The sequence below is a fragment of the Paraburkholderia bannensis genome, from assembly GCF_014200455.1.
In the GTDB taxonomy this organism is placed as follows: Bacteria; Pseudomonadota; Gammaproteobacteria; order Burkholderiales; family Burkholderiaceae; genus Paraburkholderia; species Paraburkholderia bannensis_A.
In genome coordinates this window covers 57,672-169,011 of the sequence record NZ_JACHBW010000008.1, presented here as the reverse complement: position 1 = coordinate 169,011, position 111,340 = coordinate 57,672, and the positions used below count along the sequence as shown (strand labels likewise).

The 111,340-nt window shown below is 63.1% G+C and carries 113 protein-coding genes, 3 pseudogenes and 1 riboswitch (2 of these 117 only partly in view); of the genes and pseudogenes, 54 read left to right on the top strand and 62 right to left on the bottom strand.

Translation table 11 applies throughout. The features are described from left to right. The 4 genes in view from F4827_RS15165 to F4827_RS15150 are tightly spaced (each overlapping or abutting the next) and all read right to left on the bottom strand, a layout consistent with a single transcriptional unit that may run on beyond the window. Positions 1–535, bottom strand: partial view of a phage baseplate assembly protein V gene (locus F4827_RS15165; protein ID WP_183724753.1) — the 5' portion only. The gene continues 164 nt to the left of window position 1, outside the view; only the first 535 of its 699 coding nucleotides appear in the window; its start codon is at positions 533–535; its stop codon lies off the left edge, out of view. Continuing rightward, on the bottom strand, positions 532–1,656 hold the full coding sequence (locus F4827_RS15160; RefSeq protein ID WP_260184558.1) for a hypothetical protein: 1,125 nt from the start codon (positions 1,654–1,656) through the stop codon (positions 532–534). Before F4827_RS15160 ends, F4827_RS15165 begins: the two co-directional genes overlap by 4 nt. Next, positions 1,657–2,625, bottom strand: coding sequence for a LysM peptidoglycan-binding domain-containing protein (locus F4827_RS15155; RefSeq protein ID WP_183724751.1), 969 nt, complete (start codon positions 2,623–2,625; stop codon positions 1,657–1,659). After that, a complete protein-coding gene (locus tag F4827_RS15150) occupies positions 2,622–4,421 on the bottom strand; it encodes a hypothetical protein (protein ID WP_183724750.1) in 1,800 nt (599 codons plus the stop codon). Before F4827_RS15150 ends, F4827_RS15155 begins: the two co-directional genes overlap by 4 nt. Between F4827_RS15150 and F4827_RS15145 the strand changes: the two genes are divergently transcribed. Further along, positions 4,420–4,653, top strand: coding sequence for a hypothetical protein (locus F4827_RS15145; protein ID WP_183724749.1), 234 nt, complete (start codon positions 4,420–4,422; stop codon positions 4,651–4,653). The genes F4827_RS15150 and F4827_RS15145 overlap by 2 nt on opposite strands. Here the strand turns inward: F4827_RS15145 and F4827_RS15140 are convergent. The 22 genes from F4827_RS15140 to F4827_RS35290 all read right to left on the bottom strand — a co-directional run bounded on the left by F4827_RS15140 (position 4,643) and on the right by F4827_RS35290 (position 18,609). Next, the gene (locus F4827_RS15140; RefSeq protein WP_311673507.1) at positions 4,643–5,140 is read right to left on the bottom strand and encodes an HK97-gp10 family putative phage morphogenesis protein; all 498 of its coding nucleotides are present in this window, start codon (positions 5,138–5,140) and stop codon (positions 4,643–4,645) included. The two genes, F4827_RS15145 and F4827_RS15140, sit on opposite strands and share 11 nt — an antisense overlap. Then, on the bottom strand, positions 5,137–5,289 hold the full coding sequence (locus tag F4827_RS15135; RefSeq protein WP_183724748.1) for a hypothetical protein: 153 nt from the start codon (positions 5,287–5,289) through the stop codon (positions 5,137–5,139). The genes F4827_RS15140 and F4827_RS15135 overlap by 4 nt, the downstream gene beginning before the upstream one ends. A 50-nt stretch (positions 5,290–5,339) precedes the next feature. Then, a complete protein-coding gene (locus tag F4827_RS15130; RefSeq protein WP_183724747.1) occupies positions 5,340–5,762 on the bottom strand; it encodes a hypothetical protein in 423 nt (140 codons plus the stop codon). Positions 5,763–5,773: 11 nt separating this feature from the next. Next, positions 5,774–6,214 carry a hypothetical protein gene (locus F4827_RS15125; RefSeq protein ID WP_183724746.1) on the bottom strand — a complete coding sequence of 147 codons (441 nt, stop codon included), beginning with the start codon at positions 6,212–6,214 and terminating at the stop codon, positions 5,774–5,776. Positions 6,215–6,266: 52 nt separating this feature from the next. Continuing rightward, positions 6,267–8,258 carry a hypothetical protein gene (locus tag F4827_RS15120; RefSeq protein ID WP_183724745.1) on the bottom strand — a complete coding sequence of 664 codons (1,992 nt, stop codon included), beginning with the start codon at positions 8,256–8,258 and terminating at the stop codon, positions 6,267–6,269. Between the two features lie 64 nt (positions 8,259–8,322). Then, positions 8,323–8,505, bottom strand: coding sequence for a hypothetical protein (locus F4827_RS15115; protein ID WP_183724744.1), 183 nt, complete (start codon positions 8,503–8,505; stop codon positions 8,323–8,325). An 8-nt stretch (positions 8,506–8,513) separates the two neighbouring features. Beyond that, positions 8,514–9,356, bottom strand: a complete 843-nt coding sequence (locus F4827_RS15110; RefSeq protein ID WP_183724743.1) for a hypothetical protein — start codon at positions 9,354–9,356, stop codon at positions 8,514–8,516. Further along, on the bottom strand, positions 9,357–9,707 hold the full coding sequence (locus F4827_RS15105; RefSeq protein WP_183724742.1) for a hypothetical protein: 351 nt from the start codon (positions 9,705–9,707) through the stop codon (positions 9,357–9,359). Further along, entirely contained in the window at positions 9,704–10,642 is a 939-nt protein-coding gene (locus F4827_RS15100) for a hypothetical protein (RefSeq protein WP_183724741.1), read from the bottom strand. The genes F4827_RS15105 and F4827_RS15100 overlap by 4 nt, the downstream gene beginning before the upstream one ends. A 1-nt stretch (position 10,643) precedes the next feature. Beyond that, positions 10,644–11,036, bottom strand: a complete 393-nt coding sequence (locus F4827_RS15095) for a hypothetical protein (RefSeq protein ID WP_183724740.1) — start codon at positions 11,034–11,036, stop codon at positions 10,644–10,646. Positions 11,037–11,043: 7 nt separating this feature from the next. Continuing rightward, a complete protein-coding gene (locus tag F4827_RS15090; protein WP_183724739.1) occupies positions 11,044–12,045 on the bottom strand; it encodes a phage terminase large subunit in 1,002 nt (333 codons plus the stop codon). Further along, complete coding sequence (locus tag F4827_RS15085; protein WP_184123815.1) at positions 12,035–12,535, bottom strand: HGGxSTG domain-containing protein; 501 nt, start codon at positions 12,533–12,535, stop codon at positions 12,035–12,037. Before F4827_RS15085 ends, F4827_RS15090 begins: the two co-directional genes overlap by 11 nt. Before the next feature lie 254 nt (positions 12,536–12,789). Then, a complete protein-coding gene (locus F4827_RS15080) occupies positions 12,790–13,191 on the bottom strand; it encodes a hypothetical protein (protein WP_183724737.1) in 402 nt (133 codons plus the stop codon). Between the two features lie 304 nt (positions 13,192–13,495). Beyond that, on the bottom strand, positions 13,496–14,167 hold the full coding sequence (locus tag F4827_RS15075; RefSeq protein ID WP_183724736.1) for a hypothetical protein: 672 nt from the start codon (positions 14,165–14,167) through the stop codon (positions 13,496–13,498). Between the two features lie 196 nt (positions 14,168–14,363). Further along, on the bottom strand, positions 14,364–14,789 hold the full coding sequence (locus F4827_RS15070; protein ID WP_183724735.1) for a hypothetical protein: 426 nt from the start codon (positions 14,787–14,789) through the stop codon (positions 14,364–14,366). Continuing rightward, positions 14,786–15,130, bottom strand: a complete 345-nt coding sequence (locus F4827_RS15065) for a nuclease domain-containing protein (protein WP_183724734.1) — start codon at positions 15,128–15,130, stop codon at positions 14,786–14,788. The genes F4827_RS15070 and F4827_RS15065 overlap by 4 nt, the downstream gene beginning before the upstream one ends. A 139-nt stretch (positions 15,131–15,269) precedes the next feature. Beyond that, positions 15,270–15,893 (bottom strand): hypothetical protein, encoded by a 624-nt coding sequence (locus tag F4827_RS15060; protein WP_183724733.1) that lies wholly within the window; start codon positions 15,891–15,893, stop codon positions 15,270–15,272. Continuing rightward, positions 15,890–16,309: a recombinase gene (locus F4827_RS15055; protein ID WP_183724732.1), complete on the bottom strand. Its 420-nt coding sequence runs from the start codon at positions 16,307–16,309 to the stop codon at positions 15,890–15,892. Before F4827_RS15055 ends, F4827_RS15060 begins: the two co-directional genes overlap by 4 nt. Further along, positions 16,306–16,824, bottom strand: coding sequence for a hypothetical protein (locus tag F4827_RS15050; protein ID WP_183724731.1), 519 nt, complete (start codon positions 16,822–16,824; stop codon positions 16,306–16,308). The genes F4827_RS15055 and F4827_RS15050 overlap by 4 nt, the downstream gene beginning before the upstream one ends. Further along, on the bottom strand, positions 16,821–17,291 hold the full coding sequence (locus tag F4827_RS15045; RefSeq protein WP_183724730.1) for a hypothetical protein: 471 nt from the start codon (positions 17,289–17,291) through the stop codon (positions 16,821–16,823). The genes F4827_RS15050 and F4827_RS15045 overlap by 4 nt, the downstream gene beginning before the upstream one ends. Next, complete coding sequence (locus tag F4827_RS15040) at positions 17,288–17,947, bottom strand: DUF6475 domain-containing protein (protein WP_183724729.1); 660 nt, start codon at positions 17,945–17,947, stop codon at positions 17,288–17,290. The genes F4827_RS15045 and F4827_RS15040 overlap by 4 nt, the downstream gene beginning before the upstream one ends. After that, positions 17,944–18,609, bottom strand: a complete 666-nt coding sequence (locus F4827_RS35290; RefSeq protein ID WP_260184552.1) for a hypothetical protein — start codon at positions 18,607–18,609, stop codon at positions 17,944–17,946. The genes F4827_RS15040 and F4827_RS35290 overlap by 4 nt, the downstream gene beginning before the upstream one ends. 39 nt (positions 18,610–18,648) lie before the next feature. On the opposite strand from F4827_RS35290, the gene F4827_RS15030 reads away from it, so the two are divergent. From F4827_RS15030 to F4827_RS15020, 3 genes are read left to right on the top strand one after another with little or no spacing between them, the layout of a single operon-like run. Beyond that, positions 18,649–19,467, top strand: coding sequence for a DUF5131 family protein (locus F4827_RS15030; RefSeq protein WP_311735593.1), 819 nt, complete (start codon positions 18,649–18,651; stop codon positions 19,465–19,467). Then, the gene (locus F4827_RS15025; protein WP_183724726.1) at positions 19,464–19,661 is read left to right on the top strand and encodes an excisionase; all 198 of its coding nucleotides are present in this window, start codon (positions 19,464–19,466) and stop codon (positions 19,659–19,661) included. Before F4827_RS15030 ends, F4827_RS15025 begins: the two co-directional genes overlap by 4 nt. After that, positions 19,661–20,737, top strand: a complete 1,077-nt coding sequence (locus tag F4827_RS15020; protein WP_260175226.1) for a tyrosine-type recombinase/integrase — start codon at positions 19,661–19,663, stop codon at positions 20,735–20,737. The genes F4827_RS15025 and F4827_RS15020 overlap by 1 nt, the downstream gene beginning before the upstream one ends. Positions 20,738–20,800: 63 nt before the next feature. Here F4827_RS15020 and F4827_RS15015 read toward each other — a convergent pair whose 3' ends face one another. The 5 genes from F4827_RS15015 to F4827_RS14995 form a co-directional block, all read right to left on the bottom strand. Beyond that, positions 20,801–21,142, bottom strand: a complete 342-nt coding sequence (locus F4827_RS15015) for a DUF971 domain-containing protein (protein ID WP_183724921.1) — start codon at positions 21,140–21,142, stop codon at positions 20,801–20,803. A gap of 8 nt (positions 21,143–21,150) precedes the next feature. Beyond that, on the bottom strand, positions 21,151–22,110 hold the full coding sequence (locus tag F4827_RS15010) for a HEAT repeat domain-containing protein (protein WP_183724724.1): 960 nt from the start codon (positions 22,108–22,110) through the stop codon (positions 21,151–21,153). A gap of 64 nt (positions 22,111–22,174) precedes the next feature. Next, the gene (locus F4827_RS15005; RefSeq protein ID WP_183724723.1) at positions 22,175–22,420 is read right to left on the bottom strand and encodes a ferredoxin family protein; all 246 of its coding nucleotides are present in this window, start codon (positions 22,418–22,420) and stop codon (positions 22,175–22,177) included. A gap of 23 nt (positions 22,421–22,443) precedes the next feature. Next, the gene (locus tag F4827_RS15000) at positions 22,444–24,198 is read right to left on the bottom strand and encodes a fumarate reductase/succinate dehydrogenase flavoprotein subunit (protein WP_221303694.1); all 1,755 of its coding nucleotides are present in this window, start codon (positions 24,196–24,198) and stop codon (positions 22,444–22,446) included. Between the two features lie 10 nt (positions 24,199–24,208). Then, a complete protein-coding gene (locus tag F4827_RS14995) occupies positions 24,209–24,976 on the bottom strand; it encodes a GntR family transcriptional regulator (protein WP_183724722.1) in 768 nt (255 codons plus the stop codon). A 225-nt stretch (positions 24,977–25,201) separates the two neighbouring features. Between F4827_RS14995 and F4827_RS14990 the strand changes: the two genes are divergently transcribed. The 14 genes and pseudogenes from F4827_RS14990 to F4827_RS14925 all read left to right on the top strand — a co-directional run bounded on the left by F4827_RS14990 (position 25,202) and on the right by F4827_RS14925 (position 38,797). Continuing rightward, entirely contained in the window at positions 25,202–26,197 is a 996-nt protein-coding gene (locus F4827_RS14990) for a succinylglutamate desuccinylase/aspartoacylase family protein (protein ID WP_183724721.1), read from the top strand. Between the two features lie 229 nt (positions 26,198–26,426). Next, entirely contained in the window at positions 26,427–26,978 is a 552-nt protein-coding gene (locus tag F4827_RS14985; RefSeq protein WP_183724720.1) for a GNAT family N-acetyltransferase, read from the top strand. A gap of 95 nt (positions 26,979–27,073) precedes the next feature. Further along, positions 27,074–28,003, top strand: coding sequence for an ABC transporter substrate-binding protein (locus F4827_RS14980; protein WP_183724719.1), 930 nt, complete (start codon positions 27,074–27,076; stop codon positions 28,001–28,003). A gap of 80 nt (positions 28,004–28,083) precedes the next feature. Then, a complete protein-coding gene (locus F4827_RS14975; RefSeq protein WP_183724718.1) occupies positions 28,084–28,779 on the top strand; it encodes an energy transducer TonB in 696 nt (231 codons plus the stop codon). 19 nt (positions 28,780–28,798) lie between these two features. After that, positions 28,799–29,602 carry a MotA/TolQ/ExbB proton channel family protein gene (locus F4827_RS14970; protein WP_183724717.1) on the top strand — a complete coding sequence of 268 codons (804 nt, stop codon included), beginning with the start codon at positions 28,799–28,801 and terminating at the stop codon, positions 29,600–29,602. Between the two features lie 11 nt (positions 29,603–29,613). Further along, a complete protein-coding gene (locus tag F4827_RS14965) occupies positions 29,614–30,039 on the top strand; it encodes a biopolymer transporter ExbD (RefSeq protein WP_183724716.1) in 426 nt (141 codons plus the stop codon). A gap of 58 nt (positions 30,040–30,097) precedes the next feature. Beyond that, on the top strand, positions 30,098–30,514 hold the full coding sequence (locus F4827_RS14960) for a biopolymer transporter ExbD (protein ID WP_183724715.1): 417 nt from the start codon (positions 30,098–30,100) through the stop codon (positions 30,512–30,514). A 111-nt stretch (positions 30,515–30,625) separates the two neighbouring features. Next, entirely contained in the window at positions 30,626–33,115 is a 2,490-nt protein-coding gene (locus F4827_RS14955; RefSeq protein ID WP_183724714.1) for a TonB-dependent siderophore receptor, read from the top strand. A 189-nt stretch (positions 33,116–33,304) separates the two neighbouring features. Next, positions 33,305–33,937, top strand: a pseudogene (locus F4827_RS14950) (MsnO8 family LLM class oxidoreductase); the annotation flags it as partial. A gap of 117 nt (positions 33,938–34,054) precedes the next feature. Further along, on the top strand, positions 34,055–35,830 hold the full coding sequence (locus F4827_RS14945) for an amino acid ABC transporter permease/ATP-binding protein (RefSeq protein ID WP_183724713.1): 1,776 nt from the start codon (positions 34,055–34,057) through the stop codon (positions 35,828–35,830). Between the two features lies 1 nt (position 35,831). Then, positions 35,832–36,809: an ABC transporter substrate-binding protein gene (locus F4827_RS14940; RefSeq protein ID WP_183724712.1), complete on the top strand. Its 978-nt coding sequence runs from the start codon at positions 35,832–35,834 to the stop codon at positions 36,807–36,809. Positions 36,810–36,840: 31 nt separating this feature from the next. After that, positions 36,841–37,890 carry an LLM class flavin-dependent oxidoreductase gene (locus F4827_RS14935; RefSeq protein ID WP_183724711.1) on the top strand — a complete coding sequence of 350 codons (1,050 nt, stop codon included), beginning with the start codon at positions 36,841–36,843 and terminating at the stop codon, positions 37,888–37,890. 53 nt (positions 37,891–37,943) lie between these two features. Continuing rightward, positions 37,944–38,288 (top strand): DUF3088 domain-containing protein, encoded by a 345-nt coding sequence (locus F4827_RS14930; RefSeq protein WP_183724710.1) that lies wholly within the window; start codon positions 37,944–37,946, stop codon positions 38,286–38,288. Continuing rightward, positions 38,288–38,797: a GNAT family N-acetyltransferase gene (locus tag F4827_RS14925; RefSeq protein WP_221303693.1), complete on the top strand. Its 510-nt coding sequence runs from the start codon at positions 38,288–38,290 to the stop codon at positions 38,795–38,797. The genes F4827_RS14930 and F4827_RS14925 overlap by 1 nt, the downstream gene beginning before the upstream one ends. A gap of 20 nt (positions 38,798–38,817) precedes the next feature. Here the strand turns inward: F4827_RS14925 and F4827_RS35965 are convergent, their stop codons facing one another. From F4827_RS35965 to F4827_RS14915, 3 genes are all read right to left on the bottom strand, one after another. Further along, positions 38,818–38,934 (bottom strand): carboxymuconolactone decarboxylase family protein, encoded by a 117-nt coding sequence (locus tag F4827_RS35965; RefSeq protein WP_409258796.1) that lies wholly within the window; start codon positions 38,932–38,934, stop codon positions 38,818–38,820. After that, positions 38,931–39,230, bottom strand: coding sequence for a hypothetical protein (locus F4827_RS35960; RefSeq protein WP_409258795.1), 300 nt, complete (start codon positions 39,228–39,230; stop codon positions 38,931–38,933). Before F4827_RS35960 ends, F4827_RS35965 begins: the two co-directional genes overlap by 4 nt. Before the next feature lie 147 nt (positions 39,231–39,377). Further along, complete coding sequence (locus F4827_RS14915) at positions 39,378–40,979, bottom strand: APC family permease (RefSeq protein ID WP_183724708.1); 1,602 nt, start codon at positions 40,977–40,979, stop codon at positions 39,378–39,380. Between the two features lie 551 nt (positions 40,980–41,530). On the opposite strand from F4827_RS14915, the gene F4827_RS14910 reads away from it, so the two are divergent. The 3 genes from F4827_RS14910 to F4827_RS14900 are packed head-to-tail and all read left to right on the top strand — an operon-like array spanning position 41,531 to position 45,598. Further along, positions 41,531–41,995: a (2Fe-2S)-binding protein gene (locus F4827_RS14910; RefSeq protein ID WP_183724707.1), complete on the top strand. Its 465-nt coding sequence runs from the start codon at positions 41,531–41,533 to the stop codon at positions 41,993–41,995. Beyond that, entirely contained in the window at positions 41,988–44,225 is a 2,238-nt protein-coding gene (locus F4827_RS14905; RefSeq protein WP_183724706.1) for a xanthine dehydrogenase family protein molybdopterin-binding subunit, read from the top strand. Before F4827_RS14910 ends, F4827_RS14905 begins: the two co-directional genes overlap by 8 nt. A gap of 47 nt (positions 44,226–44,272) precedes the next feature. Beyond that, complete coding sequence (locus F4827_RS14900; RefSeq protein WP_183724705.1) at positions 44,273–45,598, top strand: cytochrome c; 1,326 nt, start codon at positions 44,273–44,275, stop codon at positions 45,596–45,598. A 150-nt stretch (positions 45,599–45,748) separates the two neighbouring features. On the opposite strand, the gene F4827_RS14895 is transcribed toward F4827_RS14900, so the two are convergent. Further along, the gene (locus F4827_RS14895; RefSeq protein WP_183724704.1) at positions 45,749–46,330 is read right to left on the bottom strand and encodes a cytochrome b; all 582 of its coding nucleotides are present in this window, start codon (positions 46,328–46,330) and stop codon (positions 45,749–45,751) included. 139 nt (positions 46,331–46,469) lie between these two features. On the opposite strand from F4827_RS14895, the gene F4827_RS14890 reads away from it, so the two are divergent. The 4 genes and pseudogenes from F4827_RS14890 (at position 46,470) to F4827_RS35280 (ending at position 49,555) form a co-directional block, all read left to right on the top strand. Beyond that, entirely contained in the window at positions 46,470–46,829 is a 360-nt protein-coding gene (locus tag F4827_RS14890) for a hypothetical protein (protein ID WP_183724703.1), read from the top strand. A gap of 143 nt (positions 46,830–46,972) precedes the next feature. Beyond that, positions 46,973–48,004, top strand: coding sequence for an alcohol dehydrogenase (locus tag F4827_RS14885; RefSeq protein ID WP_183724702.1), 1,032 nt, complete (start codon positions 46,973–46,975; stop codon positions 48,002–48,004). 147 nt (positions 48,005–48,151) lie between these two features. Next, a pseudogene (locus F4827_RS35285) lies at positions 48,152–48,958 on the top strand (MASE4 domain-containing protein); the annotation flags it as partial. 3 nt (positions 48,959–48,961) lie between these two features. Further along, entirely contained in the window at positions 48,962–49,555 is a 594-nt protein-coding gene (locus F4827_RS35280; protein ID WP_260175238.1) for a GGDEF domain-containing protein, read from the top strand. Positions 49,556–49,591: 36 nt separating this feature from the next. Here the strand turns inward: F4827_RS35280 and F4827_RS14870 are convergent, their stop codons facing one another. Continuing rightward, entirely contained in the window at positions 49,592–50,980 is a 1,389-nt protein-coding gene (locus F4827_RS14870) for a uracil-xanthine permease family protein (RefSeq protein ID WP_183724699.1), read from the bottom strand. Between the two features lie 438 nt (positions 50,981–51,418). On the opposite strand from F4827_RS14870, the gene F4827_RS14865 reads away from it, so the two are divergent. Next, entirely contained in the window at positions 51,419–52,450 is a 1,032-nt protein-coding gene (locus F4827_RS14865; RefSeq protein ID WP_311673484.1) for a sensor domain-containing diguanylate cyclase, read from the top strand. Positions 52,451–52,491: 41 nt separating this feature from the next. Here the strand turns inward: F4827_RS14865 and F4827_RS14860 are convergent, their stop codons facing one another. Continuing rightward, positions 52,492–54,276: an ABC transporter transmembrane domain-containing protein gene (locus F4827_RS14860; RefSeq protein ID WP_183724698.1), complete on the bottom strand. Its 1,785-nt coding sequence runs from the start codon at positions 54,274–54,276 to the stop codon at positions 52,492–52,494. Positions 54,277–54,426: 150 nt separating this feature from the next. Beyond that, a riboswitch (glycine riboswitch) is annotated at positions 54,427–54,515 on the top strand. Between the two features lie 255 nt (positions 54,516–54,770). Here F4827_RS14860 and F4827_RS14855 point away from each other — a divergent pair. Continuing rightward, entirely contained in the window at positions 54,771–55,412 is a 642-nt protein-coding gene (locus F4827_RS14855; protein WP_183724697.1) for a trimeric intracellular cation channel family protein, read from the top strand. Positions 55,413–55,608: 196 nt separating this feature from the next. Here the strand turns inward: F4827_RS14855 and F4827_RS14850 are convergent, their stop codons facing one another. Beyond that, positions 55,609–56,715, bottom strand: coding sequence for a TAXI family TRAP transporter solute-binding subunit (locus tag F4827_RS14850; protein WP_183724696.1), 1,107 nt, complete (start codon positions 56,713–56,715; stop codon positions 55,609–55,611). A gap of 57 nt (positions 56,716–56,772) precedes the next feature. Next, the gene (locus tag F4827_RS14845) at positions 56,773–57,741 is read right to left on the bottom strand and encodes a zinc ribbon domain-containing protein (protein WP_183724695.1); all 969 of its coding nucleotides are present in this window, start codon (positions 57,739–57,741) and stop codon (positions 56,773–56,775) included. A gap of 663 nt (positions 57,742–58,404) precedes the next feature. On the opposite strand from F4827_RS14845, the gene F4827_RS14840 reads away from it, so the two are divergent. The 13 genes from F4827_RS14840 (at position 58,405) to F4827_RS14780 (ending at position 77,356) form a co-directional block, all read left to right on the top strand. Beyond that, complete coding sequence (locus F4827_RS14840; protein WP_183724694.1) at positions 58,405–58,887, top strand: hypothetical protein; 483 nt, start codon at positions 58,405–58,407, stop codon at positions 58,885–58,887. Between the two features lie 343 nt (positions 58,888–59,230). After that, positions 59,231–59,659 carry a cellulose biosynthesis protein BcsD gene (gene bcsD / locus F4827_RS14835; RefSeq protein WP_183724693.1) on the top strand — a complete coding sequence of 143 codons (429 nt, stop codon included), beginning with the start codon at positions 59,231–59,233 and terminating at the stop codon, positions 59,657–59,659. A gap of 106 nt (positions 59,660–59,765) precedes the next feature. Then, on the top strand, positions 59,766–60,299 hold the full coding sequence (bcsR, locus tag F4827_RS14830; protein ID WP_183724692.1) for a BcsR/BcsP family cellulose biosynthesis protein: 534 nt from the start codon (positions 59,766–59,768) through the stop codon (positions 60,297–60,299). Next, a complete protein-coding gene (gene bcsQ, locus F4827_RS14825; protein WP_183724691.1) occupies positions 60,296–61,282 on the top strand; it encodes a cellulose biosynthesis protein BcsQ in 987 nt (328 codons plus the stop codon). Before bcsR ends, bcsQ begins: the two co-directional genes overlap by 4 nt. Positions 61,283–61,294: 12 nt before the next feature. Continuing rightward, positions 61,295–63,577 carry a UDP-forming cellulose synthase catalytic subunit gene (gene bcsA, locus F4827_RS14820; RefSeq protein WP_260175225.1) on the top strand — a complete coding sequence of 761 codons (2,283 nt, stop codon included), beginning with the start codon at positions 61,295–61,297 and terminating at the stop codon, positions 63,575–63,577. Beyond that, positions 63,574–65,955 (top strand): cellulose biosynthesis cyclic di-GMP-binding regulatory protein BcsB, encoded by a 2,382-nt coding sequence (gene bcsB / locus F4827_RS14815; protein ID WP_311673479.1) that lies wholly within the window; start codon positions 63,574–63,576, stop codon positions 65,953–65,955. The genes bcsA and bcsB (F4827_RS14815) overlap by 4 nt, the downstream gene beginning before the upstream one ends. 40 nt (positions 65,956–65,995) lie before the next feature. Next, entirely contained in the window at positions 65,996–68,467 is a 2,472-nt protein-coding gene (gene bcsB / locus F4827_RS14810) for a cellulose biosynthesis cyclic di-GMP-binding regulatory protein BcsB (RefSeq protein WP_183724690.1), read from the top strand. Between the two features lie 20 nt (positions 68,468–68,487). Continuing rightward, the gene (locus F4827_RS14805) at positions 68,488–72,567 is read left to right on the top strand and encodes a cellulose biosynthesis protein BcsC (RefSeq protein WP_183724689.1); all 4,080 of its coding nucleotides are present in this window, start codon (positions 68,488–68,490) and stop codon (positions 72,565–72,567) included. A gap of 24 nt (positions 72,568–72,591) precedes the next feature. Further along, positions 72,592–73,245 (top strand): SGNH/GDSL hydrolase family protein, encoded by a 654-nt coding sequence (locus F4827_RS14800; RefSeq protein WP_183724688.1) that lies wholly within the window; start codon positions 72,592–72,594, stop codon positions 73,243–73,245. Between the two features lie 65 nt (positions 73,246–73,310). Further along, positions 73,311–73,976 (top strand): SGNH/GDSL hydrolase family protein, encoded by a 666-nt coding sequence (locus tag F4827_RS14795; RefSeq protein ID WP_311673476.1) that lies wholly within the window; start codon positions 73,311–73,313, stop codon positions 73,974–73,976. Then, positions 73,973–74,647 (top strand): alginate O-acetyltransferase AlgF, encoded by a 675-nt coding sequence (locus F4827_RS14790; protein WP_183724687.1) that lies wholly within the window; start codon positions 73,973–73,975, stop codon positions 74,645–74,647. The genes F4827_RS14795 and F4827_RS14790 overlap by 4 nt, the downstream gene beginning before the upstream one ends. Positions 74,648–74,787: 140 nt before the next feature. Next, positions 74,788–76,197 carry an MBOAT family protein gene (locus tag F4827_RS14785; RefSeq protein ID WP_183724686.1) on the top strand — a complete coding sequence of 470 codons (1,410 nt, stop codon included), beginning with the start codon at positions 74,788–74,790 and terminating at the stop codon, positions 76,195–76,197. Positions 76,198–76,201: 4 nt separating this feature from the next. After that, positions 76,202–77,356 (top strand): alginate O-acetyltransferase AlgX-related protein, encoded by a 1,155-nt coding sequence (locus tag F4827_RS14780; RefSeq protein WP_183724685.1) that lies wholly within the window; start codon positions 76,202–76,204, stop codon positions 77,354–77,356. Between the two features lie 194 nt (positions 77,357–77,550). Here the strand turns inward: F4827_RS14780 and F4827_RS14775 are convergent, their stop codons facing one another. The 3 genes from F4827_RS14775 to F4827_RS14765 all read right to left on the bottom strand — a co-directional run bounded on the left by F4827_RS14775 (position 77,551) and on the right by F4827_RS14765 (position 79,889). Next, entirely contained in the window at positions 77,551–77,874 is a 324-nt protein-coding gene (locus F4827_RS14775; protein WP_183724684.1) for a hypothetical protein, read from the bottom strand. A gap of 315 nt (positions 77,875–78,189) precedes the next feature. Continuing rightward, positions 78,190–78,684, bottom strand: coding sequence for a GNAT family N-acetyltransferase (locus F4827_RS14770; protein ID WP_183724683.1), 495 nt, complete (start codon positions 78,682–78,684; stop codon positions 78,190–78,192). A 35-nt stretch (positions 78,685–78,719) separates the two neighbouring features. Beyond that, positions 78,720–79,889, bottom strand: coding sequence for a hypothetical protein (locus F4827_RS14765; RefSeq protein ID WP_183724682.1), 1,170 nt, complete (start codon positions 79,887–79,889; stop codon positions 78,720–78,722). Positions 79,890–79,956: 67 nt separating this feature from the next. On the opposite strand from F4827_RS14765, the gene F4827_RS14760 reads away from it, so the two are divergent. Beyond that, the gene (locus F4827_RS14760) at positions 79,957–80,550 is read left to right on the top strand and encodes a hypothetical protein (protein ID WP_183724681.1); all 594 of its coding nucleotides are present in this window, start codon (positions 79,957–79,959) and stop codon (positions 80,548–80,550) included. A gap of 58 nt (positions 80,551–80,608) precedes the next feature. On the opposite strand, the gene F4827_RS14755 is transcribed toward F4827_RS14760, so the two are convergent. Genes F4827_RS14755 through F4827_RS14720 form a run of 8 tightly spaced genes read right to left on the bottom strand, consistent with a single transcriptional unit; the run spans position 80,609 to position 88,235 of the window. After that, positions 80,609–81,589 (bottom strand): fumarylacetoacetate hydrolase family protein, encoded by a 981-nt coding sequence (locus F4827_RS14755; protein ID WP_183724680.1) that lies wholly within the window; start codon positions 81,587–81,589, stop codon positions 80,609–80,611. After that, on the bottom strand, positions 81,586–82,389 hold the full coding sequence (locus F4827_RS14750) for a cyclase family protein (RefSeq protein WP_183724679.1): 804 nt from the start codon (positions 82,387–82,389) through the stop codon (positions 81,586–81,588). The genes F4827_RS14755 and F4827_RS14750 overlap by 4 nt, the downstream gene beginning before the upstream one ends. After that, positions 82,386–83,591 (bottom strand): MFS transporter, encoded by a 1,206-nt coding sequence (locus F4827_RS14745; RefSeq protein WP_409258794.1) that lies wholly within the window; start codon positions 83,589–83,591, stop codon positions 82,386–82,388. The genes F4827_RS14750 and F4827_RS14745 overlap by 4 nt, the downstream gene beginning before the upstream one ends. Positions 83,592–83,604: 13 nt before the next feature. After that, positions 83,605–84,735, bottom strand: a complete 1,131-nt coding sequence (locus F4827_RS14740) for an FAD-dependent oxidoreductase (RefSeq protein ID WP_183724678.1) — start codon at positions 84,733–84,735, stop codon at positions 83,605–83,607. After that, on the bottom strand, positions 84,732–85,097 hold the full coding sequence (locus F4827_RS14735; protein ID WP_183724914.1) for a Rieske (2Fe-2S) protein: 366 nt from the start codon (positions 85,095–85,097) through the stop codon (positions 84,732–84,734). Before F4827_RS14735 ends, F4827_RS14740 begins: the two co-directional genes overlap by 4 nt. Positions 85,098–85,116: 19 nt before the next feature. Further along, a complete protein-coding gene (locus F4827_RS14730; protein ID WP_183724677.1) occupies positions 85,117–86,106 on the bottom strand; it encodes a VOC family protein in 990 nt (329 codons plus the stop codon). 38 nt (positions 86,107–86,144) lie between these two features. Beyond that, positions 86,145–87,305, bottom strand: coding sequence for a S9 family peptidase (locus F4827_RS14725; RefSeq protein ID WP_183724676.1), 1,161 nt, complete (start codon positions 87,303–87,305; stop codon positions 86,145–86,147). A 57-nt stretch (positions 87,306–87,362) separates the two neighbouring features. Next, positions 87,363–88,235, bottom strand: a complete 873-nt coding sequence (locus F4827_RS14720; RefSeq protein WP_183724913.1) for a transporter — start codon at positions 88,233–88,235, stop codon at positions 87,363–87,365. 223 nt (positions 88,236–88,458) lie between these two features. Between F4827_RS14720 and F4827_RS14715 the strand changes: the two genes are divergently transcribed. From F4827_RS14715 to F4827_RS14705, 3 genes are all read left to right on the top strand, one after another. Further along, complete coding sequence (locus tag F4827_RS14715; protein WP_183724675.1) at positions 88,459–89,382, top strand: LysR family transcriptional regulator; 924 nt, start codon at positions 88,459–88,461, stop codon at positions 89,380–89,382. 151 nt (positions 89,383–89,533) lie between these two features. After that, on the top strand, positions 89,534–90,778 hold the full coding sequence (locus F4827_RS14710; protein ID WP_183724674.1) for a multidrug effflux MFS transporter: 1,245 nt from the start codon (positions 89,534–89,536) through the stop codon (positions 90,776–90,778). A gap of 73 nt (positions 90,779–90,851) precedes the next feature. Next, positions 90,852–92,057, top strand: coding sequence for a DNA topoisomerase IB (locus F4827_RS14705; protein ID WP_183724673.1), 1,206 nt, complete (start codon positions 90,852–90,854; stop codon positions 92,055–92,057). Between the two features lie 134 nt (positions 92,058–92,191). On the opposite strand, the gene F4827_RS14700 is transcribed toward F4827_RS14705, so the two are convergent. Continuing rightward, entirely contained in the window at positions 92,192–93,037 is an 846-nt protein-coding gene (locus tag F4827_RS14700) for a universal stress protein (RefSeq protein ID WP_183724672.1), read from the bottom strand. Between the two features lie 463 nt (positions 93,038–93,500). On the opposite strand from F4827_RS14700, the gene F4827_RS14695 reads away from it, so the two are divergent. Beyond that, positions 93,501–93,788, top strand: a complete 288-nt coding sequence (locus tag F4827_RS14695; protein WP_183724671.1) for a hypothetical protein — start codon at positions 93,501–93,503, stop codon at positions 93,786–93,788. An 88-nt stretch (positions 93,789–93,876) separates the two neighbouring features. Here the strand turns inward: F4827_RS14695 and F4827_RS14690 are convergent, their stop codons facing one another. The 7 genes from F4827_RS14690 to F4827_RS14660 all read right to left on the bottom strand — a co-directional run bounded on the left by F4827_RS14690 (position 93,877) and on the right by F4827_RS14660 (position 101,567). Continuing rightward, positions 93,877–94,680 (bottom strand): helix-turn-helix domain-containing protein, encoded by an 804-nt coding sequence (locus F4827_RS14690; RefSeq protein ID WP_183724670.1) that lies wholly within the window; start codon positions 94,678–94,680, stop codon positions 93,877–93,879. Between the two features lie 243 nt (positions 94,681–94,923). Then, entirely contained in the window at positions 94,924–95,571 is a 648-nt protein-coding gene (locus tag F4827_RS14685; RefSeq protein WP_183724669.1) for a response regulator transcription factor, read from the bottom strand. Next, positions 95,568–97,574, bottom strand: a complete 2,007-nt coding sequence (locus F4827_RS14680) for a PAS domain S-box protein (protein WP_183724912.1) — start codon at positions 97,572–97,574, stop codon at positions 95,568–95,570. The genes F4827_RS14685 and F4827_RS14680 overlap by 4 nt, the downstream gene beginning before the upstream one ends. A 157-nt stretch (positions 97,575–97,731) precedes the next feature. After that, on the bottom strand, positions 97,732–99,156 hold the full coding sequence (locus F4827_RS14675; RefSeq protein WP_183724911.1) for an MBL fold metallo-hydrolase RNA specificity domain-containing protein: 1,425 nt from the start codon (positions 99,154–99,156) through the stop codon (positions 97,732–97,734). A 42-nt stretch (positions 99,157–99,198) separates the two neighbouring features. Continuing rightward, positions 99,199–99,729 carry a cytochrome b gene (locus tag F4827_RS14670; protein WP_183724668.1) on the bottom strand — a complete coding sequence of 177 codons (531 nt, stop codon included), beginning with the start codon at positions 99,727–99,729 and terminating at the stop codon, positions 99,199–99,201. Positions 99,730–99,883: 154 nt separating this feature from the next. Further along, positions 99,884–100,690 carry a universal stress protein gene (locus tag F4827_RS14665; RefSeq protein ID WP_183724667.1) on the bottom strand — a complete coding sequence of 269 codons (807 nt, stop codon included), beginning with the start codon at positions 100,688–100,690 and terminating at the stop codon, positions 99,884–99,886. 43 nt (positions 100,691–100,733) lie between these two features. Further along, positions 100,734–101,567, bottom strand: a complete 834-nt coding sequence (locus F4827_RS14660) for a universal stress protein (protein WP_183724666.1) — start codon at positions 101,565–101,567, stop codon at positions 100,734–100,736. A 263-nt stretch (positions 101,568–101,830) separates the two neighbouring features. On the opposite strand from F4827_RS14660, the gene F4827_RS14655 reads away from it, so the two are divergent. From F4827_RS14655 to F4827_RS14635, 4 genes are all read left to right on the top strand, one after another. Next, on the top strand, positions 101,831–102,481 hold the full coding sequence (locus F4827_RS14655) for a BON domain-containing protein (RefSeq protein WP_183724665.1): 651 nt from the start codon (positions 101,831–101,833) through the stop codon (positions 102,479–102,481). A gap of 275 nt (positions 102,482–102,756) precedes the next feature. Further along, positions 102,757–103,446, top strand: a complete 690-nt coding sequence (locus F4827_RS14645) for a CBS domain-containing protein (RefSeq protein WP_183724664.1) — start codon at positions 102,757–102,759, stop codon at positions 103,444–103,446. Between the two features lie 154 nt (positions 103,447–103,600). Then, on the top strand, positions 103,601–104,638 hold the full coding sequence (locus F4827_RS14640) for a zinc-dependent alcohol dehydrogenase family protein (protein WP_183724663.1): 1,038 nt from the start codon (positions 103,601–103,603) through the stop codon (positions 104,636–104,638). Between the two features lie 55 nt (positions 104,639–104,693). Then, complete coding sequence (locus F4827_RS14635) at positions 104,694–104,933, top strand: UDP-glucose 4-epimerase (RefSeq protein ID WP_183724662.1); 240 nt, start codon at positions 104,694–104,696, stop codon at positions 104,931–104,933. A gap of 77 nt (positions 104,934–105,010) precedes the next feature. On the opposite strand, the gene F4827_RS14630 is transcribed toward F4827_RS14635, so the two are convergent. Continuing rightward, positions 105,011–105,307 carry a c-type cytochrome gene (locus F4827_RS14630; RefSeq protein WP_183724910.1) on the bottom strand — a complete coding sequence of 99 codons (297 nt, stop codon included), beginning with the start codon at positions 105,305–105,307 and terminating at the stop codon, positions 105,011–105,013. 457 nt (positions 105,308–105,764) lie between these two features. Between F4827_RS14630 and F4827_RS14625 the strand changes: the two genes are divergently transcribed. Both F4827_RS14625 and F4827_RS14620 read left to right on the top strand, forming a co-directional pair. Beyond that, positions 105,765–105,914, top strand: coding sequence for a hypothetical protein (locus tag F4827_RS14625; protein ID WP_183724661.1), 150 nt, complete (start codon positions 105,765–105,767; stop codon positions 105,912–105,914). 493 nt (positions 105,915–106,407) lie between these two features. Continuing rightward, positions 106,408–107,154 (top strand): beta-ketoacyl-ACP reductase, encoded by a 747-nt coding sequence (locus tag F4827_RS14620; RefSeq protein ID WP_183724660.1) that lies wholly within the window; start codon positions 106,408–106,410, stop codon positions 107,152–107,154. 44 nt (positions 107,155–107,198) lie between these two features. On the opposite strand, the gene F4827_RS14615 is transcribed toward F4827_RS14620, so the two are convergent. Next, complete coding sequence (locus tag F4827_RS14615; protein WP_183724931.1) at positions 107,199–107,387, bottom strand: hypothetical protein; 189 nt, start codon at positions 107,385–107,387, stop codon at positions 107,199–107,201. A 170-nt stretch (positions 107,388–107,557) separates the two neighbouring features. Between F4827_RS14615 and F4827_RS14610 the strand changes: the two are divergent. After that, positions 107,558–107,990, top strand: a pseudogene (locus tag F4827_RS14610) (terminase large subunit domain-containing protein); the annotation flags it as partial. A 151-nt stretch (positions 107,991–108,141) separates the two neighbouring features. Here F4827_RS14610 and F4827_RS14605 read toward each other — a convergent pair. Beyond that, on the bottom strand, positions 108,142–109,725 hold the full coding sequence (locus F4827_RS14605) for an ATP-binding protein (RefSeq protein ID WP_183724659.1): 1,584 nt from the start codon (positions 109,723–109,725) through the stop codon (positions 108,142–108,144). Further along, entirely contained in the window at positions 109,722–110,246 is a 525-nt protein-coding gene (locus F4827_RS14600) for a HEPN domain-containing protein (protein WP_183724658.1), read from the bottom strand. The genes F4827_RS14605 and F4827_RS14600 overlap by 4 nt, the downstream gene beginning before the upstream one ends. Before the next feature lie 682 nt (positions 110,247–110,928). Here F4827_RS14600 and F4827_RS35270 point away from each other — a divergent pair. Further along, positions 110,929–111,174: a hypothetical protein gene (locus tag F4827_RS35270; RefSeq protein ID WP_260175222.1), complete on the top strand. Its 246-nt coding sequence runs from the start codon at positions 110,929–110,931 to the stop codon at positions 111,172–111,174. Beyond that, on the top strand, positions 111,171–111,340 hold the 5' portion of the coding sequence (locus tag F4827_RS14590) for a type II toxin-antitoxin system HicB family antitoxin (RefSeq protein ID WP_183724657.1). 190 nt of this gene lie beyond the right edge of the window; the window shows 170 of its 360 coding nt (coding positions 1–170); its start codon is at positions 111,171–111,173; its stop codon lies beyond the right edge, outside the window. The genes F4827_RS35270 and F4827_RS14590 overlap by 4 nt, the downstream gene beginning before the upstream one ends.

Genomic DNA, 111,340 nt, shown 5'->3' with positions numbered 1-111,340 from the left:
TGATCGACGCGGCCTGAACGACTGCGGATGCTGCACTTATCGTGGCGCTGCCGGTCGCCGTCACGGTCGCACTTCCGGCAACGGTTGAGGCCATGTTGCCGCCCACGGTTGCGTTGAGATTTCCAGCTACGTTCACGTCGATGTCGCCGTTCGTGACCATCTTCACGAAAGACCCGCTTGAGTGAAGCGCCCAGATCTCGCCGGTCGGGACGGCGGGTGGTTGCTGCGCTACTGAAAACACGCGCGAGACGATAACGCCCGAACTGAAATCGCCGTTCTCGTAGACCACCAGCACCTGATCATTGATCTGCGGACCTACTGCGATTCCCCAACCGTTGCCTATGCCGATCGCGCCCAGTGGCATCCAGTTGGATTCCTGCTCGCCAATCTCCGGGTCGACGGGCTGGACGATGACCTTGACGGCATGATTGCTGGCGTCGTAGCTGCTGATCGTGGCGAGGCGTGGAAGCGCCTCGTGTGCGCTGGCCATGCGCGCCTGCTGTCGCACGGCATTCGCGAAACGAGCCATGTTCATGCGATCACCGTCGAATCAGGAGCGTGGTTCTTGGCGCTGATCGTCATCTCGTAGCCACCGTCGAACGAGATGGACCGGCTAATGCTGTCGGGGTAGTACTGCTGATCAAACGCGGTCCCGGTTCCTCCGAGTTGGATGATCGACGTGATATCGACGTCATTGTCTCCAGGCATCGTGAGCCCATCGATTTTCAGTTCGTGCGCGATGAGCTGCGAATACCACTTCTGTGCGAACTGGAGTGCCTGGTCTTTCGTGAGGTTGGGAACCGTCTTTGAATAGATCTGACCACCTGCGCCAACTGTCGATTGGCCCACCTTGATCGTCTTCACATTCGATGGATACGAGACGGTGAAGCCCTTCGCATACTTCTTGTTCCAGCTTCGAATCTTCACCTGTATGCCGCGAGATACGGTGAGCGATCGCGTGAACTTCACGGCTTCGAAATTTGCTTTCGGCCCTGCGTTTGTCGACGTGACCTGATAGACGATATCGTAAGGCGTCGTCTTCGTAGGATCGGGTGGTGCCTGAAAATACAACGTCTGCCCGCGCACCCAGACCTTGAAGCCTTCGAGATCCGCCAGGTAGTTCAGAATGTCCCACTCGGACCGCTCGTCAGACATGTTGACGTGGTCGATTTCGTAATACTTGCCGACCAGCGTGGTCGTTGCCGTTACTGCAGGTGTGAGTCCGTGCGACGTTGCCAACTGGGTCGCGATTTGGCTCGAAGTCTGGTTAGGCCACTTTTGCGTGGTCTTCGCGTCGATAAACACGCGCGTCAAATCTCGCCCGTCCACCTCGATGGTGTTCGCGATGGGGTCAATCGTGATGTGGTCGACCTGCCCATAAATCCAGCTGGTCAGATCATCGGATGTGTATGCCGAAGGATTCTGCGGGAATCCAATGAACAACTCGACATACATGTCCTGCTGCTGCGAAAACCATGCTGCATTTCGATCTGCAGGCAGCCGAGCACCAGAAAAGCTGCAGTGGAACGTGTCCGCACTGAAAAAGTTGTTGTTGTCGAGATCGAAGCTGATCCAGCCGGGGAGCAGCACACCATTGACCTTAACCGCACCGCGGGGTATGCGCGCGGACGGTTGAAGGAATGCAGTCATGGTCATTTACGAACTGAGGATACCGCCACTGGTGCCGTTGCTGTACGGCGGGATGATCAAGGTGTTGACACCCACCAGCGTTGGATCGCTGAGGTTGTTGGCCTGCGCGATCTGTGTCCAGGCGGATGGATCGCCGTATTCCTTCGAGGCAAGATCAAACAGGTTTCCGCCTCCGACCGTAACGACGCGCCCGCTCGAACTGACCTGAGCCAGATTGCGCTGCATTCGACCGAGCAGGGCGTTGACCTGCGTGTACTGCATCTGCAAGGTAGTCGCGTTGAAAATCGATTCGAACTTGGATACGTTCTGAGCGATCGGCAATGATGGCAACACACCGGCGGGAACACCCACGCTGGCGAGCAGACTATCGACCTGGCTGATAGACGTCGAGACGTATCGTGCAGCGTTATTTAACGGTTGCAGCACCGTCGCAACTTCGCTCATCGTTGCGCCGACGAATGATTTGACGTTGCCAACGGCAGTGCTGAGTGTCCCCATGAGGCTGGAGAGCGTGCTATCGCCACTGCTTGCGGTCAACGCATTAGCCGAATCAAGATCGCCGTTGATGACGTCGTCGGCATCAAGTCCAGCATCTGCGTAGATGGGCGCCGTCAAATCCTGCAAGACTTCGCAGGTGATTCGATATGGGATCTGGTAGAAGCGATAGTCCGGCTCGAAGGAGCGGATGACTACCAGAAAGTAGAGCTCGTCCCAGGACAGGGAAACCGGCTGCGCCGCATTCACCATTTGCTCGACGGTGCGCGCACGATCCAGCGCCGATTGACCATCCGCCGTCGGCATGAACGTGCCAGACCAGACGATCGGTGGCCAGTCTGGCCCAAGCATTTGAATATCGCGTACGCCACCGACCATCTTCTTGATAACAAGACGCTGCTCGGTATTGAACGGGATGCGCTCCGGGACTTCGAAATCCTGGAACTGGAAGTCTCCAAGGACGACTGTGATATCGCTCATTTCAGGCCCGGCATCGGAAGACTTGCGCCGTTGTCAATCCCTCCGGTGTACATCCCGGATCCCAACGGAGCAGCCATATACGGGGTGACGGCCTGCGCGACCTTGCGGCCATCCATATTGATGGTTGCCTGCAACATCCCCTGGTGTTTCGCAAGCGGACCGACTGTATCGATGCGGTTCAGGTCTGCCAGTGTCGCGTGGCCAGGCCTGTCTGGCGTCAGCCGCGCGCCTCCCTGATCCTTATACGAGTCGATCTCATGTTGCGTCATCGGACGATAGGCATATGCCGCTGCTGCGAGTAGCCCGATGGCGGTGATCACAAGCCCCAGCGGGCTGACAAGCGCGCCAAGCGCCCCGGCCAGTCCGCTTATTCCAAGTCCGGACGCTGCAGCGGGGATCGCCGCTCGTAGGACCGTCATCGCAATGCCGAGCCCCCCGAATCCGGCGCGCAGCAGCATGAGGGTACCTCCGAACGTCATCGCGGAGCTCAGACCGATGAAGCCCATCGTGAGCGTCTTGATCAACGCTGGATACTGCGCAAGCTCGTGGAAGAACGCCGCGAAGTCTTTAACCACCGGTGTGAGAACAGGCAAGACACTCTGCCCGATTTCCAGACTGAGATCGTGCAGCGCCTGATGGAACTTCCGGATCTGCATCTGCGGCGAGTTCTCGTTGTCCTCGACCGTCTGGTTTTCGCCGCGCGACTGGTCGAAAGCCTTCAGTGACCGCTCGATCACCGGGAGCTGCTTCATCACCAGGTTCCAGAACCGGGCACCCGTGGTGTTGAACAGGATCTGGTTTTCGCGAGCAATATCGGCTTGGCTGGTAATGCCCGCTGCCCTGTATCTCGCCAGCATTTCTGCGGCAAAGCCAGGGGCATCACTCGCCATCAGGTCTTTCAAATGGGCGTTGAGCGGATCGCCCTTATTGAAGCGCGCGGCGCCCCCGCGCGTCAGTTCAACCTTGTCCTTATCCCACAGCCCAAGTTTGATCGCCTCCTGCACCAGCAAATGAGGTGCAAGCGACATGACGCCATTCATGCGATTGAACGACGTCTGGAAACCAGTGCCGGCCGTCGAGCCGCCAAGTTCCCCGATGATCGGCTCAAGACCGCCAAAAATCATCCGGTCGCTCATGCCTGCCGATGCCGTCATGGCGTACGTCTTGAACAGACGCAACTGGCGCGCATCGACCATGCCGCCGCTCGACATCGCCGCCTTGAAAACGGCATCAGCGATCTCCGCCGCGCGCTTTGAACTATTCAGGCCGCCCATCTGCTCAACGATCTTGTTGAGGTTGAGTTCTTCCTGCTCGCTAGTTTCTTTACCGAGGAGCGCTCGGGCGGTCACGTAGTTTGCCAGGACTGGCGTCATCGTCTTGGCCGCGTCGAGCGCGGCCGCGCCGCTCATGCCACTCTCTCGAAACGCCCCCTGCGCTTCAACGAACAGGCGCGTGCGCTCCTGTATCGACGTGCCGATGATCTGGTTCGCATTTACCCACTTGCGGGCGTCCGCGATCTGCGCGTCACCTAGCCCCATCTGGCGCAGACGTGCCCAGTACGTTTCGTACTTGGCTGCGGCCGCACCGAACTTCTCCGCCATTGCGAGCGCGCCGACGCCAGCGCCAGCGAGGATGCCGCCGGCGGCTGCCAGCTTGCCGAGGCTTTTCAGCCGGCTTTCGAGCGCATCGACATTCTTACCGGCCCCGGCCAACTGGGCCGAGAAAACCGAAAGGAAGGGCCCGACCTTGTCTACAATGGAAAGCTCGACGGCAACCTTGTAGGCGTCAAAGATCATGGCGAAATGGGCTTTTCGGGCGAAAGAGTGGCTGGCTGACCGCACCGGGCTTCAATATCCCAAGTTGCGGGTAATTCAGCCGGTCAAACCGGCCGTTCAATTCAAGTTCAAGGACTTCGTAATCGGGATGCAGGCACTTGCGCTGGCATCCGTCTGCCTGGTCACCGGCATCCTTCTGCTATTTGTTTGCGGAATGCTTGTCTACGCAATATTCGTCGGGCTCAGGGGGTAATGTCCCGGTCATAGCCAAGCGCTGGCGCGGCAATATGGCCACCCGAAATCCCCCGTGCAACTGCTCCGCCCAGAATTTTCACGATCAGTTTCTCGTTGTGGATCACGGCGGGCCCCATGAAGGGCCGCGGTGGAATTCGGTTGGTGCCGAATTCCTGATAGGCGGCGATATCGCTTTTGCTGCCGATCACGGCGCGCAACTGTTCGGTTTCGTGCTCAATGGAGTCGCGCAAATCGCCTTTGCGCAGAAGTGGATCATTCGGAGTAAAGCCGAGACGCTCGCGCTCCTCTTGCGTTGAATCCGCCAACTGCGGCCAAGCTGAAAACGGCCCCACTGCATCCTGATAGGTGCCAATTTCCTGTTTCGCGGTGTGCTCGACCACTGTCGCACAGTGCTCCAGCCCACGCTTCATCTCGGCCAGTGTGATCACAGGCAGGGCGGCCGCCGCAAACAGGCTGAAGTCCGTCAGGGATTTGAAGGTTTTCACGGCTGATCCACCGATTTCCACGACATTGTGTTGAAGTCGAATTCGCTTCCCTCGAACTCGCGGAAGGTCATCGACATCGCCATGCGCTCGATCCTGTCGAGACGTAGAGGATTCGGATCGTCGATATCGCGTCCGAGCGCAGCATGCAAAGGAACCCCGTTTTTTACGAGCCAGCAAAACTCGCGAAACTCGGGGTTCCTTACGAGTTTTTTAGGGCTTCGGCCTCGGCTGACAATCCATTGCCGCCCTTGAGGAGTGCTTCAGCTTTGGCTTTTTCCATGATTATGGCATCGCGCGCGATCACAGCGGCCGCACCTTCGCGCCCAAGTCGTGCGATTGCTGCCTCGACCTGATTCAGATTGGTCGGGCAGGGAACATGGACGCCATCGATCTCAACAACGCGCACCGCAGGCATCACATAGCCCATCACGTACCCTGTGTTGAGCGATGCTTCGCCCAACGCGCGGATGATGCGACTTTCCGTGAGGAAGTCGGGCTCGCCGATCACGAGTCGACGGCCGCGCGAGTCGATGACCACGTTATCCGGGAGTGCGGCATCCTCATGGGTCGAGTCCATCGGCTGGGCGACGCTAGCGTGAGGCTTGACGGTTACTTTCTGCATGAAGCGATCCTTTAGGCGATGCGGATCTTGCGACCCGCTTCAAACGAAAACTTCTGCACAACCTTCTCCTGGCCGCGCCAGTTGCCGTTGTCTTCCGGGTACAGCGCCACATCGCTGTACTGCCACTGCGACACAGAGCCATCGAGTTCGTTGACGGTCTGCGTGATGAAGACCTGCCCGGGAGGCAAACCGGCAAAGTAGGCAGCTTCCGCGTCAGCGAAATACTGGTCGTACGAAGCGTCCTGTCGATCGATCTCAAACGTGCCCGAATGACCGTCGTAAATTGAGCGGCGCAGCACGCGGCCGTTCACCGGTACGCTTTTGAGTTTGATCATCTCCGGCTTCGAGGAGAAACCGGTGATGTTGCTGATCGTGACTGGGCCGGAGTTCGAGTCGATGATTGTCAACTGCGCACCGTCGCGCCCAATATTGAAAGTGTTTTCGCCCGCCATGTGCGGCTCCCGAAAAGGAAAAGCCCGCACGAGGCGGGCGCAGGATTACGACTTAGCTGACCGAGACGCTGACCGTCGAACCACCTTGCAGCGAGATGAGGAACTCCCGCACGATCGACTGGAATTTCACCTGCACCAGGCATTGCATGATGCCCAGCGAGACATTGCTGTCTGGATTGTTCGATTCATCGAGAGTGACCTTGTACGGCTGCTTGGTCGGGTTATTGACGTCGCCGATGTACTTGTTGACGAGCCACAGTGTGGAAAGCCACGCCGTGATCGCGTCGCGTGCCTCAGTGCGCAGGTCATCGGTTTGCGGGTTGCCAACGACATAGCCGAAGTTCGCCGCGAGCGTGAGCGCGATGAAGTTCGTCATCGTCGTGTACGACTCGCTGTTCGTCGAAGCGTCACTCGACGTATTTCGGTCGGTCTGGAACCCGAAGTAGTTCCCGCCCGGCGACGGATTCGCGAGAAAGTCGAGACGCGCCTGCACAGCCGACAGCGTTTCCGGGCCGGAGTAGGGCACCTGCTGCACAGAGCGCTGCGTCCCGATAATTCCCTGCACGGGCTTGTTCAGCGTCGACTGGTTCGGCGCGAGATTTGCGCGCATCGGCCCCCAGATGGTGGCTGGCCCCACCAGCCGTTGGACGTTATTGACGTTGTCCTGCCAGTAGACCCAGTCGCCCACCAGAGCCTTCAGCCCATAGGTGTCCACGCCTGCCGTGTTGAGGCTAGTGGAAACGGTCGAGATAGACTGGCCCGGCTGGCCCTGTGCCGCGCCAAACACACCGAACTGCTGTCCGAACAGACCCATCGTGCTCCATTGCGAGGAGGTCGAGTGATCGACGAGGTTCATCGTCTGAACGCCCGAGCTCTGCAGGGCATACATGCCGCTCGGCGGTGTCGTATTCGCGCCGATGAGCGACGCGTCAGTCACGCCGGCCGCGCCGTCAGTGCCACCGGAGAGCGTCACGGATGCAAGTGCTGGCGCCGCAGCCGACGTCCCGATCGTCGCAATCGCGAGCTGCGACGGGCCACGTACACCAGACTGCCCCTGGTTGATGGCGTTCACCAGATTCAACCAAATGCTCGTGGCCAGCACGACGGAGCCACCAGTGCCCGCGCCGCCACCCGACAGCGTTGCCGTCGCGCTGGTATAGCCGCTACCGGGGTTGGTGATCGACACCGGGCCGAGTCCCCACACCAGATTTACCAACGCACCCGTCCCAGCCCCCGACGTCGATTGCTGAGCGACCGGGTTCGTCGGGATGGAGCCGCCCGTGAGCGAGCCAGCATTCGTGACGCTCAGCGCCGTGATTGCGCCAGCGGTCGCGGTGACACCCAGCACAACGCCGTTGGAAAGTGTGATGGTATCGCCGGTCGTGTAGCCGCTGCCCGCGTTAGCGCCGCCACCAGAGACGTTGGCCGATACCACCTTCAGCGTAGCGTTCGCCGTCGCCTGTACCCCATTTGCGCCCTGCGGAGCGGAGATGGCGAGATTGGGCACCGACGTGTAGCCGGTGCCGGGCGTCACGTTAGCGCTGCTCACACCCTGCGTGAGGTTGTCGAAAATCTCGGGCTGGAAGCCAGGCAACGCCAACGTGACCTTGTAGCTGTTTGCCTTAGTGCCGGTCGACGTGGTCGCGACGAGGCTGTTGCCGAGCGAGCCAGTGTAGAAGCCGGTCAGCGTCGCGCCAGTGGCATTCGAGCCGTCCTTCAGCGTTCCGGTCGCGGCGGTGTCGGTGCCGTCGGTGACACGCACCGCGATGTTGTTGTACTGCCCGAGCATGAACGCGATTGCGATGGCCGTCGCGAGATCGCGCAGTCGGTTCGTGACCGGCCCCCAGTTGGCCTGATTGGCTTGGGGTGACCCCGTGACGACGGGGCTGTTCACCGGCCCCCACGAAGCAACGCCGACAAGGCCATAGCCATTCGTGGCGACGCCGGCAACAACGGGAGGCGGCTTGACGATCTGGACGTAAGCGCCCGGCGCCATCGCGCCAGCCGTATTCAACTGGCCATACTGGTAAATCATCGTGCCCATGTAGCGGCTCCAGAATGCAAAAAGCCGCCTGAAAGCGGCGGCCTAATGCGCGGTGTGAGGTGGATTACTGCGGAATCACCTTGCGGCAGTGGTGCGCGTTTTCGCTTTTGAGAACGGCATCCACCTCGTCCGGATCGGTGATGCTATCGCCCCGGCGATAGTCGCCGAACGCGTGCACGACGACGAGTGTGCGGTCCGCGACGCGCTTCACCTGCTCGTCGGCCTGTTCTTTCGTTGCTGCTGCCATGTCGGCTCCTAGTAGGTGCGAGTGAGGATCGGTGCGCCGTCCTGCGTTTCTAGTTCGACTTCAGTTGCAACGACCGTCGCGATCTGCTTCGTAGAGGTGGTTGCGTATTCGATGTCGTAATACAGATCGCGCCGGTAGACGTGCACCTTCTCCGCTGCGTCTGAAAGCACGTTGCGCTGATATCTGATCCGCGCGCCGTAGCCATCGGGCATCGTGATGAACGCGATCTGGGAAAGTGCGCTTTTGATCGCCGCGCCGATCGTCGCGCGCGTGCTCGGGTCGGGCGCCCACACGGTGATCTGGAAGATCTGCGATTGCCGCTCCCATTCCGTCGTCACCGTTCCAGTCGTACCTACGCGCGCTGCGCTGGCGCTCACGCCCCTCGGCAGTGTGATGACCGGTCCGCTGTTCGTCGTGCCGGGGTATTCCGCCGCAATCAGGTTCGCGAGGCCCGTGGCGACCGACGTCAGCGTGTCACTGGCTTGCACCGGATAGACGAACGCTTGCCCACCAACGATTGCGGCGACGTTGTGCGGCGTGAACGGCGATGGCATGCTGCCGCCAACCGTCAACGTACCGACACCAGCACTCAGCGAGATCGTCGCCGTGGCGATCGCCATCACTTTTTGCTTCGGACGGTACCGTGTCGTGTTGCGCTCGGTCGGAGTCGCATAGACGCTTACGTCAGCCACTCCTTGCGGCATGTCGATATCGATCTGGTTCGGCATCGGCCAGCCGGGAAACACCTTGATGGCTTTGCCGGTCACCGAAGGCTGGGCGGTCCCGCTCGGGTACACGAATCCTGCGATCTGGGCAGCGACCGTGTTCAGCACGTCCTGCACGTCGGCCATTTATGCCTCCAGCCGTTCGGCTAGCAAGTTTGGGCCGAGCGAATTTACATACGGCCCCCAGACCTGATATCGCTGACCTGCATCGTCGATGACGATGTCGCCGCGCAGAACTGAACCCGCGGTGACGCCAGCCGAGAGGGGCATGAGTATTCTCCACAGCGTTCGTCCCGCGTCGGCTGGCAGATTGGTGTCCGGCTTGCCTCGCTCTTTTGCTAGCTGAATCGAAGCAGGCAGACCGCTGAAAATGGTCACTTCATCTGTTGGATCCGTACCGGAATACGGCTGCAGGCCGGCGCCGCCTTGGGCCGACTGTCTGCTGATCGAGATCGTGCGCGGATAGATGAAACTCATGCCCAGGCCTTCGCGCGGAACGGTGCCAGCATCGCTTTCGTGTCGTCGTCGAGCAAGGTCGCGGCAAACCGCTCAAGGGCGGTGTCGCCAGCCTTGTACGACTTGACTGCGCCTAGCTGCGGCACGGAGGCCTGCGCCTGAATGACGTTCGCACACGCCATCTTGATCGCCGCCGGGATCCCAGAGGCCGGGTAGCCCGCGAGATACCAGAGATTGATCTCGCTGTAATACGCCAGCATCACGCCAGCCGGCACCCAAATCTGACCGGTTTCGGAATCCACGCCGGTATTGACCATGGGGAAAAATTCCCAGACCGGTGGGCCGCCGAAGTGTGACAGCGACGCGAGCAGGTTGAACTCATCCACCTGATAGCGTGACGATGCGCCGCGGCGTCCGTATCCATATCGCCCCTGACCCGCGAGCAGCCGCGCGATCGGCGTGTAGGCCAGATTCGTCACTGGGCGGCCGTCCGGCATGAACTTGTGCTGCTTCAGCACCATTCCAGCGTCCAGCGTGCACGGGCCCGGGTGTTCGAACACCACGTTCTGCAACGTGACCTGCACGGGCGGCGTCACGCCAGCGATCGACTGAAGGCCGTTCCCGAACGAGACGACGGCGACCGGCTCGGCGATCCCAGCATTGGCGCGGTCGAGGATCAGCACGTCGCCGACGTTGATCGACGCCACGCCACCGGTCAACTCGACCGTCACGTTCTGCCCCGGCGAGATCGGTCCCGCGCACTGGTACGTGATGCTGGGCGAAAGCGCCGACATCCACCCCGGCGCGCCGGTACCGTCCGGTGACCAGACCAGACCCTCTGGCCGCTTCAGATACAGGTCGATCAGCGTCGAAGCCTGCGTGACCTGGCCCGTGGTCGTCGACGACGGCAGCCCGTAGGTCGAGAAGTCGTCTGAGGTCAGGTAAGAAGAGGGCATATCAGGACGCCTGGAAGAGGCCTTGCACGTTCGACAACGTTGCGGCGCTCGCGCCGCTATTCGTCACCGTGACCTGCACGCTGGCGAAGGGCAGGCCATCGGCGCCGACCGTTGCGTAGCCAGCCGTGTTCGCGGTCAGAGCCGCCGTGACGGCCGCGCCCTGCGGAACCGTGCCCGCGAGATCGAGGAAGCGCTGAACGCTGATCTGGCCTGCCTGAGTGCTCTTCAGTCCGACGGCGAAGCTCTTCCAGCCGTTCGAGACGATGACGTTGCCGGACAGGCTGCCTGACGCAGGCACGCTCGCGTTCAGGCCGAGTTGCGCAGCAGACTGCAGGCATTGCAGGGCGGGCCCGAGTTCGCCGCCAACGCCGGAAAGATCGGATCGTTGAGTCATTACGAGGTCAGCAGGATGTGCGTGCGAAGCCGTGATCGCGCAGGATCTGAAGGTCGGACAGCGACGCATTGACCGTTTTGTGCCCCTGTCCGCTGGCGTCCGGATAGACCGTGATATGACGGCCCGGATACCGCGTTAGCAGCTCGACGGCCAGCGTCGGCGTGTCGCGCACGCCGGTCAACTCGCCAACGACGATCGGGCAGTCGAACCGATCCACGCAGACGATCGCCGTGCAGTTGTAGACGTTGAAGTCGATACCGATATGCAGCGGCTCGCCCGGCATGTCGAACGTATCGACATGGTTCAGGCGACGATCGAACTCCGGGTAGACCGCGCCGCTCGTCAGGTTGACGAAAAGCCCTTCGAGGTACGCGTCCAGCAGGTTGGCCGGATAGATGTCCCGAAGTTGTTCGATATAGCCATCGGGCAGGTAAGGATTGCTCGACGTCGGCGCGCGGTAAAGCTCATAACCGGCCTTTGGAGCCTTTTCCCACGTGTCGTAGACGAATCTGAATCCCTCCGGCGTGGTGGCTATGGCCAGCGTGTTCTTCTCGCCGTCCGGCTTTTTCTTCCGGCAGCGCGCCAGGCATTTGCGCCATGCGTTCGCGGCCTTCTTATGCTCGAGCGTGTCGAACTCATCAATTCCGCCGTCCGAGACTTCGAAACCGACGATCCGGTCTGGATTATCCAGCGTGCGGAAGATCACGCTGCCGCCGGTGCGCAGCTTTAATTCCTTGTCTGCCTTATTCAGCTTGTGCCGGATCTTCATCGCATCCAGCCGCTCTTCGAACTTCGGCCATGCGATGAGGCTGATAAGGTCGTACGTCGGCGCGAAATAGCCAACGTTGAACTGCGGGTACATCAGCTTCTTGATCATCAGGCGCGTCACGAGCGCATCTGACTTGCCTGCTCCGAAGCCGCCCACGAATGCGGGGAACTGCGCGTCGGAGAATACGAACTGCTCCTGCGGCTCCGTGAGCGTCAGGTCGACATCAAGCTCACGAGCCATCTTTCACCGCCCGTCGCACAGTGATGCGGATCGCTTCAGGCGGATCGTCGTCTTCGCCCATCAGATCCTTGCGCGTCTTCTCAAGCATCGCCACGCGCGCCGTCAGCCGATCAATCAGCCCGGCATAGTCGCGCACCTTGTAGTGACGCTCTGCCTTGGCCGTGACCTTTTCCGCCCCCTCGCGCTCAACTTCGCTCTCCAGCTCGACGGTGTCGCCGCGCTCCTCTTCAAGGCGAAGCGCGCGCATCAGGCGGATGCGGGTCAGGCGCAATTCCTCGTCGACGCTCCCAAGCTCCAGCGCAGCTGCGAGGCGCTTTTCTTCGGGTGTCAGGAACGCGCTATAGAGCGAGCCCGGTTTCGCCGCATTCCTGCTTCCCTTGCGCGGGCCGGTGCTGGCTCCGCCGTGCAGCTTGCAGCGCCGCTTTCCCTCCATCGGGGCGCGCTTGCACGGCTCACCCGAGCGAGTCTTCGCCCCACATGTCTTTGCCATGTGCGGCCTCGTTCATAGGGTTAATTTCGCAAGAGCAGCATATTCATCTCGATTTTGAGTGATTCATTGCTCTCGGGGGCGCGGGCCGCGAGAAGAATTCGCTCGCAATATGCGGCGCTCAGAGTGAAATAATTTTGAAAGATTGCCGCCGCCCGTCGCCCAATTAATCCGGCATTGCGCCGGCAAGGGAGGCAGGGCTTACATTTCGTCGGCGGACTGCCAGTGTTTCTGCCCACCGCTGGCTGGGGCACTCTTTAACCTTGTTTCGACGGCTGCCAGCGCACGCCGCCGTCTTCCATGAACTCGAACGACAGGCCGAGATGCTGCTCGATCGTCGCGCGGTCCTCAGGCGATGCATCCTGCAGGTGGACGCTGTAGAACTTGTCGTAGGTCGTCGCACCGGCAATTGAGTACTTCACCCATCGGTCACGATCAGGCAGGCGCGCGCCAGTGCTCTCATCGAAGCGCGGCTCGGGGCGATGCACCCAACCGTCGCCTTCCGGCTTGAAGTTTGCCGACGTGCGAATCTCGCGCAACCCGACGTGCGGGTTCGGGATTCCCTCGAAATAAGCCTTGTGCGGCCAGCCGTACTTGCGATCGGCCCAACTCCCCGTAGCGCCTGCGCGAATCGCGGCCGCAACGTCGGCAGGATGCATGGATCCGCAATACGAACAGCAGCGCAGCATGCCAACGCTGCGACCGCTGCGTCGAACGCTTCGAGCGTCCATTCGGTCAGCTTGGCCTGCTCGATCTCGTCCACGGTCAGCCACCTCGCAGGATTGCGCGCACGGCTACGGCGCCGAGGACGGCTGCGCAAATCAGGATGCCGACCACGAGTTGGGGTATCGTCATGGCGGAGTCCAATGCAAAAAGCCCACTGGCTTGTGGCTCAGCGGGCTTTGAGTGCAGTTCTCGAATCTGGCGAAAATATACATCAATCCCGCCAGATTCGCAAGTACTTTACGCGCTTACAATTTCGGCATCCTCAGCTTCCACAAGTCCGTCGCGCTCGAACATGGGTTTGAGCCGTTCGACGCCCTGATTCTCCAGTCCCCGCAGTCGTTTGCGGATCATGAATGCCGCGCGCTCAAGCGTGCGCACCGGCACACCGTAGTGCTTCGAGATCTGCTGGTATGTGAATTCCTTTTCACGCTGGTTCGGGAAGGCATGCGCGGCGATGAGCGCCATGATCGTCTCGCGATTCTGCAGGTTGACGCTCGGGCGCAGGTAGGTGGCTATGCCGAACACGCCGCGCTTCCATTCCATCGACGGCGGGATACCCGGATCGGCGGCGCGCTGCGCGGTGCGCGGCTGGGCCGGAATGCCGCGTGCGTACCGAATCCACATGGCGTAGCGCTCTGGTTCGGGCAACTGGTCCCGTACGCACGCTACGACCATCGCACACTGTGCACGCACCTCGTCTGAGGTCAGGCCGCCAAAGTTGATCGTTCCGTCCGGCGCGTCGCCGCGCAGGTAGGCGAGAAACTTCTCCTGATCCTTGCCCAGTTTCGGAAGCGCTTCGAGCGCCTGAATCAGCGCCACGCGAAACGCGTTCTTCTGGCGCGAGGGAAGGGAGGTGACCAGGAACCCGACGTGCAGGGCTTGTTCGGTGCTCTGGAAAATTGCGTTCAAGTTGACTCCCCGGTGTCATAAATTTCACAGCGCTTTGTCAGTTCGACGCGGGCAGCTGGAGACCGCTTCCTCTTTCTGCATGCCACTTCCGGACCACCAAGCGGCGACTTCACCAACAGGCGGCAACCAGCGCACGTCTGCGCCTGCTTGCGCTCGAGCACGACCGACGGATCGTCGGCAGCGCGCCAGCACCGGCTCAAGGCTCCTCCTCGCCAGTCACGCCGAGGAACCGATACGCGATGCGGCCGCCATCGCGCTCAATTGACTGGGCCACTTCCCAATCGGTGACCTGATCGAGAGTCTCGACGGGTGCCAGGCCTTTCTGAGCACGCAACTCGTTCATCCAGACCGGCACGCGCTTTGATCCGTGGCTAGCAGTAGCGGAAGCGTTCGTCGAGACGGATATGTGCACGCCGACTCGTCGCTCGCGGAGCGCTGCGCGGGTCCGAGGCAGGTCAAAACTCGTGACCTTCCCGGTCGCGCGGTTGATCAGATGCGTCAGCGCGACGTCGACCTCATGAAACTCACCGAGCCAACGCTGCGTCTCGCGCGCCTCGACGCGCCACCGTTGCAGTTCGTCGAGTTCGCGCCCGGCGATGAGATGTTTGAGCCAGCCAATCATTTGAGAACTCCCTTTTCGTGCAGGCGCACGATCGATCGAATGTGACCTTCGAACCACGCGACCACGACATCGGCGTACGTCATGCCGGCAGGCGGCTTGCGCTGGCCGTCATAAATCGCGTCGCAGACGGTGCACGCGTAGGCGCCGCAAAGGTCGTCGGCCTTCAGCGCGCCAGCCTTGCCGCCCGCGGCGCCGCGGTAGTGGCTCCAGATGGTCGTGCGCGGATCGTGAGTGCACGCGCCCGGCAGGCGCACCAGGCACTCTTCGTCGCGCGCCGAGTCGCGGATTTTCTGATTTCGGTAGGTGAGGACTTTCGGGAGTCCGATCAGGCGCGCCGTCATCGTGCGAACCACGCAAGCCAAAAAGCGACCCACGGTGCGGCCATCGACGTGAGCAACAAACGACCACGTGTCCGGCTGGACAGGTAGACCGGCCACACGAACCCGAACAGGACGAAGTACACGACGAGCAAAAGCATCTTCATTGTTTAACTCCCTCGCGGGCGTTCCGCGATGTGTTTCCCAGCAACGCGGATGCTGCATCGAGAAGTGTCTCGAAGCGGCCGAGATCGTATAGAACGGCGTTGGACGTGAAGCGCACATTCCACTTGCGACGCGCAGCTTGGTAGTAGATGCCTTTCAAACCACTCGTGGCTCGCCGCACCGGCGTGAAGATCGCTTCGCGGGCTTCCCAGCCATGCTTGTCAATACGCAACGCGATCACATCGGCGTCAATCCCTGATGCCCGCGCCCATTGCGCGAGTGTTTTGGTAGCACCGTCGAGCTCGATAAGGCGGTTGGTCGTCTTGTTGTTCGCCTGCTCAAGCAACGTTGCCCAACGACAGTTGCCCGGTTCGTAGTTGCCATTGCAATCGGGGAAACGGTCGATCGAATATTCCGGCCCGGGGCGTGGTCCCATGTCGACCAGAAAATCTTCGAATGAATGGCGCCAACGGTCACAAACCGAAATGCCTTTTGCGCCGTACTTTTCGTAGCCGCTACTTCCGACGCGGTGGCAGCGCGCCTTCATGGCGCACCAGATCGAATACTCCGTGGTTTGCCCATCGTCTTTCGTGTGCCCGTGCGTTTCGTTGAAGTGCTTCATTCGAAGACCACTCCTAGCTCGGAAGTTGCATACGCCTCGACTTCCTGCGTGAACTGCGCCATCCGCTTCACGCTGATGTGGCCACGCGCCACCGAGCTGCGTTTGAGCACGATTTCGCCGCTCGGCGTGACGATCTCGCGCGTCGGAAGGAACATCTTGGCGAGTTCCTCGTGCCAGGCATCCTTGTCGAACTGGCGACCGTTGATCCACGCTTGCTCGGCTATCGTCTTCACTGTTATGCCGAAGTAGTAGCGGATCTGGACGTCTAGGCGATCCAGTTCCTCTTCGGTGACGATCACGCGAAGAGGCGTTCCTTTGTCTGCAAGGCTGGGCGCGGTTGCCTTTACGAACTCGACCAACTTCGACCAGACGCCTCCATCCCAGAGAACGAATTCCTGATGAATGGCTGCGGTCATGCGGCCTCCCGATGCAACTTCCTCGCGTAATCCGCGATTTGAGCGAAGGGATTCATGCTCGCGTCCTTCTTGTGACGCAGGCGGTTTCTCAACGCGGCCGGCCGCGGGCGCGGCACATCATCACCTTCTCCCCATGCATAGACGGGGGGCGGTGGTCCGTTGCGCGCGGTCTTGCGCCAGCCTGTGATGTGCACCTTGTCTTCGGCGTGCATGGTCCGAAGAAAATCATGGACACGGCGATAGGAAACGCCTGTCACCTCTGCGAGACCTAACGCATGATTCGGCCCACGCTCGAGCGCCATCTTGAGAATGGCGTAGGCCGCCGAGTACTCAGCCTTCCCGCGCGTGCGCGGGGGCAGCCCGATTTCGTGAGCGTGCTGCATAGCCGCGCGCGGACTACGTCGCGGCAAGCGATGCATGTTTGTCTTGATCGGAGTCGGCAATGCCCAGATCTCGGCGAGGATTGCCTCTTCGTGAGTGGTCCACTCGAACCAGGCTTTCGCGGTATCGCTCATGCGACCTCCAGATCTAGCTTTGGCTGGTGCATCAGGCTGCTAAGCGGCTCGACCACCACTTCAGTGCGTGGGTTGTTCCGGTCGATCGCGTGATAGACGTGTTTCTCGCGCACCTGGCGGTCGTTCACGTAGACGCCGCGCTGCACGAGCACGCGCTTCGCCTTGACGCCGCAAGCCTTCTGCATCGGCGTGAGCTTCTCGCTCGCGTAGCGGTCCTGCATCACGTCGAGCACAACCGACTCGTCGAGGTCCGGACGCTCGCTGGCGTAGAAGATCCGCAGCGTGACGCTGACGGGGCACGTCATCTGCACGCGGGCGCGCGGCGGAATCTGGGGCAGCGCCATCGCTTCGAAGCCCAAAGCCTTCTCGCTTTTGACAGACCTCGTTTTGCCGGCGATCTTGACGATCTTGCGGCTGTTCGCCTTGCTTGCCGGTTCGCCGAGGATGACGAAGCTGATCCGTGTCATACGGCACCTTCCGTGAGGCGGAGCTTCGTGGGCTTCGGTCCGGTCGTTCCCGACGCCTGCATTTGCGTTACGCCGAGCAGAGGATTGTTCGAACCGCCGACGAGAACCGCCGCCGCGGCGCGCGGATCGCCGATGAGGGTAGGTTGCTCACTCCCAAATCCGCCCTTGGTGTTCGAGGCCTCGGCGATGCCGACCAGCAGCGGCAAATACTCGGGAATCTCGCTGCGCATCCGGAATCCGCGGTAGCGATTGACGAACTCGTTGCGTACGAACGGCCATGCTTCCTCGTCCTTCGACCCGATCGAAACCCAACCGCCCATGTCGGTGATGACGCGATGGATCACAGGGTCGTCGAACACGACACTGCGATACGTGCCGACCTCGCGCACCGCACGATCGACCTTCGACCAGGCGACAAGCGCGGCGTCCACGGTCGAGCCGCCGAGCATCTTCACGACGTCGGCTGGCTTCGGCAAAAACTGACCGCTGTCAGGGTTGACGCAATGGCGATTGAGCGCGTCTTTCACGGCCTCGAAGTCGTAGGGCGACATCGCTTGCCACCAGACGCTGAGAGAGAAATCCGAGGCGTCTCGGCCATAGAAGCCGTAGACGCCCGACATGAATTGCGCGAACGACGCGCGATCCTGATCGATCATGCTGATCCTCCTTCGGCCCATCGGCGGGCGACTTCGTTGTTGCGAGCTTCCAGCGCTTCCTGGCGATTGGGGCGACCTTTCGCACCACCGGACTTCATGCGCGCGTTGATGGCGCCGGAGATCCATGACGCGGGCTCTACGGGCTTCTCGCGCATCAGTTGCTGAGCAAGCTCCCAAGCGCCGTCATCGCCAAGTTGCTTGCGAGCGGCGCCCATGAGCGAACGGGCATTCCGGTCTGGCACGCCGCGTTCGACGAGCCACGGGACTGCGACCTGGAATACCGCTTCTTCGGTCGTGAGACCAGGAGGTGGTTCGGCTGACTGCGACGCGTCAGCGTCACAACCGTTAGGTTGTGTATATCCCTGTCCCTGTCCCTGTCTATTGCGATCCCCTGACGATTCGCCACCCGAATCGCCCCCCGATGCTTCGGGAGATCGGGGGGCGATCTTTTTTGGATCGGGGGGCGATCCGGAAACGATCGCTAAGACCTGCTTTTTGCGGAGCGTTTTGGATTGGGGGGCGATCGCGCCGAGAAGCTTCGTGGCTTCGATGATGCGTTGGCGGATCGTCTCCGTATCGATGTCGATGCCCCACCGCTTGGCGTTACCAGCCGAACCGGAAAGCCGTTCTTCGAATGTCTGGATTGCCGTTGGCGCGGTCATGACGCCGCTAGCGTCAATGGGCTACCAGCGTGCCCGATCGTGCAATGTGCGTCGCTCGAGCTCCGGCGCACGCGGCCGCGCGTATTTTGCGCGTCGCTCGCCGATGTATTCGATACCGATGTCGATCCGGCGTGGCGCCGCGATCTATTCGACCTGATCGAGCTGACGCCCAATCTCATCTGGCTGCTACTGACGAAGCGTATCGGCAACGCATTCCGCGAACTTTCGCGTGCGCGCTCACACGACTGGCTGATGGGACGCGACAACGTCTGGCTCGGTGCGACGGTCGTGAACCAGGCCGAAGCCGAGCGCGATATCCCGAAGCTTCTGCAGGTGCCGGCGCGCGTCCGTTTCCTGAGCATGGAGCCTCTGCTCGGTCCAGTGCAGTTGGACCGCCTGCAGATCTCCGACGAACGCGAGCTCGACGTGCTCCGCGGACGAACCGGCTCGACGGCGCAGCATTTTGTCTTCAGGCCGAAGACCGGAGATCGCGTCGACTGGGTAATCGCAGGCGGCGAGAGCGGGCCCGGCGCTCGGCCGATGCATCCGACTTGGCCGCGCATGCTTCGCGACCAATGCGCGGCGGCAGGCGTGCCCTTTCTATACAAACAGTGGGGCGAGTGGACCGACGAGGATTGGGGCGAGCACGCGGGCTATCAGGACACCGCCGGCGTGCTGCCGTCCGGGGAGTTCGAGTTGATGTCGAAGGGCTACTCGCCGCCGTTCGATCAGCATGAGCGCCTGATGGCGGGTAACGTACGCCTCGACGGGCGGATGCTTATGGACCGAGTCGGCAAGAAGAACGCCGGGCGTTTGCTCGACGGCCGCACGCATGACGGTTTTCCGGAGGAACGATGAAAGTTAGACTGGATGACTGGCTCGCCAGCCAATTCAACCCTGCGCCCGCGATTCGCACGGCACGACTCTGGATCAAGCAGGGCAAGATCTATCCAGCGCCGACGAAGGTAGGGCGCGCCTACTACGTCGAGAAAGACGCAATTTTCAATGATGGCGCTTCGCGACCGCGCCTGGCTAACCGCATCCCCCGATAATGGCAGCACGACCGAGAATGAAGAAGCGGGCCCATTGGCCCGATAACCTCCACGAGCCGCGTTCTGGCTATTACACGTGGCGCGACCCGAGGGATGGTCAAACGCATATTCTTGGCCGCATACCGCTCGCGCAAGCCATCTATGAAGCTACCGAGGCGAATGTGATCGTGGACAACGCAAAGGCCACGCGCAGCCTCGCAGAGCGTCTTTCTGATAGCGGGAGAACCGTCAACGACCTCCTCGACAAAATGCCAACGGCGGGCAAAGCAACGACGCTTTCATCGCGCCGTTATTACGACAAGGAAATTCGCAATGCTTTCGGGGGGAAACTTTGTCGTGAGCTGACTGTGCAGGATGCATCAGATCTCCTTGAGTCGATCAAGGCGCGCGGAAAGCTGCGCTTCGCTCAGGCCGTTCGCAGTCGCCTCATAGGCATTTGCACGAAGGGCGTCGCGCTGGGCTGGATGGACCGCAATGTTGCTGAGATCACGGAGACGTTCAAGGTCAAGGTCCAGCGGAAGCGTCTGACGCTCGAGCAATTCAATGCGATCTTCGAGAAGGCCCCGAAAATCGCCGATTGGCTTCAGGATGCAATGCTGCTGGCGCTAGTATCCGGCCAGGACCGCTCCACGGTTGGCCGGTGGCGGGTGGACTGGACTGTCGGTGACGTAGTAATCGTGCATCGATCCAAGACAGAAGCGAACATCGCGATCCCATTAGCGCTGCGCATGAATGCAATCGGAATGTCGCTCCAAGACGTCATCGATCGATGCATGTCTAGCGGGGTTAAGAGCGAGTTCCTCATTCATCACCGCCGTCGTCACGTGCGCGTATACCCAGGTTCGCACGTTAGATATCAACGGATATCGCACTACTTTTCAGAGGCACGCGACCTGGCCGAAATCACCGGCGAGAATGCGCCGACGTTTCACGAGATCCGAAGTCTTTCAAAACGCCTCTATATGGAGCAGGGCGGCGTGGATACGAAAGCACTGCTTGGGCATAGTACAGATCAAATCGCTGCGCTCTACGCGAATACGCGCGGTCTTGAGCCGATCAAAGTAAAAATCACCTGAATGCTTTTTGTTTTGAACGCATTTTGAACGCCTATTGAACAGGCGTAGGCGTGACAAAGGTTTTCAGGCAGCGGATGATGTCGTTATGCCAGGAGGCGCTGTGAGCGTCGGCGGTTCGCCGTGGTCTTGCGCTGCGAAATTTGCGAGCCAGGTCCACGGATAAATGCCGCGATCGTGGCCGTCGCTGAAAACGAATTGCACGCCATAGCCCATCGGCGCGATGCCGGTTACGCCCAGTTCGAAAGGGATCGATCCCGCAGGGTCTACGCCACGCAGGCGCGCGGCGCGACAGTGGCCGCAGGGGCAAGCGGCTCGCAACGCAGCCAGCGGCAGGCGCTGCCTGGCGCCGTCGGGCCACACCAGAACTAGCGCCGTTTTTTCTGCGCGCAATTCCACAGGAACCATTGGAACATTCACGTTGCGCCGCCTTCGAGTTGCTGCAAGGCGATGCGCACGGCTTTGCGCACTTCAGGATCGCGATCTTCCAGCGCGGCCTGTAAAGGCGCGATGCTCGCCACCGACCCGAGTTCGCCCAGTGCCAGCGCCGCTTCCTTGCGCAGATTGCTGATCGAATGCGTGAGCAGGGCGCCAACAGCATGAGCCGCTTGCGGATCGGCCAGACGCCCGAGCGCGCGCGCCGCGCGCAGGCGCACCTGCCAATAATCGTCGTCCAGAGCCGCGACTAGCGCATCGCGCGCTGCCCGGCTGCGCAGCTTGCCAAGCGTTGTGGCGGCTTCCTCGCGCACCTGCCAGTCGGCGTCGCGCAGGGCGTGAAGCAGCGCCGCAGCGGCCTGTTCGTCATCGGCGGTGGCGAAGCCTAGCGCGCCCGCCGCCGCGCGCCGCACCGCGACTTGCGGGTCCGAGGCCAGCAGCACGGCAAGCGGGGCGAGGGCGCGGGCGTCCTTGAGCCAGCCGAGCACGGCCACGGCCTCGATCCGCACTTCGGCGTGAGCGTCGTCGAGCGCGGCCCGCGCGGGCTCGAAGGCGGCGGCGTCGCGCAATTCGCGCAATCCACGCAGCGCAGCGCTGCGCGCGAACGGTTCGGGCCGCGCGGCCCAGCGCCGCAGAACGGCCGCCGATGCCGGGTCCTTGAGTTCGGAGAGCGCCTGCTGGGCGGCATCACGCACATGCGCATCGGCATCGAGCAGCGCGACGCATAGCGCTTCCACCACGTCTTCCTGCTCCCACGCGGCCAGTACGCTTGCCGCTTCGCGGCGCACTTCGGGCGCGGGGTCGCTCGTGAGCGTAGCCACCAGCGTGGGGACGAGCGATTCGTCTTCGAGATCGGCTAGATCGAGCACGGCGATGCGTCGCACGGCGGCGTCGGCATCGGTCAGGCGCGCAAGCACACTGGGTTCAGAAATATCGGTCATGTCGGCAATCGATTGGGAATACGAATTATTGTGCCGTATGGATAGGCTTCAGGCACATGGCCAATCAGCGCAGCAAATACGGAATCTCGACCTTGACTGCGCCAGTCGGGCAATCGCGCTCGCAGGGCATGCAATACCAGCATTCGTCGAATTGCATAAAGGCCTTGCCTTTGGAGGTGTCGATAGCAAGCAGATCGAGCGGGCACACATCGACGCAGACGGTGCAGCCTTTATCGGCGATGCAGCGCTCTTCGTCGATGGTGACGGGCGCGCTGCTGCGCTGGAAAATATCGTGGGGCGTGAAGGACATGATGTATTTTCTCCGTGCGTGTTTCAGTGTGCTTCGGCGAGTTCCTGCGCGGAGCGGATGCGCATGCGCCCATAGGCGTCCTGCTCGGCCGCGCCGATCGGCACGATATAGGGTTTGACAGCGCGCTTCTCGCACATCATCTTGCCGCTCTCGTCTTTGCGCAGATCGGTGTGGCAGAACCAGTTGGCGTCGTCGCGCTGTGGAAAATCGACGCGATGGTGATACAAACCCCAACGGCTTTCCGTGCGAAACAGCGAGGCGCGCGCGGCCATTTCGGCGCAATCGCGAATCGCCCGCACTTCAGCGGCGCGCATCAGTTCATGCGGGTTATTCGCCTTGATCGCCTCGATGTCTTCGGCGATGGCGTCGAAGCGTTGCAGGCCGATTTCCATCTTGCGCGTGACTTTAGGCGGCTGCAGATAATCGTTCACCATGCGGCGCAGCTTGTATTCGACTTGCGATGGGGCGAGCCCATCTGCACGGGCGAGCGGCGCGTAAATGCGCGCGCGTTCCGCGTCCACTTGCGACTGGTCGAGCGGCGCGTGTTCGCGGCCCGCCACGTAATCGGCGGCGTCGTGGCCCGCGAACCAGCCATAGGTGAACGCGCCTAGCATGTAGTTATGCGGTACGGCGGCCATATCGCCCGCCGCATAGAGCCCCGGCACGGTCGTGCGGGCGCGCGCATCGACATACACGCCCGATGCGCTGTGCCCGCTGCAAAAGCCTATCTCGGAGATATGCATTTCCACCATCTGCGAACGATAGTCGGTGCCGCGTCCGGCATGGAAGCGTCCACGGCTGGGGCGTTCGTTGGTATGCAGGATCTGCTCGATGGTCTGGATGGTTTCCTCGGCGAGATGGTTGAGCTTGAGAAACACCGGGCCATTGCCGCTTTGCAGTTCCTGATAGAACTCCCACATCATCTGGCCGCTCCAGTAGTCGCATTCGATGAAGCGTTCGCCTTTGCCGTTGGCCGTAAATCCGCCAAGCGGGCCCGTGACGTAGGCGCAGGCCGGGCCGTTGTAGTCCTTGATCAGCGGATTGATCTGGAAGCATTCAAGGTTGGTGAGCGCCGCGCCCGCGTGATAGGCCATCGCATAGCCATCGCCCGCGTTGGTAGGGTTCTCGTAGGTGCCCATCAGATAGCCCGAGGAGGGCAGACCCAGCCGCCCCGCAGCGCCACAGCAAAGGATCACGGCCTTGGCGCGCACCACCACGTTGTGCGCCGTGCGGCAGTCGAAGCCGATCACGCCAGACACGGCGCCTTGCGCGTCCTTGAGCAGACGCGTGGTGACGACGCGGTTGGTGATGTCCACGCGCGCGCGTTTGAGCTGGCGGTACAGCACCTTCTTGATGTCGTGGCCCTCGGGCATGGGCAGCACGTAAGCCCCCATGTGATGGACCTTTTTCACGGCGTAATCGCCATTGCCATCTTTTTCGAACTTCACGCCCCAGCGGTCGAGCTGCTCGATGGTGGTGAAGCTGTGCTGCGCATAGGCATAGACGGCGTCCTGATCGACGATGCCGTCATTGGCAATGGTGATTTCGCGCGTGTATTGCTCAGGCGTGGCATGGCCCGGGATGACGGCGTTGTTCAGGCCGTCCATGCCCATCGAAATCGCGCCACTGCGTTTGACATGCGCTTTCTCCAGCACCAGCACCCGCAGGGCCGGGTTGCGCTCCCTCGCCTTGATGGCCGCCATTGGCCCGGCGGTGCCGCCGCCCACGACAACTATGTCGTACTCCATAATTTCGGTGGGAATCGTTTGCGTATTCATTGCATCATCCTTATGGACTGCCGGTGTGCGAGGCGTTCTTTTCGCGGTCCACGCGCAGGCGGTACTGGAACGCGTCGCCGCGAAAGTAGAGATACTCGTAGTCGATGGGTGCGCCGCCGGCATCGTGCGTGGTGCGCTCGATGCGCAACACCGGGCTGCCTTCCTGGACGCGAAGCGCTTTGACGATATCGTCGTCCGCAAGCATGGCGTCAATCGACACATCGGCATGACCGAGCGCCACGCCGCAGTCGTTCTCCAGAATCAGAAAGATGTCGCGCGTCGCCAGATCGGCACTGGCCAGACGTTTGCCCAGCGCTTCGGGCAGCCAGGTGAGTTCGAGCGAGACCGGCTCGCGATTGAGCAGACGGACGCGATGAATCTCGACCACGTTGTCGCCCTCGGCCAGCCGCAGTTTTTGCGCGACGTGGCGGCTGGCCTTGACGACGCGAAACGAGCGCAACTGGTTGACGATCTCGTAACCCATCGACGACATCGCCTCGGCGAAGCCTTGCAGCGAGGTGACATTCTGGAACGCCTTGGGCTTGGAGACGAAGGTACCCTTGCCATGCAGGCGAAACACGAGTCCTTCTTTCTGCAGGTCGCCCAGCGCCTGGCGCACGGTGATGCGGCTCACTCCAAATAGCGCGCACAGCTCATGTTCCGAGGGCATCTGGCTGTGCGGGGCATAAGTACCGTCGAGAATGCGCGCGCGCAGCGTGTCTTTGATCTTGGCGTAAAGGGGCTGCGGCGGCAGGGCGACGAGTTTGTTCGGTGGCATGGGTCACTTGTTATAACAAGATGGATCCCAGTCTAGTGAGCCGGTGTGGGAACGTCAAAGAAGGATTTCTGCTATCGACGTTCCATCTCGCGCATAGCGAATGCGCAGCTTTCATATTGATTCGTGCAATGCTTGGTAGGCGCGGCGGCGCGCATCGTCGAGAATGGGCCGATTTAGCTAGCGCAACTGATAACGCTATCGACTCTTCCCTGAAGAAGGAGCAGCATGGGCAACCCCATCCGCAGTGAAATCGATTTCGACGCCAACGGCCGCCATACCGGTTATCTGCGTCTGCCGCATTCGGTGCATCGTTCGGCTTACGGCTGGATTCCGATTCCAGTCGCGTCGATCCGTAATGGAGCCGGTCCCACCGTGCTATTGATGGGCGGTAATCACGGCGACGAATACGAAGGGCAGATTCTCGTTTCGCAATTGCTGCGCGAAATCGAACCGCAGTGGGTGCAGGGCCAGTTGATTTTCCTGCCGATGGCGAATTTTCCGGCCGCCGATGCGGGGCTGCGCACATCGCCGCTCGACGGCGGCAATCTGAACCGTAGTTTTCCCGGCGATCCACAGGGCGAGCCAACCGCTGTTATTGCAGATTATATCGAGCACACGCTGCTGGCCCGTTCGCAATATCTACTCGATTTCCACTCGGGCGGCAGTTCGCTGATTTATCACGGCGCGAATATGCTGGCGATCGAGCCGCGCGATGCCGAAGAAAATACCCGTTTGCGCAGCGTGCTAACGGCTTTTGGCATGCCGCGTGCGTTTTTGCATTCGGAGAACCCGCTGCATTCGGCCAGCGCGGCGCGCCGCCAGGGCGCATTGTCGATCGTCACGGAACTGGGCGGCGCGGGCATCGTGCAAGCGCACTTGCTGCGCGAGGCGCGAGAAGGCGTGCTGCATCTGCTGGGCAGGATCGGCGTGCTGGAGGGGCCGCTGGTGCCCGCTGCGCCGCCCGCAGAGACACGCTTTTACCGCGTTGCGGGCGCATCGCACTATGTCTATGCGTATGAGCGCGGCGTGTATGAACCGCTCGTGCAGCCTGGCCAACGTGTGAGTGCGGGCGAGCCCGCGGCGCGCATTCACTTCCCCGATACGCCGCTGCGCGAACCCGTGACCGTAACGTTCAAAGCCGAAGGCGAGGTCGTATGCCAGCGCGCGATGGCGGCCGTGCAACGCGGCGACTGCCTTTTCCATCTTGCGCAACCCGTATAAGCGGCAATGCAACGCCATTACGCGCCAATCGAATGGCGAAAAACATGCAGCATCGGATAAAAAAGCCACTTGTGTGAATATCCGGGCAATCGATAAAACGGATTCGATAAAGATATTAGAAATGCTTGGTTAATCTGCATTCGCTGAAGGGCTAATCTTGTCGCAACTGCAACGGTCGTCAAATTGACCGACGAGCTTGCGAAAACAGACCATCACCCATGCAACGACCATGAGCTACCGCATATTCGACACGTCGCCGCTCGACCCCGTCGCGCAGCCTTTGATCGACGCGCTGACGCAGGAATACGCCACGCGTTACCGCGCCTTTCGTCCCGATAGCCAGGCATCGGCAGCTGCGGAACTGGCGCGCTATCCCGCCGAACTGTTCGCGCCGCCCGAAGGCGCGTTCATCATCGTCGAGCGTGATGGCGAAACCGTTGGCGGCGGCGCATTCAAGCGTTACGACGCCCAGACCGCGGAACTCAAGCGCATCTGGACGCGCGAGGACCAGCGCCGCCAGGGACTCGCGCGCCGCGTGGTGGAAGAACTCGAAGCGCGTGCGTTGCGCCAGGGCTACCGGCGCGTGTATCTCACCACCGGTTTCAAGCAGCCGGAAGCGTGGGGCCTGTATATCGACTCGGGCTATGCGCCGCTATTCGACCGCGCGATTGCGCCCGAAGTGCACGTGCATCTGCCGTTCGCCAAGGACCTCGTGAATCCGCGCGCCATCGACACGCTCGAAGACCTGCGCCCGCGCGAGCCGCTGGGAGCACAGCACTGAACAAGCGCTGAAAAATCGCTGACCAAGCGCTGAACAAACACCCGGCACGCAGCACCCGGCGTTTCCTTATTTCCAGACCTGCCTGTATCGCCATCATGAAACTCAAATACACACTTGCTGCGCTCGCGGGCGCACTCACGCTGGGCGCGGCCAGCCTCGCCCTGGCCGCGACTTCGTTCGACCTGAGCCCGGAACAGCACGGCCGTGTACGCGCCAGCGCCGATCCCGCCATCATCAAGACCGTGCCGGCGAGCTTCAATTTCGTCGACAAGGACACGCTCACCATCGGCATCGTGCCGGCGCTGCCGCCGATCAGCACGTACGCCACGGATGCGAAAACAGTGGTGGGCTTCGACGTCGATCTGTCCCAGGTCGTGGCCGACAGCCTGGGCCGCAAGCTCAAGCTGGTCGTGCTCGCGTGGCCGGACTGGCCGCTCGCGCTGCAGTCGGGCAAGGTCGATGCGGTGGTCTCCAACGTGACCGTTACCGAAGAGCGCAAGGCGAAGTTCGATTTTTCGACCTATCGCCGCGATGAAGTGGGTTTCTACGTGCGTAAGGACAGCGCGATCAAGTCGATCCGCGAGCCGAAGGATATCGCGGGCCTGCGCATCATCACCGATGCGGGCACCAATCAGGAGAAGGTGCTGCTCGAATGGGACAGGGAGAACGTGGCGCACGGTCTCAAGCCGGTCAGCGTGCAGTACTACGACGACGATGCGGTGCGTACGCTCGCGCTTCAATCGGGGCGCGCCGATGCGATCTTCAGCGTGAATGCCGTGCTTGCATGGCAGGCGGCAACGCAGGGCAAGACGCGTCTGGTCGGCACGGTGAGCGGCGGCTGGCCGCGTACCGCCGAAGTGGCGATCACCACGCGCAAGGGCAGCGGTCTGGCTGACCCGCTCACGCAAACCCTCAATGAACTGATTCGCGACGGTAAATATCGCCAGGTGCTGGACCGCTGGAATCTGGAGTCCGAAGCGATCGAGCGCGCGGCCACCAATCCGCCGGGCCTGCCCAAAACCTGATGCAGCATGCGCGCCGCACGGCTATCGAAAGGCGCGGTTTAGAAACAGTGTGTAGTCCATGGAAATAGAAGGAGCGCTTCATGTCGGACTCAGTGGTCGTCGCGGGGAAGTGGGCAGCGCGCCCGCGGCAATACGGGGCGCGCAAGCAGGGATCGGTGCGCCGCTACGCGGGGATCGCCATCGTACTGCTGTTGCACGTGGTGTTCATCTGGGCCTTGCTCAACGGCCTCGCGAGCAAGGTGGTGCAGGTTATCCAGAAGCCCGTGGAAGTGCGGATTCTGGAGACCATCAAGCCGCCGCCTCCGCCGCCCATCCCCACGGTCAAGCTGCCGCCGCCAAAGCCGGTCGCGCCGCCCAAGCGCGTGGCGCCTTATGTGCCGAAGCCTGAGGTGCCGGTAGTCGCGCCGCCCGCGCCGACCATCACGCATCAGTCGGAAACCCCGGCCCCGCCCGCGCCGCCAGCACCGGTTGCGCCGCCGGCTCCGCCCGCGCCCGCGAAACCGGTGAGCCACGAGGCCGGCGTGGTATGCCCGAATTCGGACAAGGTGCGCGCCGCGATGGTGTACCCGGAGGAAGCGCAGGACAACAACATCACCGGCGACGTGCTGATCTCGTTCGTGGTGGACGCACAGGGCCATGTGACGGAAGAGAAGGTTGAAAAATCCGCCGATCCTTTGCTCGACCGCGCCGCCTTCAACACCGTCAAGAAGTTCAACTGCATCTCGCAGGGCCAGCCCGTGCGCGTGCAGGTGCCGTTTTCGTTCAACCTGAATTAAGCGTATTTCTGGAGCAATCATGAAGAAGCAAAATCTTGCCGCGCGTTCCGCCGGCCTCGTTTCCGCTGCGGCTGGCGTGGTGACGCTCCTCGCATCGCCGCTCGTGCTGGCACAAAGCGCGCCCGCCGCCGCCGACGTCAACCCCTATGGTCTGGGCGCGCTATGGGCCAACGGCGACTTCGTCGCGCGTTTCGTGCTGGTCGTGCTGGTGGTGATGTCGATGGGCAGCTGGTACATCATGATCACCAAGTTCGTCGAGCAGGCGCGCGCCGCCCGCCGCGCGAAGACGGCCGATGCGCAGCTCTGGAGCGCACCGTCGCTGGCCGTGGGCGTTGCCGACCTCGACGAAAACTCGCCGTTCCGCTTCATCGCCGAGACGGGCATCGAAGCCGCCGAACATCACGACGAAGCGCTGCTCGAAGAAGTCGATCGCAACACCTGGATTCAGGTGTCAGTCGACCGCGCCAGCAACAGCGTCTCGAACCGCCTGCAGGACGGCCTGGCGTTTCTCGCCACGGTTGGCTCGACCGCGCCGTTCGTGGGACTGTTCGGCACGGTCTGGGGCATCTATCACGCGCTCACGGCCATCGGCATCGCAGGGCAGGCGTCGATCGACAAGGTGGCGGGACCGGTGGGCGAGGCGCTCATCATGACGGCGATCGGCCTCGCGGTCGCCGTGCCGGCAGTGCTTGGCTACAACTTCCTCGTGCGCCGTAACAAGTCGCTGATGGAGCGCGTGCGCGGCTTTGCTGCGCAACTGCATACGGTGCTGCTCGCCGGGGGCCGCAAGCGCCCGGTGCGCGCGGTCGTCAACGCCCACTGAGCACACACGCCATGGCCATGAACGTAGCGCAGGACGGCGGCGAAGACGAAGTCATCGCCTCCATCAACACGACCCCGCTCGTGGACGTGATGCTGGTCTTGCTGATCATCTTCCTCATCACGATTCCGGTGGTCACGCATACCGTGCCGGTGCAATTGCCGAAGGAGACCGTCAATCCGCTGCAAACCAGGCCGGACAGCATCGAGATTGCCGTGGACAAGGACGGCGATCTGTTCTGGAACGAGAAACGCGTGGATGCGGGAACGTTGCTCACGCAACTGAAAGGCATCTCGCAGCGCGACCCGCAGCCCGAGGTGCATGTGCGCGGCGATCAGGCCACGCGCTACGAGTACATCGCGCGCGTGGTGAGCACCTGCGAACGGGCAGGGATTGCCAAGGTCTCGTTCATCACGCAACCGCCCGCGCGCGGCGGCTGAGCGACAACATAGGTTTAAAAAGCGGGCAGAAAGCCCGCTCCAACAAGGAGTCAAGACGATGGCGATGAACGTCCCATCGGGCCACGACGAGCCGGAGGTGCTGGTGGACATCAACACCACTCCGCTCATCGACGTGATGCTGGTGCTGCTGATCATGCTCATCATCACGATCCCGATCCAGATGCATGCGGTGAAAATGAATCTGCCGGTGGACAGCCCTCCGCCTCCGGCCACGCCGCCACCGGTGGTGCAGATCGATATCGGCCCGACTGGCGCGCTTCAGTGGAACGGCGCGCCGCTCGCGGCGGGCGCGGATCTGGAGCACCACATGGCCGAAGTCGCGGCTCAGCCGGATCAACCGGAGATTCATCTCTCGCCGGACAAAGCCGCGCCTTATAGCGCGGTGGCGCAGGTGATGGCGGCCGCACAGCGCGAAGGCGCGACAAAGATAGGGCTGGTGGGCAACGAACCTTGAGTGCGCATCCGGGAACGGGCGCCGACGTTCCCGGATTTCGCTAGCAGTCGCGAGTAACGGGGATGTCGGCGCATGAAAACAAAGCAGTCTTTAAATTAATAAGTTGTTCGAATGAAAACGAAAAACAATATTCATGCTTCGGGTTTTGGGTCGGTGAGAACAACACTGAGCGCACGTCATGCGCCACGCCTGCGCCGCACGACGCTTTCCGCAGCGGTGCTGGCGCTGGCCTGCAACGGCGCGGTCTGGGCACAGGAAGCGGCAGCGCCGGCGGAGGGTGCGAGCAGCAGCGCCGCAGTGAGCAGTGCCGCCAACAACACCGTGCAGCAAGATACCGTCGTGGTCACCGGCAGCCGCACGCAAACGAAGGCGAGCAAGAGTCTCACGCCCGTCGACGTCATCAGCGGTCAGCAGCTGCGCTCGACCGGCCAAACCAATCTGCGCGACGCACTCGTGCAGCTTTCGCCCTCGATCGGCCACGAGACCTACGCGGGCGACGCGGCCTTGCTCACCAACACGCTTTCGTTGCACGGCTTGAGCCCCGATCACGTGCTGGTGCTCGTGAACGGCAAGCGCCGCCATACCACGGCGAATATCTCGCTGGATGGCGGCTTGAACCAGGGCGCGACGGGCGTCGATGTGGACATGATCCCCATCGCGCTGATCGACCACATCGAAATCCTGCGTGACGGCGCGGCGGCGCAATACGGCTCCGACGCCATCGCAGGCGTCATCAACATCATTCTCAAGCGCGCCTCGCACGGCGGCGAAGTGACGTCGACGACGGGCCAGACTTACGCGGGCGACGGCCTGAAGAACGCCGAATCGGCGAATATCGGCTTCAATCTCGGCGATAAGGGCTTTCTCGATCTGAGTGCGGAATACGCGCGCCAGAACCATACCGTGCGCACCGGCCCCGACGATTACTTCGGCACCTTCCCGCAAGGGCAGGGCTATTACAACCGCATACTGGGCGATCCGTCGGCCACGCGTGAGTCGGTGGGTTTCAACGCGGGCTATTACCTGGGCGACAACGTCGAGCTGTACGGCTTCGGCACCTATGCGCACCGTAATGGCAGCGCATACCAGAACTATCGTCCGCCTTCAGTGCTGCCGTCGATCTATCCGAACGGCTTCACGCCGCAGGAAACCGTCAACGAGAACGACTACTCGATCACGGCGGGCATCAAGGGCGACAATCTGTTCGGCTGGTCATGGGACTTGAGCACGACCTACGGCGGCGACCACGACAACATGGGCATGGTCGATTCCGCCAACACCGGCCTCTACGCGGCGCAAGGCTTCACGCCCACCACGTTCCACCTGGCTACCGTCAGCAACACGCAGCTCACCAATAACCTGGACTTCTCGCGCGCCTTCAATCTGCCGCTGCTGGCGGGGCCGCTGCATGTTTCGTTCGGCGTGGAGGAGCGGCGCGAAACCTATACCGTGGGCGCGGGCGATCTGTATTCGTATCTGGATGGCGGCGCGCAGGCGCTGCCGGGTCTTGCCCCCGTGAGCGCGAGCGACACCTCGCGCAACGTATTCGGCACCTATATCGATCTGGCGACGAAGATCACGCAGAATTGGCAGATCGATCTTTCGGGCCGCTACGAGCATTACAACGATGTGGGCGACACCACCAACGGCAAGATCTCGACGCGTTACGACTTGACGCCGCGCATTGCAGTTCGCGGCAGCGTCAGCACGGGTTTCCGCGCACCCTCGCTCGCCGAGGAGTACTACACGAATGTGAACGTGTCGCCGGCTTCCGCGCAAGGCCTGCTGGCTGCGAATTCGGCGGCGGCGAGGCTGATTGGCGCGCAGTCGCTCAAGCCCGAGGAGTCGACCAACTATAACGTCGGCTTTGTGCTGCAGCCGGTCGATAACCTGCATCTCACGCTCGATGCGTACCAGATCGATATCCGCAATCGCATCGTGTTGGGCGGTACGGCAGCGGGTGCGGATGCGCTTGCTGCGATCGAGGCGGCTGGATTGTCGGTGCCCGGTTCGGTGCCGCTTTCGGCGGTGTCGGCCAGCTACTTCACCAACGGCGCGAGTACGCGCACGCGCGGCATCGATCTGACCGGCACGTACCACACAGGCTTCGGCAGTTTTGGCCAGGTGGACTGGGATCTGGGCGTGAACCTGAACACGACCTCGGTGCGCGATGTGGCGAAGAATGCCAACGGTACGGCCGCGCTCAATGCGCAGCAGATCGGCTGGCTGACCACTTCGACGCCCAAGAACAAGATCATTATCGGCGGCACCTGGCATCGCGACAAATGGGCAGTGAGCCTGCATGAAACGCGCTACGGCTCCACGTCCAGCGAATTGACCTATATCGTCGGGCCGAATGCGTTTTCGACCACGCAGTTCCAGCACGTCGAAAACGCCGCGCGTTACGTCACCGATGTGGAAGTGCGCTATGACGTGACGAAGAAATTCCAGATCGCGGTGGGCGCGAACAATCTGTTCGATGTCTATCCCTCGAAGATTCCTTACGTGAATCAGCTCGAAGGCGTGCAGTACGACGGCTACGCGTCGAATGTCGGCATAAATGGCGGCTTTTATTACCTGCGCGCGCGGTATCAGTTTTAAGCCGATTAAAAATCGGCTCCTAAACATCGTGCGCCCGCACTGATATGCATAGCAGAAATCGCTCGTACGCTCCGGCGCATTGCGTCGACATAATGTCTGGAGCGTATCGAGCAGTCTGCGAATACACCCACTCGTCACCGCTTAAAACCGTTCGACCTGTGCGCAACCCGCGCATGGGGAAGGAGTGATATGGTCTGGTCTCTTTCCATTCTCGACAAAAGCCCGATCGCCGAAGGCGCGAGCGCGCACGATGCGCTGCGCTTTACGATTCGCCTGGCGCAACGCGCGGAAGCCCTTGGCTACCAGCGTTTCTGGATCGCCGAACATCACGGCGCACCGGGTCTCGCGAGTTCAGCGCCGGAAATCGTGGTCTCGCATCTGCTTGCGCATACCTCCCGCATACGCGTGGGTTCCGGCGGCGTGATGCTCCAGCATTACAGCCCGTTCAAGGTCGCCGAAACGTTCCGCGTGCTCGCGTCGCTCGCGCCGGGTCGCGTGGATCTGGGCGTGGGCAAGGCGCCGGGCGGCCTGCCGCTCACCACGCGCGCGCTGCAATGGTTCCACGACAAGGCGAAAAAGCCCGACTTTGCCGCGCAACTCGCGGAACTGGACGCTTTCCTCAAATGGGGCGTGCCAGAGGATCACGCGCTGGCCGGCGCGGTGGCGCTGCCGGTGCCTCCCGAAGCGCCGCAGCGCGTGTTGCTGGGCGGCAGCCCGGATAGCGCGCGTCTTGCCGCGAAGCACGGCTGGGACTTCTGCTACGCAGGCCATTTCAACGGCGACGAAGCCAATATCGCGCGCTCGATTGACGCGTACAGCCGCCGCCTGAGCGGCGACACGCTGCGCGACCATCTCGGACTGCCGCGACGCGAGAGCCGTTACGCGCTCGCCAAAGCCCAGTGACGCCATGAACGCCGAATCGAGCAGGAACATCGAACCATGAGCGACACCCCTCACATCGCCGTCCCTTCGTCCGCGCGCGGCGGCAACGCCGCGCACGACGCCAACGATTACGCGCATTTTCGCGTCGTGCCCGCGCGCCATCGTGCGCGCACTGCGGGCACCGTGCTCGCCGTCGTGCTGATCGCGCTGGTGCTGCATTCCGTGCTGGGCAACCCGCGCTGGGAATGGAGCGTTTTCGCGCAATGGTTCTTCGCGGAACCGATCCTCGAAGGGCTGTCGCGCACTTTGCTGCTCACGCTGGTGGGCGCGGTGATCGGTTTCGCGCTGGCTGTGCCGATCGCGCTGGCGCGGCTCTCGCGCTCGCCATTGCTGGCGGCGTGCGCGTGGGCGTTCGTGTGGTTGTTCCGCTCGATTCCGCCGATTGTGCTGTTGCTGCTGCTGAACAATCTGGGCTATCTCTACGAGACCGTTTGGATTGGCGTGCCGTTCACGCATCTCACGTTCTATAACGGCCCGACCACGGATCTCATCAGCCCGTTCCTGGCGGCGGTAGTGGGCTTGTCGCTCAACCATGCTGCGTTTGCCGCTGAAGCGTTTCGCGGCGGCATTCTCTCGGTCGATCAAGGCCAGCGTGAAGCCGCTGCCGCACTCGGGTTGCCGCACGCACGGCAAGCGTGGCGTATCGTCTTGCCGCAAGCGATGCGCGCGGTGTTGCCGACTGCCTTCAACGATGTGATCGGGCTGGCCAAGGGGACGTCGGTGGTCTACATCCTCGCCATGCCGGATCTGTTTTATACCGTGCAGATCGTCTATCACCGCAATCTGGAGGTGATTCCACTGTTGATGGTGGCGACCATCTGGTATCTGGTGATTCTCACCGTGCTGTCCGCGATTCAGGTGCATATCGAGCGCCACTATGCGCGTGGCGCAACGCGCTCGCAGCCGCAACGCTCTGCGCTGGTGTCGTCGTTGCTCAAGCCGTTTGCGCGTGCGAAGACCGGGCCGGTCGCGAACGAAGCGCCGCAAGGCGACGCGGGCTGGGCGCAACGCCGCAATGGCGCTCGTGTAGGCATCCATAATGTTTCGAAGAGCTTTGGCTCGCTCAAGGTGCTCGACAATGTATCGCTCACGGTGCCGCCGGGCAGCGTGACGGTGATTCTTGGCCAATCCGGCTCCGGCAAATCGACACTCCTACGCTCGATCAATCACCTCGAAAGTGTCGACGATGGCTTTATCGATATCGACGGCGAACTGGTCGGCTATCGCCGCGAAGGACGCACGCTCTATGAGCTGAAGGAAAAAGACATCCTGCGTCATCGCGCTGAAGTCGGCATGGTGTTTCAGAACTTCAATTTGTTCCCGCACCTGAGCGTGCTCGACAACATCACCGAAGCGCCAATTGCGGCCGGTGTGCCGCGCGCCCAGGCACGGGCCGAAGCGCGTGCGTTGCTGGCCCGTGTGGGCCTGGCCGATAAGGCCGACGCCTGGCCGCGCCAGCTTTCCGGTGGCCAGCAGCAGCGTGTGGCGATCGCGCGTGCGCTTGCGCTCAAGCCCAAGGTGCTGCTGTTCGACGAACCGACCTCGGCGCTCGACCCAGAACTCGTCAATGAAGTGCTCGACGTGATTCGCCAGCTGGCGCGCTCGGGTACGACGCTGGTGATCGTCACGCATGAAATCGGCTTCGCGCGTGAAGTGGCGGACACGATTGTCTTCATGGATGGCGGCCGGGTAGTCGAAGCGGGGCCGCCAGCCCAGGTGCTCGGCAATCCGTCTCACTCTCGCACGCGTGAATTCCTTTCCAAGGTGCTCTGATATGAAGTCACGTAAATTTGTTGCGAGCGCAAATGTTCCGCAAAGACGCGATTTTCTCCTGAAACTGGCCGCCCTGGGCGCAGCGCCTCTAGCGCTCCCTGCGCGAAGAGCGCAAGCCGCTTCGGTAGCGGATTTCGATTTCAGTCCGCAGCAGCGTGGCCGTCCGCGCGCGCAGCGCGATGCCGAAGCGCAACGCGCGGTGGCGGGTTACCGGTTCGTCACGCCCGGCGTGCTGACGGTGGCGGTTGCGCCGTTCGCGCCGCCGATTGCAACTTACGCCACGGACGCGCGCAGCATCGTGGGCGCGGATCCGGACTACGCCCAACTGCTGGCCGATGCGCTTGGCCTCGGCATCAGCTTCGTGCCGGTCGCCTGGGCCGACTGGCCGCTGGGTCTTGCGAGCGGCAAATACGATGCGGTGATCTCGAACGTTGGCGTGACCGAGGCGCGCAAGCGCAAGTTCGATTTCACGACCTACCGGTTGGGGCTGCACGCGTTCTACGTGGGATCGAACAGCCGTATCCAGTCGATCCGCGAGCCGAAGGACATCGCGGGCCTGCGCGTCATCACCGGGTCGGGCACGATCCAGGAGCGCATCCTGATCGAATGGAACCGCCGCAACGTGGCGCAGGGTTTGAAGGCCGCGCAATGGCTCTATTTCGACGATCGCGCCTCGTCGCGGCTCGCACTGGTTTCGGGCCGCGCCGACGCCGAACTGAATCCCGATGCGCCGCTCGCCTACGAGGCGGCCACCCAGGGCGGCATCCGCAAGGTCGGCACCGTCAACGCGGGCTGGCCGGATAACGCCGATGTGGCGGTCGCCACGCGCAAGGACAGCGGCCTGGCTCCCGCGCTCACGCTGGCGACCAACAAGCTGATCCAGAGCGGCCAATATCGCGCGGCGCTGACGCGCTGGGCCATCGAATCCGAAGCCGTCGAGCGCGCCGAAACGAACCCGCCGGGTTTGCGCGACGCCTGACACCTTTCATTCCCTTTCAAACAACGAACGTATGTGCGCAGCTCATATCGATCACATCGCCTTTCTCACGCCCGCCAACTATCGCGATGACGCGCCGCGCGCGGGCATCGAAGCCGCGCTCGAACTCTTTCAAACCGGCGAGTCGCTGGGCTACGACAGCGCCTGGGTTCGACAGCGCCATCTCGAACATGCGGTGTCGTCGGCGGCCACTTTTCTTGCGGCGGCGAGCCAGCGCACCACGCGCATCGGCCTGGGCGCCGCCGTGATCCAGATGGGCTACGAAAACCCGTTCCGTCTTGCCGAGGATCTCGCGAGCGTGGACGTGCTTTCGGGCGGACGGCTCAATGTGGGTCTAAGCGCGGGCGCGCCGGGGCACGGCGGTTTGCTGGGCGAGCGCCTGTTCGACACCGATCCCGCGCAGATCGACTTTACCCATGCGCGCGTCGAGCGCTTGCGCCGCAACCTGAGCGGCGAATGGCTGGGCGACGAGGAGAGCTTCGTCGAATCGGCGGCTGGGCGCGTGCGCCCGCGCATCACGCCGCATGCACCGGGTCTGGCCGCGCGGCTCTGGTATGGCGGCGGCTCGCAGCGTTCGGTCGAATGGGCTGCGCGCAACGGCTTCAATCTGCTGATCGGCAACATCACGACGGGCGAGGGCACCGACGATTATCGCGAGGCGCAATTGCGTCAGCTGGAGATCTATCGCCAGCATTGGGCCGGCGCGCAGCCGTCACGCGTGGCGCTTGGCCGTGTGATCGTGCCGTTCGACAGCGCCGATGCCGATACGCGCGAGCGCTATCGCGCGTTCGCGGCGGGCCGCCACGAGCGCACGCTGGCGCCGCGCGGCGAGCGGCGCACGGTCTTCGTGCCGGATATCGTCGGTACGTCCGAGGAGATCATCGCGCAACTACAGGCCGATCCGGTGCTCGCGCAAGTGCGCGAACTGCGGCTGGAATTGCCCTACGATCTGCCGTTCGAGAACTACCGGCAGATTCTTGAGGATTTCATTACGCGGATTGCCCCGGCCTTGCAGTGGCGTGCTTCGGCCGCAACGAATCCGCCCGCACAGATCGCGGCTTGATGAGCCGGTCGAAATAAATCGTTATCCTGATCAAATAAAAGGAGTCGCTCGACATGAGCCAGGACTTGCTGCTGCTGCTGGAACCCGCTTTTACCGACCCGAAGCACCCCGGCGAACTGTTCGTTTGCCCGCATGGCCTTTCCATCGAAGGCTTGCTCGCGAGCGATCCCACGCGTGCGGCACAGCTGGAAGTGAAGCGCGTGGGATTCGCGCGTCCGCGTGCCGAGGTGATTGCGGCGCTGGATGAAGCCCATCAAGGCTTGCCCGCGCTCGTGCTGGGCGATGAACATCCGGTGCCCGACGACGCCCTGGCGCTGGGCGATACGCGCTTCGTCACCGACCCGAAGCGCATTCTTGCCTTGCTGGCCGAACGCCACGGCTTTCCGAAGGTGCATTGATGGCGCATGAGGCGTTTGTCTACGTCACGGTGCGAGACCCGCGCGCGCAGCCCTTGTTCGCCGAGCTTGCCGAGGAATATCGCAGCCGCTACGCGGATGTGATTGCCGCTGAAGATCTCGAACGCGAGATGACGCGCTATCCCGATGAGGATTTCGTGCAGCCGCGCGGGGCCTTCGTGTTGTTGCTGCGCGATGGCGTGGCGGTGGCGGGCGGCGCGTTCATGCCGCATGCGGATGCGGGCACGGCGGAATTCAAGCGGATCTGGGCCAGCCGTCACGAGCGCCGCCAGGGACTCGCGCGCCGCGTGCTGGTGGAACTGGAAGCGCAGGCGGCGCGCCAGGGCTATACGCGGGTGTTTCTGGGCACGGGGCCACGCCAGCCCGAAGCGGTGGGTCTGTACACCACGAGCGGATACACCTTGCTTTCGGCGCACGACTTCGGCGACGTGCATCCGCCCGGCTATCACTTCGAAAAACTGCTGCCTGTGCTGCAGGATGCCCAGGCGTAGCCTTCGGCTCGCGCGCCGCTTCAGCCGGCGCGCTGGCCGAACACCTCCTTGAACACCGGCATCGCCGAAAACGTCATCGGCCAGCCCGCGTAGAACGCGAGTTGCGTGAGCGCTTCGGCCGCTTCCTCCTGAGTCAAGCCGTTGTCCATGGCACGGTTGAGGTGATACGGAATCTGCGCGCTCTGGCCGTTGGCAGCGCGCTCACCGTCACGATGCTACGATCGCGCGGCGAAAGCGGGCTGCGCTTCCATAAACCGTCGAGAACCGTGTCCGTCGTGTAGCGGGTGAGCGCGGGCGAGACGGCTTGCGTGGCGTTGAAAGTGGTCATCGGAATGATTCGGAATCCTGTGTTTATGTGGAGCGTGCGGTAGACGTACTGGATGCAGGACAGACGTAAAGCAAACGGGATGGCCATTGGCGTGAAGCCGGCCATCCCGTTTCTTGCGATGCAACGATTACGCTGATACCGCTTTGGACTCTAGCATCGAGCAGGCGTCCGATTAAGGTGCTACGGTTGCATGCCCTTATCGATGGGATTCATGAATCGATGCCGCGCCTGCCATTCCTGCCAGTTCTGCCATTAAACCCGGGCTTCGGTGGGCAGCGATTCATATTCCGCGTGGCTTTCGCGCTCGGCGAGGTAAGGCGTGCGGTAGCCCGAATTCACGCCCCAGAAGTAGAAGCCCAGCGAGAACAGCGCCACCACCAGCATGTCCCAGCCGTAGGGAATCAGGTCGTGACCGCCGAACTGCTTGCTGCCGATCAGCGAGAGCACCGCCATCGTCGGCAGGTAGGCGCACAACCACCATGCCGCCTTCAGATCCTGGCCCCAACCGCCGAAGCCCTGCTTGGCCTGGAAGTAGAAGTAGACCGGCAGCGCGACAACCATCAGCAGAATGATTTCGCCCGTCAGCGGCCACTTGGCCCAGTACAGGATCATCGATGCGCAGACGAAGGCGAACGGCGCGATGACCTTCATGAACGGCACCGACAGCGGACGTTCGACGTCCGTTGCAGCGCGCTTCAGGGCCATCAGGCTGATCGGGCCCGTGAGGTACGAGATCACGGTTGCCACCGAAATCACCGCCGCCAGCGAACTCCAGCCGCGGAAGAAGAACATGAAGATGAACGAGATGGCGAGGTTGAACCACATCGCCTGACGCGGCACGCCGTAGAACGGGTGCACGTTGCCGAACATCGCCGGCATCGTGTTGTTGCGCTCCATCGCGTAGATCATGCGCGAGGTCGTAGCCATATAGGTCGTGCCGGTGCCGCTCGGGCTCACGAATGCGTCGACATACAGCAGGATGGCCAGCCAGTTCAGGTTCAGTGCGATCGCGAGTTCCGCGAACGGCGACTTGAAGTTGAACGTATCCCAGCCCTTCATGACTTCGGAAGGCTCGACCGCGCCGATATACGCCACCTGCAGCAGCACGTAGATCACGAGCGCGCACAGGATCGAGCCGATCACCGCGAACGGCACGCTCTTCGACGGATTGCGCGCTTCGCCCGCGAGGTTGATCGGGCTCTGGAAGCCGTTGAACGCGAACACGATGCCGCTGGTTGCAACTGCCGTGAACACGGCCGACCAGCCATACGGCGCGAAGGTGCTGGCTTCGCCGAAGTTTTCGTGGTGGAAGCCGGTCGCCATCAGGCCGGCAATCGTCAGACCCGGGATGATGAACTTGAAGATCGTGATGGCGCTATTGGCGCGTGCAAAGACTTTCACGCCCCAGTAATTCAGCATGAAATACACGATCACGAGCAGCGCGGAAAGGAACAGCCCGGAGTGTGTCAATGAGCCATCGACGAACAGCGCTTGCGCCCATGGATAGGGCCAGGTGCTCATGTACTGGATGGAGGCTTCGGCTTCGATGGGAATGACCGAAACGATGGCGATCCAGTTCGCCCATGCGCTGATAAAACCCACCAGCGCGCCATGCGAGTAACGGGCGTAGCGGACCATGCCGCCCGATTCCGGGAACATCGCGCCGAGTTCGGCATAGGTGAGCGCAATCGCCAGAATCACCACCGCGCCGATGATCCAGGCGCAGATCGCAGCGGGACCCGCGATCTTGGCGGCCTTCCATGCGCCGAACAGCCAGCCGGAGCCGATGATCGACCCGAGGCCGGTAAACATCAGCGCGAACGGGCCAATATGTCGTTTTACAGAACTGCTCACGTCATCTCCTCATGTCCAGAGCGCGGGATATCGCTGCGGGTTGCGCGGCGATTCCCGTCGTCGTTACAGGCATTCGCGCCGCCTCTTACGTGCGTGTATGCGCGATGCGTGGCCGCCTTTGGGTAGGGGCGACCGGCTGGCTTGAATGCCGAACGCGGATACTCGGGCGATGCATAGATCGCGTCCAATGCTGAATACACATAGCGTTATGCGTAATTTGCATGACATGTGAAAAAGTGCAGACAGGTCAGCAGATTCTCGTGCGCGCTGCGCATTCTTGTTCATCAATGTAATGCGCCATGTTTAGCCCGGCGACAGGGTTCCCCGAGCGTCATTCGAGATTTTCAGGCAGGTAATACGGATTTTTCGGCATGGCCGATCCGGCTTCGCGCAACTAGACTCGGAAGGTCGTGCGCGAACGGGCGTGCCGTTTTTGCTCGTCCTGCACGAGGCCTCGTCCATTATTCAGCGCCTGCGTATTCCAGCAACATATGGCCGGTCCGCGCGTGAGCGCAGGGCCCGGCCGCTCCCCACATAGAAGGTCCAGGATCATGGTAGAAATTGTGATTAATGGTCAGCACCATCAATTCGATGGCGATCCCGAGATGCCGCTGCTCTGGTATCTGCGCGACGAACTCGGCCTCACGGGCACCAAGTTCGGCTGCGGCATGGCGCTGTGCGGCGCCTGCACCGTGCATCTGGATGGCCAGCCGGCGCGCGCCTGCGTGACGCCGGTTGGCGCGATCTCGGGGCGCAGCGTGACGACCATCGAAGCCGTCCACGAGCAGAAAGTCGGTGCCGCCGTGCAGGCCGCGTGGATCGAAAAGCAGGCGCCGCAGTGCGGCTACTGCCAGTCGGGGCAGGTGATGTCGGCGGTCGCGCTGCTCAAGACCCAACCGAATCCCACCGATGCCGAAATCGACGACGCCATGAGCGGCAACATCTGCCGCTGTGCGACCTATCAGCGGATTCGCGCCGCGATCCACGAAGCTTCGGAGGCGCTCAAGCATGCGTGATCCGAAACTCACTCACGACGGCGCACGCGCGGCGATCTCGCGCCGCCAGTTTCTGGCCGGCATGTCGGCGCTCACGCTCGCGGTCGGTTTTCGCGGCGGCCTCGCCGTCGCGGCCACGCTCGATCCGGCGAAGAACGCCACGCAGTTCAGCTTCGAACCGAATGCCTTTATCCGCGTGGATGCCAGTGGAGCGGTGACGGTCATCGCCGAGTATCTGGAGATGGGCCAGGGCACCTTTACGGGCCTTGCCACGCTCGCCGCCGACGAGCTCGATGTGCCGCTCGACAAGGTCAGCGTCGAAGCCGCGCCTGCTGACGTGAAGAAATACGCGAACCCCATGTTCGCCGCGTTCGGCTGGACCTTGCAGGCCACTGGCGGCAGCACGGCGATGGCCGGGGCGTGGAAGCAGATGCGCGAAGCCGCCGCCGCCGCGCGCGTGATGCTGGTCAGCGCCGCCGCGAAGCAATGGAAGGTGGACCCGGCCACGCTGCATGTGGAGGACGGCGTGATCGTCCATGCGGCCTCGGGCCGTCGCGCGGGCTATGGCCAGTTCGTGGCCGCCGCCGCGCGCGAACCCGTGCCCGCCAAAGTCGCGCTCAAGCAACCGGGCGAATTCAGGCTGATCGGCAAGCGCGATACGAAGCGCGTCGATATTCCGGCGAAGGTGAACGGCTCGGCCATTTACACCCAGGATATGAAGCTGCCGGGGATGCTGGTGGCCGTGATCGCGCATCCCCCGCGTCTGGGCGGCACGGTCCGTCATGTCGATGCGAGCAAGGCCAAGGCGATTCGCGGCGTGGTCGCCGTCGTGCAGATTCCCGGCGACGACGAAGTGCAGGGCGGCGTGGCCGTGCTGGCGTCGAACACGTGGATCGCGCGCCAGGGGCGCGACGCGCTGAACATTACCTGGGACGACAGCCGCGCGTTCGCGCTCAGTTCGACGGATATCTTCAGCCAGTTCCGCACGCTCGCGGATCAGCCCGGCAATGTGGCCGAGCAGCGCGGCAAGGTGCTCACGGCAGCGCCGGAGGGCGGCAAGTATATCGAGGCCGTCTACGAGCAGCCCTATCTCGCGCATGCGCCGATGGAGCCGATGAACTGCCTGATCCAGTTGCAGGGCGATCGCTGCGAGATCTGGAACGGCGAGCAATGGCACACCGCCGACCAGTCGATGGCGGCGAAGGAACTGGGCCTGAAGCCCGAGCAGGTGACGATTCATCAGCTCTATGCGGGCGGCAGTTTTGGCCGTCGCGCCAATCCGCATTCGGACTTCGTGCGCGAGGCGGCCCGGGTGGCGCGCGCGGCGCACGCGCAAGGCGTGACGGCGCCCGTGAAGCTGGTGTGGATGCGTGAGGACGATATGCGCGCGGGCTATTACCGGCCGCTCACGGTGCACAAGGTGCGCGTGGCGGTCGATAAGGCGGGCGCGCTGGTGTCGTGGAATCACGATGTGGTGGGACAGAGCTTCATGCAGCTGCCGAAGCCCGATTCGATCGATCCGGTGCTGGTCGAAGGCGCTGCCGATATTCCCTATGCGATTCCCAATTTCCGCGTCGCGCAGCACAAGGCGAAGCTGCCGGTGCAGACGCAGTGGATGCGCTCGGTCGGGCATACGCATTCGGCTTTCGTCGGCGAAACCATGATGGACGAAGCCGCGCGTGCGGCCGGTAAGGATCCCTATGCATTCCGTCATGCGCTGCTCGGCAACATGCCGCGCCATCGCGGCGTGCTCGAACTCGTTGCGCAGAAGGCGGCCTGGTCCACGCCGCTCAAGCCGGGGCCGCAAGGCACGCGGCGCGGGCGCGGCATCGCGCTGCAACTTGCCTTCGGCACGTATGTGGCGCAGGTGGCGGAAGTGACCGTGCAGGCCGATGGCGCGTTCACGGTGGACCGAGTGGTGTGTGCGGTCGATTGCGGCATGGTGGTGAATCCGGACATCGTCGCGACCCAGGTGGAGGGCGGCATCGGTTTCGGCCTCACCTTCCTGCGCACGGCGATCACGTTCGACAAGGGGCACGTCAGGCAGGGCAATTTCAACGATTACCCGGTGCTGCGCATGAGCGGCATGCCGGTGGTCGAGGTGCATATCGTGCCGTCGAAGGAAGCGCCGACCGGCATTGGCGAGCCCGGGGTGCCGCCCGCCGCGCCCGCCGTGGCCAACGCGCTGGCCGCCGCCACGGGCGCGACGATCCGCTCGCTGCCGCTGGGCGATGCGCTGCGCCCGGCGTGAGCCTCCCGCTTGCTTCGAATCGACAACACCCAACGCAACCATACATCGTGAAAATTCGCAGAATCATCGGCTATACAGCGCTCGCGGCGGTCGTAGCCGCCGCCGTCCTGTGCGGCCGCGCGTGGCTATCGCCCGCTGGCACCGAGCCGCAGCCGCCTGTCGCGGGCACGCCCGCCGATCTGGCGGCCGCCGTGGCGCACGGCGAATATCTCGCCAAGGCCGCCGATTGCGTCGCCTGCCATACGGCGCAAGGCGGCACGCCCTACGCGGGCGGACGGCCGTTCAAGCTGCCCTTTGGCACCCTTTACGCCACCAATCTCACGCCCGACAAGGACACCGGCATCGGCAACTGGAGCGACGACGCCTTCGTGCAGGCCGTACGCGCGGGCATCGGCTCGCACGGCAATCTGTACCCGGCGATGCCGTACACCTCGTACACACAGTTAAGCCGCGACGATGTGCTGGCGATCAAGCAGTATCTGCTGAGCTTGCCCGCCGTGCATCAAGCGCCGCCCGCGAACGAGCTGTCGTTCCCGTACAACCAGCGCGTAGGCATGGGCGTGTGGAACGTGCTGTTCTTCCACGAGCAGCGTTTCGCGACCGATCCGGCGAAGAGCGTCGAGTGGAATCGAGGCGCGTATCTCGCCACGGCGCTCGGCCATTGCGGCGAGTGTCATACGCCGCGTAACGCGGGCTTCGCGATGAAGTCGCGCGACTATCTGTCGGGTGCGGAAATCGAAGGCTGGAAGGCTTACAACACCACCTCGGACCAGAGTTACGGCATTGGCGCGTGGAGCGACCAGCAGGTTGCCCAGTATCTGTCGCAAGGGCATGCGCCGGGGCGCAGTTCGGCGGCGGGGCCGATGGCCGATGTCGTCGAACATAGCCTGCAGTATCTGACGCCCGGCGATATCGCGGCGCTTGTCACGTATCTGCGCAGCGTCGCGCCCGCGACCGGCGCACAGACGAGCGCCGCCGCGACGATCAACCTCGATCCTTCGGCGGCGCGCGCTTCGAATGCGGTGCTGCCCGGTGCGGTGGCTGCAAACCCGGCGCTCGAACGCGGTCAGCGGTTGTTCGCGGGCGATTGCGTGGGCTGCCACCAGTGGAACGGCGCAGGCCGCCAGAGCGATTACGCGTCGCTCGTCGGCAGCCATGCGGTGAACGATCCGTCTGGTGCCGCGCTCGTGCAGGTGTTGCTCAACGGCACCTCGCTGACGGTCAACGGTCGCTTGCAGCAAATGCCGGGCTTCGCAGGTGCATACAGCGATTCGGATATCGCGGCGCTCGCCAATTTCGTGCTGAGCCATTTCGGCTCGAAGGAGGGCACGGTGACGGCGGAGCAGGTGGGCAAGCTGCGCGCGGCGCAGTAGGGGTGAATGAGGCTGAATGAGGCTGAATAGGCGGCAGGGCTCGATGGGGTTGCGTCGACTTTCGATTCCTGGGCCCAGTCGCCGTGCATTGGCCACCACCTGCGGAAGGTGGTGGCTTGAAAGCAGCGCGGCGTGTGGTTCCACGCGTCCTCAAACCATGCGCCTGAGCAGACCATTGCGGGCGATCCATTGATGCTTCACGACCGCGAGCACATGCAGCAGCACCAACCCCGCCAGCACCGCGCAACTGGCGCGATGAAACGCAAATAGCCGTTCAGTCAGCGCGCCCTGCGCGAACGGTGTCGGAATCTCGAACAGTCCAAAAAACTCGTAGCCCTTCGGCACCATCAGATAGCCGCTCGTGAGCACCGCAAAGATCGTCAGATAGAGCAGCCGATGCGCGCCATGCGCAATCGCGCGCTGCATCGGCGAAACGCCAGCTGGCTCGCGCGGCGGCACGCGCACCGACGCCCACCCGACCCGCAGCGGAAACAGCACGATCAGGACTGTCGCGATCGACATATTCAGGCGCGAAAGAAACTCGCGCAGCGGGCCATCGGGCAGTTGCGCGAGCGCATAGCCCGCGACCGTGGCGTAGAGAATCGCGGCCGCAAAAATCCAGTGCAGCACGCGCGTGAGCGCGTCATAACGCGCAACGTCGCGCTCGACCGCGCCCACGCTTTCGACCGCATCACGCACTCCAGGCGCTAACGCGCTCTCGACCGTTTCCATTCGCCGCCCACCGATCAAAAACGCAAATGATAATCAACTGCATTGACAATTTGATTACGCGATTGCGCCCTGAAATTCTCGGCACGCCGAATGCTGCCGAGCGAAACATGCCAGCCCAACTAGACGGGAGGACCCAGCGATGAGCAGCCACATCGATTCACCCGATAACGCCGTGCCGCCGGCCGTAATGGAACCCGGCGGCGAACCCGGCAAGCGCCCGCAGGAAGACGATGCGCCGCCGATCCTCCCATCGGAGCAAAATCACCCCTTTGGCGATGCCGTGCCTGCGCCCACCGAACCCGGCCTCGATCAGCCGCTGCCGCCCAAGCGGCCTCCCGCCGATGTCGAACCCGCGCCACAGCCGCAACAGGACGACGCGCGCGACCCATTCCGCGAAGAAATCTCGGTTCCGGTCGGCGATGCCGTGCCCGCGCCGAAGGAGCCTGGCCTCGATCAACCGCTGCCCGAAAAAAAGTCCCCGAAGCCGCTCGCGCCCTGATCCGCCGCACGCCGTCTGCGTCCTGCCGCCCATGCGCGGCGATTTTTTCCGCTGGAGTACGCTGCTAGCGCGTGACACACCCGCGGCGTCGCGTGGAAGAAACGGTCGAGCGCACGCCGCGCTTCCCCCTCAAGGAGCAGACGATGCCAACGATGCAGGCGGTGCAGGTAACGAAAGCGGGCGGACCGCTCGAACTGGTCGAGCGGGACATTCCCGAACCGGCCGCGGGCCATGTGCTGATCAAGGTGCAGGCCTGCGGCATCTGCCATAGCGATTCGCTCACGAAAGAAGGTCAGTGGCCCGGTCTGGCGTTTCCGCGCGTGCCGGGCCACGAAATAGCCGGCGTGATCGAGCGCATGGGCGCGGGCGTCGAAGGCTGGAGCGTCGGTCAACGCGTCGGCGTAGGTTGGCATGGCGGTCATTGCGGCCATTGCGGCCATTGCGAGCGTTGCCGTCATGGCGACTTCGTGCTCTGCCAGAACGCGCAGATCCCTGGCATCAGCTACGACGGCGGCTACGCGCAATACATGGTCGCGCCGCAGGAGGCGCTTGCGCGCATGCCCGACGATCTCGCGGATGTCGACGCCGCGCCGCTGCTTTGCGCGGGCATCACCACTTTCAACGCGCTGCGCCACAGTGGCGCGCGGGCGGGCGACGTGGCGGCGATTCACGGTATCGGTGGCCTTGGGCATCTGGGCGTGCAGTTCGCGCGCAAGATGGGCTTCGTGACGGTGGCGATCGCGCGCGGCCAGGACAAGGCGCCGCTCGCGAAGCAGTTGGGCGCGCACCACTACATCGACAGCTCGGCGCAGAACGTTGGCGAAACTCTGCAGGCGCTTGGCGGCGCGCGCGTGATTCTGGCGACGGTCACCAACGGCGCAGCCATGAGCGCGGCGCTCGCGGGCCTGGGCGTGAACGGCAAGCTGATCATGGTGGGCGTGGCGCAGGAGCCCGTGGAAGTGCCGGTGACGCAGTTCATCATGGGGCGGCAATCGGTGCAGGGCTGGCCGTCGGGCACGGCGGCGGACTCGCAGGAGACGCTGGCATTCAGTGCGATCTCGGACGTGAAGCCCATGATCGAGGAGTATCCGCTCGAACGCGCCGCCGAAGCTTACGATCGCATGATGAGCGGCAAGGCGCGGTTTCGCGTGGTGCTGACGCCGGGTAAGCACTAGCGCTGAAAAGGGGCGGCGGCGCTAAAGCTCGCCGCGCGCATCGCCGTTATAGAGGCTTTGCCCCCGGCGCCAGGCCCGCGAGCGCCGCCGTGGCACGTTCCATCATCGCCTCGTCCTTACCGCGCCCACGGGCTGCCCCAACACCGCATGAGCAAGCTGATCACCTCCCGGCGTCCGACCCCTCTGCATCGCTGGATCGCGCTGGGGCTGGCATTGGGGATCGGCGTGCTGGTGGCGCTCATTCTGCCGTTTGCCTCCGCGCAACTGCCCGCCTGCGCGCCCTTCGTGCCGATCTTCTGCACGGCGGTCGTGCTGACCGAGGCGATGACTTCGCTGCTCATGTGGGTGCGCTATCGCATGGGCAAGTCGCCGATCGATGCGGCGCTCTCGGCGGCCTATGCTTTCAGCAGCCTGACGTGCGCGGTGCAACTGCTGATCTTTCCGGGCGTGTTTTCGCCCACCGGTTTGCTGGGCGCGAGCAGGCAGAGCGCCGTCTGAATCTGGGTGCTCTGGCACGGCGGCTTCCCGACGCTGGTGTTGCTGGGTTTCGGCGCGCACTGGCTGGCGCAGTCGCGTTTCATTTTTCGTCTCAAGCACGCACGTCTGCTGATTCTGCTGGGGCTCGCCGGCAGCGTGCTCGGCTGTATCGTCGCCGTGCGTTTCGGCGACGCGCTGCCGATGCTCATCAAGGACGGCTCCTATAGCTTGCTGCGCCATAGCCCGGTTGCGTTCTACGTCGTGGTGGTATCGGTGGCGGCGCTTGCGGCGCAACTCGCCAGCGGGCGCTTGCGCACCGTGCTCGATCTCTGGCTAACCATCGCGTTGCTGGCTTTTTTCGCCGATGTGACGCTCACGCTCGCGGGATCGGCGCGCTTTACGCTGGGCTGGTATGGGGCGCGCGTGGCGTCGGTGATCGCATCGTCGGCGCTGCTGGCGGCGCTGCTGGTTGAAATCTCGATGCTCTATTCGCGGCTTGCGCGCATCAACGAAGACCTGGAACAAAAGGCGAACCGCGACGCGTTGACCGGTCTCTACAACCGCGGCTGGTTCGACATGGCCTATGCGCGCGAGTGTCTCGTCGCGCGCCATCAGGAGCAGCCGCTATCGGTGCTGATGGTCGATGTCGATCACTTCAAGCTGTTCAACGATGCCTATGGGCATGCGGCGGGGGACGATTGTCTGCGGCAGGTCGCCAACGCGCTGCACGGCTGTTTGAGGCGGCAGGGCGATGCGGTGAGCCGTTATGGCGGCGAGGAATTCGTGGTGTTGCTGCCGGGTTGCGCGACGGCGTCGGCGATATCGATTGCCGAGGCGATGCGCAGCGCCGTGCGCAAGCTCGATATTCCCGCTAAAACGCCAGCGGGACGGGTGACGATTTCGCTAGGCGTGTACACCTGCGAGGCAGGGAAATCGCATTCCGGCGACCCGCTGCAATGCGCCGATGCGAATTTGTATCGGGCGAAGGCGGCGGGACGGGACAGGGTGGTGGCCGGGCGCTCCGCGAAGGGCAGAGGCCCCGGCGGCATCGGTCAGGGTGCGCTGGCGCAGTGACCGCTGCATATTTGAAGCGCGCGGGATGATCCGCGCTTAATTGCGCTCCGGCAGGAACCAGTTCATCACGAGCGCGCAGATGCCGCCCGTGGCTACGCCCGATTCCAGTACGTTCTTCAGCGCATGCGGCAGGCTGGTGAGAATCTCCGGCACCTGCGATACACCCAGACCCAGCGCCAGCGACACCGCGATGATCAGCAGCGCGCGACGATCAAGCCGGATGCCCGCGAGGATATTGATCCCCGACGCCGCCACCGCGCCGAACATCACCATCGCCGCACCGCCCAGCACCGGCTCCGGCACGGCCTGAAGCACGCCCGCGACGGGCGGGAACAGCCCCAGCACCACCAGCATGCCCGCGATCCAGACGCCCACATGACGGCTGGCGATGCCGGTCAGCTGGATCACGCCGTTGTTCTGCGCGAACACGGAACTTGGGAACGTGTTGAACACGCCTGCGAGCAGCGAATTCGCGCCGTTCACCAGCACGCCGCCCTTGATTCGTTGCATCCACAACGGACCCTCCACGGGCTGGCGCGAGATTTTGCTGGTGGCCGTGACGTCGCCGATCGCTTCGAGCGAGGTGACCAGATAGATGATCAGCATCGGCACGAACAACGACCACGAGAAGCCGATGCCGAAGTGCAGGGGCGTCGGGATCTGGAACAGCGCCGCTTCGCGCGCCCCCGTGAAGTCGAGGCGGCCGAGCGCGGCGGCCACCAGATAGCCCACCACCAGCGCGATCACCAGCGCCGTGCTGCGCACCCAGACGATGGGCACGCGGTTGAGCACAATGATGGTGCCCAGCACCACGCCCGAGAGCGTGAGGTTTTCGACGCTGGCGAAATTGCCCTTGGCGATGGCGCCGTAGCCGCCGCCCATGCTGATGAGACCCACCTTGATGAGCGTGAGGCCGATCAGCAGCACCACGATGCCCGTGACGAGCGGCGTAATCAGGCGCTTGACGAAGGGCAGAATGCGCGAGACGGCCATTTCGACGAACGAACCCGCGATGACCACGCCAAAGATCGCGGCCATGACGGTTTCCACCGGCGTGCCCTGCTTGACCATCAGGCTGCCGCCGGCGATCAGCGGGCCGACGAAGTTGAAGCTGGTGCCCTGCACGATCAGCAGTCCCGCGCCCAGCGGGCCGAAGCGGCGGCATTGAAGGAAGGTGGCGATACCCGAAATCACCAGCGACATCGACACGATCAGCGTGGTGTCGCGGCTGGAGACGCCGAGCGACTGGCAGATCAGCAGGCCGGGCGTGACGATCGGCACGAGGATGGCCAGCAGATGCTGGAGCGCGGCCACGAAGGCGATGGTGGGGGCGGGCTTGTCGTCGGGGCCGTAGACCAGGTCGCGGCCGACAGGGGCGTCGTCGATGGGGTGTGAGGCGGGTTGCCAGGGCGAAGCGGGTTGCATCGGGAAAGGCCGGGTGGAAAAGAAAACCCGGGATTTTAGCGGGTAGCGGAGGGGAGCGAGGGGTAGCATCGAGGGCGCAATCGAAAAAGCGATCATGCTGGGCGCGATGCGCGCCTCGTCGCGCGGCCCAGGAAACACGCAGGAGACACGCAGATGACCCACAACACCGCCACCGCGCGAAAGGTTCTGGCCGAAATCCAGTTGGCCTGGAGCGCGGCCGCAAGCGCCGCCGATTTGATGGCCGCGCGAAATATCTGAGCGCTGAAGCCACGTCTGATTAATTTGGAATCCAGATTAAATGAACGCTGCTTCACCGGGGATAAGCCTATTCATCCTACAAAACCAGTAAGCAACCGGTAAAAAAGATCGGGTACGGATCTCGCTAAACTTTGCCCGCTTCGGGCCGTTAAAAAGGCATCGAACTCAACTGAAGCTATCGTGTCCTTGCTCATCGGCTCCGATCGTCCCGCCTCGCGCCCGCAGATCTTCATGAGCGGCTTCCAGCCCACTCACGCTGAGCCGTCGGTGGTCGAGTGGCTTTTGCATGACGATCAGGTCATGCGCGAGTGCTTCGGCCACGCTACCGGCATCCTCAAGTTCGTGACGGGCGCGGCCTATACCACCGTGACGCTGCTCGACGCCGCGCATCAGCACTTTTGCGGCGATCTGGGCGCGCTGGTGGCGAACACGCCGCGCGATAGTTCGTTGAGCGAGCACGCGCTGCGCAACGGCGGGGTCTTCGTGGTCGAGGACACGCACGAGCGCGCCGATGTGCAGGGCTGCGATCTCGTGCAGTATCCGCCGCATGTGCGCTTCTTCGCGGCGGTGCCGATCCGTCTGCCCGACGGCGAGCCGATCGGCGCGCTGTGCGCGATGGACCCCGAGCCGCGCCGTATGGATGCGAACGCGCGCGGCGTGCTGCGCCACCTGGGCGAGATGATCGAGAACGATCTGCGCCTGCGCATGGCCTCGGCCGTCGACCCGCTCACGCAACTGTTCAATCGCCGCAGCACGCTCGAAAGCGTGCATCACCGCTGGCAGGACACGCCGGACGGCGAGGGCGTGGGTTCGGTGATGGTCGATATCGACTGGTTCAAGCAGTACAACGACACCTACGGCCACCCGGCCGGCGATGGCTGTCTGCGCGCGGTCGCGCAAGTGCTGCGCGAAGCCGCCGACGAGCACAACATGATTGCGGGCCGCGTGGGCGGCGAGGAATTCGCGCTGCTGCTCACGGGCGTCGAGCGCGCGGAACTGGGCTACGCGCTGGAGCGCGTGCGCGCCGGTGTGGAGCGGCTGGGCATCGAGCATCGCGGCTCGCCGCTGGGCGTGGTCACGCTGAGCATGGGCGCGACGCATACCTGGCGTAACGCGCCCACCGATCAGGGCTACCGCGATGCATTCGGCGTGGCCGACGACGCGCTCTACGAGGCCAAAAAAGACGGGCGCAATTGCGTGCGTTTTGCCTGAATCCCCACGGCGCGGCGCGAACTGGAATTCGGCTATTCAGCTCAAACGCGCGCCGGCAATTGGCCGGAAGTCATGTCGAACTGCAGCGCCGCCAGCTGCGCGTAGAGCGGCGAGCTGTGCAACAGTTCGGCGTGGCGGCCCTGCGCGACGATGCGCCCATGCTCCATGACGACGATGCGGTCGGCCTGCTGCACGGTCGCCAGACGGTGGGCAATCACCAGCGTGGTGCGGTCGAGCGCGGCGTTGTCCAGCGCGGTCTGCACGAGTCGCTCGCTGGCCGCGTCGAGCGCGCTGGTGGCTTCGTCGAGCAGCAGGATCGGCGGGTTCTTCAGGATCGCGCGCGCTATCGCCAGACGTTGACGCTGACCGCCGGACAGGCGCACGCCGCGTTCGCCGAGGAACGTATCGTAGCCTTGCGGCAGCGCCTCGATGAAGTCCGCGGCGGCGGCCATCGCGGCCGCGCGCTTCACCTGCTCAAGGCTTGCATCCGGCATGCCGTAGCGAATATTGTCGAGCACGCTACCCGAAAAAATCACCGATTCCTGCAGCACCACGCCGATCGACTGGCGCAAGGCGTGCAGCGACGTCTGCGTCGTGGGCACCCCGTTGATCATGATCTGCCCTGATTGCGGGTCGTAAAAGCGCAGCAGCAGTTGGAACAACGTGGTCTTGCCCGCTCCCGAAGGCCCCACCAGCGCAACGTGTTCACCGGGCCGTACATCGAGCGTGAAGCCATCGAGCGCGGCGAGGCCGGGCCGCGACGGATACGAAAAACTCACGTTCTCGAACCGGATGCCTTCGCCTTGCGCAGGCAGCGGCACGGTGGTTGCGGCCTCAACGACTGGCGAACGCGCGGCCAGCAGTTGCAGCAGTCTTTCGGTTGCGCCGGCGGCGCGCTGCAGATCGCCCCAGACTTCGGCGACCGCGCCCACCGCGCCTGCCGTGAAGACCGCATAGAGAATGAACTGGGATAGCTGGCCCGCCGTCATGCGCCCGGCCAGCACGGCTTGCGCGCCCAGCCACAGCACGAAGACGATGGCGGCGAACACGAATACGATCACCACGGCGGTCAGGCCCGCGCGCGCGCGAATGCGCGTGAGCGCCGTGTCAAACGCTGTTTCCACCGCGCCGCCGAAGCGCTTTGTCTCATAGCCTTCCTGGGTGTACGACTGGACGGTTGGCATGGCGTTGAGCACTTCGCCCGCTAGCGCGCTCGCATTGGCGACCTTGTCCTGGCTTGCGCGCGACAGCTTGCGCACACGGCGGCCAAAGATGACGATCGGCGCGACCACCACCACGAGCGTTGCAATGATGTAGCCGGACAGCACCGGGCTGGTGGTGACCAGCATGGTCACGCCGCCGATCGTCAGCAGCGCGTTGCGCACGCCGAGCGACAGGCTCGTGCCCACCACGGCCTGGATCAGCGTGGTGTCCGTCGTCAGACGCGAGAGGACTTCGCCGGTCTGGGTGGTCTCGAAGAATTCGGGGCTCATGCGCATGACGTGGTCGTAGACCGCGCGCCGCAAATCCGCTGTGACGCGCTCGCCCAGCCAGGAAACCCAATAGAAGCGCAAGGCCGTCGCCGCGGCGAGGATCAGCGAGACGATGAAAAGCGCAATGAAATAGCGGTCGATATGCGTGCGATCGCCGCTGGCGAAACCCCGGTCGATCAAATATTTGAAGGCGACGGGCAACGCCAGCGTTGCACCCGCCGAGGTAAGAAGCGCAAGAAACGCAAGCGCCCAGCGCCCGGCATAGGGGCGCAGAAAAGGCAGAAGCGCGAACAGCGGGGCGACGCGTTGTGAACGGGGAGCAGCATCTGGCATGAAGTGTCCTTGCCCTGGCGAAGGGGGATCGGTTTATCGTGAAGCGGCGGCCAACGGCGGTGATTATCGTTCACTGACCGTGCAGACAGCTTTCAGTCAGCCCATGTCAGCGATTTGACATGATCGACGCATGGCACCCATAATTGCGCCGATTCTTTCGTGGGAGAGTGAGGCAACCAGGCCTCCGCCGAAGGCGCAAGCTCCCGGAATCGCTCAGGCAGACGTACCACGAAAGACATTCGCCGACTGGAGAGAGGCAGCGTTTGGTGCGCTATTCACGCACTGGACTGTGGCCCACCGAAGGGGCAGGCTCGCACGCGAGCCCGAACTCTCAGGTAAAAGGACAGAGGGAGAGGCGTACAAGGCAGGCCCAAAATCCGCCTTGTTCTTTCTCAGGTTCCTATGCGCGCTTCCCCGTTTTTTTCGCCGCCTTTCGCGGATTTCCTGCTGCATCTTCATTCGCATGCCCAACGCGTTTCGCCGAGGTGCGCAGCATGCTGAATCTCATCTATCTCGTCGCCATTACAGCCGAAGCCATGACCGGCGCGCTTGCCGCCCGACGCCGCAATCTGGACGTCTTTGGCGTGCTGGTGATTGCCTTTGTGACGGCGCTTGGCGGCGGCACCGTGCGCGATATTTTTCTCGGGCACTTTCCGGTCGCGTGGACCCAGCATCCGGGCTATCTCTATCTGGTGCTGTCCGCAGGTCTCCTGACGACGCTGATCGCGCCATTTTTGCGTCATCTGCGCGAAATCTTTCTCGTGCTGGATGCGATGGGGCTGATGGCGTTCACGCTGATCGGGTGCAACGTGGGATTGACGATGGGCTATGAAGTTCCGGTCGTCATGATGGCCGGCATGATGACGGGCGTATTCGGCGGCGTGTTGCGCGATGTGCTCTGCAACCGCGTGCCGGTAGTGTTTCAGCGCGAGTTGTATGCGAGCGTTTCGCTGCTTGCGGGCGGCCTGTTTCTGCTGCTGCGCGCCGCCGGGGTCGATCAGGACGTGGATACCGCCGTGAGTTTCGTGCTGGGCCTGACCTTGCGGCTGATTGCGATCTGGCGCGGCTGGCGCTTGCCCGCATTCGAAGAGGACGAGGCGCGTGGCGTCAAACCGCAGGATGCACAGCATGAATAAGCCGCTGTTCAAGCGATTTGCAGTGACGGTTGCATACGTGTGGTTTGCTTCTCACATCGCGCCAGCCGGCGCCGTGCAATGATCCGTTTCGAGCAGGCCGAGCAGGTTGGGCCCGCCAAGGTGCTGACGAAAATCGCCTGCACCGCGCGCGCTTGACGAGCTTGACGTGCCCGGTGCCGGGCATCGATCGCATGCTTCACTGCTTGCCGCACAGCAATAGCAGACGTTCCTGATCCGTACACGGCCGTCCGTTGATGGTCTGCCCGGAAGTCGCCTGTTGGGGGGCGCTGGTTCCCGCGGCGGCCTGCATCGCCGCGCGATGCGCGAAACAGGCTTTGAGCCGCCGCTCGACCGGCGGATAGTATTGCCAGCCTTTGCCGAGTCCGGGCAGTTCGAGCTTGACCTGTTTCCACTTCGGGTGGCCGTGTTCCTGGAGGTTATCGAAGTTCTCGCACAACGAATCGGCGAAGCGTTTCAGGTTGCCGACAGTATCGCGCAGGTTGTAGTCATAAGTGACAAGAAAAGCCTTGACCGTCCACGTCGGCACATCTTCCTTCAGCCAGTTGGGGTAGCTCGACGTGTGGATCGTGGCGGGGAAGTAGGTCTGCCTGGCGCGCGCCGTTTCGGGCGCGGCCGGATCGACGCGCAGGAAGCGGATCTGCTGCAGCAGGCTGGGATTCATGTCGGTGAACAGCTTCGCCGGTTGCCCCGCCACGACGATCGCCACGTCGATCTTCTTGACGATCAGAGCCGCCAGCGCGTCTTCGTTGCTCAAGTGCTGCACATTCTGGTCGGGAATCGGCTGGCCGAACATCAGACGGTACAGCGTGGTCGCCGATTGCGCGGTTCCGCTGCCGATCAGCCCAACGCTGATGGTCTTGTCCTTGATCTCGTTGATGTTCTTCATCGGCGAGTCGTTACGTACGACGAAATAAATCTCCTCGTCGTAGAGCGGCATGATGAGGCGCAACGGGCGGATCGTCGTGCCGGCGTCCTGGTTGCCGGCATTGGCCATATCGACATAGGCCTGATAGACATCGGACTGCACCAGCGCGAGTTTCACGCCCGGCTCGAAGCGCATGCGCTGGACGTTTTCCGCCGAGCCTTTCGAGGGCAGCACTTCGAGGTCGATGCCGGCCGGTTGCGCGACCCATTTAGACAGATCCTGGCCGATCTGGATGTACGTGCCGCGCTCCGGCCCGGTGGTGATCTTGTAATGCGCGTCTGCAGATGCCGCGACGGCCAGCGTCGAGGAAAGCAGGGCGATCAGGCCCGCCAGTGCCGCTAGAGTCGTCTTCAGCATGTCTGTCTCCCGCTGGGGATGTGATGGAAGGCTGACTTCGAAAAAAAGCAAACCGCTTCAATGGCCCGAGCCGGACGGTGTGGCTTGCTTCCAGCCGTTCTGCAGGATCGCGCGTTGGCGCGCGTCGACCGAGCTGTCGTTGCCCGAGGGACTGCTGGTGGAGGCCGCCGGCGTCGCCGCGTTCGCCGAAGCCTGCGGCGCCCATGCCGTCGACAGGATCGCGCGCTCCATCAGCGATTGCGCCTGCACACTGCTCGAATCGATCGCCAGCGCCTGCGATGCCTGTTGCTGCACGCAGGCCCAATCGCGTTGGTTCACGCATCGATCGGCGTTCTGCAGGGCGCCGTCGCGCTGTTGTTCGCGCGTGGCGATAGCGCGCTGGATTGCCAGTGCGTCGTTGTTGCCGGCGTCGCGCGCGAGGGCGGCGTTGTCCGCAGCCCTCGCGTCAGACAGATTGTTCGCAGCCAGACTGGCGTGTGCGGCGCGCAGGCTCTCGGGGACGTCCTTGTATTGAGGCACGGCAGCGGGCTTCGGTGCATCTGTCTGCGGCGCGGGCGGGCCGGTGTTGGCGGTGTCGGAGGCCTTCGCGAGCGGGTGCGGCAAGTAGGGCAAAATCGATCCGACCAGCGAATGCGTGCCTTGATCGTCGCTCGCGCCATCGGGCTTGCGATTGCCGCCCAGTATCAGATACGCGGCATAGACGAGCGCGAGGAGGAGCAGCACCAGCAACATCGTTCTGGGGACACTGCGCGCTTTGACCTGTCCAGGCGCGGATTCGTGCTCGATGGTCGTGTGTGCCTGGAATTCAGGCTTGACCGGCGGATGATCCCGCACGGCCAGATTGGCTGGCGCGGAGGGCACGCCGGGAGGCAGCGAAGGGTTTCTGGAGCGCACGCGCAGCGCTGCCAGTTCCAGCGGGCGCTTCGCGCCGCAGTAAGGGCAGCTGTCGGCGTACTCCTTGAGCATCGCGCCACAGTGCTTGCATGCTGCGGGCAAATGCTGGTCACGAATAGTCTGAGCAGACATGCTGTAGCCCCACCGTGATGGCGATGCCATTTCGGCATGCTCAGGATCGTCGTTGAAGCGATCGGCGAACAATCGCGGAACACGATCTACATGCGCAGGAAAGCCGGAAAGCGACGCGACCGGATTGGCTTCAGCCGCTTGAAGAAAATATGGGAGGTTTCCCACATTGAGTCAATCGCCGTTGTTACCTACCGCACAAAAGTCGCTTGCGAATGGCGGATGACGACTTGAACCCATGATTTTTTCGCCACCTACGAAACCCGTGCAGCGTGCGCTTTGTTCAGAGGAAAAGGCCGTTGTCGCCGATGCAACCCTAAATTTTGCCGGGCAAAAACGCCGTAGCTCAGCGTTGATTCGCGCGGCCGTTCGCGCAATAAACATGCAAACGTTTGCTCCCAAAAAATAAACAAATCAATCCGAAATTCATATTCTGGCGATATTGTAAGCAGTCCCTCGTATGTTAGGATTTTCTCCGTTCGCGATTTCAGACGGGATACGCGATCGGCCATCCGGCGATTGCCGCTGCACCAAAGGATTGACTGGCTGCCACATCGGACGATACGGCAGCCTTTTTTGTACGTGTATGCCGGATACAGATAAAAGATAAATCAGAATGACCTCATGCCCGCATGCGTGCGCGGGTAGAGAAGGTCGCAATAAAAAATGAAAACCACCGAATTCATGTTTCGTTTCCCGGGGAATGGAAACGAACCGGCGGGAAACGAACCGGCGCGCTACAGCGTCATCGTGGTGCACGGCGTCAGCGCGACCTTCATCCGGATCGGTGCGGCAGTGAAGCCGTTTTCGCTGATGGTGACCAGAGTGCGCGACGAAACATTTGCGCACGCACGTGCGGAAGATCTCGCGCGCCTGGCAATCGCTCAGGCGATTTACACCGGATTGTTCGAGGCGCATCCGCAAGGCGCGGTCGACCTGGAGGTTCACGGCCCGCTCTGGGACGGCGAGCTCGAAACCGGGCAATGGCAGCACGGTATGGCGAAACCCGCGCCCGAGGTACAAGCTATCGACGCCGCGCCTGTCGCACGGGCGTTCAGCGCGTCTGCGCAGATCACAGGCAGGAGCGTCGAAGTGCAGGTCGAAGTGCAGGTCGAAGCACACCTCGCCTACGCCGCCGTCACGCCTTGACAGCTTTTCGTAATGGAGACCCGGGGGAAAGATGGCGAAAAGCCGCGCAACGCGATGACTAGTCTGATGAATATCGCAATCCGTTACGACACCGATACTTTCGACGTGCCCCCTTTAAGTCGCAAACGTTTTACCTGATTAATTTGTCGCGCAGGAGTGACAGATTGTGCGGCGCCCCACAAATTTAAAAATAAAAACCGGATGAATAAAAAGTATAATCCGGCGCGCGCTACGTTTGTGATCATTGCGCAAAACGTCGGTCACTGCCCCAATGGTGCTCAGGGCCGTTTTCCCAGTTCTGCAGTAGCAATGTGCGCCGCCCGGCAGGGCCCATCGATACGCCATGAATTCCACGTCTGCACCGCAATGGCAGCCGTTCCTGTCTGTCTTCTCGCAGGAACTGATGCAAAACCTGACGCCCCGGCTTCTTACCCAGCTCATGCGCGGTGCGGGCAGCCAGTTTGCCCGTCAATACACGCTGGCGGGCGCGGGCACGGTGGCCGAGATGCAGGACGCGATGAATCGCGTCTGGAACGAGCTGGGCTGGGGCGTGGTGGAGATTCGCGAGGCTCAGGACTGGCTGGTGCTGACGCATTACCACGCACCGCTCAAGGCGGTATTTGGCGCAGATAGCCTCGCGTGGGCCGGGGCATTTCTTGAAAGCGCCTACGAAACATGGATGCATCAGCTTGGCGCGGATTCGCAATTGCGAATGAGCACGGCAGGTCCGGCGGATGTTTCAGGCACGATGGTTTTTCTTTTCGGCAGATAAGCGGCAAGGAAAGGGAAAGTAATAGATCGAATCGAAAACAGCAGTTTGTGCTCTTGCGCATGACGCGTAGTGGTGAATAGCACAACGAAATCGATGGGGTTAGCGCATGAGCGGTGCTTCGGATATTGCGAAACTTTTTGCCGTGGCAGGCGGAAGTGCAGCGCAGTACCAGGAAGTGGAGAGAACGGAGCAGTTGGAAGGCGCGCGCGGGCGTTGGTCCGCGCACGCCGATGCCGATCCGGATCTCGCCGCGCAGGACGATGCCGCGCCCGATGCCGCTCAGCCGCTGATCTCGTGGTCCATCGCCGCCGTGACGGAAGAACCGCCTCCGGTCGTGACCGCCGCGCAGGAAACGCCCACGATTCAAGCTGCTGTTGAAGCGCCGGTTCAGGCGCAGACTCAGCCTGTGGTTGGCTCCTCGGTTGAACCTTCAGTCAAATCTTCGATTGGACCTGCGCTCGAACCCAGCGCCGAACCCGCGGCTCAAGCCACGCCCGCGCCCACCGCCGCCGCGCCGCAACCGGCCGCGCTCAGCAGTGTGTTTGCCCGCCTGATGGCGCGCGACGAGCCTCGCACCGATGCGCGTACCGGCGTTTGTACCGGCGTGCGTAACGATACCGCGCCGCGCGGCAAGCCATGATTGTCGTCGCTGTCGTTTCCGCCAAGGGCGGCGTGGGTAAGAGCACGATTGCCGCCAACCTGGCCGTGGCGCTGAGCCGCCATGGGCGCACGGTGCTGGCCGTCGATCTCGATCCGCAGAACGCCTTGCATCTGCATCTGGGCGGCAAGCCGCAGGACATCGGCGGCCTGTCGCGCGCCAGCGTGGCCGGCGCGGCGTGGAGCGATGCCTGCACGCGCGCTGCGTCGGGCGTGCACGTGCTGCCGTTTGGCCGGATCAATGAAGCCGATCTGCCCGCGCTGGAGCGTCGCATCGCCGACGATCCGCACTGGCTCTCGACGCAACTGCGCAGCCTCGCGCTGCCCGACGATGCCGTCGTGATCCTCGACACACCGCCGGGTGTCTCCAACACGTTGCGCCAGGCGCTGGGCGCGGCCGATCGGGTGGTCTCCGTCGTGCTGGCCGATGCGGCGTCGTACGCCACCTTGCCGCAAATCGAAAATCTGATCCGCCGCCACTACAGCGCGCGGCCCGGCAGCGTCGATTCCGTCTACATCGTCAACCAGCTCGATGCAGCGAGCCGTCTGTCGCGCGAAGCGCTGCAACTGATCGAGGGCGTACTCGGCACGCGCGTGCTCGCTCGCGTGCGCGCCGACCGCTCGGTGAGCGAAGCGTTGGCGCAAGGGCAAACCGTCGTCGAGTCTTCGCAGGACAGCGTGGGGCGCTTCGATCTCACGCAGTGCGCCGATCAGGTGCTGCAGCTTCTGCCTTCGCGTCGCGATGAAGCTTCTGCCGCGCCCAAGGCGCAGGCCGACGCAGCGCAGGCCGTAACGGCTGTCGTGCTGGACGACGAAGAACGCCGTCGGCATGAGCAAGCCGGGCAAACCGGCCAAGCCGGCCAAGCCGCGCAGAAGTCGCGCAAAGTTAGCGTGTATCGGTTGATGGCCGTGCTGCTGTGTGCGGTGCTGGTGCTGCTGATCGTGCTCTGGATCAGGACGCGTTGAGGAAAAACCGCCATGGCATTCATGAAACGCAAGCCGACATCGCCGAAGCAGGGTCCGGCGCAAGCCGCTCAAGTCGCTCAATCGCAGCCCGCCGGTTCGGGGCAGACCGACGACGCGGGCGACTGGGACGACACCCTGCTGAACACCGGCACCGCGCTGCTGGCCCCGGCCTGGGCGCGCCTGAGCGTGACGCTCGCGGCGGCGGCCTTGTTCGTCTCCACGCTGACCGTGCACCTGGCGTTGTCGCAGCAATGGCTGTTCGCGATCCTCTGCATGGCGGTCGCGCTGCTGCTCAGCCGCCTTCAGGGGCGCGTGCTCACGGTCTCGCTGGTGGCGCTGTCGGTGTTCATGTCGATGCGCTATCTCTACTGGCGCGTGACGCAGACGCTGGATTTCACCACGCCGCTGGACCGGGTGTTCGGCTATCTGCTGCTGGCCGCCGAAGGCTACGCGGTGCTGATGTTGTTGTGCAGCTACTTTCAGACGCTCTGGCCGCTGCATCGCCGGCCCGTGCCTCTGCCCGCCGATACCTCGGCGTGGCCGACGGTGGATGTGTTCATTCCCACCTATAACGAGCCGCTCGAAGTGGTGCGCCAGTCGGTGCTGGCCGCGACGCTGCTCGATTGGCCCGCCGACAAGCTGCGCGTGTACCTGCTCGACGATGGCCGTCGCCCCGAGTTTCATCAGTTCTGCGAGCAGGCGGGTGTGGAATATCTGACGCGCCCCGACAACAAGCACGCCAAGGCGGGCAACCTCAACGCGGCGCTCGCGAAAACCCACGGCGAATTCGTCGCCGTATTCGACTGCGATCACGTGACCACCCGCTCGTTCCTGCAGATCTGCATGGGCTGGTTCCTGAAAGATCCGAAGATGGCGATGGTGCAGACGCCGCACGTGTTCTATTCGCCGGACCCGTTCGAGCGCAACCTCGAAACCTTCCGCAAGGTACCCAACGAAGGCGACCTGTTCTACGGCGTCCTGCAGAACGGCAACGACCTCTGGAATGCGGCGTTCTTCTGCGGTTCCTGCGCGGTGCTGCGCCGTTCGGCGCTTGAGGAAGTGGGCGGCGTGGCCACGGAAAGCGTCACGGAAGACGCGCTGACCGCGCTCAAGATGAGCATGAAGGGCTACAACACGGCGTATCTGGCGATCCCGCAGGCCGCGGGCCTCGCCACCGAAAGCCTGGGCCGTCACGTCGGCCAGCGGATTCGCTGGGCGCGCGGCATGGCCGAGATCTTCCGCCAGTTCAATCCGCTCTTGATCAAGGGCCTGTCGCTGCCGCAGCGCCTGTGCTACCTGAGCGCGATGATGCACTTCTTCTTCGGCCTGCCGCGCCTCGTGTTCCTGATTACGCCGATGGCGTATCTGTTTTTCGGCGCGCATGTGTTCCACGCGTCGGCGCTGATGGTGCTCGCCTATGCGGTGCCTCATCTCGTGATTTCGAGCATCGGCGCTTCGCGCATCCAGGGGCGTTTTCGCCACTCGTTCTGGAGCGAAGTCTACGAAACGGTGCTGGCCTGGTACGTGGTCGTGCCCGCGCTGCAGGCCGTGTTCTTTCCCGGCAGCAAGGGTTTTAACGTGACCTCGAAGGGCGGCGTGATCCGCAAGTCCTTCCTCGACTGGGCGATGGCGCGGCCTTATATCGGCCTGCTGATCATTAATCTGACCGGCTTCGTGGTGGGCATCGTCGGGCTGATCCGCAGCCCCGGCTGGCCGGAGGCGATGAGTATCGTGTTCAACCTGGTCTGGGTGATCTACAACGTGATGAACCTGAGCGCGGCTGCGGGCGTGGCGACCGAGTCGCGCCAGCTGCGTCTCACGCCGCGCGTGCAGATCAAGCTGCCCGCTGCCGTGCGGCTGGCTAATGGCCGCCACATCGACTGCCAGACCAGCGACTATTCGCAGGGCGGCCTGGGCCTGGTGCTGCCCGATGACGCGCCGCTGCCGCAGCGTGGCGAGCGCATTCTGGTTTCCGTGTTCCGCGACGACTACGAAGGCAAGTTCCCCGCCGAAGTCCAGGTCGTGCGGGGCCGCAACGTGGGCGTGAGCTTCCCGGCGCTGACGATCGATCAGGAGCGCGATCTCATGCGCGTGACGTTCTCGCGCGCCGATAGCTGGATTGCCTCGTGGGGCCGCTATCGCCCGGATCGGCCGCTGCGCAGCCTGCTGGAAGTGCTGGGCGTGGGCCTGCGCGGCCTCAAGGACCTGTTCCGCTTTGTGCTGCTGGGCGGGAGCGAGCGTTTGAACCGCGTCGCGCAAACGGCGGCCAGCAAGATGGGATCGAAGCAATCGTGAATCCCGTCCACCTGTCGTCTTTGCGCGTCTCGACGCGCGTGCGTCTGGCTGCGTCGCTCGGTTCGGCGCTGGCCGTGCTGGCGCTCGGGGCCAACGTGGCGATCGCCCAGGCTACGGCTGCAACGGCTTCTGTTGCCGCCGTTGCCGCGGTTGCTTCATCGCCATCGCCCGCTTCGCAGGCCGTGGCGGCCGAAGCGCCCGCGCAGCCCGCCGCCGATACCGATACCGCTACCGATACCTACACCTATCGCATCCCGCTGTCGCGAGAGAATGCCGCGCAGGGGATGACGCTGCTCGGCGAGGACGCCTATGGCGGCATGGACTTCGGCCTGCGCCAGGACGAGCACGTGGTCAGCGCGCGTCTGGTGCTGGACTATCGCTATTCGCCGAAACTGCTGCCGGGGCTCTCGCATCTGAACGTGCTGCTCAATAGCGTGGTGGGCGCAACGATTGCGCTGCCCGAGCCCGCCCCGTCCACGTCGATGACGACGACGGTCGATCTGCCCGTTTCCGTGCTCACCGCGTTCAATCATCTGAACCTGGAATTGATCGCGCACAGCAAGGCGAGCGACGTGGGCAACGATCCGCAGAGTCCCGACCTGTGGCTCAAGGCCGGACCGAACAGCGCGCTCGAACTGACCGTCGCGCCCATCAATCAGGCCAGCGACCTGTCGCGTCTGCCCGCGCCGTTCTTCGACGCGCGCGATGTGCGCCGCGTGGATCTGCCCGTGGTGCTGCCGCGCACGCCGGATGCCGGGCGCCTCGAATCGGCGGGCATCGTCACTTCGTGGCTCGGCGCGCAGGCGGGTTATCGCGGCTCGCACTTTGGCGCGAGCCTGGGCGGCTTGCCCGCGCACGGTCATGGCGTGGTGCTGGCGCTGCGCGATGAACTGCCGTCCTTGGGCCTGGCCGGCGCCACGGTGGACGGCCCGACCATCGCCATCGTCGCCAACCCCAACGATCCCAACGGCAAGCTGCTGCTGGTGACGGGCCGCGACGAAGCGCAACTGCGCGTGGCCGCGAAGGCGCTGGTGCTGGGCGCGAAGACGCTGTCGGGCGCGCAGGTGCGTATCGACGGCCCCGTCAACGTCGCGCCGCGCTTGCCTTTCGACGCCCCGAACTGGCTGCCTGGCGACCGTCCGGTGGAACTGGGCGAACTCCTGCCCGCCGGGCGCTTCACGGTGCAGGGCTTCCGTCCGGGTGCAATCGACGTGGATCTGCGCCTGCCGCCTGGTCTGTTCGGTTTCGACAGCAGCGGCGCGGTGCTGGATCTGCATTACCGCTACACGGGGCGGCCGGATTCGACGCAATCGGCGCTGCGCGTGCTGGCGGGCAACACGCCGGTCGGCACGCTCGCGCTGCGCGGCGACGCATCCGACGCGCGCGCCGTGTTGCACATTCCGCCGTATCTGCTGCCGCCGCTCACGACGCTGCAGTTCGACTACCAGTACGAAGCGGTCAAGACCAGGGATGGCTGGCAGGATCTGCCGGGCGGCCCGCTGATGAGCGCCATCGATCCGACTTCGACGATCGACATCTCGCATCTGCCGCGCTACGCCGCCATGCCCGATCTGCGCGCCTTCAGCGACGCGGGCTTCCCGTTTACGCGCATGGCCGACCTGTCCGAAAGCGCGGTGATCCTGCCCGCGCAACCGGTCGCCGCCGATTATTCGGCCTACCTCACGCTCATGGCGAGCATGGGCCAGGCGACGGGCTATCCGGCGCTGGGCGTGACGGTGGCCAGTGCCGATCAGATCGGCGCGCTGCGTCAAAAGGACCTGCTGGTGCTGGCCTCGGGCGACAACCAGCCCTTGCTCAAGCAGTGGCACGACGCGATGCCGCGCGGCTTTTTCGGCCCGGATACGCGTGCGGGCCACGGGTTCGCCGCGTGGTGGGACCGGCTCACCGGCGGCCAGGCGCAGGCGCGCCACGAGGCGGAAATCGCCGCGCTCTATCGCAGCGACGACCACGACGGCATGGTGGCCGGCCTGCAGTCGCCGCTCGCGCGCGGACGCAGCGTGGTGGTGGTCTCGGGCAATACGCCGGGCGGGCTCGACGCTGTGGTGAGCGTGCTGCAATCGCGCCGCTATCGCGTGGGCGACACCATCAACGGCAGTCTCGTCATCGCGCACGGCGGCGTCCTGACCACGCTCAACAGCGAGCAGAACTATTTCGTCGGCTCGCTGCCGCTGCGGCTGGCCGTGCAGTGGTTCTTCGCGAGCCACATCGTGCTGCTGCTCGTGGCGACGCTCGCAAGCGTCGTGCTTATCGGACTGCTTGGCGGCGTGCTGCTGCATCGACGCGCGCTGAACCGGCTGGACCTGGACATTCCCCAGACATCGCAACGTGAAGAAGGACGACGAGGTTCTCATGTTTAAAAGACGGCCTGACATTTCCCGGGCACGCCTCGCGCGTCGCATGACTGCGCAGCCGGTATGGCCGGCGCTGCTGCTGGGCGGTGTCCTTGTTTCGACGCCGGTGGTCCAGGCCGCGCAAGCCACGCCTGGCGCAAAGCCTGCCGCCAGCGCGGCCACGATGCCCGCGATGCCCGCGACGGCGGCGAACACCGCCGCGAATGCGCCCGCCCCGCAAGCTGTGCCCGAAGCCAACGCTGCCGCATCGTCAGGTCCCGTCACGACGGTGACCTACACGCTGCAGCAACTGGGCGCACAGTACGCGCTCAATCTGCGCGGCGTGGACGGCAGCAACACGCTGCCGGTGGGCGTGCGCGACGATCAGGTGGTGACCGGCGCGCGCCTGAACCTGCGCTACGCCTATTCGCCCGCGCTGCTCGCCGATCTCTCGCACATCAACGTGCTGGTCAACGACCAGGTGGCGGCCTCGATCGCCGTGCCAAAGGAAACCGGCGGCCAGAGCCTGCAGCGCACCATCGCGCTGCCGCCGTATCTGTTCACGACCAACAGCAAGTTGCGTCTGCAACTGATCGGCCACTACACGACGCAGTGCGAAGACCCGCTGCATTCGAGCCTGTGGGCCAACATCAGCAACGAAAGCACGCTGAGCATCGACACCCAGCCGCTGCCGCAGGGCAACGATCTCGCGCGTCTGCCGCAGCCGTTCTTCGACACCCACGACATCCGCCGCCTGAACCTGCCGTTCGTGTTCGCGGCCAGCCCCGATGCGGCCGCGCTGGAAGCGGCGGGCACGGTGTCGTCGTGGTTCGGCGCGCTGGCCAACTATCGCGGCGCGGATTTCCCGGTGTCGCTCTCGACGGTGCCCGCGCAGGGCAACGCGATCGTGATGATCGAAGGCGCGGATCAGGCGACGCTTGCCGGTGCGCCGCTGCAAGGCCCGACGCTCGCCATCGTCGCGAACCCGAACGACCCCAACGGCAAACTGCTGCTCGTGATGGGCCGCGACGGCAAGGAACTCAAGCAGGCCGCCGACGCGCTGGTGTCGGGCAGCCAGACGCTCTCCGGCCCGAGCGCGCGCATCACGCATTTTGCCGATCTCGCGCCGCGCAAGCCCTACGATGCACCGCGCTGGCTGCGCACGGATCGGCCCGTGTCGTTCGGCGAAATGGTGGACGCGCGGCAACTGGGCGTGTCGGGCTATAGCCCCGACCTCATCCGCATCAACACGCGCGTGCCGCCCGATCTGTTCGGCTGGCATGCGCCGACCGTGCCGATCGACCTGCATTACCGCTACACGCCGCAGCCGTACATGGTGAATTCATCGCTGCTGTTCAGCGTGAGCGACCAGTTCATGAAGTCGATTCCGCTGCCGTCGCTCGAACGTCTCGAAGGCAGCGAAAAGCTGCGCGCCGAAGTGCTGCCCGACAGCAGCCTGCCGCGTCAGGCGAAGCTGGAAGTGCCACTCGAAACGCTGCTGCAGCCGAACACGCAGCTTCAGTTCCGCTACATGTACGACTACATCAAGCAGGGCGAGTGCCGCGACATCATCATCGACAACGTGCGCGGCGCGATCGATCCGGAATCGACCATCGACCTGTCGGCGTATCCGCACTACATGGCGATGCCGAATCTCGCCGCGTTCGCGCAGGCCGGTTTCCCGTTCACGCGCATGGCCGATCTGTCCGATACGGACGTCGTGCTGGGCGCCAATGCGGGCGCGCAGGAATACAGCACGTTCCTGGCCGTGATGGGCCGCATGGGCGACTCCACCGGCTATCCGGCGAGCGGCGTGACGGTGCTGCGCGGCCAGCGCATCGACGCCATGCCTGCGGGCAAGGATCTGCTGGTGATCGCCTCGGGCGCGGATCAATCGTGGCTCAAGGACTGGGCGCAGTACATGCCTGCCGCCTACGACCACAGCGCGCAGTTCTCGCTCTCGGATCTGCCGGGCCGCGTGCGCGGCTGGTTCCATTCGAATCCGCGTCTGGACGCCGAACCCGGCCGCATGTCGCTGGCCTGGACGGGGCCGGGCGTGAGCGCCGTGCTGGCCGGTTTCGAGTCGCCCACGCAGAAGGGCCGCAGCGTCGTCATGCTGGTGAGCAACCAGCCCGAAGGGCTCAAGGATGCGGTCTCGGCGCTGCTCGGCGTGCCCAGCTACGACACGCAGCCGATCCAGGGCAGTCTTGTTTCGATCCGCGGCCAGGAGGTGGCTTCGCTGGTCGGCGAGCACACCTATTACGTGGGGCATCTGGGCCTGTGGCGCGGCCTCGACTGGTGGCTGGCTTCGTTCGGCCTGTCGCTCGCGTGGCTGCTCAAGGTACTGGGCGTGATCGTGCTGTTGGGCGTCGCAGCGGGCGGCTTCTGCTTCCTGCGCAGGCGTCAGGCGCGCCGCGATGTGCAGGCCGAAGCGCGCCTGCGTGCCGCAGCGCAGGCCCAGCGCGACAAGGCGCAGCAAGAAGCTGAGCAAGGCGCGCAACAACACGCGAAGCAAAACACGCAGCACGAAGAACACTAATCAGGGATCAGGAAAAGTTCATGTCAGTCAGCCGCAGCCAGGCCTGCATTCTGGGATTGTTGCTCACCACGGCGAGCCACCCCGTGTGGGCGCAGGACGCCACTTCCAGAATGCTGCTGGAACAGGGCCGCTATTGGCAGGCGCATGACAAGCCCGATCTCGCGGCGCAGTCGTGGCAAAAACTGCTGCTGACCGATCCGAAGCAACCCGAAGGTCTTTACGGGATGGCTTCGGTGGCTATCGGCAAGAAGCAGTTTTCGGTGGCCAACGACTATCTGGCGCGGCTGCGCGCCGCCGCGCCAGACAGCCGCTTCGTGCCGCTGCTCGAACAAGATCTGCGCCTTGCCGTCGAACCCGGCAAATCCACGCTTGCCAGGGCGCGGCAGATGGCCCAGGACGCCGTCAACCAGAACGACATCAAGGCACTGGGCGCGGCCATCGCGCAGTACAACAAGGCGCTGGGCGGCAAGCCGCCGCAAGGTGCGGTGGCGCGCGAGTACTACACCTACCTGGGCTATACCGAAGGCGGCACGGATCAGGGCATCCAGGGACTTACGCGCCTGAATGCCGAAACGCCCAATGACCCGTACACCATGCTGGCGCTGGCCCAGCATCAGGTGCGCGACGAACACGATCGCGCGGCGGGTGTCGCGCTGCTGGAAAAACTGGCGACGCGTCCGGATATCGGCGGTGCGGCCACGGAGGCGTGGCGCTCGGTGCTCACGTGGGTCACTCCCACGGCGAAGAACCGCTCGTGGTTCGAGGACTACCTCAAGCTGCATCCCGATGACGATGAAATCCGCCATCAGATGCTCTCGCCGCGTGCTGCCACGGCAAACGGCAATGCGCCGCCCGTGCCGGTGATGGACCCACGTCTGACGCGCGGCTTCGCGGCCTTCAAGGCGGGCGACGTCACCACGGCCGAACAGCAGTTCAGCGCTGTGCTGCGCGACAAACCCAACGACACCGACGCGCTCGGCGGCCTCGGCCTCGTGCGCATGCAGCAGGGCGATCTCGCGCAGGCGCAGACGCTGCTGTCACGCGCGGCCTCGCGTCCGGGCGCGGGCGCCAACTGGAGCCGCGCGCTGGCATCGGCGCGTTACTGGCTGCTGGTGAATCAGGCCGAAGGCGCGCAGAGCGTGGGCGATTACAGCACCGCGCGGCGCGATCTCGATCAGGCGCTGCGCATGGACCCGGCCGAGGCGGGCGGGCGCAACGCATCGGCGCGTCTGTATGCGGTGCAGGGCGATCTGAAGCGTGCCGAAGCGGTGTATCGCGGCGTACTCGCGGACCACCCCAACAATCGCGAAGCCGTGAGCGGCCTGGTCGATATCCTCGCCGAAACGGGCCGCGCGGATGAGGCGCAAAAATGGGTGGACAGCATGACGCCCGAGCAACAGGCCGGCATCGGCGGGCTCGACCGTCTGCGCGCGGCCGTGGCCTCGGGCCGCGCGGATGCTGCCGAACAGCGCGGCGATCTCGACGGCGCGAAGCGCATTCTGGAAGACGCCCAGCGCGCCGACCCCGACAATCCGTGGCTGCGTCTGGAACTGGCGCGCTACGAACTCAAGCAAGGTCACGCCGACCAGGCGCGCGAACTCGTCGACGGTCTGCTCGAATCGAACCCGGACAATCCCGACGCCCTCTACGCCAGCGCGCTGCTGGCGATGCAGATGGGCGACTGGGCGCGCGCCCAGGACACCATGGCGCGCATTCCCGCCGCCGGGCGCACGCCCAATATGGTCGCGACGTCCCAGTTGATCGACTTCCAGGCGGCCACGGCGCAGGCTTCGCAACTCGCGCACGACGGCAATCTGGACGATGCGCGCAATCTGCTGGCGCGGCTCGAAGCGTCGGCGGGCAAGGACCCGGCGCGCGTGAGCGCGCTCGCCTCGGCCTATGTCGATGCGGGCAATCTGCCGCGCGCGATGAGCCTGATGCGCGGGCTGATGCCCAACGGCGTGAAGGGCGCAGGCCCCGATGTGCAACTGGCGTACGCGGGCCTGCTGCTCAAGACCGGCCAGAACGTGCAGGCGCAGGACGTGATGCGTGAATTGCAGACGCAGACGCTGAGCGCCGATCAACGCCGTCAGCTCGACGATCTGAGCTACCTCTACGCGGTGCGCCTGGCCGAACAGCAGCGTCAGCAAGGCGATCTCGCGCAGGCCTACGACACGCTCGCGCCGGTGCTCGCAAAGCGCCCGAACGATAGTCTCGCCAACGCGGCGCTCGCGCGCATGTATGCCGCCGACGGCCAGTACGCCAAGGCGCTGGCGCTTTATCAGAAGGCGCTGTCGAACGACCCTGACAATCCTGGCCTGCAACTGGGCGTGGCGATGGCGGCGGTCCAGGCGGGCAATGGCAAGGTGGCCGATGCCGCGTTGAAGCAGGCCATCGCGAAAGCGCCCAACGACCCGGACGTGCTGGCGGGCGCTGCACGCATCTACGTGATGCAGGGCAAGACGCGCGAGGCGCAAGCGCTGCTTGAAACGGCCATCGCCGCGAAGGAAAAGCGCATGGGCGTGCAGGCGCAGGGCGTGCACGTGGCCGGCAATCCGTTCGTTCACGAGGACGAGGAGCGCCGTCGCCGCTTGCGGGAAACGCGCCTGGCAGCGGCTTCGGCGAGCGATACGCTGTCCGCGGGCGATGCGTCCGGCGGCATCTCGAACTTGGCGTCGAACACAGCGTCGAACACGGCCTCGAACGCGGCGTCGACCAACGCTTCGAGCGAGGCCGGAACGTCGACGCTGGCCGTGGCGTCGTCCGCGCCAGCGCGCGATCGTGCAGCGGCGCGCTCGACTTCGCTGCCCTCGGTGGCGGGCACGCCGATCGGCTCGCAAGGCCCGCAGGAAGACCTCGCGGCCAACGCGCCGGAGGACGGCAGCACCTCGCTCGACGAAATGCGCCAGCAACTCGACGACATCCGCGCCGAACGCTCGCCGGAAGTGCGTGGCGGCCTGTTCGTCTCGACCAACAACAGCGCGGGCGGCACCTCGCAGCTCACCAACGTGCAGATGCCGACCGAAGTCATCCTGCCGGCCGGCAACGGCAAGCTGTCCGTGCGCGTGACGCCGGTGGAACTCGAAAGCGGCACGCTCGGCGTCGATTCGTACAGCAGCAGCCAGTTCGGCGGCGGTCCTTCGGCGGCGCTGGCGCAGAAGGACGGCACGGTGAGCGCGCCGTCCTCGCAGACCGCGCGCGGCGTCGGCCTCGGGCTGGGCTACGAAACGCGCAACTGGGCCGCCGATATCGGCACCACGCCGTTGGGCTTCCAGTACACCAATATCGTCGGCGGCGTGTCGTTCAAGAGCGCCATCGACGCGCAGGCGGGCAGCTGGTTCAACGCCGGCGTGTCGCGTCGCGCGGTGACCGACAGCATTACCTCGTTTGCGGGCACCAGCGACGCGCGCTCGGGTTTGAGCTGGGGCGGCGTGACGGCCACCGGCCTGCATGGCGCGATCGGCGTGGACACCGGGCAATACGGCTTCTACGGCTACGGCTCCGTCAAGTATCTGGACGGTCACAACGTCCAGTCCAACGAAGGCGCGGAAGTGGGCGGCGGCACGTACTGGTATCTGGTGCGCAACACCAACAGCATGCTCACGGCGGGCATGAACCTGAGCGGCGAGTTCTATCGTCACAACGAAAACAACTTCACTTACGGCAACGGCGGCTATTTCAGCCCGCAACGCTACTACGCGTTCACGATCCCGGTTACCTGGGCGCAGCGTTCGGACCGCTGGACCTACAAGCTGCAAGGGTCGGCGGGGCTGCAGTATTTCCATCAGTCGGCCGCGCCGTATTTCCCGACCGACAGCGCGCTGCAGTCGGCGGCGGTCACGGCGGCATCGTCGCTGGGCCTGACCGATGGCGCGATTCATCCGGCGCAGTCTTCGACCGGCATCGGCTATAACCTGCTGGCGACGGCCGAGTACCGCTTCAGCAATCATCTGAGCGGCGGGGCGTCGGTGGGCGCGAACAATTCGTCGAGCTACCGCCAGTGGGTTGCGGGCCTCTATCTGCGCTTCAGCTTCGCGCCGCAGACGAAGTCGCTCGACATGCCGGTCATGCCTTACCAGTCGCATTACAGCGATCAGTAACACGATTTCAGGAGTCAAAGATTCATGCTTGCTTCCGTACTTGCGGGTCTCAGCATTCTTATCGTCGGCGATAGCCATCTGAGCGAACCGGGCTATCTGATCGACACCTTGCAGGATCAACTGGTCGCCGCCGGCGCCCAGGTGCATACCTATGGCGTGTGCGGCAGCACGCCCGGCGACTGGGTGAAATCGGTGCCGGGCACCTGCGGCGGCGCAACGCGTGCGGGCAAGGCCCCGCTCGTGATCGACCACAACGCGAAGACCCAGCCCATCGATCAACTGATTGCCGCGAACAAGGCCAATCTCGTGATCGTGGTGGAAGGCGACACGATAGGCGGCTACGGCAAGGACGATTTCCCGAAGACCTGGGCCTGGCAGCAGGTCACGGCGCTCACGCAGGATCTCGCCGCCAGCAAGACGGCGTGCGTGTGGGTGGGCCCGGTGTGGGGCACGGAAGGCGGCAAGTACCAGAAGACCTTCGCGCGCGTGAAGCAGTTGTCTTCGTTTCTCGCCACCAATGTCGCGCCGTGCTCGTACATCGATTCGACCACGTTCTCGAAGCCGGGCGAATGGGCGACGGTGGACGGCCAGCATTTGACCACGACCGGCTACAAATACTGGGGCGGCGACATCATGAAGGCGCTGGAGAAGCTGCCGGTGGTGCAGCAGCACAAGTAACGCCCTGGTATCGCCATTTGATTCGAATCACTAATTAACCGGCCGCGCCGGATCAGGAGTTTCGTGTGCCTGCAGCAGCATCGGTCTTGTTGGGCCTTTCCGTGCTGGTCATCGGCGAAAGCCATCTGACCTTGAACAATCATCTGCGCGAGCCGCTCGTGCAGAGCCTGCAGGCGCAGGGCGCCGCGCACGTCCATGTGATCGGCGCGTGCGGCGCCAGCCCGGCGCGCTGGCTCAAGAGCACGCCGGTGGACTGCGGCGCCGACCAGGTCGACAAGCGCCCGGCCACGGTGCTCGGCAAAGAGGCGCACACCACGCCCATCGCGGATCTGATCCGCGCCGACAAACCCGATGTCGTGGTGGTGATCGAAGGCGACACCATGGGCTCGTACGACAAGCCCGCGTTTCCCAAGGCCTGGGCCTGGCAGGAAGTCACGGGGCTGACCAAAGCTATCGCCGATACGCACACGGCCTGCGTCTGGGTCGGGCCGGGCTGGGGCAGCAACAGCGGCCAGTTCGCCAAGAGCGACGACCGCGTGCGCGAACTGAATGCGTTCCTCGCCAATAACGTCGCGCCGTGCGCGTATGTCGATTCCACGAGCTTCGCCAAGCCGGGCCAGTGGCAGACGCTCGACGGCGAGCACTACACGCAGATGGGCTACGCCGCCTGGGGCAAGGACATCGTCAACGCCATGGCGAAAACGCCGGCGGTTCAAGGGTTGAAGAAATGAAAAACCTGTTTAGCGTCGTGTTCGGCGGCCTTGCGCTATGCGCTTCGGCATTGGGATCGACTTCGGCATCGGCGGCCGATATCCCGCTCTATCCCACGGGTCCCGCGCAGGATTCGTCGTTCGTGCGTTTCGTCGATGGCGGCACGCGGCCGGTGGACGTGACGTCGGCGGGATCGAAAGGGCGTCTGTCGCTCGACCCCGCCAACCCGGCCAGCCACTTCTTCCCGATTGCGGCGGGTAAGCCGATTGCCGGCACGCTCGCGAGCGGCGGCGCTCATCAGGACGTGAGCGCAACGGTGCAGCCGGGCGAGTTCGTCAGCATCGTCGCGCTCGACGGCACGCATGCCGCGACGGTGCGCGAGAAGCCGGACGATTTCAACGCGCTCAAGGCATCGGTGGCGTTCTATAACATCGACGCACGCTGCGCCGCGCCCACGCTGAAAGTGGCGGACCGCGACATCGTGCTGCTCGACGGCGTGGCCGCGGGCCAGGCCAAACGCCGTCAGGTCAATCCGGTGACGCTTGCGGTGCAACTGCTGTGCGGCGGTCAGCCGGTGGGGCAGGCGCTGAGCCTGGGCACGCTGGTGGCGGGACAGCGCTACACGGTGTTCCTCGTGCCCGCCGGGGCGCAGTCGCGCATCTTTTTCGCCAACGATGCAGTGAGCCGCTGAGCGCCGACGCGCCTGGCCTTGTCTCGCTCACGCGTCGTCGCGCCTGAGCGGGCGCGGCGCGCTGCCGTTTCATTCGCCCACGCCTTTCCATCCACCGAGCTTTAACCGGGCTTTAACCGGGCTTCGACTGAGAACGTTGCATGGTTTTCGCGTCCCTCGAATTCCTGACGCTGTTTCTACCGGCTTTTTTCGCGCTGTACGTCGCGTCTCCCGCACGCTGGCGTAACGGCGTGCTGCTGTTTTGCAGCTGGTTTTTCTACGGCTGGTGGAGCCCGGTTTTCCTGCTGCTGTTCATCGCACTGACGTTCTGGGGCTGGCTGGGCGGCTTGGTGATCGCCCGCGCACCCGGCGCGCGGGCGCGCGGGCGATGGCTCGCACTCTTTATCGCCGTGAACGTGGCGACGCTGTGCTGGTACAAGTACGCGAATATCGTAGTCGATAGCCTCGACCACGTGCTGGCGCTGGGGCACGCCGGACCGATTCCCTGGAAGCACGTGGTGCTGCCGATCGGGCTGTCCTTTATCGTGCTGCAATCGATTTCGTATCTGATCGACGTGCAGCGCGGCACGGTGCCCGCCGATCGCAGCATGATCCGCTATGGCGCCTATCAGGGCATGTTCGTGCACCTGATCGCCGGGCCGATCATTCGTTACGCCTGGGTCAAACGCGAGCTGGTTTCGCGCACGGTGGACTGGGACGGATTCACGGCGGGCGCGCGGCGGCTCATGATCGGCATGAGCATGAAAGTGCTGGTGGCGGACACGCTGTCGCCCATCGTCGATGCGGCTTTCGCGCTGCACGCGCCCACGCTGGCGGACGCCTGGCTCGGCTGCGGTTTCTACACGCTGCAACTGTTCTTCGATTTCGCGGGCTATAGCGCGATGGCGATTGGCCTGGGGCAGATGCTGGGCTTTCGCTTTCCCGAGAACTTCAATCATCCGTATCTGGCCAGCAGCATTCAGGACTTCTGGCGGCGCTGGCATTTGTCGCTTTCCAGCTGGATTCGCGATTATCTGTACATTCCGTTTGGCGGCAACCGGCACGGCGAATTCAACACCTGCCGCAACCTTTTGCTGACGATGGGCATTGCGGGGCTCTGGCATGGCGGCGACAGCTGGAACTTCCTGCTATGGGGTCTTGCGCACGGCGTGGCGCTGATCGTGGCGCGGCTGTGGCGGCGCTTTGGCATGCCGCGCGTGCCGCTGGCGTTATCGCATGCGCTCACGCTCGTGTTCGTCATGCTCGCGTGGACGCTGTTCCGTGCGCAGGGCTTTCATGCTGCGCTCGCCATGTATGGCGGGCAGTTTGGCATGAACGGCATCGCGCTGAGCGACAGCCTGGGGGTGCTGTTGCGCCCCGTGCATGCGCTGGCGGCGGCGCTGGGTATCGTCTGCGTGCTGCTGCCGATCTGGCAGGCGCGCTGGGACAGTCGGGCCGATAGCGCGCCGCGCAGGATCTGGGCAGCCGCATGGCCGCTCGCGGGCTTTCTGCTGTCGTTTGGGCTGATCGTCGCGCGCGGCGCGGTGCCTTTCCTCTACTTCCAGTTCTGACGCCATGGAAGACCCCAAGCCGCTGCCCCAACATCCCGCCACGCGCGCCGGCAAGATTGCCGCCGTCGCGCTGATGGTCTTTCTGTTCGCGGGCCTCGCCTGCAACCTGCGCTTCGCGGCCACCACCCAATCGCTGTTGCCGCACGCCGTAACGCGCGCGAGCCTGCTGGACGGCGCCGTATCGAAGGAACTCGCCAGCCGCATGGCCGACACGCCCATCGCCGCCGACGCCGCGCGCGTGCAACGGGCGCTCGGCTGGCTGACGCTCGGCGATCTCGGGCCGCGCGTGCGTCAGGGCTGCCCCGGCTGGCTGTTCCTGCGTGACGAACTGAACGTCTATGCCGATGGCGAACGCCATCTCGCCACGCGCGCCGATACGCTCGCCGCCGTGCAACGCGAACTGGCGAAACAGGGCATCGCGCTGCTGGTCGCGGTAGTGCCGGACAAATCGCGCATCGAGTCGCAACATCTGTGCGGCCTCAATCGACCTGCATCGCTGGCCCGGCGTCTGGGCGACTGGACCACGCGTCTGGCTGCCGCGCAGGTGCCGGTGCTGGATCTCAGTGCCGCGCTGCGCGGCGTGCCCGGCGACGCGTTTTACCGCACCGATACGCACTGGACCCAGGACGGCGCGGGCGCGGCGGCGCAGGCCGTGGCCCAGCGTATTCGCGCGATGAACCTGCCGTTGGGCGCGAGCCAGCCGGGTTATCGCGTGGCGAATCAACCCGCGGCGCGTCGGCCCGGCGATCTGGTGCGGCTTGCGGGCCTGGAGAAATTGCCGCCGTCGTGGCAGCCCAAAGCGGAGATCGTGACGAGCCGCGCGTATTTGCACGAAGCGCAAGCCGCTGCGTCCGCCGACGATCTGTTCGGCAACGCCGATTTGCCGGCTATCGCCGTGATCGGCACGTCGTATTCGACGACCTCCGATTTCGTGCCGCAACTGGCGCTGGCGCTGGGAACGGGAGTGGGAAATTTTGCGCGTGAGGGCGCGAAGTTCGGCGGCTCGGCGCGGACCTATTTCGCAAGCCCGGCGTTTGTGCAGACGCCGCCCAGACTCGTGGTCTGGGAACTGGATGAACGGGATCTGCAGTCGCCGATCGAGGCGGAGGATGGGGTAGCGGTGCCGAGCGCGGCACCTGCAGCCGGAGCCGTTCACTAAAGTGCGGCCGATGCCATTGCCCTGCGTTACGACTTTATCCCCGATTCACGAGCGCGGCGGGCGACAGTGCGCGCTTTGCCTCGGATGCCACGCGCTTCGCGCTGTCGCGCACAACGCAGTCAACGCATTAAAAGCACGCTTTACCAGTTGGCGGCCCATTCGCCGCCAACTGGATTGCGGCGTCCGGATGGCGATCAGGTATTGGAGCCCGTCACATTCAGGCCGCCGGCGCCGCTGAAGGTGAGGGTGTCGTTGGTGTTGAGGACGTTATCCCATGCGCTGCCGCGCGACGTCACGACTTGCGAGCCATTGGAAAACGCGCCATCCGATCCTGAGGATACGACCAGACCGTTCAGATACGGATTCTGCGGATTGCCATATTCGACGGTCTGCCTTCCCCCCGGAGGCAACGTAACGGCGACGATCGGCCCGGACTGATTCGGCTCCGACCCGACGCGGGAAACCAGTTCGACTGAAAGCGCAAGACCACTCTGATTGACGAGCTTCTTGAAAGCCATGATTCGCTATCCTTATTAAAGATAATGCGCGTTGGGCTGCCGACGGTCTGCACATGCCCCTCCACGAGCGCGCGGCAGTTCGCGATCACGGAGAGTTTGATGCTGAAGCTGCGAAATAGAGCGCGGGGAAATCACGACGCGGCGAGGCGCTGCGCGATGCGGAAGTCCCCGAAAGTCTTGCGAGCCGTGCTCTGGTTTCTTGTGAAGAAAATATAGGCGATACAGCGCGCCAGGCAGTTCGATAAAACGCCTGCCTACCCAGGTTGATAGGGGCCGCGTGTTGTGGCAACGGCAATAGACACCATGTTATTCCCCTCAATCGACGGCGCGTTCATAAAGCGACCACAGATAACCATCCGCTTTAACGCCGACGCGAACAAAGCCCAGTGACTCGTAATACGCGCATAAACGCGTGTTTTGCACGGCGCAGTCAAGCCGCACAAAACGACGGTTCATGCGGCGCACCGTGCTCGCGCACCAGTCGAGCATGAAACTGCCCAGACCCGTGCCATTGAAGCCTTTGCGCACACTGAGCCCATGCACGTAACCGGCGACCGGTTCTTGAGGCCCCCAATGGGCGTCGTCGTCGAGTTCAAGTGAAAATGTGCCGGCCAGCGTGCTATCGCAGTCCACGACATAGACCGGCTTTTTCTCAACATGGTTGTGGACCCAAGGTTCGGAAAAGCCATCGCCTTGCTTGCCCCACGCGTGATCGCCGTATGTCACTTTCTTCGCATGAGCGTCATTACGGATCTGGGTGATCGCAGCAACGTCGTCCAGCGTGGCTCTGCGGATGTTTTTGATCGACATGACAAACTCGCGTGGTAACCGTCGAGCGCAAAAGTTCAGCGCGGCATCAGATTCGCACCCTTGCAGGTCGGATCGGCCTTGTCGCTCAGTGCAAGCATCGTAAAGCCATTACGCTCCTGGTGGATCACGCCATAGCGTGCGTCTGCGTGATCCGACTTGCGCGACTGCAAATCGATCTCCACCTGATAGCGATCCTTGCCGCTGCTGCACGCGCGCACCGGCCCGTAGTTGAGCACCGGTCCGTTCTCGTCCTTGACGCCCGACACGAGCGCATGGCGCGCCTTCAACAAGCCGTCTGCCGCATCCGGATCGCTCCAGTTGCGTGCGTGCGCATCGTCGACCACCAGCCATTCGTCGACGAAATCGCGACCGTTGAGCGCAATCGGCTGGATGCGCTCGACGGTATCGCCGCTCACACGGTAGCGATAGATCACCTTGCGCTGGATGAGATCGGCGTCGAGCGGCGAAATCGTGGTGCGCACTTCGACGCCATCGGGGCGCGCCTTGAGCGTCAGGCCATCGTCGGCGGCGTCGAAATCCGCGGCGTAGCTGTGGTCGAGATGAAATAGCTTGCGCTGCCGCTGCGCGCCGTTCGCGGGCGCGAACACATCGAGGCCGAAATTGCGCCAGCGCGACGAACACCACGGGCCGCCGTGCGCCACGGCGATCTGGCCGCCCGGCAGCGTCTCGTACTGAAACGTATCGCCGAATGCGCCAGAAATTTTGGCGTAATCGTCGCTTTGCCAGCGCAGCACGCGCCGCCATGTGGCACCGTCCCATGCGTACGCCACCAGCAGATTGTCGTCGCCGCACGGAATGCCGTAGCCCGCACGCACGAATACGAGCGCTTTGGGATCGGCGCCGCGCGTGATTTCCACGCTGACGGCCTGTCCGAAGCCGCCGCTCGCATTAGCCGGAGGCGGCGTCTTCACCACGCCGAGCGACGCTTCCAGCGCGCGTTGCAGGGCGGCCGGTTCCGCGTGAGCGTCGCTGCATGCGAGGCGCGTGTCGATGGCCCTCACCAGCGCGTCCTTGAAATCGCGCGTCGCCGTGCGCTGCTGCGCCGAAAGCGTTTCGTCGTCGCCGTCCTTGCTTTTGGGCGCGTGCTGAAGCCGATGCTGCGCCTCGATCGCCGTGTGGCCCGCGACGTCCGCATCGACGCAACTGCTGGCGGCCCATGCGAACGTAGGCGCGGCGAGCAACATTGCCCACAGCGAAAGTCTGCCTATCCGCGAAACTTCGCGCGAAACTGCCCGATGCATTGCTGGATTCATGTCTATTCGAAGCGAGTGGACGGGCGCGATGCAGCCCGGATTAATGGGTTCGAAAAAGGGGCGCCATTTTATGACAACGCGCCCCGGCAGGTTTTGTAAGTGCCGCATCGTGCGCTTCAGTTCCGGGTTTTCCCTGATCCTTTATAATCGTCCCGCGCTTCGGGGAGCGCCGCTTTGTTCGTTGCTTGTTCGTCGTACCCTGGCCGTGGCTTTTGCAAGCGTGCCCGCGCGCGCCCCTTTTGATCTGAATTCCATGAAGAAAAAACGCGGGATTGCGCTGCTGCTCCTGGTACTGTCGGCGGCTGCCGTGGCCCATTTTTTACGCCCGCGCTTTACGCCCGCCGAGCGCGATCAATACACCGCGCTGCTGTGCCACGTCGTCGCCAATGGCAGCCATGACCCGCGCAAGGATATGCAGGACGTGATCGAGAATGGCAACGCCGATTACGCCCTGCAACATCTGGAATTCAATGCCGCAGCAGCCAATGACGCGCTCAAGCGATTCGCGAAACTCGACGCCGCCCAGCAGCACGCCGCCGCTCAAAGCGCCGACGATTGCCAGCGTCAGCTCGGCCTGAACGTGCAGCAATAAAACAACGAGGCGCTAAAGAGCGCCTCGTGGAACTGCGATCCGAACGGGTAAAACAGGCTCAGCGCATGCGTCGAACCGTCTGGTCGATCACGCCAAAAGGCGCTTCGGCCTGATCCGTTCGGGCCACCATGTGCACGCGGTCGCCGAATTTCATGAACGCAGTCTCGGGCGAACCGCGCTCGAGTATTTCGATCACCCGTCGCTCCGCAATGCACGCCGATCCCGCCGCGCGATCCGCATTCGACACCGTTCCCGAACCGACGATCGTGCCAGCCGTCAGGCGGCGCGTTTTCGCGGCGTGAGCGATCAGCGTGCCGAAATCGAAATTCATTTCGCTGCCGCTGGGGTGGCCGAACGGCTCTCCGTTCCATTCCACATGGAGCCGCAGATTGACACGGCCGTCGCGCCAGTCACGGCCCAATTCGTCCGGCGTGATGGCAACCGGCGCGAAACTGGTCGAAGGCTTGGCCTGCAAAAAACCAAAGCCCGTTTTCATTTCGCGCGGCCCCAAGGCGCGCAAACTCCAGTCGTTCAACTGCACGATCAGGCGCACCTGTTCGAGCGCTTCGCGCGCATCCACGCCGATCGGCACCGCGCCCGTGATCACGCCGAATTCGCCTTCAAAGTCGATGCCGTGCGCTTCGTCCGGCAGGAAGACATCGTCGGTGGCGCCGAGAAAATCGTCGCTCGCGCCTTGATACATGACGGGAATCGTGTCGAAGTCCGGGATCGGCTCGGTGTTGAAGGCGCGCTCCATCAGGCGTCCGTGATTGAGGAACGCCGAGGCGTCGAGCCATTGCGGGCCGCGCGGCAACGGCGCGGCACAGTCGCGCGGCTCGAAATCGAACGCGTGATCGGCATGACCTGCGTTCAGGCGCTCGTAGCGCGTAGCGAGTTGCGGCGCGACGTCGTCCCAACGCTCCAGCGCGGCGAGCAGCGTGGGCGCGATGTCGTGCGCCGACACCGCTTTGGTCAAATCGCGCGCCACGATCAGGAGTTCGCCGTCACGGCTGCCGTTGCGGCGGGTGGCGAATTTCATGCCGCGACCTCCTCGACGATCGCGACGGCGCGCGTCCAGCCCGCCGACGCCTTGCGGATCTTGTGCGGAAAGCAACTGATCGTGAAGCCGTGCGGCGGCAGCGCTTCGAGATTGTGCAGCTTCTCCAGATGGCAATAGCCTATTTCACGACCCGCCTTGTGGCCTTCCCAGATCAGCGAGGTATCGCCGGTCTGCGCGACGTGCTTCGCCGTGTGGGAGAAGGGCGCGTCCCAGCTCCACGCATCGGTGCCCGTGAGACGCACGCCGCGTTCGAGCAGATAGAGCGTCGCCTCGCGGCCCATGCCGCAGCCCGCGCCCACGTAGTCGTTATGCCCGTAGCGCGAGCCCGCGCGCGTGTTCACGACCACGATGTCGAGCGGCTCCAGCGTGTGGCCGATGCGCGCGAGTTCGGCTTGCACATCGGCGGCGGTGGCGACATAGCCATCGGGGAAATGGCGGAAATCGAGCTTCACGCCGGACTGGAAGCACCATTCGAGCGGCACTTCGTCGATGGTGATCGAAGGGCGCGGCTCGCCGAAGCGTGCATCCATCGTCGAATGAAAATGCCAGGGTGCGTCCAGATGCGTGCCGCTGTGCGTCGTGAGCGTGACCCATTCGGCGGCGGCGGCTTCGCCGTCGGGATAGTCCTCGACGCGGGTGCCCGGCAGCATCGCCATGAATTCGGGCAGCGTGTCGGCGTGGGTTTGATAGGTGATCTTCGGTGCGAGCGGCGGCGGATCGGAGAGCACGTCGTTCTCCAGATAGATCGAAAGGTCGATAAAGCGGCGCACGGGTTTCATGAGGCGTGTCCAGAGGTGTCGAGTGAACGGGGAAGGCGTGTGAAGCAAGCACAGGCGAGCGCGCCCACCACGAGCGCCGCGTAGCCCAGGCTGCCATAGCCGAAGTGTTTGACGAGCGCCCCGCCGAGCAGCGGCCCGGCGGCGGCTCCCGCCATCACCATCGCGGGCGTGGCGGCGGCGGCGCGGCCGCTGGCGTCCAGCCGGGAAAGCAGCCCGAACGCGTAGGTGTGGCAGAAGATCATCACGGCGGGGAATACGGCGGTGGCCGCGGCATAGGGGGCGAAGCCGCTGCCCAAGGTGATCGTGAGCGCCAGCGCGGCTTGCACGAGCGGTCCCACGCGCACCACGGCGCGCGCACTCAAACGGCGCTGCGTGAGGACGGCGAGTGGCGCGGGCAGCAGATTGACAAGGCCGAGCGCGATCAGCACCGAGGTCACCGCCGTCAGACCGAAGCCCCGTTCCACGCCGATACGCGCAACGAAACTCGCGAGCATCGCCTGGGTGAGCGCCATGCCAATCACGCCCGCAATCGCGAACCACACGGGGGCGGCGAGCGGCGGCTTCGGCACCGATGTGGCCTGAACCCCGATCCTCGATGCGACCGACGGAAACGCGAGCGCGCTGCACAGGGCGGCGACGGCCATCACCGCCGCGACGATCGTGAAGAAAGCGCGCGCGCCGTAGGCGGCCACCGCATGCGGCGTCGCGCCGAGAAACGCGATCGAGAACGCGCCGAGCGCCAGGCCCGCGAACGCGAACAGCCGATGCGGATTCGCACTACGCCCGATCGTGCCATGCGTGATGCTCAGGCTGCAGCCCACGGCCAGACCCGCGAGCAGATGCAGCACGGCCATCGCACCATAGGTGTTGGACGCACCGGCCGCGTAGAACGCGAGCGCGGCCAGCGCGAAGCCCGTCGTGACGACCGCGCGCGCGGGGACGCTCGCCGACAGCCGCAACAGCAGCGGCGAGCACACCGCGCTGCTCGCCACCACGCCCGCAAGGAACAAGGTGGGCAGCGCGCCCGCGTGCTGCGCGTCGAGATGCAGGCCGCCGATCAGCGTGGCGACCCAGACCGGCAGCGCCACGAGATCGACCATGCCCGCGCAATGCGCGATCATCAGCGCGGCGAAAGCGGTGCGCCGGTAAGTGGCTGGCGTGTTCGCCGAAGCGAGCCAGACGGACGCAGCGGGATTGTCCATGGGCGGCCTCCGCTCAGATCGCGTGCGCGAGATAGTGATGCGTCTCGTGCATGATGCGTGCGTGTTCGGCGCGGTCGCCATTGGCGATTTCGATTTCCCCCAGTCGTCCCGAATTCTCGACCACGATACGACAGCGCTCGAAGCGGCGCGCTTCGAAGGCGGCCAGCGCATCGGCTAGCGCGGCGTGGCGCGCGAGTTCCTCCGCGAGCACGATGCCGTCCTCGATGCCGATACCCGCACCCGACGCCATATGCGGCGTGGTGGCGTGCACGGCGTCGCCCACCAGCACGACGCGTCCAACTGACCACGGGCGCTGCATCAGCAGGCTTTCGAGCGGCCGGTAGATCACGCTCGACTGCGCGCCGATCTGCTCGCGCACGCTCTGCAGGACCGGCGCGCCGAAGCCTGCCAGCAGATCGCGCAGCATGCCGGGCGCGGCGGCGGCATCGACATGGGCGCGCGTGGGCCGGTCCTCGGTGAGGAACAGGTACATCTCGTCGCGAGACACCGGGTTCAGGCCCGCCTTGACCTTGTGGCCGAGCCACATTGACGCGCAGACGATCTCCTGCGGGCGCGGCAGCACCGCGCGCCATACGCCCTGGCCGGTATAGCGCGGCTCGGGCGCGTCTGCGAAGAGGGCGGCGCGTACTTTCGAGTAGAGGCCGTCCGCGCCCACCACGAGGTCGTAGCGCGCTTCGCTGCCATCGGTGAGCTTGACGTTGACGTGATCGTCCTGCGCGTCGAGCCCCTCGAAGCTGCAGCCCAGCTTGACGTTCACGCCCGCCGCACGGGTGGCCTGCGCGAGGATGTCGGCCAGCACGGGGCGCATGATCGCGCCGCCGCCGGGCACGTCGTCGCCGGCGACGCGCGGCGTCGGCAGGGTGCCGAGCGGCGTGCCGTCCGGTGCGAACAGATTGACGCCGTCGCCCGCAAAGCCGCGTTCGAGGAAGGCGTCGAGCACGCCCACGGTCCGCAGCGCGCGCAAGGTCGGCCCGCCGATGCTGATGCCCGCGCCATACGAGCGCCAGCTCGCATCGATTTCGACGAGATCGACTTCGAAGCCGCGTTTGGCGCATTCGATGGCGGTGGTCATGCCGGAAAATCCGCCGCCCACGATAAGCACGCGGTGCACTGGCTGGTTCATGTTGATGTCTCCTGGTCTTGCTGTTGTGGGGTGTTGTCGTGCACGAACACGCGGCCGTTTTCGTCGATATGCAGCGGGACCGGCGTGAGACGCTGGCCCAGGCACGGGCCTTTGATGCACACGCCGCTCTCGATATCGAACAACGCGCCATGCGCGTGACAGACGATGTGCGCGCCGCCCGCATCGAGCCAGGCGTCCTTGCGCCAGGCCATCGGCGTATCGCCGTAATGCGGGCAGGCGTCGCGCCATGCCCGAACGCCGCTCGCGTGATGCACGACGAAGAGCGTCGCCTGGCCAGCGCCGTGCGGATCGAAGCCGCGTGAACAAGGCTGCGGCAGGGCGTCGAGATCGGTCAGGTAGATCACGGGCCGGTTGACTGGTTTATCGAGCCGCGGGCGGCGGGCCGCCCGGCGCCCACTTTTCGCGATGCTGGAGCAGGAAGAGTTGCGAGGCGTCGGCGCCCATCGGCGCGGCGCGGGCCTGCCATGCGTCGTCGTGCAGGTCCATGTCGGCGTCGTATTCGACGTGACAGCCCAGTGGGCTGTTGAAGTACCAGAACCAGTTCGATCCAAAGCGGTGACGCCCCGGGCCCCAGAACGACTGGTAGCCCTTTTCGACGAAGCGCGTACCGGCCTGCACGACTTCGCTCGGGCCGCCCATATGGAAGGTGAAGTGCTCGCAGCCCTTCATGAACGGCGGCGTTTCGATCATGAACAGCGTGTGGTGATCGAGTGTGCCGGCGGGGCGAAGAAACGGGCCGACGCCCGTGAAGCGGTCCGTGCAGCGAAAGCCCAGGCGCTCGACATAGAAGGCTTCGGCGCGCGCGGCGTCGGGCACGAAGTAGACGACGTGCGAGAGCGTGCGCGGCGTGAGCACGGCGGCATCGTTCGCGGCGACCACATTGGGCGCTCGCTGGGGGCTCGCGCCGGGTGCATTGATGGCTTCGGCGGGCAGCGCAAGCGGGCGGCGCACGCTCACCTGGAAGCCGAGCGTGAAGCCCATGTCGTCGGTGCTTTCCAGCGAGCCGTCGGCGAGCGTGCGGACTTCGCGGTCCTTGCGCAGTTCCGCGGCGATCTGGTCGAGCGTCGCCGTATCCGCGACGCCGTAGACCGTTTTGCGCAGCAGGCTGGCGGTGCCGAGCGAGGGCGGCAGGCGCGCGTCGTCGGCGCGGCGGATTTCGATGGCGGTGCCGTCGAGCGCCTCGAAGCGGCCGCCCGCGCTTGCGCCGTCGGCGTCGGGTAGGTCGGGTTGGTCGGGTTGGTCGGGTTGGTCGGGCGCGACCGGCAGCAGGCCGTAATCGACGAGATACTGGCTGCACGCGGCGACGTCGTCCACGCCAAACACGAGACAGTCGGGGCCGATGATGTTCATGCCTTGGATTTCCTTAAAACTTGCAATAAAAAATGGTCTTAAAGGCGGGTCTTTCCGCCCAGCACTTCGGCAACCCAGTCGGCGATGTAATGGCCGGCATTGATCGAGTTGTCGAAGCTCGCGTGCTGCGCGCCGCCTTCGCGATCCGTGAAAATCTTCAGTTCGCGTTTCGGGCTGTTGATGAGCTGCTCGTAGGTGCGATGCGCCCAGGCCAGCGGAATCTGCGTGTCCTTTTCGCCGTGCGTGACGAGGAAGGGCACGCGGATGCGATCGAGCACGCCGTCCAGATGAACGTTTTCCGCGATGCGCATGAAGTCGTCGATATCCTTCGCGCCCCAGACCCAGCACACATGTTTCCAGTAATGCGGCACCGGGAAATCGCCTTCGCGTTGCAGGCGCTTTTTCTGCACGTCGCGCCAGTCGTGATTCGCGCCCCACACCACGCCGCAGGCAAAACGCGGCTCGAAGGCCACGGCGCGCGGGCAGTAGTAGCCGCCCAGCGACACGCCCTCCATGCCGATGCGCTTTGCATCCACGTCATCGCGCGTTTCGAGCCAGTCGACGATGCGGCTCGCCCAGCGCTCGCTATCGTGGACGGCGGTGAGACCGTGCAGGCGCAGCGCTTCGCCGGTGCCCGGCTGATCGACGATCAGCGAAGACACGCCGCGCTGCGCAAGCCAGGCGGGCAGGCCAACGAGGTACTTCATCTCCTTGGTGGAGTCGAGCCCGTTGACCTGCACCAGCAGCGGGGCACGCGCGGGCGCGTGGTTGGCGCGCACATACAGGCCCGAAAGATGACCATCGCCATAGGGAATCTCGACGCGCTCGCAGTTCTCGCCGGCAAGCGCGATGCCCTTGGCGAACAGGTCAAGCTCGCGCCGGTACAGTTCCTTGCGGCCAGGCGAATCGTGCGCGAGCATGCGTTCGCTCGTCAGCAGGTAGATGCTGGCGCGCCTGTATTTCTCGCCGGCGGAAAGCAGACGGCCGCGTGCTTCGTCTTCCCCGGCCAGTTCGCAGAGCTGGTCGGCCATCTTGACCCACGCTTCGCGAAAGGCGCGCGTGCCTTCGGCATCGGGTTGCTTCGCGGCCTCCTGGAGCGGCGCGCACATAGCCTCGATTTCGCCGATGCGCGCGCCCATTTCGATCGCGAGATCGATCGAGAGATTCCAGACGTAATTGGTTGGGAAATAACGGAACATGTTTTCGACTTTTCCTTGCTGACGATTTAAAGCCTGCTGTAAAGCGCCGATCTCGCGTTACAGCAGCGGGATCGCGACGTTGAGCCAGACGTTATTGCTCTTCGACGTATTCGCGGCGTACAGACCTTGCTGGTAATTCAGATTGACCTTGACCGGTCCCGCGTCGTAGACGATCGACGGACCGAAGCCAAAGCTGCGCGTGCGATAGCCCGAGGCCACGGTCGCGCCGTTCTGCGTGTCGTTGCTGTACTGATTGAGGTAGGAGCCCACCACGCCCAGCTTCCAGTGGCCCAGATGCCAGCCCGCTTCGAATTCGCCCAGATACGCATCGCCCGAGCTGTAATTCGTGGTCGAGTTGCGCTGGTTGAGCAGCAAGCGGTTCGAGATGCCGATATCGATGCCACCGGGCTGGTCGTAGCGCGCCGCGAACACCGGTTGCAGCGACGTATAACCCACCGCGACGCTTGCCTTGGTGGCGCTGTACGAGCCGGTTTCAAGCGCGAGGTCGAGGCCGGCCGCGAAGGAGAGTTCACGGGTGGGCCGCCAGTCGATGATGAGCGGCGAGACGGTGATATTCGACAGTCCGTTCTGCGACGAATGCTGTCCCGCCACCGTCGTATGCAGCGAGACCACGGGAATCACCAGCTGCGAATAGAAGCGCGCGCCGTAGAACTCGAACGGATATGAGGCCAGCAGACGCGTCACTTCCGTCGCCACCGACGAATGGAACGGCACCGGCAGTTTCGAGCCGTCATTGCCGTAGAGCCCGTTCGAAAAGCTGTAATTGAACTGCTGCAACGCGAACAGGCCCGGGAACGGCGGCATGGACGCGATGTTGTCGCCGGTGGCGCTCGCGGGATAGGGCGAGATGCCGCCTTCGAATGCCTGTGCGTGCTGCGAAATCGTGATGAGTGAAGCAAGCGTAGCCATTACGCACGCATTGCCGATGTGCCTGAAATTGCCCTGCATGGTGTCTCCTGAACGATTCTGTGAACCGTTTCTTGTGGTGTTTTTGTTGTCGGTGCGGCTAGGTTAAGATGCGGCGAACTATGTGAAAAATGGATTCGATCCATTCGGCAAATCGATTTGCTGAATACCAAGGGTGAACCCTGGGGAATGGATCCGTAAAAAGAAAAGATCGGAGACGGAACGCATGCGTTTCAACAAGCTGGATCTCAACCTGCTCGTGGCGCTGGACGCGCTGCTCAGCGAGCGCAGCATCAGCCGCGCGGCGGAGCGCGTGCATCTGAGCCAGTCGGCCATGAGCAATGCGCTGGCGCGTCTGCGCGAATATTTCGACGATGAATTGCTGGTGCAGGTGGGCCGCAAGATGGAGCCGACGCCGCGCGCGGAATCGCTCACCGATGCGGTGCGCGACGTGCTGGTGCGGGTGGAGGCGACGATCTCGACACAACCGGCCTTCGTGCCTGCCGGGTCGACGCGCGAGTTCCGGCTGCTGGTCTCCGACTACACCATGACGACCTTGATGCCGCACGTGCTCGCGCGCGTCTACGCGCTCGCGCCGAACATCCGCATTCATCTGCGTCCGCAGGTGGCGCATCCCGAGCGCGCGCTCGAACGCGCCGACGCCGATCTGTTGATCATTCCGCACGAGTACTGCTCGACTGAACATCCCGCGCAGACCTTGCTCGAAGAACAGTTTTGCTGCGTGCTATGGAATGAGTCGCCGCTGGCGGAGGCGCCGCTTACGCGTGAGGCGTACCTGGGCGCGGGCCATGTCGTGGTCCTGCCGGGGATGGGGCAGCCGGCGCTTGAGGACTGGTTCGTGCAGCGCCTGGGCGTGTCGCGCCGCGTGGAGGTAACGACGTATAGTTTTGCCGCTTCGACGCAGCTGGTGGTGGGCACGCAGCGCATTGCGACGGTGCATCGGCGGCTGGCCATGCAGGCGCGGCGTCATGAACCGATCGTGATGCGCGACGTGCCGCTGCATATGCCCGTCATGCATCAAACGATACAGTGGCACAAGCATCGCACGGCCGATGCCGGTCTTGCATGGTTGCGCACGCAATTACTTGAAGCGGTTGCGCAGATGGATCAGGCTACGCTGCGGGTTTGAGGCGGCGTAGCGTTTTCGTCGCAGGCTGTCCCCGTAGCACTGCTGGATTCCCAGCTATAAGCTCGGGCGCCGTGGCCCCGGCGACGGAGTCCAGCAGGGGCGGCCAGAGCGATGCTAGTATGAGCCCCGAATTTGCAACCTTGACGGACTCATGAGCCACGATTGCGTAGACCGCACCATCGCTGTGACCCCTGCATCGAATACACCTCGTTTTCTGTTGTTTCTGATCTGCCTGTTCGCCTCGGCCGGTCAGTTCGCGATCGACGTCTATGTGCCCGCGCTGCCCGCGATGGCGCATTACTTCTCCACCTCGTCGCAGGCGATCCAGTCGAGCGTTTCCGGTTACATGGCGGCCTACGCGCTGGGGCAACTGATCTTTGGGCCGATCGCCGACGCTTACGGGCGCAAGCGCGTGCTCGCAGGCGGCCTTGTGATCTACACGATCGGCTGTGTGTTGTCGCTGGCCGCGCCCAATATCGGCCTGTTCCTTGCGGCCCGCTGCCTGCAGGGCTTCGGTATTGCCACCACCAATCTGCTCGCCAAGGCCATCATCACGGATTCCTTCTCGGGACAGGCGCTGCTGCACGCGTTCACCTATATGTCGATCGCCTGGGGACTGGCGCCGATCGTCGCGCCGGTGATTGGCGCGCATCTGCAAACGTGGTTCGGCTGGCAGGCGTGCCTCGTGTTCCTGCTGGTCTGTTCGCTCGTGATGTGGACGGTGCTGTGGCGCTATCGCGAGACCTTGCGGCAGCCCGTTCATCTGGAACCGCGCACGCTCATGCGCAATGCGGGCAAAGTGCTGTCCAGCCCCGTGTTTCAAAGCTGCTTTTTGGCGCAGGGGCTGTGCTACAGCATCCTGCTGGTATTCAATATCGTCGGGCCGTTCATGGTGCAGAGCACCTTGCACAAGCCGCCGACTTTTTTCGGCTATCTCGCGCTCGGCATCGGCATGATGTACTTCCTCGGCGGACTGTCGAATCGTCTGCACGGCCCGCGTCTGCCGACGCCTGAGCAACGTCTGCGTATCGGCACGCGGGTGATGGCAGCGGCGTCGCTCACGATGCTGGTGCTCGCGCTGACGGTGGGCCTGCGGGTCTGGACGCTGGCGACGCCCGTGCTGGTGATGGGCTTCTGCGCCGGGGCGATGTATCCGACGCTGATGGCCAAGGGCAATTCGCTGTTCCCACACATCGCCGGGCTGACCAGCGCCATTCTTGGCTGCGCGCTGTTGCTGGTGTCATCGGCGATGATGGGGCTTGCGGGCTTCGTGTCGATCCAGTCGCTGACGCCGCTGGCGATCTTTTTCGTGGTGCTATCGCTGATTGTGGCGGAGATGGTCAGCAAGCTGCTGCGCCACCTGGCGCTGATGGACGCAAACAAGCGCACGGTTTGACCGGGGGAAGGTGGGCGGCACGCGAGTTGCTGGCGTTTTCGCAAAGCAGACATGGCGATAGTCGGAGGAAACCATGGCGAAAACGCAAAAGTGCGCCGAAGTCCCCAAACCTTCGTCTGACCAGATGCCGTCGGGGTTGCGTTACGTCGATGATTCGCGCGCCGGCTATACCCGCAAGGCAATGCGAGGGGCGTTCGCGTACTTCGATACACAGGGCAAGCGCATCGCCGACGAACGGGAGATTCGCCGCATCGATTCACTGGCGATTCCGCCGGCTTACACCGAGGTCTGGATCTGTCCCGATCCGCGCGGCCATCTTCAGGCGACCGGCCGCGATGCGCGCGGCCGCAAGCAATATCGCTATCACCCGGACTGGCGTGCGACACGCGACGCCGACAAGTACGAACGGCTGCTGGCCTTCGGCGCGGTGTTGCCGAAGCTGCGCGCACGCGTGACGCGCGATCTCGCACTCGACGGCATTCCGCGCAACAAGGTGCTCGCGACCGTGGTGCGGCTGCTCGATACGACGTTGATACGGGTTGGCAGCGAGGAATATGCGCGCGAAAACCACTCGTATGGTTTGACGACGCTGCGCAAGCGCCACGTGAAAGTGTCGGCTGGCACGCTGCGTTTCAGGTTTCGCGGCAAGAGCGGCATCGAGCATGATGTCGCCGTGAGCGATGCGCGTATTGCACGCATCATGAAGCGCTGCATGGATTTGCCGGGCCAGGATCTTTTTCAGTATCTCGATGCCGATGGCGTACGCCATGTGGTCGGATCGGCCGACGTCAACGCGTATTTGCGCGAGGCAACCGGCGCGGATTTCACGGCCAAGGACTATCGCACGTGGGCCGGGAGTGTGTTTGCGCTCGCGGCCTTGCGCAAGCTCGAATGGGCGACGGTGACCGAGGCGCGCAAACATATCGTGGGAACCATCAAGGAGGTTGCGCGATTGCTGCGCAACACGCCGGCGGTTTGCCGCAAGTGCTACGTGCATCCGGCGATCATTGGCGCATTCGAGACCGGTGAACTGGCGGATGCGATCCGCGTCTCGCGCCGACGCGGTCTCAAGAATGGCGAGGCTTCGCTCGTTGCGTTTCTTGAGAAGGAAGCAAAGCGGCGTGCGCGCGAAGCGCGTCGTGATCGCAAGGTGCTGGAATCGGGTCAGACGGAACTGACGCGGCAATTGGTCAGGTCGGTTCGCTCGGTTAGGTCCGTTCGCTCGCGCCGCAAGGCGGCCGATGCGGCCGAAGCCCGTGCGCTGTCGATGGCGGTCTGAGGGTGAACATGTTTGCGGAAACCCGATAGTTTTATTTGGGATCCACATACATGCCGGGCCACATAGAGAAGTTCGCTTTCCCGCCCTATTCCGCCTGTGATTCCAGCACAAGCCGTATCGCCTTGTGGCGGGCGCTAATGGGACATCAATACCGGCAGTGTTGCTGTGAGCAGGACGGATCGCGTCGCGCCGCCCAGTACGAGTTCCTGCAAGCGGGCGTGACCATATGCGCCCATGACAAGCAGATCAAATCCGCCGTCGACGGCAAAGTTGAGCAGGGCGTCGCCCGTGGTCTCTGCTGCGTGCCGGTCAAAGCGCGCGATGTCGATGGAAGTCGCGCCATGACGCGCGAGCGTCGCTGCCAGTTCGCTGCACGACGCCTGCGATGGTGCGGGAGAAAAAGTCGAGGACGACGCTGCAATCGTAACGTGAGCGGCCCTGACGACGAAGGGGATCGCGTCATGCACGGCTCTCGCCGCCTCGCGGCTGCCATTCCAGCCAATCAGCACGCGGGTGCCGACGGTTTCAAAATACCCGGTGTTCGGCACGAACAGCACGGGGCCTCCAGCGCCCAGGACGACCATCTCGGCAAAATGGTCGGCGACGAACGTTTCCGCATCGCTGGGGTTCGCTTGTCCAATGATCGTCAGATCCGCGCTACGGCTATGACGCAGGAGCGAGGCAACAGTATCGGTATGGGTCTCTGCGTCGATGAGTGTGCCCGCGACCTGGGCTCTCTCCAGTTCAGCCCGAAACAGCCGCTCGATAGCGGCACGCTGCTCAGCACGAAGCTTGCGATGTGCGTCGTAATAGTCAGCGGTGCCAGCCATGACATAGAACTCGCGCGGATGTGGCTCGAAGGCCGCAAATACGCCGTCCAGATGTGATCCAAACGAGCGTGCCAATTTGAGCGCCAGCGAAACGCGCACATTGGCACGGGTACTCGAATCCAGATGAACCATCAGGGTCTTGTAGCTCATTGCGCATCTCCGCAGCGAAGAAAGGAATCACGGCCTCGCACAGGTCACGCTTCGGGTGAAACTGAGTTTATGAGCCGTCCTCGGTTTGCCGTTGACATGAATCAAGCGATGAATCGCTGGCCGTCGGGCGCAGCAGGACTTCGCCGAGAAAGGTGGTTGAGGCAGATCAATTGCGGACTGCGCTTATTTCTTACATTGGAAGCGATGTGTGCGAGGGCGCGCGGCTCATCACTGCGCTTGGCCGATTCCCGAATATCGCGCGGTCCGGTATCGGAACGGCGTGTTATCCCTGAAGCTGCCTCAAAGAGCACCTGTCGCACAGAGGAACGTGCAGATCGATTGACGCATCGTGATCGCCTGGTGCGGAGCCGGCACGGGTTGATTGAATGAAACAAAATAAACCGGACAGGATGCCGAACGTGAGCACAGTGCCGGCCAGGGAGGCTACGCGATGGGACTGGGAATGCAGATGGTCTATCTGGGTTTTGCGGGATCTGCCGCGATCGAGGCAGAGGCGGGCGTGCAACTGTTGCGGCTGGCGCGCTTCGGCAAGCTGTTGAAGTCCTGTCACCTCGCGATTGAAGAGGTGCATGGCAACGATTCGTCACAGACGTACGATGTGCGTCTCGATCTTGTCACCGCATCAAGCGGCTTTAGTCCGGTTGCGCATCATTGCGGTCCGGATCCGCTTGTCGTTATGCGGGAAGCTTTCGATGCAGCGGAGCACGAACTCGCGACGAAGTCAGCATGATGGGAAGCACGAGCGTGCATTGCGAAGCTGGCGGGCTGATGGCAGAAAGCGCTCCAATCAGCCATTTTTATCGGCCTTTTTTGTCGGCCTAAACGCGCGCGAGTGCCTGGGCATCGACGATGCGAATCTGTTTGCCTTTCGGTTCGACCAGACCATCGCGATGAAAGCGTGAAAACATGCGGCTGACGGTTTCGAGTTTCAGTCCGAGATAGCAGCCGATTTCCTCGCGGCTCATCTTCAGATTGAACTGTGCGCCGGAGTAGCCTCGCGCACGAAAACGTGCCGCCAGATCCAGCAAAAACGAGGCGAGACGCTGCTCCGCGGTCATCGTACCGAGCATCATCATCAGACTGGACTCGCGCACGATTTCGCTGCTCATCAAATAATAGAGATGATGCTGCATGCGCCGACTGTCGCGGCAAAACGATTCGAACTGGGCAAACGGAATGATGCAAACCGTGCTGTCCTCCAGCGCAATCGCCTCGCAACTGTGCGTGCCCGAACAGACGCCGTCGAGGCCCAGCGGTTCGCCAGGAATCTGGAAACCGATGACCTGTTCGCGCCCGTCGCGGTGCATCACGATGGTCTTGAAAGAACCCGTGCGCACGGCATACAGGCTCTGGAAAACATCGTGTGCGCGAAAGAGTGCCTCGCCGCGTCGCACGTGACGCGTTGTGAGCACAACGGTATCAAGCTGCCGGATCTCGATGCTGGAAAGATCGGCTGGCATGCAGACTGCACGCAGCGAGCAGGTCGAGCAGCGGGTCGACAGACACCCCGGCTCGCTTACGTGGCGCTGGCGATTCACCGGTATCAAAGCAGCGCCTGGCCCGGCCGGCGACGGGGATGACGGTGCGGAGGAGGGGGCTTCGCAGACAGACTCGGCATACATGATCGTCTCCAGTTTCACCGCGCGTTGCGCGCGCGTTATCGGGACGATGGACGCTCGGCTTCGGCAAGGGCGGCGGGATCTGCATGTGTCCAGTATCGGCAGCTCAATCCCGAAAATAAATCGGCGGCGGTGGAAACTGGCGTACGCCGGGAGGAAGTCTTGTGGGGCGATTCCTACAGATATGCGGGACTCGGCCGCGCGGGTCTATCGCCGTGCCGGGTCGGGCGTCGGCTCTGCCAAAAGCTAGATTTCGTCCTGATCGTCAATCAATTTATGACGCAGGGCATAGCGTACCAAGGCGGCTTCGTGAGGCATCTGCATTTTTTCCAGAATGCGGACCTTGTAGGTGCTCACGGTCTTGCTGCTCACACACAGAGCGTGGGCAATTTCGGTAATGGTCTGCCCGGAGGCAAGCCGTCGGAAGACGTCGAATTCGCGGTCGGAGAGACGCTGGTGTGGGAGAGCATCCGAGGGCTCGTTCAGACTCTGCGCGAAGCGCTCCGCCATGGCCATGCTCACGTACACGCCGCCGGCAGCCACTTTTGTCACGGCGCTCACCAGTTCCGCGCTGGCGCTTTCCTTCGTGAGATAGCCAGAGGCTCCCGCCTTGAACGCACGCACGGCATACTGCTGCTCGGCGTGCATGGTCAGAACGAGGATGCGCAAGGCCGGGTTTTCTTCCTTGATCTGTTTGATGAGATCCACGCCGCTGCGACCGGGCATCGACAGGTCGAGCACGAGCACCTGGGCGGGCTGATTGCGCACAAGGGCCAGCGTGGTCGCGGCGTCCCAACCTTCACCGGCAACCTCGAAGTCATGAGCGCTTTCGAGGATGCGGCGCAGGCCATCGCGCACGAGTGTATGGTCGTCGGCGAGGATTACCTTGATCATGAAGTTGTCTCGTCGGATAGAAGCGCGTCGAGTTCGAATGTGATGGAGAGGGAAAAGCCTTCGCCTGGCGCGGTGTCGATCTCGACGACTCCATTGAGCATGTGGGCACGCTCGCGAATGCCAAGTAATCCAAAGGTTTTGTCGTGTCGTGTCCGATAGTGGGCGTCGCCGCCTTCGCGTGTCGTGCCGCAGCCGTTGTCGGTAATACGCAAGTTGCAACGCCGCGAGTCCACCGCCAGCGTCAGGTCTACCCGGTCTGCCTGCGCGTGGCGGGCCACGTTGGTCAGTGCTTCCTGAACGATGCGAAACAGCGTGGAGGCCGCTGTGCTTGAGAAGACCACATTGCCCGTTTCCAGCCGCAGCCGCACCTTGATGCCGTAACGGCTGGTGAAATCGTTGGCGAGCCACTCGATGGCTGAGGCCAGCCCCAGGTCGTCGAGCATGACGGGGCGAAGATCGGCGGCAATGCGACGTACTCCGCGCACGGTGGCATCGATCAGTTCGCTCATGCCTGCGAGGCTGGCTGTGATATCGGGCGCAGTCTCAGGCCCCAGACGCTGCGCCAGCGACGACACGTCGATTTTGAGCGCGGTGAGTTGCTGACCGAGATCGTCGTGCAGTTCGCGCGCGATGCGGGTCTTTTCAGCTTCGCGCACGTTTTGCAGATTGGCGGACAGCTCGCGCAATTCTTCGCGCGAACGCTTGAGTGTGTTCTCGGCGCGCAATCGCTCGGTGATATCGCGCAGCATGACGGTATAGAACTTGCCGGACCCATCGCGGATCTGCGAGATCGAGGCTTCGATGGGAAATTCCTCGCCGTTCGCGCGCAAACCATAGAGCACACGCTGCTGATGGCCCATCTGGCGCTCCGTCACCCCGGTGACGCCAAACTGCTCGACCTGCTGCGCGTGCGCGGTGCGAAAACGCTCGGGGATAAAGCGTGAAAGCGGCGAGCCGATCGCTTCCATGGCGGTCAATCCAAACACATACTCGGCGGCCGGATTAAAAATCACGATCTTTTGTGCCTCGTCGATCGTAATGATCGCTTCCATCGACGATCGGATGATGGCCATCATCCGTACTTCGTTGAGGCGGGCGTCGCTGGCGCTGGTTGACTGCGTCAGTCGCGCGGCGACGAGCCGATACGCCAGCCATGCGCACGCCGCCGCTACGAGCGCCCCCACCAGCAGGATGGCAGTGGCGCTGATGGCTGCGCCGGTGTGAAGTGGACTGCCGTCCGCGCGCGTGTCGATCGTCAGTGCCGTGCCACCCACGAGCAACTGATCGGTTTGCTCAAACCGGTGGGAGGAAAAGATTTCGTCAGTTTCAACCGGCGCGCTCCGGTAGACCTCGAACGGCGGATGGGTGGCGCGCACGGTGATTTCGAGTCCTGGCTGGGCCGCCAGCAGCGGCGCGAAGAGGCGCTGGACATCGAGCGCGGCGACCGCGAAGCCGACGGGATTGCGTGAACCGCTTCCTCGTGCCGCCGGATCCTCGTAGACGGGAAGCCACAGCTTCAACGGAGTCCCGGTGGTATGGCCCGCCGCGGCCACAGCCAGCACCACTTCTTCAGGTTCAACTGTGGCAGGCCGATCGGACTGGACGGGTTCGTTGCCCGAACTGGCTGCCGGACCCGCCCAGAGCGTGACGCCGGATTCGCTGGGGACGTAGCCGAGCGCGACAACCGCCGTGTTCGAGCCGTCCAGATCAAGCGAAGACACATATTGTGTCCAGTTCCCGGCTTCAGGAGAAAGCATCCCGGCGAGATGCGCGCGAGCACCGCGCAGCACGGCTTCGCTGGCGATCAGCGAGAGCGCGATGGACTCGCGCAGTGCAGCGGCGCGTTGGCCAAACCGCTGCTCGGCCGCGTTCTGCCATTGCTGCGCGACGAACACGGCTACCGCGCCCGCGAGGGCGAATGCCGTCACAAACGCTGCGATCGCGGCCACGGCTGGCCGGCGGATTTGCGCGGGTAGTGGCGTGACGTCAGTGACCGATGTCATGGCAGCCGTCTCTAGCGAGATGCTCGTGGGCGGGCGAATTGTAAGTAGTTTGTAGGCAAACGGGCGGCGCGATTGAGACGGCCCGGCGCGCGGGCACACATGCCGCCCGTCTCGATATTATGTCCCCAGGATCAAGCGCGTCGCGATCTTCAGGGGTTCAGTTCTCCCTACCCGGTAACTGAGCGGCTTCGCAGGGCGGACAAGGGTGTTCCCGGACCGGATCTTCAGGGAGTTCCACGGAATCGCGGTATTGCGGCACGCAGCAATCCCAGTGCAGCGTCTCGACGATCCTTCGGCGCAGCGCGTCGGCGGCCGGGGGTTCGCCGTGCGTAACAAAGGTGCGTACAGGCGGGCAGTTCATGCCGGCGAGCCAGCGGATGGTCTCGCGATAGTCGGCGTGCGCGGACAGCGAGGAAATCGACGAGACCTCAGCACGCACGCGCACATAATCGCCGTGCAATTTGATCACGGGGGCATGGGCTTCCAGCGCTGCGCCGCGCGTGCCGGGCGCCTGATAACCAACGAGCGCGATCGTATTGCGCGGGTCGGGCGCATAGAGGTTCAGGTGATGCAGCACGCGGCCTCCCGTGGCCATGCCGCTGCCCGCGACGATGACCATTGGCCCGCGGCGCGAAGCGATCGATTTTGAGTCGTCGACGGTGCGCGCCATGAACGCTGCATGGTCGATTGCGCGCATCTGCGAGACGGTCAGGCGGTGCTCGCCCATGTGGCGGCGGTAGAGATCCGTCACGCTGATTGCCATCGGGCTGTCGAGGTAGACGGGCACGTTCGGCATACGGCCGCCTTCTTTCAGACGGGCGATGTAGTAGAGAATTTCCTGCGTGCGGCCAACCGCGAAGCACGGCATCACCACGATCCCGCCACGCGCAAAGGTTCGCGCGAACATCGCGGCGAGTTCGTCTTCCGGATTGAGTGCATCGTGCAGCCGGTCGCCATAGGTCGATTCGACAACCAGATAGTCCGCATGCGCGGGCGGAGCGGGCGCGCGCATGAGCGGATCTTCAGGGCGGCCAAGATCGCCCGAGAATGCGATCACGGTGTGGCCGCAACACAGCACCACGCTGGCCGCTCCCAGAATGTGTCCGGCTGGCAGGAGCCGAAAACCTAACCGGTTGCTTAGTGCAAAGGGCGAGTCGAACTCGCGTGGCACGATCAGGCGCAGGGTGTTCTCTACGTCGCTGGTGGTATAGAGCGGCAGCGCCGGATGATGTTTCGAAAAACCGTGCCGGTTGGCGAACGCGGCGTCTTCCTCCTGCAGCCGGGCACTATCGCGCAGCATCACATCGCACAGGTCTGCGGTGCCGGGTGTGCAATAGACCGGCCCTCGATATCCGTTGCGCACGAGTACCGGCAGATAGCCGCAATGATCGATATGCGCATGGGTCAGGATCACGGCGTCGAGCGTGTCTGCCGCAAAGGGCAACGTTTCCCAGTTGCGAAGGCGCAGGTTTTTCGTTCCCTGGAACAAGCCACAGTCGATCAGCACCCGCTTGCCGTCGGCTTCCAGCAGGTAGCGCGAGCCTGTCACGGTCTGGGCCGCGCCCAGGAAGGTCAGCTTCATCATGTCCTCCTCGCATTGCGCCATGCGGGCGAGCGAAACGCCTCACGGCATCATGCGCTGTAACACCCTGTCGCCGAGTACAAAGCGATGGTAAAGCGCCCCAGCGATGTGCAAGCCAATCAGCACCAGGAGTGCCCATGCGAGCGCGCTGTGCACATCGCCCATCGAATGTCCGAACGCCGAGCCGGCTGGTGAAAGAGAAGGAAGCGCCGCGAGGCCGCCCAGCTTGACGGCCCACGCGCGCGACGATGCATTAATCCACCCAAGCAACGGCACCGCGAGCAAAAGGATGTAGAGAGCGCCGTGCGTAAGGGCGGAAATCGCGCGTATTGCTTTGGGCAGGTTTTGCGGCGGCGGCTGGTGAGTGGCGCGCCACGCGATGCGACATGCCATGACGGCGAGGAGCGCGGTTCCCACGCCCAGGTGCCACGCGATCTCGCCGATGGGCTTCGTATCGCGGTGCACGTCGGGCATCGTCCAGCCAATCACGAACTGGGCCGCAACCAGCAGGACGACGAGCCAATGGAGCAGTCGTGCAGTCGTGTCGTAGCGCGTATTGGCGGCAGCGTGCATGGCGAGTCTCTCCTGTGAAAATAAGCCGGTCGAAAAACGGGATTCTAAAAGGCCGGAGCTTAACGTTAGATTAAGGGCCTGAATTTAAGCGTGAGGTTAAGCCCAAAATCATCCAGCAGCAGAGGGCGCAGATCTGGCGCCAAGGGGCGCTGCTTCAATGGGACATGAGAACCGGCAGTGTCATCGACTCCAGCAGCGTACGCGTGACGCCGCCCAGCACCCGTTCGTGCAGATTCGAGTGAGCCCATGCGCCCGCCACCAACAGATCGGCGTTTACATCACTTGCGCGGCTAAGCAAGGTCGCGCCGGCTTCGAAACGATGTTCGCAGACACTTTCGTGGAATGATGCGCTGACGCCGTGGCGTTCGAGCCATCCCGCAGCATCGATTGCGGCGCTGGTCGCGCGAGCGAGATCGGGACTGCGGGGCGGTGCGACGACCGCGAGCGAAACGTACTGTGCATGCGCCAGAAGCGGCAACGCGTCTGAGGCCGCGCGCGCCGCCTCGCGGCTGCCGTCCCAGGCAATCAGGACATTCTGTCCGAATGAGGCAAATGCGCCTGCATACGGCACGATGACGGCGGGGCGCGCACATGTCATCAACAGGTCGGCGACGAAATGTGCGGCGCCATTGATCATCCTGTTTTGCGGGTCATCCTGACCGAGCACGAGGAGGTCGGCGTGTCGTGCATGGCGCGTCGCCACCGGCAGATCGGCAGGCTCGGGGGCGCGCCATTCGACGATCCGTGCCGCGCGCTCGGCGGCGCCGAGAAAGCTCATATGCGCATTGGCCCGGCGTTGTTCCGCCGCGCGTGCATCATCGGTGTCGCTGAAACGCGAAAGGGGCAAAAATAGCCCGACGAGATGGGCGTCGAAGCGCTCGGCGAGATCAAGTGCGAGTGCCACGCGCACCGCGCATCGGTCGGTATCGTCAAGGTGCACAAGCAGACTCTTGTAACTCATAGCCAGGTTCCTCCGGACTGTTGTGCAGATCCGTCTTGCGCATTCAATGCGACATCAGGACTGGAACGGGCATCAGACCCATCACCGCATGCGTCACGCCGCCGAGCAAAATCTCTCGCCATCGGGCGTGGCCGTAGGCACCCATCACGAGCAGGTCACAGCCGTTTTTTTGCACGGTCGACAACAAGGCTTCTTCGACGGATACCGTCGGCGGCGGATGCAATGCCGCGACCTCGACCTGAATGCCGTGGCGGGCCAGCACGAGACCCATGTCGGCGCCCGGAATACGGCTTCGTTCACTGTTCGGGAGGGTGAATGTGACGAGTGAGGTCTGTTGCGCCTGTCGCATGAACGGCAAAGCATCGTAGAGCGCGCGCGTGGCCGACTGGCCTGCATCCCACGCAACGACAATCCGCTTCCCGATGCTCGGGAACTGGCCCGTGTACGGCACCCATAGAACCGGTCGGCCCGCCGCCAGGGTGAGGCGCGTCTGGAAGCGGTTGCCCAACGAGGCGTTGGGGTTCTCGGGATCGCTTTGACGCAGGACGATCAGGTCGGCGTACCGCGCACGCGCCATCATTTCCCGCTCCGCGTTTTGCAGTGCCGTATGCCATTCGCCTTTGAGTTTTGCGTCTGCGAGCCGCTGCAAAAAGTAGTGTTCCAACGCACGTCGATGATCGTCCTCTTCGCTCATTTGCCGGTCCCAGTATTCGGTCCCAAACGTGAACACGTAGTCGAGCCGGTGTTCGATAGCCGCTGGCGCGCAGAGGGCGCTCACATGCGCGTCGTGCTGCTGCGCGATCTGCAGCGCGATGTCGACGCAGCCTCGCGCCCGCTCGGAGTTGTCAAGATGAACCAGGATGCTGCGGTACTCCATGATCGACACTCCCGGCAAGACAAATGCCAACTGTGTATTTAGCGATTCAGTCTATGCAGCAATGCGTTACGGCGATTGACCTGAATCAACGCGATGCTGAGCACCGCCGCTGCTGCCATGCCACTCAGGTGCGCATGGGTACCCCTTCGACGACGGCATATCCGCAGGTGAAAAGCCGATTGATCCAGATCAGTCGAGACCGGCTGACCCGTGCGACGCTTGCTTCATGCGAGTCATTTCTGTGAAACCTGGTGGAGGCAGCAATGAAATCCGACCTGCAGATCAGGCATGACGTCGAGGAAGAACTGGAATGGGAGCCCGGCGTAGCCGCATCCAGTATCGACGTCGAGGTCAAGGAGGGCGTCGTGACGCTCAAAGGGCATCTTGCAAGCTTCGGCGAGAAAGTCGCCGCTGAACAGGCGGCGCAGCGTGTAGGCGGGGTTAGAGCGCTGCTGGCCGAGCTGACCGTGCGCCTGCCGCAGGAGGAGGTTCGCGGCGATGGCGAAATCGCCAACTTCGCGCATAGCATGCTGCGGTGGACCACTGGCGTGAGCGAAGGCTCGGTGCGTGTTCTGGTCGAGCATGGCCATGTCGTGCTTAGAGGCACCGTCGACTATGCCTGGCAAAGCCGTGCCGCAGCGCGGGCGATCGCACAGTTGCGCGGCGTAACCAGCGTTGCCAACGAGATTGAAGTGAAGCACCTCGCCGAACCGGCAAAGATCAGCAAAGACATTCTGGACGCCATGCACCGTCACGCCGAGCGCGAAGCAAGGCACATCCGGGTATCCGTTCGCGAGGGGACGGTGACGTTATCGGGAACCGTTCATTCCTATGCGGAGCGCGCCGTGGCGCGCGGCGCAGCCTGGGCCGCGCCGGGCGTAGGCGCTGTGGTCGACGATCTGAATGTGGAGTGAGCGTCGGCGGAGGAATCCGATGGATGGGGAGACGCGCCACGCTGGCATTGCAGGTCTTCGTCCCTTATCACCGATACATGCGCTTTCTGAAGTGGCTGACGCTTTCGCTCCTCACCTACGTGGCGGTGCAGTTCACCGCCCATGTACCGAGGCGCCATTGCGATGCTGGTTACGCATTGGACTTTGCCGGAATCGGTTGATCGAGGTCAATTGCAAATGAGCCTTGACGGCTAGATTGGTCGATAACAAATCCATTCGACCTTGGGAGCACGCTCATGCAAGCCTCTGACATCATGACAACGGAAGTCATCTCGGTGCCTGTTTCGGTGAGCGTTTTCGACGTTGCCGAGCTAATGGCGAAACATCACATCAGCGGCCTGCCCGTGCTAGGCGATGACGGAAAAATTGCCGGCATGGTGAGCGAGGGCGATCTGCTGCATCGCGTCGAAACCGGCACGGGCAAACCACAGCGTTCCTGGTTTGCCGAGTTTCTCTATTCGACGCGTCGGCTCGCAACGGAATATCTCAAGGAGCATGCGCTGAAAGTCAGCGACGTGATGACGGCGAATGTCGTGAGCGTCCTGCCTCAGACGCCGCTCGCGGACGTGGCCGACCTTTTGCAGCGGCATCGGATCAAGCGCGTGCCCGTGGTCGTGGACGGCAAGGTGCTCGGGATCGTGAGCCGTTCCAATCTCGTGCAGGCACTCGCGCGTGCTGCTCAAGGTCCGTCAGACGCACTGGCTTCCGACGAAGCGCTGCGCCAGCACGTCGTGCAGGTGCTCAGCGGCCATCGCTGGGCAATGGCTGCGGAAGATGTGGTGGTAAAGGATGGCATCGTCCATCTTTGGGGTACGGTCACCTCGGAAGAAGAGCGCAGGGCGATTTGCGTCAGCGCGGAGCGGGTGATCGGCGTCAAGGGCGTAGAAGATCACCTGGGCTACCCAACTTATTTCACGCCGATGTGACGGCCGATGCTTTGGCCGATTCGTTGGCCAGCCGGTAGCGCCACGACCGGGCACCCGGGTTCTGCATTCCATCATTTGACCATTGCCCTGCTTTTTATGCACGCGCAGGCGGTCGTCTTCGCGGCGACAGGGGGCAGAATTTCGCGGAGGAAACATGAAAGCCCTGGTCTACAACGGTCCCGGCAAGTTCGCGCTTCAGACCTGCCCGATGCCCACCTTGCAGGGACCTAGCGATGCGATCGTCAGGATGTCGAAGACGACGATCTGCGGAACCGATCTCCATATCCTCAAGGGTGATGTGCCCAGTTGCGAGCCGGGGCGTATTCTCGGCCATGAAGGTGTTGGCGTGGTGCACGAAATTGGCAGCGGCGTATCGACGCTCAAGCCAGGCGACCACGTACTGGTGTCGTGCATATCGAGCTGTGGTCAGTGCGAATACTGCCGCCGCGGCATGTACTCGCACTGCAAGACAGGCGGCTGGATTCTGGGAAATCGCATCGACGGAACGCAGGCCGAATATGTCCGCACACCACACGCGCAGACGAGCCTGTACCGGATCCCGGCGGGTCTCGACGAGTCAGCGCTCGTCATGCTATCCGACATCCTGCCGACGGGCTTCGAGTGCGGCGTGCTCAATGGCAAGGTGGCGCCCGGTAGCACGGTTGCCATCGTCGGCGCGGGCCCCATTGGTCTCGCCGCGTTGCTGACCGCGCAGTTCTATTCGCCGTCACAGATCATCATGATCGACATGGATGCCAATCGCCTCGCGTGCGCGAAGCGGTTTGGCGCCACAGCTTGCTTCGATCCGCGCACGGGCGATGTCGCCGATGCCGTGAAGACACTCACTGACGGCGCAGGGGTGGACTGTGCCGTCGAGGCCGTTGGCGTGCCGGCGACATTCGAGCTTTGCCAGCAACTCGTGGCTCCGGGCGGGGTCATTGCGAACGTTGGCGTGCATGGCGTACCGGCCTCGATTTTCCTCGACAAGCTCTGGGATCGTAACGTCACGATCACAACTCGGCTGGTCGACACGGTTAGTACACCGATGCTGCTCAAGACAGTGTGCGCGGGCCGCCTTGATCCCAGTCGACTGATTACTCATCGCTTTGCGTTCGAAGAGATGACGAAGGCCTACGAGACTTTCTCTCACGCTGCCGATACGCACGCGCTGAAAGTGATCATCGAGATCTAATGCGCGAGCGAGTTGGCGTGCTCAAGTTGGCGTGCTCAACAAGGAGATCGACACTGTGACACTCAATGGACATATCGACACGACAGGCTGGAGCGTTGACGCCCATACGTCACCCGCATCCGAAGGAGGTTTCTCGTGCGAGATCGTTGTTTCGCATGAAGAGGCGGCGCAACACGCCACGCATACGTTCACGCATCACCTGACTTTCGAAACCGAGCGTGATGCCCTGCTGGAAGGCTTGCGCGAAGGCATGGTGTGGGTCGATCTGAAACTTCGCCACGCGTTCGAAATGTAGTCGGGTGCGCACTCCGCTCTTTCGCGATGCGGGTGGTGTATGCGCGCCGCCCGTATCAAGTGAGCCAGCAGCTTGAACTACTGGCTCAATACCCACTGGACAAGTGTATGCGCGTCCTCGGCGGAAAGCGGGCCACCGCGATCCTCAGGTAATGGCATGGCCATATCGCCCCAATGCACCTTGCCGCCGTGCCGCAGTTTGTCTTCAAGCATGAAGCGTGCGTCGGGTTTGTCGCGGTAGCGTTGTGCAATCTGGCGGAACGACGGCGCAAGAAACGGCGCGTCCGACGTGTGACAGAACATGCAGTGTTGCTGGTCGACAAGTGCGGTCGGTTCGGGAACCTGTGCATGTGCGATATCGCCATGCAACGCCATTGCGCATGATGCTACAGCGTGAATGAGGATCAGGGCGGAGCGCGACATGGGCGACAGCGTTGCTGGAGCAGTTGCAACCGTAAGCGGGGTAGGCGACATCGAGCATCTCCTGGAATCAATCGGGGAACTGGAGGGGAGAGTCATCAGTTCATAGTGTCAGGCATTGGCTCTGTGCCGTTGATATGTGTCAAATGGGCATGGCGCGCGTACGGGCGGCTTGCAAAAAAAGACGGCACCGTACAAGGCGCCGTAAAACCACGCGTACCTCAGGGCCAAGGTTCACCGCGCCAACACTATCTCCGCATTGGTCACGATACGACGTCGCTCAGCGGGCGGCGTGGCGATGGGCCGTCGGGCGTACCGTGTCCAATGCGCAGCAGGATCTGCGCAAAGGCGTGAGCGTCGTCTATGCCTGTCGCAATGCACACAACAGAGGCGATCCCGCCGCCAGGTTCCGATGAGTTGCAGCGACGCCGTCGCCGATATCGAACGTCCGGATCGCCGAAGCAGCGAGTGGCGTGGCGAAGTCGAGCAGGGCGCCCAGTCCGGCGGCATGGGCTGGCATGCTGTCGCCGGTTCGGCGCTGATGGACAAAGTTCGCGTCTGAAACCTGGGTTGCCGAACTGGCATCTATCGCCTTCAGCGACGAGATCAGCCATTGCCTCGCGCGTGGCCGCATCGCCCGTGCATGCCACGGCTGGTTGTTATGGCTCGACGGAGCAAGTGTTGCCTGACGCAAGGCGTAACGCAGACTGTCGTCGGCGGGTTCGCTGCATGCAACGTCAGATGCGCACGCCTGCGTAGTATCGAGCATGGTGATTGGCACCTCTACGACGCGCGGCACGCGCCAGGTGTCGATCGCGGGAAACAGGCGGGGCCGGAATCATCAATCTGGAAGCGTCTTCTGCATGCGAGCCAGTGCAGGGTCGATCGACCGATTGCAGTTGACCCGAATCAATCCGATCTGATCAGCACACGCAGGCCGATGGGCCCGGCATCAGTTGATGCATATCAAGCGCGGACAAGGAGCCGTTCGTATAGTGAAGCGATGTTTTCCCGAGCCGATTCGCGCCCGGGCCACCGTACGAAAGGAGAGCGCGATGCGCAAAGACCGGGTTGCATTCATCAGCGGCGGCATGGGTGGACTAGGCGCAGCCATCAGCCGCAGGTTATATGACGCGGGTATGACCGTTGTCGTATCGCATTCGGAGCACAACGACCATGTCGCGACATGGCTGAATCACGAACAGCAAGCCGGGCGGACGTTTCATGCTCTGGAACTCGACGTATCGAGCTACGATTCGTGCATCGAGTGCGCGCGCAAGGCGGTGGCGAAATTCGATGGGGTCGATGTCCTCATCAACAATGCGGGGGTCACCCGAGATGCGAGTTTCCTGAAACTGACCAAGCCCGACTGGGATACGGTGCTGCGCACGGACCTCGACAGCCTTTTCAATCTCACGAAACCTTTCCTGCCAGGCATGGTGGAGCAGGGCTTCGGGCGAATCGTCAATATAGGTTCCGTGAATGGCTCACGAGGCGCGCTCGGGCAGACGAACTATGCCGCGGCAAAAGCCGGGATTCATGGTTTCACGATGTCGCTTGCACTTGAAGTCGCTAAACGCGGCGTGACCGTTAATACGGTATCGCCCGGCTACCTTGCGACGGCGATGATGGAGGCGGTGCCGCAGGACATCATGAATACGCACATCCTGCCTCAGATTCCAGTGGGACGCCTTGGGCGGCCAGAAGAGGTTGCTTCGCTGATTGCCTACCTCTGCTCCGATGACGCAGCATTTGTGACGGGAGCGAATATTCCTGTCGACGGCGGCATGCATATGCAGTAGCTAACGCTGTCGTGCACGCGCGGCGCACCGTGCGCATCGTGTGCTCAAGTCCGGGCAAGGCACCGAAAGCGCTTCACGAAGCGCTGAACCAGTTCGCCCAGGCAGGCCCGGCGCGCCCGGGGCTGGTAGACCCTGGGCGGGCGCTGCGCGCTTGGAATCCACGGACCCGCATCGCTCACCTTGACCCGCTCGAGTTCGCGCATGCTTGCCGTGATCAGCTCACGTCCGTTCATGGTTCGCCCCTGGTCGACGCATCACGCAAGCGTGCGCGTCAATCAGGGCAGGAATCGGACATTTCTAATGAGCCAGAACCGGACATTTCTAAAAAGCCGCAACAAATTTAAATTCGATAATTTATCTTATGTAAAATTGAAAAAGTTTACCGAAACTCAACCCGAACATCGAGGCGCGCAACGAATTCGGCGACGAACAGATTGCACATCTATATGAGGCGTTTCTCGATTGCCAGTTTGATTGTCAGAAAGTCTGGTATCGAAACGGCCGTCAGCGCACACGAAACATCCTGAAATCGCGGCAGATCGGCGCGATGTTCTATTTCGTCCGCAAAACGCTCGACGACGCGCTACAAACCGGGCGGAACCAGATTTTTCTATCCGCGAGTAAAGCGCAGGCGCACGTATTCCAGCAATACAATTGCGCAGTTTGCGCATGAAGCGGCCGACATGGAATCGACGGGCGATCCGATCGTGTTGCCGAACGAGGCGACGCTCTACTTTCTCGGCACGAACGCGCGCACGGCGCAGAGCTACCAAGGCAACCTGTACGTCGACGAATATTTCTGGATCGGCCGCTTTAAAGAGCTGCAAAAAGTCGCGATGTCGCAGCAAAAGTGTTTGGCCGCAATGAAATTGAGCCACTTCAGCCACAGTTTCTCGCATTCAACGAATGGGCGGGCGAAAAGGTAGTCCGCTTTTCACCGTATACCCTTGGTGTTGAACCAAGTATATAGAGCCGCCCATGCCTTCGTCACTGAAGCAAATCGTTGGAGATATTTTGATCAGCCAATTCGTCAGCGAAATAACCGTCAGGCACTTTCGGCAAAGCTCTTAATTCAGAAGCCTTGAATTGAAAATGCTTCGGAATCATCTCTTTGACATTTGGGCGACGACGAAACCCCGTAAACAACGAATAATCCAAAATGTAGGCTTCAAACCGCTCGCCCGCTTTCCTTGGCGTGATGGATTGGTGGATCAAGTGCACCATACGCAGATCGCTGAGAATTTGCACAACAGCGCGTTCTGGCGTGTCATCACCACGGATAAGGAAAGCATTAATTTTCTCCCTATCGAGACAGAGTGTTTCTAACTTTCCCAACATTGCTCGCAGTTTGCCCGCAACGTAGCGTGCGTCCTTTTGCAAATCGTCCATTTTTTGCTGACCGAACTCTCCGATTGCGACATTTACATCAGAAAGGGTAACTGTTGCATGGCGATTGCGGGCCGCGTGCTGAAGAGACCGTCCGAACATCTGCAAGAAGTCGCGGGGAACCCCTGCATTGGCCCAAGCTAACCGTCGAAAAGCCGCATCGGGAAGCACTGTGCCTGTCAACGAATAGCCTACCGCAGTTAAGAATCCTTCGAGGATCACTTGAAGATGCGCCTCCGCCGCTTCCGGGTTTTCCAGCGTCAGATCGAGCTCAACATACTGAGCATCGCCTGGGATTTGTAAGCCCTCTCGTTCATTAGGTGCATAGACGTTCAATAGTGAACTGAGTCCAGCCACTTTTATCCATCCGTTGCTGCCCTTCAAAGCCGCGTGAATACTATGCAAAAGTTTGGGCTGTGCCTCGCGCGCGACCAAATGGAAGTCGTCGAGGAACACGAATGCGTCGGTTGAGAAGCCGTGTGTAACCGATGACAAGATTCGCTTCGCAAGAACTGGCGCGCGCGCAATTGACGTTGCGCCAGAGGCAATGTCATTTGCCAGTGCTCGCAAAGCGTCGACGTCCGCATTCGATCTGCCCGAACGCCGAGTTGCGGACGAAGCAATTCCAATACACATGTCAAAGTACACTTCCCTAACGAGATCGTCTCCCTCTAGGGTCGAGTATGTTTGCATGTCTAGTATGCAGACGAGCGCTCGCGTGTCCGCTAGCAATTCAGTAGCGCGTCGGATCAGCGTCGACTTGCCAACGCCGCGCCTACCGCGCACGATGTGGTTCGCTGGTTGCGCAAGCAGATGATCTTCGCGCTTTTGAAACGGTGCGTAGGGAATCGAAAATCCATGAGCCGACGTACCTTGCGCCTGCTCTCTTGTCGAACGGGTTAGTAGCGTCTGCAATGCGCTCGCCTCAATAGAAGCGGGAAAATTTGCCGCTTTTTCGGGCGCAAGTGCAAGCGCACCCTTAAAAACATTGTCCGGACGCAGATTTTTCTGCGCTGCCAACAAAGCGTAGGTGTACAGAGGCGCTTCGCGACCGACTCCGAATTTCAGGAACTCGCGGGGGCCAGCTGAAACTTTGCTGTTTGGCACGTTGCTCACGCCGACTTCACGCTCGAAGGCAGCAATCGCTTCTGCCGCATCATCTTCGTAATCTTGATCTTGATTCATAGTTTGATACCGAATTTGGTGTCCAGATACCCGATAGCGACAGCGATAAAGGACTCGGCGTCGCTAATTGCTGTTTGGGATGACAAGGTTTGATCGGCAATAGTGGTTGACCAATTGTCGTAGTCCGCGCGTAGTCGATGCTCGTACAGTCTGCTGATCTTTACAGACCAATCCGCAACGTTGGGGAAATCGTGGGGCAAGTCTACCGAGGCCTTTCCGTGATCATCCCCTTTGAGACTTACGATTCCCTTCACCAGATATCGGACTGATTTCGAAACGTTGTAGGCGGCGTAGTAGGCACGAGAATGACAGGCGCGGATGCAACCAGCGGCCTCAAGGAGTTTCGCCTCGTCTAGATGTTGCTGGCCCAATCGGAACCATTTGGTTCCCACTTCCACTCCGAATTCGCGAATCTCCGCATTCGTCCAACCTAGCCTCTCCAACTTTTTGACGAATTCGAGGTGGTTAGCGGTGATCTGTAAGAATTCAAGTTCAGAAACGGGTAACGGTCGAGTAGCCATAATGGAGTTGCCGCTTATCCAAGAATTGGGGCCGATTGTACTGGATCTGTGTTGCGTCACTCTCCTCTACGACATTGGCGTTTTTCTGCATCTGGCTGCGTTAACTGTGGGGTCAGCTGGACGCCCGAAGCACCAAGGAAGGGAGCTGGTCCGCGGACGATGGCGTCTGAGTCAAAAAGCGCACATTTAGAGCAAGGCAGGCGGGGAGGCGACTGCGTTCTTTGGCTTTCTCGGCAGGCGCGGCCGCTCCCTATCCGCCGCTAAAACAGCGAGCCTCGCTTCCAAACGCCCCGCCTTGCCGTTTTCCCGCCTCGCCACGGGCCTGCTTAGGAGTGGGCTTCGCGATGACTCGCCCCCTGAGCGCCCCTCAGCGCCGCTCAGCGGCTCCTATCGGTTGATGTCTCGCTTTGCCGCCTTCGCCAGGCATCGTTGTACTGCATATCCATACAGTACAGATTGAATCTCGCATGCGTCACCGCCCGCCCTTGATCGCCGCCCGACTCGCGGAGATCTGGAACGAGAGCCCTCCCCCGCTCGTGCCTGAGTTGCTATGGGAGATTCACCGCCTACGCTCCACGATCAGCCGTCAAACCAGATTCGGCTCTTTATCGGTGAGGGAGACGGTGCCGTGCCTTCAACGGTCCGGCTGTGCTTTCAGCGCGAGCTTGCTGCGGAACCATACTTGACCGATCCACCGACTCCGGGACAGCAGGCAATGCTGGATGCGTTTTCGTCGAGGCGCGAAGCAGAGCAGAAAAAAGCGACTAGACTAACCGAAGTGATATCACTTTTTGATTGCATACTGATAGCACTTTCCGCTATCAGTATGCATGAAAACGAAGCGCGCCCGCATCCGGGCAAGGAAGCCAAGCGCTATCAGGTCGAAGACATGCGCGACGGGTTTAACGATATGGGAATCAAGCCATGAGCAACGCCATGACCTACAAGGGATATTTCGCCAGCATCGACTTCGACGGGCGCGACAACATTTTCGTCGGGCATGTGCTCGGCGTTGACGACAAGATCAGCTTCCACGGTTCGACCGTCGACGAACTGATGACCGATTTTCACGCGGCCGTCGATCATTATCTTTC

Bases quoted from the DNA above. Each gene is read 5' to 3' on its own strand.
- F4827_RS15160 (WP_260184558.1), bottom strand. From the start codon at position 1,656: ATGACCATGACTGCATTCCTTCAACCGTCCGCGCGCATACCCCGCGGT.
- F4827_RS15155 (WP_183724751.1), bottom strand. From the start codon at position 2,625: ATGAGCGATATCACAGTCGTCCTTGGAGACTTCCAGTTCCAGGATTTC.
- F4827_RS15145 (WP_183724749.1), top strand. From the start codon at position 4,420: ATGGCGAAATGGGCTTTTCGGGCGAAAGAGTGGCTGGCTGACCGCACC.
- F4827_RS15150 (WP_183724750.1), bottom strand. From the start codon at position 4,421: ATGATCTTTGACGCCTACAAGGTTGCCGTCGAGCTTTCCATTGTAGAC.
- F4827_RS15130 (WP_183724747.1), bottom strand. From the start codon at position 5,762: ATGCAGAAAGTAACCGTCAAGCCTCACGCTAGCGTCGCCCAGCCGATG.
- F4827_RS15125 (WP_183724746.1), bottom strand. From the start codon at position 6,214: ATGGCGGGCGAAAACACTTTCAATATTGGGCGCGACGGTGCGCAGTTG.
- F4827_RS15120 (WP_183724745.1), bottom strand. From the start codon at position 8,258: ATGGGCACGATGATTTACCAGTATGGCCAGTTGAATACGGCTGGCGCG.
- F4827_RS15115 (WP_183724744.1), bottom strand. From the start codon at position 8,505: ATGGCAGCAGCAACGAAAGAACAGGCCGACGAGCAGGTGAAGCGCGTC.
- F4827_RS15110 (WP_183724743.1), bottom strand. From the start codon at position 9,356: ATGGCCGACGTGCAGGACGTGCTGAACACGGTCGCTGCCCAGATCGCA.
- F4827_RS15105 (WP_183724742.1), bottom strand. From the start codon at position 9,707: ATGAGTTTCATCTATCCGCGCACGATCTCGATCAGCAGACAGTCGGCC.
- F4827_RS15100 (WP_183724741.1), bottom strand. From the start codon at position 10,642: ATGCCCTCTTCTTACCTGACCTCAGACGACTTCTCGACCTACGGGCTG.
- F4827_RS15095 (WP_183724740.1), bottom strand. From the start codon at position 11,036: ATGACTCAACGATCCGATCTTTCCGGCGTTGGCGGCGAACTCGGGCCC.
- F4827_RS15090 (WP_183724739.1), bottom strand. From the start codon at position 12,045: ATGGCTCGTGAGCTTGATGTCGACCTGACGCTCACGGAGCCGCAGGAG.
- F4827_RS15085 (WP_184123815.1), bottom strand. From the start codon at position 12,535: ATGGCAAAGACATGTGGGGCGAAGACTCGCTCGGGTGAGCCGTGCAAG.
- F4827_RS15080 (WP_183724737.1), bottom strand. From the start codon at position 13,191: ATGCATCCTGCCGACGTTGCGGCCGCGATTCGCGCAGGCGCTACGGGG.
- F4827_RS15070 (WP_183724735.1), bottom strand. From the start codon at position 14,789: ATGATTGGCTGGCTCAAACATCTCATCGCCGGGCGCGAACTCGACGAA.
- F4827_RS15065 (WP_183724734.1), bottom strand. From the start codon at position 15,130: ATGACGGCGCGCCTGATCGGACTCCCGAAAGTCCTCACCTACCGAAAT.
- F4827_RS15060 (WP_183724733.1), bottom strand. From the start codon at position 15,893: ATGAAGCACTTCAACGAAACGCACGGGCACACGAAAGACGATGGGCAA.
- F4827_RS15055 (WP_183724732.1), bottom strand. From the start codon at position 16,309: ATGACCGCAGCCATTCATCAGGAATTCGTTCTCTGGGATGGAGGCGTC.
- F4827_RS15050 (WP_183724731.1), bottom strand. From the start codon at position 16,824: ATGAGCGATACCGCGAAAGCCTGGTTCGAGTGGACCACTCACGAAGAG.
- F4827_RS15045 (WP_183724730.1), bottom strand. From the start codon at position 17,291: ATGACACGGATCAGCTTCGTCATCCTCGGCGAACCGGCAAGCAAGGCG.
- F4827_RS15040 (WP_183724729.1), bottom strand. From the start codon at position 17,947: ATGATCGATCAGGATCGCGCGTCGTTCGCGCAATTCATGTCGGGCGTC.
- F4827_RS35290 (WP_260184552.1), bottom strand. From the start codon at position 18,609: ATGACCGCGCCAACGGCAATCCAGACATTCGAAGAACGGCTTTCCGGT.
- F4827_RS15025 (WP_183724726.1), top strand. From the start codon at position 19,464: ATGAAAGTTAGACTGGATGACTGGCTCGCCAGCCAATTCAACCCTGCG.
- F4827_RS15020 (WP_260175226.1), top strand. From the start codon at position 19,661: ATGGCAGCACGACCGAGAATGAAGAAGCGGGCCCATTGGCCCGATAAC.
- F4827_RS15015 (WP_183724921.1), bottom strand. From the start codon at position 21,142: ATGGTTCCTGTGGAATTGCGCGCAGAAAAAACGGCGCTAGTTCTGGTG.
- F4827_RS15010 (WP_183724724.1), bottom strand. From the start codon at position 22,110: ATGACCGATATTTCTGAACCCAGTGTGCTTGCGCGCCTGACCGATGCC.
- F4827_RS15005 (WP_183724723.1), bottom strand. From the start codon at position 22,420: ATGTCCTTCACGCCCCACGATATTTTCCAGCGCAGCAGCGCGCCCGTC.
- F4827_RS15000 (WP_221303694.1), bottom strand. From the start codon at position 24,198: ATGAATACGCAAACGATTCCCACCGAAATTATGGAGTACGACATAGTT.
- F4827_RS14995 (WP_183724722.1), bottom strand. From the start codon at position 24,976: ATGCCACCGAACAAACTCGTCGCCCTGCCGCCGCAGCCCCTTTACGCC.
- F4827_RS14990 (WP_183724721.1), top strand. From the start codon at position 25,202: ATGGGCAACCCCATCCGCAGTGAAATCGATTTCGACGCCAACGGCCGC.
- F4827_RS14985 (WP_183724720.1), top strand. From the start codon at position 26,427: ATGAGCTACCGCATATTCGACACGTCGCCGCTCGACCCCGTCGCGCAG.
- F4827_RS14980 (WP_183724719.1), top strand. From the start codon at position 27,074: ATGAAACTCAAATACACACTTGCTGCGCTCGCGGGCGCACTCACGCTG.
- F4827_RS14975 (WP_183724718.1), top strand. From the start codon at position 28,084: ATGTCGGACTCAGTGGTCGTCGCGGGGAAGTGGGCAGCGCGCCCGCGG.
- F4827_RS14970 (WP_183724717.1), top strand. From the start codon at position 28,799: ATGAAGAAGCAAAATCTTGCCGCGCGTTCCGCCGGCCTCGTTTCCGCT.
- F4827_RS14965 (WP_183724716.1), top strand. From the start codon at position 29,614: ATGGCCATGAACGTAGCGCAGGACGGCGGCGAAGACGAAGTCATCGCC.
- F4827_RS14960 (WP_183724715.1), top strand. From the start codon at position 30,098: ATGGCGATGAACGTCCCATCGGGCCACGACGAGCCGGAGGTGCTGGTG.
- F4827_RS14955 (WP_183724714.1), top strand. From the start codon at position 30,626: ATGAAAACGAAAAACAATATTCATGCTTCGGGTTTTGGGTCGGTGAGA.
- F4827_RS14945 (WP_183724713.1), top strand. From the start codon at position 34,055: ATGAGCGACACCCCTCACATCGCCGTCCCTTCGTCCGCGCGCGGCGGC.
- F4827_RS14940 (WP_183724712.1), top strand. From the start codon at position 35,832: ATGAAGTCACGTAAATTTGTTGCGAGCGCAAATGTTCCGCAAAGACGC.
- F4827_RS14935 (WP_183724711.1), top strand. From the start codon at position 36,841: ATGTGCGCAGCTCATATCGATCACATCGCCTTTCTCACGCCCGCCAAC.
- F4827_RS14930 (WP_183724710.1), top strand. From the start codon at position 37,944: ATGAGCCAGGACTTGCTGCTGCTGCTGGAACCCGCTTTTACCGACCCG.
- F4827_RS14925 (WP_221303693.1), top strand. From the start codon at position 38,288: ATGGCGCATGAGGCGTTTGTCTACGTCACGGTGCGAGACCCGCGCGCG.
- F4827_RS35960 (WP_409258795.1), bottom strand. From the start codon at position 39,230: ATGGCCGGCTTCACGCCAATGGCCATCCCGTTTGCTTTACGTCTGTCC.
- F4827_RS14910 (WP_183724707.1), top strand. From the start codon at position 41,531: ATGGTAGAAATTGTGATTAATGGTCAGCACCATCAATTCGATGGCGAT.
- F4827_RS14905 (WP_183724706.1), top strand. From the start codon at position 41,988: ATGCGTGATCCGAAACTCACTCACGACGGCGCACGCGCGGCGATCTCG.
- F4827_RS14895 (WP_183724704.1), bottom strand. From the start codon at position 46,330: ATGGAAACGGTCGAGAGCGCGTTAGCGCCTGGAGTGCGTGATGCGGTC.
- F4827_RS14890 (WP_183724703.1), top strand. From the start codon at position 46,470: ATGAGCAGCCACATCGATTCACCCGATAACGCCGTGCCGCCGGCCGTA.
- F4827_RS14885 (WP_183724702.1), top strand. From the start codon at position 46,973: ATGCCAACGATGCAGGCGGTGCAGGTAACGAAAGCGGGCGGACCGCTC.
- F4827_RS35280 (WP_260175238.1), top strand. From the start codon at position 48,962: ATGCTCTATTCGCGGCTTGCGCGCATCAACGAAGACCTGGAACAAAAG.
- F4827_RS14870 (WP_183724699.1), bottom strand. From the start codon at position 50,980: ATGCAACCCGCTTCGCCCTGGCAACCCGCCTCACACCCCATCGACGAC.
- F4827_RS14860 (WP_183724698.1), bottom strand. From the start codon at position 54,276: ATGCCAGATGCTGCTCCCCGTTCACAACGCGTCGCCCCGCTGTTCGCG.
- F4827_RS14855 (WP_183724697.1), top strand. From the start codon at position 54,771: ATGCTGAATCTCATCTATCTCGTCGCCATTACAGCCGAAGCCATGACC.
- F4827_RS14850 (WP_183724696.1), bottom strand. From the start codon at position 56,715: ATGCTGAAGACGACTCTAGCGGCACTGGCGGGCCTGATCGCCCTGCTT.
- F4827_RS14845 (WP_183724695.1), bottom strand. From the start codon at position 57,741: ATGTCTGCTCAGACTATTCGTGACCAGCATTTGCCCGCAGCATGCAAG.
- F4827_RS14840 (WP_183724694.1), top strand. From the start codon at position 58,405: ATGAAAACCACCGAATTCATGTTTCGTTTCCCGGGGAATGGAAACGAA.
- bcsD (WP_183724693.1), top strand. From the start codon at position 59,231: ATGAATTCCACGTCTGCACCGCAATGGCAGCCGTTCCTGTCTGTCTTC.
- bcsR (WP_183724692.1), top strand. From the start codon at position 59,766: ATGAGCGGTGCTTCGGATATTGCGAAACTTTTTGCCGTGGCAGGCGGA.
- bcsQ (WP_183724691.1), top strand. From the start codon at position 60,296: ATGATTGTCGTCGCTGTCGTTTCCGCCAAGGGCGGCGTGGGTAAGAGC.
- bcsA (WP_260175225.1), top strand. From the start codon at position 61,295: ATGGCATTCATGAAACGCAAGCCGACATCGCCGAAGCAGGGTCCGGCG.
- bcsB (WP_183724690.1), top strand. From the start codon at position 65,996: ATGACTGCGCAGCCGGTATGGCCGGCGCTGCTGCTGGGCGGTGTCCTT.
- F4827_RS14805 (WP_183724689.1), top strand. From the start codon at position 68,488: ATGTCAGTCAGCCGCAGCCAGGCCTGCATTCTGGGATTGTTGCTCACC.
- F4827_RS14800 (WP_183724688.1), top strand. From the start codon at position 72,592: ATGCTTGCTTCCGTACTTGCGGGTCTCAGCATTCTTATCGTCGGCGAT.
- F4827_RS14790 (WP_183724687.1), top strand. From the start codon at position 73,973: ATGAAAAACCTGTTTAGCGTCGTGTTCGGCGGCCTTGCGCTATGCGCT.
- F4827_RS14785 (WP_183724686.1), top strand. From the start codon at position 74,788: ATGGTTTTCGCGTCCCTCGAATTCCTGACGCTGTTTCTACCGGCTTTT.
- F4827_RS14780 (WP_183724685.1), top strand. From the start codon at position 76,202: ATGGAAGACCCCAAGCCGCTGCCCCAACATCCCGCCACGCGCGCCGGC.
- F4827_RS14775 (WP_183724684.1), bottom strand. From the start codon at position 77,874: ATGGCTTTCAAGAAGCTCGTCAATCAGAGTGGTCTTGCGCTTTCAGTC.
- F4827_RS14770 (WP_183724683.1), bottom strand. From the start codon at position 78,684: ATGTCGATCAAAAACATCCGCAGAGCCACGCTGGACGACGTTGCTGCG.
- F4827_RS14765 (WP_183724682.1), bottom strand. From the start codon at position 79,889: ATGTTGCTCGCCGCGCCTACGTTCGCATGGGCCGCCAGCAGTTGCGTC.
- F4827_RS14760 (WP_183724681.1), top strand. From the start codon at position 79,957: ATGTCTATTCGAAGCGAGTGGACGGGCGCGATGCAGCCCGGATTAATG.
- F4827_RS14755 (WP_183724680.1), bottom strand. From the start codon at position 81,589: ATGAAATTCGCCACCCGCCGCAACGGCAGCCGTGACGGCGAACTCCTG.
- F4827_RS14750 (WP_183724679.1), bottom strand. From the start codon at position 82,389: ATGAAACCCGTGCGCCGCTTTATCGACCTTTCGATCTATCTGGAGAAC.
- F4827_RS14745 (WP_409258794.1), bottom strand. From the start codon at position 83,591: ATGGACAATCCCGCTGCGTCCGTCTGGCTCGCTTCGGCGAACACGCCA.
- F4827_RS14740 (WP_183724678.1), bottom strand. From the start codon at position 84,735: ATGAACCAGCCAGTGCACCGCGTGCTTATCGTGGGCGGCGGATTTTCC.
- F4827_RS14730 (WP_183724677.1), bottom strand. From the start codon at position 86,106: ATGAACATCATCGGCCCCGACTGTCTCGTGTTTGGCGTGGACGACGTC.
- F4827_RS14725 (WP_183724676.1), bottom strand. From the start codon at position 87,305: ATGTTCCGTTATTTCCCAACCAATTACGTCTGGAATCTCTCGATCGAT.
- F4827_RS14720 (WP_183724913.1), bottom strand. From the start codon at position 88,235: ATGGCTACGCTTGCTTCACTCATCACGATTTCGCAGCACGCACAGGCA.
- F4827_RS14715 (WP_183724675.1), top strand. From the start codon at position 88,459: ATGCGTTTCAACAAGCTGGATCTCAACCTGCTCGTGGCGCTGGACGCG.
- F4827_RS14710 (WP_183724674.1), top strand. From the start codon at position 89,534: ATGAGCCACGATTGCGTAGACCGCACCATCGCTGTGACCCCTGCATCG.
- F4827_RS14705 (WP_183724673.1), top strand. From the start codon at position 90,852: ATGGCGAAAACGCAAAAGTGCGCCGAAGTCCCCAAACCTTCGTCTGAC.
- F4827_RS14700 (WP_183724672.1), bottom strand. From the start codon at position 93,037: ATGAGCTACAAGACCCTGATGGTTCATCTGGATTCGAGTACCCGTGCC.
- F4827_RS14695 (WP_183724671.1), top strand. From the start codon at position 93,501: ATGCAGATGGTCTATCTGGGTTTTGCGGGATCTGCCGCGATCGAGGCA.
- F4827_RS14690 (WP_183724670.1), bottom strand. From the start codon at position 94,680: ATGTATGCCGAGTCTGTCTGCGAAGCCCCCTCCTCCGCACCGTCATCC.
- F4827_RS14685 (WP_183724669.1), bottom strand. From the start codon at position 95,571: ATGATCAAGGTAATCCTCGCCGACGACCATACACTCGTGCGCGATGGC.
- F4827_RS14680 (WP_183724912.1), bottom strand. From the start codon at position 97,574: ATGACATCGGTCACTGACGTCACGCCACTACCCGCGCAAATCCGCCGG.
- F4827_RS14675 (WP_183724911.1), bottom strand. From the start codon at position 99,156: ATGAAGCTGACCTTCCTGGGCGCGGCCCAGACCGTGACAGGCTCGCGC.
- F4827_RS14670 (WP_183724668.1), bottom strand. From the start codon at position 99,729: ATGCACGCTGCCGCCAATACGCGCTACGACACGACTGCACGACTGCTC.
- F4827_RS14665 (WP_183724667.1), bottom strand. From the start codon at position 100,690: ATGAGTTACAAGAGTCTGCTTGTGCACCTTGACGATACCGACCGATGC.
- F4827_RS14660 (WP_183724666.1), bottom strand. From the start codon at position 101,567: ATGGAGTACCGCAGCATCCTGGTTCATCTTGACAACTCCGAGCGGGCG.
- F4827_RS14655 (WP_183724665.1), top strand. From the start codon at position 101,831: ATGAAATCCGACCTGCAGATCAGGCATGACGTCGAGGAAGAACTGGAA.
- F4827_RS14645 (WP_183724664.1), top strand. From the start codon at position 102,757: ATGCAAGCCTCTGACATCATGACAACGGAAGTCATCTCGGTGCCTGTT.
- F4827_RS14640 (WP_183724663.1), top strand. From the start codon at position 103,601: ATGAAAGCCCTGGTCTACAACGGTCCCGGCAAGTTCGCGCTTCAGACC.
- F4827_RS14630 (WP_183724910.1), bottom strand. From the start codon at position 105,307: ATGGCGTTGCATGGCGATATCGCACATGCACAGGTTCCCGAACCGACC.
- F4827_RS14625 (WP_183724661.1), top strand. From the start codon at position 105,765: ATGAGTTGCAGCGACGCCGTCGCCGATATCGAACGTCCGGATCGCCGA.
- F4827_RS14620 (WP_183724660.1), top strand. From the start codon at position 106,408: ATGCGCAAAGACCGGGTTGCATTCATCAGCGGCGGCATGGGTGGACTA.
- F4827_RS14615 (WP_183724931.1), bottom strand. From the start codon at position 107,387: ATGAACGGACGTGAGCTGATCACGGCAAGCATGCGCGAACTCGAGCGG.
- F4827_RS14605 (WP_183724659.1), bottom strand. From the start codon at position 109,725: ATGAATCAAGATCAAGATTACGAAGATGATGCGGCAGAAGCGATTGCT.
- F4827_RS14600 (WP_183724658.1), bottom strand. From the start codon at position 110,246: ATGGCTACTCGACCGTTACCCGTTTCTGAACTTGAATTCTTACAGATC.